A 112,909-nucleotide genomic window follows, 5' to 3' on the forward strand; every position below is an offset into this window, starting at 1 on the left:
CCGCGATATCGCCCGGTCTCCACGACCAGCGCACCTGGTATTCCGGAATGCTGGCGCGGCTGGTCAGGTAGTTCAGCAGCAGCGATGCGCCTGGCGATTTGTCGATGCCGTGGCGCACGTTCTCGGGCGTGCTCCAGTTCACGAAGTGCGAGGTGAAACCCGCCCCCACGAAAAGGATTTTTTCGCCCGTCTCGGGGTGGGTACGCACTACGGGATGCTCGGCGGCGGGATGCTCCTGCACCAGCTTGGCGCGTGCCTCGGGTGTCATCACAGCGCCGAAGCTGTGCTCGATGCTGGCCTTGGCGCGCAGGTTGGCGATCTGCACCTTGATGTAGTCCGGCAGCTCGTCGTAGGCCTTCACCATGTTCACCCAAATGGTGTCGCCGCCCATCTCCGGGCATTCGATGCAGCGCAGCACCGCGCCCATGGCGGGGTTGGGGCGCCAGAGGCCGTCACAGTGATAGACGTTTTCGTAGCTGTGCGGATTGTCGCTGCGGTAGATGCGCACCAAGCCGGGGTGCTCGGGATCGCTGCCCACCACCGGGTGATCTTCGAGCGGGCCGAAGCAACCCGCGAATGCCACGTGCTCGGCCCGCGTGATGTCCTGGCCGCGAAAGAACAGAACACGGTGCTTGAGCAAAGCCGCCTTGACTTCAGCGAACAGATCTGCATTCCGTGAGGCCTCCCCCAGGTGGATCCCGGATATCTCGGCGCCTATGGCGGGCGTGAGTTGTCTGATCTTCATGACATATCTCCTGCGCAAAGGGCTCAGTTCTTGATGTTGTACTTCCTGACGATGGCGGCGTTGCGCTCCGACGTTGCCTTGTTTTCACGTTCGAGCGCGGCGGTATCAATGCTCAGATCGGGCTCACCCAGTTCGGCCAGGCGCTTCTGCACGCCTGGGTCGTTCGCGGCTTTCTTCACGGCTGCATGGATCTTGGCCAACACATCCGCCGGAAGCTTGGGTGAGCCCACCAGACCGATCCAGCCCATGAACTGCAGATCCGGGTAACCTACCTCGGCCGTGGTGGGCACATCAGGCAGCAGGCGTGAGCGCTGTTTGCCCGAAAAAGCGTAGGCGCGCAGCTTGCCGCTCTTGATGAGTGGCAGAGAAGTCAGGATTCCGTCAAACATGAAATCGACCTGCCCGCCCATCAGAGCTTGCAGCGCGGGCGGAGAGCCTGGGTAGCCGATGTGCTGCATGTCCAGATGAGCCTTGTCGCTCAGGATCAGGCCGGCATAGTGGGAAGCCGTGCCCGGGCTGTAGGTGGAGTAAGCCCCCTTGCGGGTCTTCAGGTAGGTCAGCAGGCCTGCAAAATCATTCGCGGGGATGCTTGCCGGCGTGACCAGCACCACCCCCGAGCGGACCAGGGATGCCACTGGGAGGATGTCCTTGAGCGGGTCATACGAGACCTTCATGACATGCGGGATTTCGGTCAGCACGTTACTGGGCACCATCGCCAGCGTATTGCCGTCAGGCGGGGCTTGCAGCATGGCCTGCAGGCCGATGGCGGCACCCGCGCCGGGCTTGTTCTCGACAATCACCGGCTGCCCGATATCGGCGGACAACTGCTGCCCGAAAACACGGGCAATGATGTCCGTGGTGCCCCCGGGCGGCGCCGGCACGATCAGCTTGACGGGGCGGTCGGCCCATGCCCAGGCACTGGCGGCCAGCGCCCATCCCGCGAGTGCCATGGTGGCGCGTGCAGCCACTTTCAGCGTCGCTCTCATCGTGTTGTCTCCTTGATGTTCCGTGGGTGGAATCGATATGCATCAAGTATGGAGGACACCCCCTCTGGAAACTTGCTCCGTTGGGTCAGCGATTTGCTTATTTGGGACAAGCGAATCCATGCCAAGGAACGCCAATGAGGCCCGTCTACTCACCTTCCCGGTTGTGAACGTGTTTACGATCCCAGGGACACGGGAGCACGTGAATGCGTTTTAGGACAGCAGCAGCGCGCGGGAAAGCCAAGCCTCAATCCGTACTGGATCGTGCACCAGGCGCAGTTCATCGAAGGCCGCCTGCGCCTCGGGGTGGCGCGAGCGCAGCGAACTCAGCCACTGCTTGAGCCGGCCTGCGCGGTGCCGATGCTCTACCCGGCCGCTGACCTGCCGCCAGAACTCCCCGATGAGCGGCAGCAATTCCATCCAGTTGGCGGGCCGCGCCTCCTGCGCCGACTGCGCCTGAATACAGCGCGCCAAGCCGGGATCGCGCACCATGCCCCGGCCAATCATCAGATCTCCGCAGCCCGTCACCTCCCTGCACCGCTGCGCATCCTGCATGGTCCAGATGTCGCCGTTGGCCACTACCGGCAAGGCGACGGCTGCACGGATATCAGCCACGCGCTCCCAGTCCACGGGCGGGCGATACCCCTGTGCCTTGGTGCGGGCGTGCACGACCATGTCGTCAGCACCCGCAGTGTCGATGGCCTGCGCGCATTCAATGGCGCGCGTGCCGTCCTGCACTCCGAGACGGATCTTGGCTGAAACCGGTATCCCGGCGGGCACGGCGCGGCGCACGGCGGCCACAATGCGGTGAATCAGCTCAGGCTCGTCCAGCAGCACCGCACCGCCTCGGTGGCGATTCACCGTCTTCGCCGGGCAGCCAAAATTGAGATCGATGCCGGCAGGCTGCAACTCGGCCAACCGCGCGGCGTTCTCGGCCAGGCATGCCGGATCGGAGCCCAGCAACTGCGGGCGCACCGGCACGCCAGCAGGCGTGCGGCTGCCGTTCAAAAGCTCGGGCACCACGCGTGTGAACACGCGCGGCGGCAGCAATTGATCAGTCACGCGGATGAATTCCGACACACACCGGTCCACTCCTCCTACACGGGTGAGCACGTCGCGCAATGTATGGTCGAGTAAGCCCTCCATGGGGGCAAGCAAGATAGCCAAATCTGAAATCCGGGAAAAACAGCCGGGACGCTATTGTCGCGCCACCTGCACCCCGTTAACCAGCTGTAACTATTTATAAGTACAACCACCGATGCATTCGGGACATGTCATCGAATCGAGCTCCCGCGCGTTTGAATGGATTACATGCCCTACTGTAGGATTCGAGGAATAAGTTCAGGGAGAACAATCAAGAATGCCGTCATGTTTTCGTATCAGGAGTGGCTATCGCACCTTCCTGCTCCTATTGGTCACCATTCTGGCTTGCGCTGGTGCTTCCGCACAGGAGCCGCCCTCCAGCATCACTCCAAGCGATGATCGCCAGGGAACGTTCAAGGCCGTACAGGGTGAGGTCACGTTGATCCGCGCCGATGTCCGCCGTGCCGCTGTCGTGGGTGGCGGCTTCTCCCGTGCTGATCGGCTCGTCACCGGCGCCGACAGCGCGGCTTCCCTGAAACTCGAAGATGGCACCATTCTTTCCGTGGGCCCCGACAGCACACTCGAGCTCGAGGACTTCGCCTTCGACGCCACTACCCAGGAAGGCAACATGGCGGTCAAACTGTTGCGCGGCACCCTGCGCGTTGTCACCGGTCTGATTGCCAAGCTCACGCCCGAGAAAGTGAGCGTCCGGACGCCCACAGCCGTGATCGGCGTGCGCGGCACGGATTTCATCGTCGACGCCAAAGAAGCCAAATGAAAGCACTCTTGATGGCCGTGGGCTTCCTGGCCATTCTGGCGGGCTGCGCGCCCGCCACGCGGGTGACCTTGCTGCCACAGCCCAACGGACGGCCAAGCGCGGTCGAGGTCAAGACCGCCACCGCCACACAGAGGGTTGCCACGCCTTATGAGGTGGCCAGTGTCAGCCGGAGCGGCGGCATCGCCCTGGAACAAAGCAATGCGCAGGAAGTGCAACGCCGCTACTCTGGACTGCTGGCCGTGCAGCCGCCTGGCGATGAGCGCTTCATGCTCTATTTTGTGGTGGGCGGCTCCATGCTGACATCGGAATCAGAGGCCACCTTGAGCGGCATTCTGTCGCAGGCAGTGGCCCGCCCCGGCGGAGAAATCCTGGTGATCGGTCATACCGATCGTGTGGGCACCGTATCCTCCAACGACGCGCTGTCCCGGCAGCGCGCCTATGCAATCCGCGAAATGCTGATCCAGCGCGGCTTCTCTCCCCTCCGTGTCCGAGCTATCGGCCGCGGTGAGCGCGAACCCGCGGTGCAGACAGCAGACGAAGTCGATGAGCCGCGCAATCGGCGCGTCGAAATCGTCGTGCGTTGAAGGTGCCCGAAGCATGCGAGTAGGCGTACTGACCGGTGGCGGCGATTGTCCAGGGCTGAACGCGGTCATCCGCGCGGTCACCAAATCATTGATGCGTTGCTGCCAGGCCGAGGTGATCGGCATTGAAGACGGTTTCGCCGGCCTCATGGAAGGCCGGGTACACCCCCTGGATTGGGATGCCGTGAGCGGTATCCTTTTTTCGGGCGGCACGATCCTGGGCACCAGCAACCGCGCCAATCCCCTGGCCAGCAAGGAATCCACGGAGCAGGCCCTGGCTCAGGCCGGCGTGCTGGGACTGGACGCCCTGGTGGCCATCGGCGGCAACGGCACCATGACAATCGCCCACGGCCTTGCCGAGCGCGGCCTGCCCATCGTTGGTGTTCCCAAGACCATCGACAACGACATCGAAGGCTGCGAGCGGAGCTTCGGCTTCGACACTGCCGTGGCGACTGTGACCCAGGCGCTGGAGCATGTGCAGACCACTGGCCAGAGCCATGGCCGCGTCATGATCGTCGAGACCATGGGCCGCTATGCCGGCTGGATCGCGCTGGAAGCAGGTATCGCAGGTGCTGCCGATGCCATTTTGCTGCCCGAGATCGATTTCGACCCCGAGGCTTTGATCGAACTTTGCCGTCAGCGCGAAGCCAAGCCGCGCTACACCGTGATCTGCATCGCCGAAGGCGCCAAGCCGCGCGGCGGCGAGCTCACGGTGGAGCGCATGATCCAGGACAGCCCCGACCCTATCCGGCTGGGCGGCGTGGCTCACCATCTGCGGACGATGCTGGAGCCTCAGCTGCACAGCGAGGTGCGCGCCACCGTGCTCGGCCACGTGCAGCGCGGCGGCTCCCCGACGCCATTCGATCGCGTGCTGGCCACGCAGTTCGGCAACCACGCAGCGCAACTGCTGGAGGCTGGCCAGTTCAACCGCATGGTGACGCTGGAGCATGGCGCCATGGGCAGCATCGCGCTCGAAGAAGTGGCCGACCGCACGCGGCAGGTTCCGCTCGACCATCCGCTGCTGGAAACCGCGCGGGATATCGGCGTCTGCCTGGGCGAGTAACATCAGGCTAGGGGAGCGCTATCCGCTCTCCGGCAACTGCACCGCTTGGCGCGTATAACGGTTGCCAAGTGCGCTTACGGTGATGTCATGAATTTCGGGGTATTTACAAGAATCAGCCTCCCACGGCTGGCATTTTCGGCATGGGCTGCCCTTGCCTCTTTCACGATCGGTAGCGCGGCAGCCGCGCCGGCATTCGAAGACAGCATCGCGCAGCGTACGCTGGCGTGCATATCGTGCCACGGCGAGCAGGGCCGGGCGGGCCCGGATGGCTACTATCCGCGGCTCGCAGGCAAGCCGGCGGGCTATCTCTACAACCAGTTGCTCAACTTCCGCGATGGCCGGCGCCACTATGGGCTGATGACACGCATGGTGGATCTTCTGGACGATGCCTACCTGATGGAAATCGCCCGTCATTTCGCTGCCATGGAAGTGCCCTACCCGCCCCCCGCCACGCCCGCGAGCCCGCCATCGGCAGCCGTCCTGGAGCGGGGCCGCACCCTCGTGCAGCATGGCGATGCCGCCCTGCGCGTTCCGGCCTGTGTGCAATGCCACGGCACAACCCTCACCGGCACGCAACCCAATATCCCCGGATTGATCGGCCTGCCCACCGACTACCTCATGGCTCAACTAGGAGGCTGGAGAACCGGGCAGCGGCGCGCCCACGCCCCCGACTGCATGGCCACCATCGTGCAGCGCCTTCCTGATAGCGATGCCTATGCCGCCATCGCCTGGCTCTCCAGCCAACCGGTTCCGGCCAATGCCCATCCGGCGCCTCGTCTGACCGCGTCAGCCGAAAGTGCCCTCGACCTCAAATGCGGCAGCGCGCCTGAGCCAGGAGCGAAGCGATGAGCCGCGTGATCAAGACCATCGTGCTCGCTGTGCTGGCACTCGCCGTACTGTTGGCGGGCTGGCTCTGGCATGTGAACTACAACGACGGCGTGGATGTGTCCGGCACTGCCGAGCCTGTAGCCGCTGCGGCTGATCTGCCCGCGCTGCGGGAACGCGGCGCCTATCTGGCCAAGGCGGGCAATTGCATGGCCTGCCATACCGCCAGGGGCAGCGAGCCCTGGTCAGGCGGGCGCCCCTTTGCCACGCCGTTTGGCACACTGTATTCAAGCAACCTCACACCTGATGCCTCCACTGGCCTCGGCCAATGGAGCGCCGCGGCATTCTGGCGCGCCCTGCATCACGGCCGCTCACGCGACGGGCGGCTTCTGTACCCGGCGTTCCCCTATACCCACACCACGCAGATCGTGCGCGCTGATTCCGACGCGCTGTATGCCTATCTGCAGAGCCTGCCTCCGGTCAAGGCGCCCGCACCGGCGCATCAACTGAGCTGGCCCTACGGCACCCAGGCCGCGCTGGCTGTTTGGCGCGCGCTGTATTTCCAGCCCGGCACCTACCGCGAGGACCCGAAGCGCAGCCAGGAGTGGAACCGTGGCGCCTACCTGGTTCGCGGCCTGGCGCACTGCTCAGCCTGTCACGCGCCGAGAGACTCGCTGGCCGGCGCCGATTGGCAGGATTTCTCAGGAAGCCTGATGCCGGCCCAGGGCTGGTACGCGCCATCGCTGCTCTCCGCCCACGAGGCCGGTGTGGGTGACTGGCCTGAACAGGACATTATCCGCCTGCTTGCCACCGGCTATGCGCGCAGTGCCAGCACCAGCGGGCCCATGGCCGAGGTGATCAGCCAAAGCACGCAGTACCTGAACACCGCCGATCTCTCGGCCATGGCAAGCTACCTCAAATCACTGCCGCAGACAAAGACAGCTTCTGTACCCGCCACCACCCCAGGCCGGCTGAGCGGCGCCATTACCGCGGGCGAGAAGATCTATGAAAAGAACTGCGCCGCCTGTCATGGCAGCCAGGGTCAGGGTGTGGAAAACGCCTATCCGCCTCTGGCCGGCAACCGCATGGTGACGCTGCCCCGCACAGAAAACCTTCTGCAAGTGCTGCTCTACGGCGGATTTGGCGCCTCCACCGCTGGCCACCCCCGCCCCTTCGGCATGCCGCCCTTCGTTCTGAGCCTGAACGATCGGGAAATTGCATCGGTGTTGAGCTATATCCGCAACAGCTGGGGCAATCAGGCGCCGGAAGTCTCCGTGTTGAACGTGCACAGCATGCGCGCTGAGTCACGCAGCACGCTGGATTGATCGATGCAGGTGCTCCATGAGGATGCGTTCCTTCTGGCGCTGGACAAACCCGCCGGCCTGCTGGCCGTGCCGGGGCGCGGCGAAGGCAAATCCGATTGCCTGGCCGCACGGGCGCAGCAGCGTTGGCCAGATGCACTCGTGGTGCACCGGCTGGATCAGGCCACCAGCGGGCTGATGCTGCTGGCGCGCGGCACGGAGATACAGCGGCGCCTCTCGGCAGCCTTCGCCGAGAGGCAGGTTCACAAGCAGTACGAAGCCATCGTTCATGGACACCTGCCCGCCCCCGGCACTGAGGACGGCTGGGGCGAAATCGATCTGCCGCTGCTGATCGATTGGCCGAACCGGCCGCGCAGCAAGGTCGAGCACAACGGCGGCAAGCCGAGCCGCACGCGCTGGAAAGCACTCTCGCATGACGAAGGGCGCGGCACCACACGCCTTCTGCTTGAACCCGTGACGGGAAGATCGCACCAGTTGCGTGTGCACCTACAGGCCCTGGGCCACCCGATCGTGGGCGACACCCTCTACGGCCCCGAAGATAGGGCCGAACGGCTGATGCTGCATGCCAAGGAGCTGTGGCTGGACCACCCTGAGTCTGGCAAGGCGCTCCATTTCGTCAGCAAAGTGCCGTTTTGAGAGCGTGTTTGTGATCTCCTCTGCAGATTCGCGCTTCCGCTCCCTGCTGCTCACCAAATCGATACCGCCTCTTGCCGCCATTCATTGAGGCTCGAGGCCCACCTTCTTCACGAGCGCGGCATACTTGGCCAGTTCGCTGCGGAAGGTAGCAACCGCTTGCTCGCTGCTTCCGACTTGAATCGAATTACCCTGCTTCGCCATCACGTCCTTGATGGCCGGATCGTCGAACGCCGCCACCACGGCAGCGTGCACCTTTCTGACCGCCGATGCGCTCATCCCTTTCGGCCCGATGACGGCTAACCAAGCTTCGACAGAGAAATTGGCAAGCCCTTGCTCAGCCAGCGTCGGAATCTCTGGTGCCGCTTGAGAGCGTTCGGTGGTCAAGACGCCAAGTGCCCGCAACGCGCCGCTCTTGATGTGCGGTTGGACGCTGCTGAGCGCGGCCGTGCCGAAATCGACTTGCCCGCCGATGAGGTCCGTCACCATGGGGCCCACCCCACGGTAAGGGATGTGCTTGGCTTTCACCCCGCCCGCGTCCAGCACCATCTCCGTTGCCAAGTGCAGTATCGTCCCGTTGCCGCCAGAACCAAAATTGAAAGTCGATGGACTGCCCTTGAGTAGTGCGAAGAATTCACGGGCATTCGTGGCAGTGATCTTGTGCGGGTTGGCCACCAGCACCATTGGGGTTTGCCCAACGATTGCAATCGGCGTGAAATCGTCCGGCATGCTGAAAGGCAGCGACTTCAACACACTGGGCAGGATCACGACATTGTTCGAGACCACCGAGAGAACGCTGCCGTCCGTGGGCGAACGCGCCAGTGTTTGCAGTCCCACAACACCTCCAGCACCGGGCTGGTTTTCCACCACCACCGAGGCACCCAGCACCTTCCCCAAAGCAGGCGCCGCGGCACGGGTCATGGCATCGACACCAGAGCCCGTTGCGTTCGGGAGAACGAACTTGATCGTTCCCGGCTGCGCCCAAGTAGCCGGCGAAAGCGCACCAGCGGCCAGCATAGCGGACGCTGAAAGGAATGCGCGTCGCGATGGCAAGAGGTTCATGATGTTGTCTCCAGTTTTGAACAAACTCGATGCTAGAAACCACGCCCTTCAATGCATAGTGCTCTCACGGCAGGCGGGGCATCGCGTCCTTCGCAGTCGGGTGAAACCCTAGGGCAACACTGATGAATTCACTACTATCGTTCGGACAGGTCCTTCGATGAAGCTCTCAACGAACAGATTTTTTCATCCTTTGATTTCAATCACTTAGCGACGCACCCCACTCTTCAGCGGAACGATCAAACAGCGTCACGCTGTTTGATCAAATTGCCATTCCTGCGCAAGCAGGAATCCAGCAATTCGGAGGCCGAGCGAAGCCATGGCCCGAGCCAGGTATCCACCCCCTCTGGCCGCGCCGAGGAGCGCAGAGCGTGGGGTGGGCAGGAGCACTGCAAGATGCTCCTGCTTCGTGCTCTAGCTTGCCGGCGTTGTTCGAGCGGCGTGAACGAAGTGAACATAGCGAGTTCGACGGCACCACCCCATGATCAAGCACCGCAGGTTGCCCGGAGCGAAGCGCAGGGACGCGGCAAGTGGGGGCGCCTTTCTTGGGTTACGTTCTTTGGGCGAGCAAAGAAGGTGACTGCACTGCCGGGGGCAATCCCGGCTTCCGACCTTGGATCAAACAGCAGAAGGTCAGTAAGAAGCAGAAAGCCGTTCAGATCAACCAGCCGTGAAAGCCCCTACGCCGGGCGCCCCCACCGGATGGCTGCCCCCAACCTTCCCCCAGCGGGGGAAGGAGCCAAGACAGCGGAGCCTACCGCTCGATCAACTCGCCTTTCGCCGCCCTCGGGGCGGTCAATACTCGCTCAAGGCAAACGGAATTGATCAGCGTACCCCGAGCGTGCTCACGTTCTAGGCAGCCCCTGCAGCGTAAAGGGCCGTGGCCTTCAGCGCCTGGCTGATATCGATGTCAGCGCTGTCAACCCTGGCGGCAACACCACGACCCCATCCTCATCTGCGACCAGCCAGGCACCGGGAGGAAAGGCGACACCACCGAAACTCACTTCCAGATCCATCTCGCCCGGGTTGCGGAGGCTTGCGCGATTGGGCAGCGTGCCCAACGCCTTCACACCAATGTCCATCGTGTCGATCTCGGCCGTATCTCTGATCGCACCGTTCACCACCACGCCGGCCCACCCGTTGCGTGCGGCAATACCTGCCATCACGTCGCCAAAGAGCGCTCCCGTGGCCTGACCAGCGCCGTCGATGACCAGGACTTTTCCATGCCCCGATTGATGGACGGCATCCCTCACCAAACTGAAACCATCTCGATAGAGGACCGTTCGGATAGCCCCCGCAAAAGCCCTTCTGAGGCCGAAGCCGCGGAAGTAGAGGTTTGCCGCGCGAGCCCCTTCGCAGGCATCGCAAAGATCAGTTGTCTTGCCAACCATGGTGGATTCGTGGTGAGTTCACGGAAAGCGCTTGAAGTTCGCTGAATGAGATGAGCCGCCCCGCGATGGCGCTGGCGGCCACCGTGGGGGGCTGGCGAGCCAGACCTTGCCAGGTCCTGATCGCCCTGGGAAATTCCGGTTTATCGCGCTGACCGTGACCTGCGCTGGATCGAGTGACGAACCTGGTCCGCAATTCGCACAGGCGCCGCAGGAAGGCTGCAAAATCTCAGCACCAACCTGATGGAATACCTCCATGTATCCCTGGGCCACACAGTAATCGCGTACAGCCGTGGTACCAAACTGAAGGTACAGCTTCACATCCGGCGCGACCCGCCATCCGTTTCGGACCGCCCAAGCCAGAACTTCATGGTAGTAGTCGAAATCCTCACGCTTTCCTGCCGTGCAAGACCCGCCATAGGCCATATCGATGGCAACTGGCTCAGGTAACCCGCCCAGGGCCACGCTATTGCCAGGATCCCCCGGGCGCGCCACCATGGGGCTCAAGATACTGCAATCCACCGTGATGGTGCTGAAATAGCGCGCTCCTTCATCGCTGCGCATCCAGGGTTCCAGTTGAAATTCGACGTTGCGGCGCTCCTTCAGGAAACGAACCGTCTCCGCATCAGGCTCCACGATGCCTGTAAAGCCACCGAGTTCGGCGGTCATGTTGGTCAACGTCGCGCGCTCGTCCGTGCTGAACCGGCGCACGGCTTCGCCCCCGAACTCAAAGACTTTCCCGACACCCTCGCCACCACGGATCTCCGGCAAGGCCAGCAGATGCAAGATCACATCCTTGGCGGTAACTCCTGGCGCCAGAACGCCATTGAGCTGAATCCGCAAGACGGCGGGAACAGTGACACGGACAGCGCCTGTGACAAAGGCATTGGCCATATCCGTGGTTCCGATGCCAAAAGCCACGCAGCCGAGCGCTCCACTATGCGGCGTATGCGAATCGGTGCCGGCGACGACCTGACCAGGCAACGCGTAATGTTCCGTGATCATGGCGTGGGAAATTCCGGCAACATTGCTTCCGTCGTCTTCCCGCGCTTCACGTTCAGTCAGCGTCCGGTGCATGCGCAACGCGTAGTCCTGCGCGAACTCCCGCTGCGCGCGAACCATCGCCATCACGCTGGGCACCAACCCTGCCTTGAGATGCGCCGGACTCTGCTCTACGTAGGAGGTGTGATCCTCGAACACGACGATGCTCCCGGGATCATTCAACGCCAATGTTTTTCCGAATGTGGCGTGCAGCATATGCGCGGCCATGCCGGTGTAGTACTCATGAATGAAGCGTCTATCCGCTCGCACGAATGCGCCCTGCCCTGGAAGCAACTCCGTGCCGGTTACTTTTGTTTGAAGGGTATGCCGCGCAATGATTTTCTCGAACAGCGTCGACGGGCCTGCGGGAGGCTTCGTGGAAAATGTGGCGTCGCGCAAGAACTGTTGTCCGAATCGAAGCAGCCCGCCCGCCCGCAGGATGGCCGCAGCCAAGCCGTCCCGGCCTTCGAGGACCTCATCGGCCGAAATATCCTCTCCTCGCTGGATTCGCGGGACCAGACCCAGATCGGTGGAAGTCAGCAAGCCGATGTTGTCGGCATTTTGCCGATAGATACGTTCGAAGCTCTCGGCAATCACCAACCGGACGCCCGCCAATTTCTCCGCCGAAGGGCTATGCTCCCGCGAGGATCCCTTGCCATAGCGCTTGCCGCCCACCACGACGGAGAACCCGCCTTCGCGGATCGAGGACGGTGCGACAGGCAATTCGCCGCCCGCGAGGAACCCTGTATACGGGTATCGGCCCAGGCTGTCATCAAAGCGAGACAAAACGGGAACGGGCGTAATCTCATCGGTGGAAACATCGTCCGCCAACTTGCCCACGTCTGCCATGGTCAAACTTTCGCCCTGTAGCTGACGCTTCATGATGCCGAGCGAACGGCTCAGAAAGAGAACACGGCCTTTCAAGGAAATGGAATCCATTTCCAGACTCTATCCTCCAGCTCGGCTCTCCGGCGTTGCTGCCTTGGCACACCGGGCATCGCCTGTAGCGATGTGCTGGGGCGCGCAGCCTTTCTCAGGCCGAATGAAGAAGCACCGCGATCAAAGCTTCCACAGCCTTGGGGCGGGGCAGTTTCTGCAAAGCATAGACCCATAGCTCCCTGTCAGCCCATGGCTCGTCCAGCGGCCTGCGAACGAACTGTGCAGCCCCCGCAAAGGCAGCAGCCGCACTTTCCGGAACAATGGCCACACCCAGCCCGGCATCCACCATACGGCAGGCGGCGTCAAAGCCATCGACGCTCACCTTGGGGTGAAATGGCATCCGCGCTGCCTCCGCCGCCTCGGTAATGACCTGATCCAGTGCGCCGCCGCGCTGAACCCCTACGAGGCCACACTCCAAAGCCTTCCGGAAATGGATCTTCGTCTCGGCTGCCAAGGCATGATTCGCCGGCAACAAGACAATCAGCGGGTCGGAGACGAACCGCCAGGCATCCAGACCTCTGGCAACTTCTGTCGCGACTCCGACACCAACGTCAGCCCGGTCGTCGAGGCAGGCACGTACGACGTCCTTGGTCCGGTGCTCGCTCAACTCAATGGAAACCCCGGGGTACAGATCACTGAACTGCCGCAAGCGCTCGGGTAGATAGCCGATCACCGCGGAGGGATTGGCATACAGGCGGACAGTGCCCGTCACGGCGCCGCTGATCGACCTCACGTCCTCCACCAATCGCGCCAAGTCCTGCTCGATCTGCCGGCCGCGCTCAAGGACGTACTTGCCCGCTTCAGTCAGCTCAATACCCCGCGCCGACCTGATCAGCAAGGTGGCCTTGAGAGCATGCTCGAGATCAGACAAGCGCCGGCTGAGAGCCGACGCGGCAATATTCTCCCGCTCCGCAGCCCGAGCGATGGAGCCCGCCTCCGCCACCGCGACGAAAAGACGGAGGGTATAGACGTCGAGGCGAGGTGTTCCCGAGGCAATGCCAGTGCTCATTCCGGCATCATAGTGGCGGCATAGGCAGACGTTGGTCACATGCGGGGGCAAGACACAGGATCGGGAGTTGTGAGTGGTTTGCGAATTTTCCTGACATTCAGCGCGGCTTCCGTGCTTCACAATTGAATTTCAAACTTTCAGGAGTTCCCAACATGAAGACTCACACTCCGTTCCGCTCCGTTTGCCTGGCTGCCGCCATTGCCATGGGCAGCGTTGCCATGGTGGGCTGCACCACCACACCCGCCGATTCCCAGGCGGCGCCCGGGGCAAACCGTACCTCCATGGAATCGCAAGTCGATGCCACGCTTTCGCGCCTGTACAACACCGTACCCGGTTCGCGCGAAATGGTGCAGCGCGCACCTGGGGTGCTGGTGTTTCCCTCGGTCGTGGGCGGCAGCTTCGTGGTGGGGGCCGAGTACGGCCGCGGCGCGCTGCGGGTCGGCGGACGCTCGGTGGATTACTACAGCACCACCGCGGGCTCCATCGGCTTTCAGGCTGGCGGCCAATCGAAAGCCATCATCTACATATTCAACTCCACCGAGGCTTTGAACAAGTTCCGCAACAGCAATGGCTGGAGCGCCGGTGCGGATGCCACCGTCACCATGGGAACCGTCGGCGCCAATGGCTCCGTGGATACGCAAACCATCCGGCAACCGGTGGTCAGCTTTGTGCTCACCAATGTCGGCCTGGAAGTCGGCGTATCGGTGCAGGGCGCGAAGGTCACGAAGATCTCGCTCTGAGAGCGTAAACACGTTCTGATCAGCGTTCCTGCATAGTTCCGGCGAGAATGACGGAGGACAGGGAACGGACTAAGATGGCCACATGTCCTCATCCTCCGCTCCCCACCTCTTCATTCTCACGGGCGCCTCGCGCGGCATGGGCTTGGCCATGGCCGAGCAGTTGCTGGAACCGGGTCATGCCCTGCTGTGCATCTCCCGGGGAATCTCCGAGGCACTGCCCACCCGGGCTGACGCCGCAGGCGCGCAATTGACCCAATGGTCGGCGGATCTGACAGAAGGCGCGGCAGTCAGCGCCCGGCTGGAGGAGTGGCTGGCGGCCTACGGCCCGAACCATTTCGCCAGTGCCAGCTTGATCAACAACGCCGGCGTCATTCCCACCATCGGGCCGCTGCGAGAGGCCGATGCCAAGGATCTGGCCTTCGCCCTGCGTGTCGGGCTCGAAGCCCCCATGCAGCTCAGCGCGGCCTTCCTGCGTGCCACCCGCGGGTGGCATGTCCCACGCAAGGTTTTGAACATCTCCTCAGGCCTCGGCCGGCGCGCCATGGCCTCGCAAGCGGGCTACTGCGCCGCCAAGGCCGGCATGGACCATTTCACCCGCTGCCTGGCACTGGACGAGGCCCAGGATGCCAATGGCGCCAAGGTATGCTCTCTGGCGCCCGGCGTGATAGATACCGACATGCAACGCCAGTTGCGCGGTGCGAACGCCGAAGCCTTCCCTGACCGCGGCAACTTCGAACGCCTGAAGAGCGCGGGCCAGCTCAGCTCCCCGAAGAGGCCGCGCGGCGTGTGCTGGCCTGGCTGCAGCGGCCGGATTTCGGCGCGGAGCCCGTGGCCGATGTGCGGGATGCTTGAACACGTTCTCAGAACGATCCCATTACCCTCGCGCCATCAACGGATGTTGAGGGAATAACGCCTTCAGGGTAGGTTGGCACCTGTCGGCCTCTGACAGAACAGGATCCGCGTCAGGCCAAGGCACATTCAAGTGCGGGTCGTTCCACGCCACGCCTCCCCGGCCCGAGGGGTCATACTCCTCCGATACGTCATTCAGATAATCAGTTTCCGTGTGGCAATAGAAGGCGTTGGCCAAGCCGCGATGGATGAACACCCTGTCCAGCCGGCCCGGGCTGTCGCCCAGCAGGAAGCGCACGGTGTGGCCGAACGTAGCGCTCATGGGCCGCACGTCGGCCACCACGCAGGTGGCCAGGCCACGAGGCACATAGATCAGCTTGTCCCAGGGCTCGATGTGAAACCCCTCAGCACCCTCGTTCGTGAACGGGAATGGTTGCCTTGCCGAAGCCGCGGCTCGCGGCCTAGGGCTTGTGCCAATTCGCCATGCTGGTAAGTGTGCTTGAAGTACCCCCGCTCATCGTTCACCGTGTCCCAGGTCAGAACCAACAAGCCTTCGATGGCGGTGCGGTGCACGGGCATTGAACTAGACAGAGAAACAGAGCGGCCAGAGAGTAAGATACATTTTATGACAAACATCCGGGCCACTGTGGTGATCCCCACTTTTGACCATGGCCCGCTGATCAGTCTGGCCGTGGACAGCGCGCTGCGCCAGAGCGTACCGGTAGAGGTTTTCATCATCGGTGATGGCGTGCCTGAGGCCCACAAGCCTTTTCTTCATGAACTGGCGGCGCGCGAACCTCAAGTGCGCTTTTTCGATCATCCCAAGAGTTCCGGCCGGGGTGAACGCTACCGGGATGCCGCGCTGGCACACGCCCAAGGCGAGATCGTGTGCTATCTATGCGACCGCGACCTCTGGCTGCCCGACCATGTGGCGCAACTGCTCGCCCTGCTGCAAGGCGCCGACTTCGCGCACTCGCTCCCCCTGCATGTGCGAGACGGGCAAGTCCTGTTCTTCCCTCTGGACCTGGCGCACCCGGCCTATCGCAGCCAGGTGCTCCGGCGCGGCAACCGGGTGCCGCTCTCCTGCGCCGGACACACCTTGAGCTTCTACCGGAGCCTGCCCGAGGGGTGGAGCGACACGCCCCACGGCCTGCCCACCGATTGGCACATGTTCCGCAAGTTCTTGTTCCGCCCCGAATGCCGCTGCGCCAGTGGCGTGTTGCCTACAGCCATCACCTTTCCCAGTCCCCCACGCAAGGACTGGCCGCCCCAGGCCCGGATGAGCGAGCTGCAGGCGTGGCAGGAACGCATCGTTGATCCGGTGCAGCGGCAGGCGCTGGTGCTGCAACTGCTGCAAATGGCCATCAAGGCGCGCGATCAGGAACTGGCCGCCTACCTTGGCCGCATCTGACGCGGATAGGCCGGCGCCGAGCCGTCCATGCGCCTAAGATCAATAGACCTGCGGAATGATGATCTCGTTGGGCACCGGGTGCCTCACGTAGTCCTCATGGCGTACGCGGGGCGGCAACGTGATCGACGGACGCTCGACTTCCCCGTAGCTCACCTTGCTGAGCAAATGGGAAATGCAGTTGAGCCGCGCCTTCTTCTTGTCGTCCGCCGGCACGATCCACCAAGGGGCCTCGGGAATATGGGTGCGCTCCAGCATCACCTCCTTGGCCTGCGTGTAAGCTTCCCATTGGCGGCGGCTCTCCAGGTCCATGGGGCTGAGCTTCCATTGCTTGAGCGGATCGTGGATACGGCTCAGAAAGCGCAGCTCCTGTTGCTCATCGGAGATGGAAAACCAGTACTTGATGAGCTGGATGCCCGATCGCGCCAGCATGCGCTCGAATTCCGGCACCGAGCGGAAGAATTCCTCATACTCGCCATCCGTGCAGAAGCCCATCACGTGCTCCACTCCGGCACGGTTGTACCAGCTACGGTCAAACAGCACCATTTCACCCGCGGCCGGCAAGTGCGATACGTAGCGCTGGAAATACCACTGCGTGCGCTCACGGTCGCTCGGTGCCGGCAGCGCGGCCACACGTGCGACACGCGGATTGAGCCGCTGCGTGATGCGCTTGATCACGCCCCCCTTGCCCGCCGAGTCGCGCCCTTCGAAGATGATCACCATCTTGTGGCCGGAGCTCACCACCCAGTCCTGCAGCTTGACCAGTTCGCCCTGCAGGCGGAACAACTCGCGGAAATACCGGCGGCGGTTTTCCTTGTAGTCCATCGAGTCGACCGTGATGCCGGAGATTTCATCGGCATTGCGGTCTTCGAGCTCCATTTCGAGCTCTTCGTCATACCCGTCCACCAATTCATGGCGCAGGCTTCGCATCAGTTCGTCTTCACTCAAGATTGATCTCCCCAGATCACAGACACGAGGGTTGTTAGGGTGTGTCATCAATTAAAACCCCCACGCGTTGCCAAGCTATGGGGCGCCAGGCTAGGCGTGGAGAGCGCCGTGTACTCGTGTACACAAGCGAGCCACAACAACGCATGGCGCCCCATAGCTTGGCAACCCTACGGGCTGGCTCGCCCTGCGGCGTCTACTTTGTCGGCAGTCTTGACCGTAGATCACTACGGCCTGCGCCTGCCTTCGCGTATCCATCCCCAGGGCGAGCCAGCGCGTGGGGGTTTTAATTGATGACACACCCTAGACTACCTTTCGTTTATGTCAACCTCGTGACTGTCACAAAGACTCGCCCGTTTGGATGCTGTCATACTGATGCGTTTGTCCGCCTCGGCGCCGCCGGGGCACGCCTGTTTTCTTAACCATCCACATTTCCCCGGATAAAAGGAGATTCATATGACCCGTGAAGTCGTTATTGTCAGTGGTGTGCGCACTGCCATCGGTACGTTCGGTGGCGCGCTCAAGGACACCCCCACGGTCGATCTCGGCGCCCTGGTGGTCAAGAGCGCTCTGGAGCGGGCCCAGGTTGAGGGCAAGGACGTCGGCCATGTGGTGTTCGGCCACGTCGTCAATACCGAGCCGCGCGACATGTATCTCTCGCGTATGGCGGCCATCAATGGCGGCTGCCCCAAGGAAACCCCGGCCATGAACGTGAACCGCCTGTGCGGCTCGGGCCTGCAGGCCATCGTTTCGGCCAGCCAGGGCATTTTGCTGGGCGATTACGACGTGGCCATTGGCGGCGGCGCCGAAGTCATGAGCCGCGCGCCCTATGCCAGCCTCTCGAACCGCTTTGGCGCCCGCATGGGCGACACCAAGCTGGTGGACATGATGATGGGCGCCCTGCACGACCCTTTCCACAACATCCACATGGGTGTCACGGCCGAAAACGTGGCTGTCGAACACCAGATCAGCCGTGAAGCTCAGGATGCCCTGGCGCTGGAAAGCCACCGCCGCGCCGAGCAGGCCTGGGCCGAGAACCGTTTCGCCGGCCAGATCGTGCCCGTCATGCTCAAGACCCGCAAGGGTGAAGTCGCCTTCGAGAAAGACGAGCATTTCCGCGCTGGCGCCAAGCTGGAAGACTTCCAGAAAATGAAGCCCGTATTCCTGAAGGAAAACGGCACGGTGACCGCCGCCAATGCCAGCGGCATCAATGATGCCGCTGCCGCTGTGCTGCTGATGGAAGCAGGTGCTGCCAAGGCGCGTGGCGCCAAGCCCCTTGCCCGCCTGGTCGGCTATGCGCACGCTGGCGTGGAGCCCAAGACCATGGGCATCGGCCCCGTGCCGGCCACGCAGATGCTGCTCAAGAAGCTGGGCATGAAGATCGACCAGATGGACGTCATCGAGGCCAACGAGGCCTTCGCCGCCCAGGCTTGCGCCGTGACCAAGGGCTTGGGCGCAGATCCGGCCAAGGTCAACCCCAACGGTTCAGGCATCTCCCTCGGCCACCCGATTGGCGCCACCGGCGCGCTGATCACCGTGAAAGCGCTTTATGAGCTGCAGCGCACTCAGGGCAAGTATGCGCTGGTGACCATGTGCATCGGCGGCGGCCAGGGTATTGCCGCGATCTTCGAGCGCATGTAAATCGGCTCAGGCCATTTTGGCTACGGCTACGGTTCCGTGGCGGCTGGCGCATTCGGCGACAGCCGCTCGGCCAGAGCGTCGATAAAAAAACGCACCTTCGCGGGCACCAGATGGCGGCTGGCATACACCGCCCAGATCGTGAGCGGTTCAAGGGCAGCGTCGCTCAATGCGATCTCGCGCAGCGCACCGCGCGCGAGATCAGCTTCCACGTCCCAGCGGGACAGGCAAGCAATGCCAAGCCCGCCAAGGCAGGCTTCGTGCAGCGCATCGATCGAGTTGGCCGTGAAGCGCCCGCCCACTCTGATCATGCGGCTTTCCTGCGCTGTACGAAAGGCCCAATGCATCGCAGCGCTGCTGGTCAGGCATTCATGACACTGAAGATCCGCCAGTGACACCGGTAAGCTGTACTGGTCGGCATAAGCTGGCGATGCCACGAGAATCCGCGGGTTGTCGGCAATGCGCCGCGCGATCAGGTTGCTGTCCGGCAGTTCGGCAATCCGGATGGCGACATCCATGCCCTCGGCCACGATGTCGATCACCGTATCAGTCAGCTTCAGATCGACCTGCATGGCGGGCCAGGTCCGCATGAAGCGGACGATCATGGGCGCGACGACCTGACGCCCGAATGCCAGCGAAGCGCTCACCCGCAACAAGCCCGCGGGCTGAGCCTCTCCGCCTCGGACGCTCGCCAAGGCCGCCGCCCTCTCTTCGAGCAGCGTCTTCGCGTGCGGCAGAAAGGAGAGGCCATCATCGGTGAGGGAAAGCGACCGGGTCGTGCGGTACAGCAGCCGCACGCCCAACTCCTCCTCCAGCGCGGAAATCAGCCGCGTGGCCTTCATGGGGGAAAGCCTAAGCCGGCGCGCCGCCGCCGCCAAGCTCCCCGCGGAGGTTGTTTCGACCAGCAGCGTCAGAGCATCAAAATCCATTACATCAAATATTGATATAGTCGAATATCATTTTCATACACTATATCTTTTTTAGATTAACCCGTATCTTCTGGTCATCCCCAACATTCACGCATCCAGCCCTCTTGCCTCCCGCGCCAGCGTGAAGGCCATATATCCAGGAGATTTTCGACATGTCAGACCAGCACGCCGCCACCAATAGCGCGAATTCCGGAACCCGCCTCGGCCTTGCCTCGACTTTCGCCATGGCCGGCGCCGCGGGCATCGGGGTGGCGAACATTTACTACAGCCAACCCATGCTGGCAATCATCCAGCAGGATCTGCCAGGCAAGCTTTCCGGGGCGATCCCGACGGCAACCCAACTCGGGTATGCGCTGGGGTTGTTCACGCTGGTTCCGCTTGGCGATCTCGTCGAACGCCGCCGCCTGATCGTTGCGCAGTTCGCGCTGCTATCGGTGGTGCTCTGCTTTGCAGCCATCGCGCCGAACGCGCTGTTCCTACTGCTGGCCTCGCTGGTCATCGGTCTGCTGTCCACGGTGGCACAGCAAATCGTGCCCTTCGCCGCGCATCTGGCCTCACCCGCGCGCCGCGGCGCCACGGTCGGCACGGTCATGGCGGGTTTGCTCACAGGCATCCTGCTGAGCCGCACGCTCGCGGGATTCGTCGCCGCCCACGCCGGATGGCGGGAGATGTTCTGGCTGGCCGTGCCGATTGCCCTCGCGGCCGCCGCGCTCATGGGCGTACTCCTGCCACGCAGCGCGCCGGAAGAAAAGATGGCGTATGGTCAATTGCTGCGTTCCATCGGAGCTCTGTGGGCTGAATTTCCGGCATTGCGCCTGGCTGCATTGACACAAGCTGCGCTGTTCGCGGCCTTCTCGGTGTTCTGGACCGTGCTGGCATTCCGCCTCGAAGAGCCGGCCTTCGGCATGGGCGCGGACATCGCCGGCCTGTTCGGCCTGCTCGGCACGGTAGGTATTCTCGCGGCCCCGATCGCCGGACGTTTCGCCGACAAGCGCGGGCCGGCAGGCGCGGTAGTGCTGGGCACCGCCGTGACCCTCGCGGGCTGGATCACGCTCGGCGCTTGGGGGACGGTGATCGGCATGATGGTCGGCGTCATCCTGCTCGACTTCGGCATGCAGGGTGCGCTGGTCTCGAACCAGCACATCGTGTTCTCGCTGCGCCCTGTTGCTCGCGCTCGCCTCAACACGGTGCTGATGGGGGCGATGTTCCTGGGTGGCGCGCTTGGTTCCGCCACGTCCATGCTGGCCTGGAGCAATGGCGGGTGGGTGGCGGTCAGTGCCTTGGGCATCGGCTTCTCGGCCGCCGCCACCCTTCTTCAGCTCAAAGCCAGACGCCAGCGCACGTAATCTTCGCTCAAGCGTGCGCCTGGAACGTATCTACGATCGCTTAAACCTTCACTTCACAGTTGCGCACCACCAGCGTGGTGATCTTGGAGTGCGAGAGCACGCTTTGCGTCACGCTGCCGAGCACCAGCTTCTCCAGCCCGCGGCGGCCATGCGAGCCCATCACGATCAGATCCGCGCCAGCGGCATCGGAAGCCTCCAGAACGCCCCGCCAGATGGCATGTGATTCGACCACGCGCGACTCAGCCTGAACGCCTTGCGCGGCCATGCGTTCGCTCGCGGTCTTGATGGCGGTGTTGGCCTCCGCAGTGGCAGCGGTCAGGTATTGATCCTGCCCATACGCAAAATCAGCCCCCACACCGGTAAAAGGATAGGGATCAATCACGTAGATGATGGTGACGGCGCTGTCGAATGCCTTGGCCAGGCCAATGGCCTTGTCCACAGCGGCCAATGCAGTGGTCGAGCCGTCCACTGGAACCAGAATGTGCTTGAACATGATGTGCTCCTTTCACTGACTGATGAGATGACCTATTGTGTTCCTCTAGCCGGCCGTTTGCTTGATACAGATCAATTCTTAGAACATGGACACGTTCTTACGCTCAAACACTCACCGGATCAAGTAAATCTTCGGCACGCGGGATGAGGGTGTGTCATCAATTAATTCCCCCACGCGCTGGCTCGCCCCGGGGATGGATACGCGAAGGTAGGCGCAGGCCGTAGTGATCTACGGTCAAGACTGCCGACAAAGCAGACGCCGCAGGGCGAGCCAGCCCGTAGGATTGCCAAGCCAGGGGGCGCCATGCGTTGTTGTGGCTCGCTTGTGTACACCAGTACACGGCGCTCGCCTAGCCTGGCGCCCCCTGGTTTGGCAACGCGTGGGGGAATTAATTGATGACACACCCTAGCGTCCCCTGCGGACATGCCAGGCTTTTCGCGCACCAATCCCATACTTGGCTCGCAGCCTTTCTCGGAACGGGAGACCGTTTGCGCACGAGAAAGTAATCGGTTTCCATGGCGGCGGCCGTATCCGTCACCCGCACCAACCGCCCAGCCTCCAGATCCGCGGCGACGAAAGGCAGGCATGCCAGAGCCATGCCCTGGCCAGCGAGGGCGGCATCCAATGCCAGCGCCGTCTGATTGAACACCGCCCCCGGCAGCTTGCTGTCGGACTGCAGGAACCTCGGCCAATGGTCGTGGGCATCATGCAAAAGCGGAAGCGCCCGCAACTGCTCAACACTCAAGGGAAGCTTCAATCCGCCTACCAGGTGCGGGCTTGCCACGGCGATCAGTTCCTGGCGAAAGAGCAACCGCGCCTCCAGGTCGGACGGAAACGGCATGCGGGTCAGCCGCACGGCAATATCCACCTGATGGCGGTCGAAATCCGATAGCGCCTCGGTGGCCACGGTGCGCAACTCCACACCGGGCAAGGCCGTATGCAATTCGGCCAGGCGCGGAATCAACAGCTTGGAGGCCACCGTGGGCGTCACGCTGATCGTCACCATGTCTGGCTGCGCCAGGAGCCGGCCTGTTGATTCCGCCAGGGTATCGAAGGCACGGGTCACCTCTGCAAGATAGGCCGCGCCCGGTGGTGTCAAGGCCAACCCACGCGCGAGCCGCTGAAACAAGGCCATGCCCAGATGCGATTCCAAGGCGCGCACCTGCTGCGCAACGGCCCCTTGCGTCACGCCCAACTCATCGGCCGCGGCGCGAAAACTCAGCCTGCGGCCGGAAACCTCAAAGGCGCGCAAGGCATTCAACGGGGGCAGCTTTCGGCGGGATGAAATCATGATTGCGGACGCCACAGGCTAAGACCATAGTTTTTCTACACTCTATCGCATTAATTCATGACGTGAGAATTTTCCACCGAACCCACATAATTGGTCTGACTATCAAGCTATTGGAGATTTTTATGACTGTAGAAAAAGTAGCGCTTATCACCGCGGGTGGTTCTGGCATGGGTGCGGCGGCCGCCCGCAAACTGGCCCATGACGGTTATCGCATTGCCGTGCTTTCCTCGTCGGGCAAAGGCGAAGCACTGGCCAAGGAGTTCGGCGGCGTGGGCGTGACGGGCTCCAACCAGTCGAATGACGACGTGCGGCGGCTCGTTGATCTGGCGATGGAGCGGTGGGGCCGTATCGATGCCCTCGTCAATTCGGCTGGCCATGGCCCGCGCGGGCCTGTCCTCGACATCAGCGACGAGGATTGGCACAAGGGCATGGAGGTTTACTTCCTCGGCGCCGTGCGGCCTACCCGGTTGGTAGCTCCGATCATGGCGGCACAAGGCGGTGGCACCATTGTCAACATCTCCACCGCCTGGGCCTTCGAGCCTTCCGAGATGTTCCCAACCTCGGCCGTCTTCCGCGCCGGGCTGGCCAGCTTCACCAAGATTTTTGCCGATACCTATGCGGCGAAGAATGTCCGCATGAACAACGTCTTGCCAGGTTGGATCGACAGCTTGCCTGCTACCGACGAGCGGCGTGGCAGCGTGCCTATGGGACGGTATGGGAAGGCTGAGGAAATCGCTGCGACGGTGGCTTTTTTGTTGTCGGATGGGGCGGGGTATATCACTGGGCAGAATATTCGGGTGGATGGGGGGATTACTCGTGCGGTGTGACTTGTCTTGGGTCTCGCCTCTACTGCTGCTTTTTTAATAGCCTTCTGTTGTTTGAATTGAGGTCGGAGGCCGGGATTGCCCCCGGCGGTGCACCTACTCTTCTTTGCGTCGCCAAAGAAGAGTAGGCAGAAGAAAGGCGACCCCACTGCCCGCGTCCCTGCGCTGCGCTCCGGGCAGCCTGCGATGCTCGGTCAAGGGGCGGTGCTGCAGAACTCGCTTTGTTCACTACGTTCACGCCGCTCAAACAGCTGCAGCAAGCTAGAGCACAAAGCAAGGGCATCTTGCAGTGCCCTTGCCCGCCCCTTGTCCTGCGCTTCTCAGCGCGGGCAGAGGGGGCCCGTGGCTCGGGCCATCGCTGCGCTCGGCCACCGAATAGTCAGACCGCGCCCCGCTCGATGGTCTTGCTCCCTCCCTCTCTGGGGGAGGATTGGGGGCAGGCCATCCTGTGGGGGCTTTCACTGCAGTATCTGCACAACAAAAGCCCATTCGGATCAACCGCCGTGAAAGCCCCCATCCCTGCCTTCCCCCAGCGGGGGAAGGAGTAAGACAGCGGAGCCTGCTGATTCGCGGGCCGAGCGCAGCAATGGCCCGACTCAGGCTCCCCGCCCCTCTGGCCGTGTGTATGGACCGGGGACATGGTGGACACCTGTTCGGGGACATGGTGAACGGTTTTTTGGATATTAAACAATGACTCTGCCGGCCTGTATAGACTGATCGCGCAGATCAATGCGAGCAATTCGAAGGGTGCTCCAGAACACGTCATAGCATCCATCTTCAGTGGGATCGGCGCGCACGGCCACCTGCTGGCCTTTGAAGGCCTTGCCGACCTTCCAGAGGCGGTTTTTCCAAGAGATGGCGCCTTGCTTTTGCACCTGGCGCACCTGCTCGGCGCTGGCGTATTCAGGCTCTGCGGGCCGCTCGCAGTACGGCCTGGGACTGGTCCGGTATCGCACGATCGGCACTTGCATGTCCAGCGCCTGGTGAGGGCGTTGTTGGTTGTACACCTGGCGCCAGCGGTCAAAGGCGTGCTGGGCTTCGCTCAGGTTGGCAAGAGGCAACCCCTGCAGCAGCTCCGCCTTGAGTGTGCGGTGAAAGCGCTCATCTTTGCCTTGCGTTTGAGGATGGTAGGGCCGTGAGTGGCCCACTCGAATCCCCTGACGCATCAGCCACAGATCCAGGCTGGTGTAGTGACAGCCATCGTAGCCACCCCATGGGCTGCCGTTGTCCATGGTCATTCGAGCGGGCACACCATAGCGACGCATCACCATCTCAAGACGCTGCACCACGGTGGCTTCCTGCTCATCGCCGCACGCCTGCAGACACACGGCATACCGGGAGTGGTCATCAAGAATCGTCAGTGGGTGGCAGCGTCCGCGCAGCATGGCTACGTGGCCTTTGAAATCCATCTGCCACAGATCGTTGGGCTCAGGGTGCTCAAAGCGCCTCCAGGGCGTGGCTGCCTCACTGGCCTGACCCAAAATCAAACCATGGCGACACAAGATCGCATGCACGGTGCTCACTGCAGGCACTTTGACTCCTAAGTTCATCAATCTGTGCGTGAGCTTGCGTGCGCCCCAGGCGGGGTGCTCCTGGCGTAACTGACAGACTTGCTGCTCGAACTCAAGCGGGCATTGATTGGGTGAATGCTTAGGCCTGCGGCTTCGATCGCTCAAGGGCTGAAGCTGGCGAGCACGCTCAAGCCATTTGTAGCCTGTAGTGGGGCTAATGCCAAAGCGCAAGCACAGTGCTCGGATATTGGATTGTTCGTGCTGGGCGAGCGCTACAAATTCTTCGCGTAGGGACATGGCTGAGCTTTCCTGCCAAGGCATCGGTGACCTCCTATAAGGCTGTTCGATACCTAAGCTTGATCTGTTCACCATGTCCCCGAACAGGTGTCCACCATGTCTCCGGTCCATACAGCCGTGCCGAGGAGCGCAGCGCATGGGGCGGGCGGGAGCACTGCAAGATGCTCCTGCTTCGTGCTCTAGCTTGCCGGCGTTGTTTGAGCGGCGTGAACGTAGTGAACATAGCGAGTTCGACGGCACCGCCCCATGCGTGAGCACCGCAGGTTGCCCGCAGCGAAGCGAAGGGACGCGACCGGCCAGGGCGGCAAGTGGGGTCGCCTTTTCTTTGGTGTCTTTCTTTCGGCCGGCGATCCGGTAGCGACGCAAAAGAAAGATACTGCACTGCCGGGGGCATATCCCGGCCTCCGACCGTAGGTCAACAACAGAAGGTCATCTAAAAAAGCAGCGTATCAATCAACCACCGCATACCCCGCAAACACCCCCAACTCACCCCAATTGGGTAACAGCCAACGCCTGATCCCTCTCCATCAAAATGGCATATTTCTGCTGCATGTCAAACAGGTTAGCCTCATGCGGCTCCAGCGCCCTGTCACCCACACAGTCCGTCACCACCAACGGCCTGAACCCCCATGACATGGCATCAACCACGCTGGCCCGCACGCACCCGCTCGTGACCGCGCCCGCCACCAGCAAGGTCTGTACGCCACGCTGCGCCAGCCACGGGCTCAGGTTGGTGCCGAAGAAAGCCGAAGGCACTGTCTTGCGCACCACCAGTTCACCAGGCACGGGTGCCAGCACATCCACCACCTGACTCGACGCCAGGTCTTCCTTGAGGCCCAGCAGGTTCGGCACCTTGAGCGAGAAAATGTTGCCGTCCGCGTCGTCGTCCTGATAGACGATGCGGCTATGCGCCACGGGCCAGCCGCGCTCGCGCGCGGCAGCCAGCAAGCCACGCGTGCGTTCGATGGCCGCCGGAATATTGCCACCGCCAAACTGCGCCGGATCCGCGAATCCATTCACGAAATCGACGATCAACAGACCATAGGGCGGGCGAGCCTCCATGACAGCGCCAAACCCCTGGCGTCCATAGACCTCGGTATCTCGATCCTTGCTGCTCATTGCCCTGCTCCTTCAACAACCTTGCCTTTAAGAACCACCACTTCGCCATCCAGGCTGACAGTGCAGTTCCGCAACGGAATATCGATATGGCAGGCCGTGGTGCGCTGGCCGCCCGCCTCGTTGTTGGGGCCCAGAGAGAACAGGAAATTGCCCTCGAATGCGCGCGCGTCCATGGCCAGCGTCTGCTCCTTGTCGTACAGGGCGAGCGTGGACCAATGGCAGCGCGGCTGCAGGCCCCAGCCGATGTGCGACATCGCATAGGCCTCAGGGTCCTTGAACGTGGACATGTACTCGCTGAGCAACTGGGCGTCTATCCCGCCTTCGATGGCGGTGGCGTAACCCTTTTCAACCGTGATGCGAACGGGGGCCGTGGTGTAGCTCTTCTGCGGCAGGAGGATGTCGCCGGTATCAACCACAATCGTGCCATGGCTGCCGCCCTCGTTCGCGAACGTGAACAGGAACCCGCTCGGCCAATGATCCCAGCGGCCGGGCTCGTCGACGAATCCATATTCACTGATCGTCGGAAACTCGCCAAGATCGAAAGTGACATCCGTACCAGCGTCGGAAACCACCCTCATCTGGCGCGCCTTGCGAAGTTTCTCCGATGCCGCGAGCACCCGGGCACGGTCGGCCTCGGTGGGCACAGTGCGCACCAGCACTTCCGGCGGCTCCACCGCCAGCAGGATCTTCGTACCGGATTCCAGGATATCGATCTGCTCGGGCGAGAACAGCAGCGTCATCAGGTCGAGCACGAGGTCACTGGCCTTCAACGCCGCAATGGCTGCGGGGTTGCCCGTGAGCGGGGTTTCGCCCAGGTAGGCAAGAGGATCCCGGCTCAACGAACGGTGCGCGTTGACGGGAGGCAAGTCCACACGGCTCACGACCGCTCCCGCGGCTTGCGCCGCCATCGTGGCAGCGCGGAGCGTCTGCGGATGGGTCGCGGCCCCCGTCAGGATGGTCACGCTCTGGCCGGGTTGCACTTTCGACAGGCGCAGCACTTCTGCCCACGCCTGGGTCAATTGATGATCGCTCACGGGCATGTCGCTCTCCTAGATCAAACGGGCACTCAAACAGATACTCAAACACGAACGCCGAGAAAATCGCCGAACGCGGCGTAGAAACCTTCTTCGTTGTCCCAGGGGATCATGTGTCCGGCGCCGGGCACCCGGTGGTGCAGCACGCCAGGCACCATGCCTTCGATTTCCGCCACGTCCTCAGGCTTCACGACATCGCCGCGCTCGGCCGTCATGAGCAGCGCAGGCACGCGGATGCCGGGCAGGAACCGGTGGAAATCGTCGGTATGGAAACCATCGAACGAGGTCTTGATGGCACGAAGATCGCAGGTATGGAGCCATTCGGCGCGCAGATCAAGCTGCTCATCGGTCCAGGTAGGGCAAAAGCCCCGCATGGTTTCCCGGTTGCACCCCAGGGTCGCCGCGGCGATGGAGTCCGCATACCAGGCGTAGTTGGCCGGGTAAGGCCGCCTTCCCGGGCCTGAAACCGGCGGGTCGATCATGACGACCCGCGTCAGGCCCTGCGGCGCGGCCGCTGCCGCGCCGGCCACGATGCGCCCTCCCATCGAATGGCCCACAAGCGCATAGCGCTCAAGGCCCAGCGCCTTCACCAGGGCCACGGCATCGGCGATCTGCGCGTCGAGCGAGTAATCCAGTTGGTCGGAGGCCGAGGAAAGCCCACGCCCGCGCACGTCCAGCACATAGGTGTCGAAGTGGCGGCCCAGTCTTTCACCCACGAAGCCCCAGGTGATGGCCGGGCTGGTGATCCCCGGCACGAGCACGACGGCGTCGCGCTGCGCACGCTCACCCCCTGCCCCGCCATAGCGCAATACGTGCTGCCGGATACCGTTGGCCGCGAGATTGAGGCCGTGCACAAATGTGGTGGTCATGGCGTCCCTCCTTCAATCCGCGTAAGCGCCGGAAAGAAGCGCGCCGGCACCGGGAACCACGGGCTCCAGCTGCAGCGCCTTGAGCATCATGTAGGTGGTGGCCACCGAGGCGGTCACCACCGGCTTGCCCGTCATGGCCTCCACCTTGGCAATGGCAGGCAGCGAGGGCATCTGCACACAGGCGGAAAGCACGATCGCATCCGCATCCGCATAGTTCAGCGAGCGCACGATCTCCGGCAGCCGGGCCGGATCGTGGCGGCCCACCTCCAGATTGTCGGGAATCTCCAGCGCGCGGTAGTCCACCACCTCGTGGCCCTCTCGCCGGATATAGTCCACCACCAGTTCCGTCAGCGGTTTCATGTAGGGTGCGACGACGGCGATCTTCTTGGCTTTCATGATCTTGAGCGCATCGACCAGGGCGCCCGCGCTGGTAATGACTGGTGCCGTGCCGCAGTTTTCCTCGGTGCGTTCGTGCAAGCGCTTCTGCGACACGCGGTGATAGCCCGGCCCCATGGCCATGATGGCCACCAGGCAGGCATAGCCCAGCACATCGACACGCGCGTCGCTGAGTTCGATGGCGCAGCGGTCGGATTCGGCATCCATGGCCGCGAGTTCTTCCTTGACCACCTTCTTCATGCGCATGCGGCTGGAGTGGAAGGTGAAGCGGTCGGCGGGCCGGATCTGCTGGCGTGCCGTCAGCATGGCCGGAATCTCGGTCTCCATCGTGGTGTTCGAGCTGGGAACAATCTGCCCGATTCGGAAATTCTTGATCATGATTGGATGCCCTTTGGCTTAGTCTTTATAGTTTGAACAGGCGGCGCGCGTTCCCGCTGCACACGAGCTGGCGCGTGGCCTCGTCCATCGGCGTTTTCTCGATGAATTCGCACGCGGCTTCCGTGGATTCGTAGGGATAGTCGATCGAGAAGAGCACGTTCTCCGCCCCCATTTCGCCGATCGCGCCGAGCAAGGTCGGTGCCGAGCAGACGCCTGAAGTCGTGATGAAAATATTCGACTGGAAATACGCCGAAGGCATCTTCTTCAATGTAACGCCGTGCGGATAGGCCTCGAACCGGCTGTCCAGCCGCCAACGCATGAAGGGGAGGAATTCACCCATGTGGCCCAGCACGATCTTCAGATTCGGAAACCGGTCGAACACGCCGCCAAACAGCAGGCGCAGCGCATGGCCGCCGGTTTCCACCCCCCAGCCGAACGAGGCCCCCTGCAGCACCGGCATGTCCCGCAGCAGCGCCGGCATCTCGCTGAAGCCAATGGGGTGCAGATAGACCGGCACATCGAGCGCCTCGACACCCGCCCAGAACTCATCGTACGCCCGGTCGTCGTAATAGCGGCCGCAGGTGTGGCCGTTGATCAGCGCCCCCTTGAAGCCCAATTGGCCTACAGCCCGCTCGAGCTCGCGCAGCGCTTGCGCCGGATCGTGCATCGAGAGGTGCGCGAAGCCGCCGAAGCGTTCACGGTGGGGTGCGATCCGCTCGGCCAGCAGATCGTTGTTCTCAGCCGCCAGGCGCTGGGCCAGCCGGACATCAGGTTCTGCCTGCATGCCCGGGCCACTCTGCGAGAGGATCACGTACTCCACGTTATGGCGGTCCATGTCGGCCACACGCCCGCCATCGAAATCCTCCAGCCGGTCCAGGAGTTCACGGCGCGCTTCGGCGCTCATGTGCTGAGTGAAAGTCTTCGCGTACTCGGCGAACACGGGCGTCGAGAAATGCTCTTCGAACGCGATCTTGGGTGTAGTTTTCAAGGCAATGCTTCCAGGTGAGCGACGACTTAAGCCGGATAGACCAGGTCGTTGGCGAGGATGTTGGTGTCGTGAATGACCTGGCGCTCCGCCAGGAACAACCGCCCGTCCACATGCGTGAAGCGATCGTGGTAGCACGCGGCCAGATGCAAGGTGGAAGGCCCCTCGACCAAGGTCTGCACGAGCAGGAAGGGAGTCTGTGCCACGATGCCGTCGCTGCTTTCGGCTTCGACGCGCGTGGCGCCGAGCAGATGCATGGTGTAGCGTGGGGCGAACATCTGCGTGCGCGCCACCGCCACCGCGCGGTCCATCATCATGGCGCGCCCTTCGCAATACACCAGCCCGACCGGCAAGCCCAGATCGGCGTTCTCGCGCGAGGTGACGCGATAGAGCGCATCCTCCGTGAAGAACGCCGGCCAGGACTCAACGTCGCCCCGGTCGAGCGTGGCGCAATACTCGGTGTTGAAGGCCGTGATCTCTTCACGCAAGGCACTGACGCGCGCCAGCGGCAGTGTGCAGGGGCGATAGGCGTAGTCGTTCATTGGGCTTCTCCTTCCACCCGAAACCCCATGACTTCGCGGTAGTAGACATACATGGACCGGATGGCGGCCTCAGAGATCAGCGTTTCGGAGGTACCGACACGGCCTGGATCGAGGCGGATGTGGTTGATGCCGGTACTGGAGCGGCGAACGCCTTCCTGCACGAACTTCATGGCTTCGTTGTCTTCCAGGCCCAGGAAGCCCGAGGGGCCCATCAGGTTGCCCTGGCGCAGGCGATGGCGCTGCATCTCCGGGGTGTCGTCCTCGTAGCCGAACATGGTCCATTGCATGATCTGGCTGTTCGGTCCATTGGGAATGATCTGGCGCACCCCCAAGGTATTCATCTCGCGCTGGATGATCAGGTTCGGCCAGATCGTCGTCATGGTGACGGACCAGGGTGAATCGAACTCGCGTACGAAATCCAGGAAACGCTCGTCGCGCAGGCGAAGCCCGTCATGGAAGGAGCGCATCTCCTTCTTGTTCTCCTCGCTGACCGTGGCGTATTTTTCCTCGGACTTGGCCGACCCCATGATGCCGTGGCGGCCATGCTGGTTGTCCGCGAACATCATTGACTTGTTGCCCGCGACCATCAAGCCGAACACGACCAGGAAGGAGTGCAGCAGCGTCGCATGGTACGGATCCTTCAGGTTCTCGTGGTACATCTTCCAGTTGCTCGGCAACTCATTGCGGTAGTAGCCCAGCACCTTGAGTTTCCTGCCCGTGAAGGTCGTGTCGAACTCCTTGAGAATCTCCGGTGTCAGGTACTCCTCAAGGGATTCCACCTTGTCGGAGTAAGAGGCGAAGATGACCCCGTTGCGCGCGGTCACACGCAACTGCCGCGTGCCGTGGTCCGCATTCTTGAAGTCCTTGGGCATGCCGCCCATCTTGTTGACGCCCCGCTTGAAAGGCACGCCCTGCAGGTTGCCCTTGAGATCGTAGGACCACTGGTGGTACGGGCAGACGAACTCCTTGGCGTTGCCTTGGTTGTGACGGCAGAACTCCGCGCCGCGGTGCGCGCACCGGTTCTCGAACACCGCGATGCTGCCGTCTTCCGCACGCGAGACCACGACAGGCGTGGCACCCACGTAGGAGCGTTTGAAATCGCCCACGTTCGGAATCTCCGCCTCCAGGGCCACGAAGTTCCAGGTGTCGCCACGAAAGATCTTCTCCATTTCCTGGTCGTACACCTGTTGGCTGGTATAGACCCAGTCAGGAATGGTGTTGAGCGCATCAGCGGGCCAGACACAAGCCTCCAGCGGCGGATTCTTGGCTGCATCCGTTAACCCGATCACGGTTTGGGATTGATACATGAAGTTTTCCTTGCAGTCTTGAGAGAGTCTCTGGGTTCAGGTCTCAGTGGATTGCAATGCCATGGCGGACTTCACCCAGGCACGCAATGGAAGAGGGCTTGTTTCGAAATCAGCGGTGTCGAATGCCTTGCGCGTTTCGAACAGGGGCCTGAGCGCGCGCAGATCGCCTCCCGCGTTCAGTGCGATTCCGTGCACAGGAACACCCTCGCGATGGCCTATCCACACCGCCTTGGCCTCGTTCAGATGGCCGCGGCGCACATAGGCCAGGTCCGGGGCGCCCAGACCGAGCATCTGGATGTTGTGCTTCCCCTGGTCAGTCCAGAACCACGGAAAGGCCTGTTTGGCCGAAGGGAGCCCCAGCAAGCCCGCGGCGGCCGTTTCGGCCTGCGCATTGGCGTTCTGCCACGATTCGATGCGCATGGGCCGATCAAGATGCGCGTTGAACTGGCTGGCGCAGTCGCCGGCGGCAAAGATGTCAGGATGGGAGCTCTGGCACGCGGTGTTCACCAGGATGCCTCCGTTCTTTTCGTCCATAGCCAGACCCGCGTCTTGCGCCAGCGCCACCTCCGGCAAAAGCCCAATGGCCACCAGCACCTGATCCGCGCGGATGATCTCGCCGCTGCCAAGCTCAATCTCGACCCCATGGGCATCCGTGCGGGCCGCACGCAAGGCTTGCCCCAGCTCGATCCTGGCGCCCTCGCCGCGCAAGGCTTCCGACAGCCAGCTAGACACCTCTTGCGGAAGGAAGCGCCCCAAAAGAACAGGAGCGCTCTCGATGACGGTGACCCGCGCCCCGCGGCGCAATGCAGAGGCAGCCACTTCAAGCCCCAGGAATCCGCCGCCAATGACCGCAAGATGAATCCCTCCGGTGAGCACACCGCGCAGCATCCGGGCATCGTCCAGGCTGCGCATGTAATGCACGCGCGGAGCGCCCTGAGGCAGATCGGGCAGTTCACGGACCTTGCCGCCTGTCGCGAGCAGACAGCGGCCGTAGCTCAACTGGCGGCCATCGTCCAGATGCAACAGCCTGGCCTCGGCATCCAGCCGCAGGACGCGGACACCCGGCATGAACTGCACGTTGCACTCCGTGAACTGCGTCGCCGTCAACACCTCAAGCGTGGGCTCGGTGTCGTCGCACAGCACAGCCTTCGACAAAGGCGGACGTTCATACGGCGCATGAAGCTCGGCCCCAATCATGGTGATGTTTCCCGCATACCCTTGGGTACGCAAGGATTGTGCCGCGCGGGCAGCCGCCTGGCCTGCGCCCACGATGACGATCGGTGCGCCCTTCTCGTTCATGCGTCCGCCGGCACAGCCATGTAGATGTCATCCGCCTCGCGCCGGATCTCGTGCGTGCGCAGATCCTGCGTGGCAGGAGCGCACTGCACCTTGCCCGTACGGATATCAAAGCGTGCCTGATGCAGCGGACACTCGATGCACCCGTCTTCCACATAGCCCTCCGACATCAGCGCTTCCGCGTGCGTGCAGCGATCGTCCGTGGCAAAGAACTCGCCATCGATCCGATACAGGGCCACGCGCAAGCCCTGCACATTGACGCTCTTCACCTCATCGTCAGCGAGATCGCCGGCCGATGCAATACGAATCCAGTTCATCTTTCCCACCTATCCCGAAATCATCCAGGAGCGAGGATTCCATCATCCTCTACCCCTTCAAAATTGCTCAGTACACCAATATATTAAGACCGAAATCTCAATCCGACAAGTGGGCTGAACAAGGGATTCGGCACATTCTCAGGACCCGATCAGCCTGAGCACTGACCGAACATCCCAAGCCTCTCCGCGAAGCGCGCACCAACTCATCGCACTCCACCCAAAAGGGTGCATCTCATCGCACTAAACAGAGGCAAAACTCGCTCTAAGGACACGGAACGAGACCAGGAATCAGCCTCCGCCTCGGCCAGCTCAAAAAAATTTCGCGCCAGGCTTCAGACACTAGGAAAAACCCTAGGCATTCGGTACTGACAGCAGACCGCTGCTCCTCTATAGTTCAGTGCACTGACATTTTATGCATAGCACCAGCATGATTTTCGTCAGCACCGGCTGCTTGGCATTCAAATTGCTTATCGCCTATTGATGCCGGTTGGTCATCTTTCATACATGCAATTCAGGAGAAGGAACATGCAGCGTCGTGGTTTTCTAGGAAAAGCAGCAACCGTGGGTGGCGTTGGCGCGGCGATGATCGCGTCACCGGCCGCTCACGCCCAGCAACCCACCGTGCGCTGGAGGATGTCTACCTCCTGGCCCAAGAGCCTGGACAACATGTATGGCTCGGCGGAGCGGCTGTGCAAGCGTGTTGGCGAGCTCTCGGGCGGGCGTTTCGAGATTCGCCCGTTCACCGGCGGCGAGATCGTTCCGCCCGCGCAGAACATGGATGCCGTGAGCAATGGCACGGTGGAATGCAACCACGTGCTGGCCACGTTCCATCTTGGCAAGAACAGCGCGGTGGCGTTCGACACAGGCCTGTCTTTTGGCCTGAACGCCCGCCAGCACAACGCCTGGGTGATGCACGGCGGCGGCATGGCGCTCCTGCGCAAGCTGTACAAGCAATACGGCATCGTCAACTTCGTCAGCGGCAACGTGGGCGTGCAGATGGGTGGCTGGTTCCGCAAGGAAATCAAATCCGTGGCGGATCTGAAGGGTTTGAAGATGCGCATCGGCGGCATCGGCGGCATGGTGCTCTCCAAGCTGGGTGCCCTGCCTCAGCAAATTCCCCCAGGCGACATCTACTCCTCGCTGGAAAAAGGCGCCATCGATGCCGCCGAATGGATCGGCCCCTTCGATGACCTGAAACTGGGCCTGAACAAGGTCGCCCCCTACTACTACTCACCCGGCTGGTTCGAAGGCAGCGCCTCGATCACCACGATGGTCAACGAGAAGGCCTGGGCTGCGCTTCCCGCCGAGTTCAAGACCATCTTCGAAGTCGCCTGCAACGAGCAAACATTGGCCATGCTGGCGCACTACGACGCTACCAACCCCGCCGCGCTCAAGCAGTTGGTCGCCGGCGGCGCCAAGCTGGCCTATTTCCCGCGCGACGTGATGGATGCTTCCTACAAGGCTTCCCAGGAGCTGTGGAAAGAGTTGTCCGCCAGCAACCCTGATTTCAAGGCGATCTTCCCGCAGTGGCAAGCCTTCCAGCGCGAGCAGGTGGAATGGTTCCGCGTCGCTGAAGCCGCGCTCGACGGCTACACCTTCAACGCCGTCTCTCGTCGCTAGGAAATGGCCCCCACGCTTCCCCGCTTCGCGTGGTCCGCTGCCCCCGTGGGGGTGCTTTTTCATCTTGGGGCGGCCCGGCGACGAAAAATGGCCCCACGCTTCCCCGCTTCGCGTGGTCCGCTGCCCCCCGTGGGGGCCCTTTTTATCTTGGGAGCGGCCCGGCGATAAAAAGTATCACCATCTGCTGAATCGAAGTTATGGACCTTAGCGAAAACGCAAAAATCAAAGCCGGCGGGCAAGGCATCGGGGCGCGTGTCCCTCGCAAGGAAGATGCCCGCCACCTTGCCGGCAAGGGCAACTTCGTCGGAGACATGGCCATGCCGGGCCTGTGCGAGGTGGCCTTCCTGCGCAGCCCCCTCGCCCATGCGCGAATCCAGGCGGTCCATGTGCCTTCCGAGATCGCCGAGATGGTTATCCTCCGGCAGGACATGGCAGGCGCGAAGGATATCGTGGCCGCCTCCACGCTGCCCACCTACCAGGAATCCGCCCAGCCTCCGCTGGCATCGGGCAAGGTCCGTTTTGTCGGCGAACCTGTCGCCCTGGCATTTGCGCCGACCCGGGCCCAGGCAGAAGACCTCGTCGAACGCGTGGAGGTCGACTACGACGAACTGCCGGTCTATGCGAACGTCTGGTCGGCCCTGGACGCGCAAGAGCACCTCGTGCACGAGTCCTGGCACGACAACCGCTTCGTCACCCTGAAGGCGGACAAGGATTTCGACACGCTGGCCGCTCAGGCCGAAGTCAAGGTGACGCGCAAGATCGAGCTGTCTCGGCAGTGCATGGTGCCCATGGAAGGCAAGGCCGTGCTCGCATACTGGGATTTCCAGGTCGATCAACTGGTGGTCGTCAGTGCCACGCAGGTGCCTCACCTCATTCGTACGGGCCTGGCGCAGTTTCTGGATCTTCCCGAGGAACGGGTTCGCGTGATTTCGCCGGATGTGGGCGGCGCGTTTGGGTACAAGTGCGTGCTGCAGCAGGAAGAGTTGTGCATCGCCTGGCTCGCCATGACGTACCGCCGCCCCTTCCGTTACCTCGAGGACCGGCGCGAACATCTGATCGCTGGCGCCAACTCCCGCCAGCACCACTATGAAGTCACGGCCTATGCCGACCGCAGAGGACGCTTGCTGGCACTGGATGCCGTCATCACGATCGATGGCGGCGCCTATTCGGTGTGGCCTTTCACGGTAGGGCTGGAGCCCGGGCAAGCCGTGGGAAACCTTCCTGGTCCCTATGATTTCCGGGGCTATCGCTGCGAGACGCGCTGCGTGGTCACGAACAAACCTGGATTCGTTCCCTATCGGGGCGTGGCGCGCACCGGAGTGTGCTTCGCGCTGGAGCTGTTGATGGATGCCCTGGCACGGGAAGTCGGCCGCGAACCATCGCAAGTGCGGCTCGAAAACCTGGTCAAGCCAGAGCAGATGCCGTATGTGAATGTGGCCAACAAGCACATGGACGGCGGCGACTACCCGGCCAGCCTGCGCCGCGCGATGGAGATGATTGGCTTTGAAGCCGTGCGGGAACGCCAGCGCCGCGGCGAGCCTGATGGCCGCTTGATCGGCATCGGCACCGCTACCTACACCGAACAATCCGCCCATGGCACGTCCGTGTTCGCGGCGTGGGGTACCGCGGTGATTCCGGGTTACGACCAGGCCATGATCCGCCTGACGCCAGATGGCGGCCTGGAGATCCGCGTGGGCGTGCATTCGCATGGCCAGGGCATGGAAACCAGCTTCGCGCAGATCGCCAACGAGATCATCGGCGTGCCGATCGAGCGCGTGCGCCTGCTGCATGGCGACACCGGCCAGACGCCCTACTCCAGCGGCACCTATGCATCGCGCTCGCTGGTCATGTCCGGCGGCGCAGTGGCCATCGCATGCAAGCAACTGCTGCCGAGGCTGCGCCATATCGCGGGGCACCTCATGGGAGAAGACCCTGCCGTGGTGGCGCTGGCGGACGGGCATGCCCATGCGGGCCAGAAGTCCGTACCGCTCGCCGATATCGGCAATGCCTGGTATGTGAACCCGCAGCGATTGCCCGCGGATGTCGACCGCGCCGGACTGGAAGTGTCCACAGGCTACAAGCCCAAGGTGGACACCGGCGCGTTCACCTACGCGAGCCATGCGGCCGTGGTGGCCGTGGATACCGAGACGGGCGTGGTGGAAATTCTCGACTACGTCGTGGTGGAAGACTGCGGCGTGATCGTCAATCCGATGATCGTGGAAGGCCAGACCATCGGCGGCGTCGCGCAGGGCATTGGTACCGCGCTGTACGAGGAAATGCAGTACGACGAACAAGGGCAGCCGCTGGCCTCCACCTTGGCCGACTACATGCTGCCCGGCGCGACAGAGGTGCCTGCCATCCGCATCGATCACTTCGAAACGCCCTCGCCCCACACTGAATTCGGCGCCAAGGGGATGGGCGAAGGCGGTGCCATTGCGCCGCCAGCGGTGCTTTTCAACGCCGTGAACGACGCTCTGCGCCCGCTGGGCGCGCCTGAGCTGCTCATGACACCGCTGACTCCGCGCCGCCTGTTGACCGCTCTCGCGGAAGCACGGAACACCGCCACGCCGGAGGCCGCACGATGAAAGCCGCCGTATTCGACTATCAATGCCCCGCGGACCTGCAGGAGGCCCGCCAAGCCCTTCAGAGCGCTGACGGCCTTGCCAAGATCATGGGAGGCAGCCAGTCCCTGGGCCCCATGCTCAACCTGCGCCTGGCCCGGCCGGCCACCGTGGTGGACGTATCGCGGTTGCCCGAGTTGGCGCAGGTACGCGTGGAAGGAAGCCGGATCATCGTCGGCGGTGCCGTCACTCACGCCGCCATCGAGGACGGCTTGCACGCACCGCTGCAAGGCCACCCGATGCATGAAATAGCCGCCGGCATTGCCTACCGCGCCGTGCGCAACCGTGGCACCCTGGGCGGAAGCCTGGCACACGCTGACCCCGCCGCCGACTGGATCGTGACCCTGACGGCGCTCGACGCGCAGCTCACGCTGAGTTCGGCGGGCGGAGAACGGAACATCGCCATGCGCGATTTCATGCAGGCCGCCTACACCACAGCCCTGGAAGCGCAAGAGATCATCGTGTCGGTCAGCGTGCCGGACGCGCGGGGAGGCCGCTGGGGTTACTACAAGTTCTGCCGCAAGCCTGGCGAGTTCGCGGAAGCCAGCGCTGCCGTCTGGCAGCCGCCGCAGGGAGGCGCCGCGACCCTGGTGCTCGGCGCGCTCGACGGCGTGCCCATGCAACTGCCCGAACTCGCACTGCACATCGGGCGCGAGGGTTCAGCCGCCGCATCCCGCGAACGCATCGAGCAGGCGATACGGACCGCCCTGCCGCAGCGCGATGCCGTCGACCACCGGCTGCATGCCGTCTGCCTGGCGCGTGCCCTTGCGCAAGCCGGTTTGGCATAACGCGCGGATGTCTGGAGAAACCACAATGAACAGCGTTACCCTGGAAGTCAACGGGCGCCGCTTGCAGACCGAGGTCGAGCCGCGCACGCATCTTGGAGATTTTCTGCGCGACACCGCTCGCCTGACTGGCACCCACCTGGGTTGCGAGCATGGCGTTTGCGGTGCCTGCACCGTACTGGTGGACGGCAGGCCGGTGCGGTCATGCATCACCTTCACGGTGGCTTGCGAAGGCCGCCACGTCACGACCGTCGAAGGTTACGAGGGCGATGAAGTCATGCGCAGGCTGCGTGAGGCGTTCACGCGGCACCATGCCCTTCAGTGCGGTTTCTGTACCCCGGGCATGCTGGCCACGGGCCGCGACATCGTGCTGCGCCTGCCTGAGGCCGACGAAGCCCGCATCCGGCTGGAGTTGGCCGGCAACCTGTGCCGCTGCACCGGCTATATGGGCATCGTGGCCGCCATTGGCGACGTGCTGGGCCAACTGCGGCGTGAGCCGCATCCCGAAGTCACCGGGCTGCGCGAGAAGATGCGCGCAGGCATACCTGTATCGCCCGTGCCAGTGGCGGCTCAGGATGGCATCAAACCCATGCCGGCATTCGCGGGCCTGCAGCCTGCAGCCACCATGGCCGCGCAGAAATCCGCACCGCTGCCAGGCATGGCCGTACCGGCCTCCGCCGCGGCCAAGACGGCCAGCAAGGAAACAGCCGAACCCGCGGTATCTACCGGCGTGCGCAAGGGCACACAGATCGACGCCTCGTTCGATGTGCCGTTCGCGATCGATGCCGTCTGGGCCTTCATGGGTGATTTGCCTGTCGTGGCGGGATGCCTGCCGGGTGCTGCCATCGAATCGCAGGAGGGCGACAAGGTCAAGGGGCGCATCGCGGTGAAGTTCGGCCCCATGTCGGCGGCGTTCGTGGGCGCGGCCCGGCTGGAGCGTGATGACGCCCGGCGCGCAGCCGTCCTGCGGGGAGCCGGCCAGGACTCCCTGAGCCAGTCTCGTGCCCAAGGCGACATCACCTACCGGCTGGAAGCCGTGGCCGCTGAGCAGACGCGCGTTCACGTCGACATGCTTTACTCGCTGCAAGGCCCGCTGGCGCAGTTCTCGCGGTCGGGGCTGGTGAAGGATTTCGTGCGCCGCATGGTCGCTGATTTCGGCCAGCAGGTCTCCAAGCGGATGGCCGGTGACGAAAGCACACCCGTGGCTCAAACGCCTGTCAGCCCGTTGCGCATCGTCTTCAGCCTGCTGCTGGAGCGCATTCGCAAGTGGTTCGGCCGAGGCTGAACCCTCTCCATCCGCCCCCTACTCCAAGGAGAACCCCGCATGCCACCCTCTTTCCCGTTGATCCGCCGCACGGTCCTTGGCGCGGCCGCCCTCACGCTCGCCACGCTGCTGACCGCGCCAGCCACCGCGCAGCCCCTGGAACCCATCAAGGTCCGTCTGGACTGGACGCCCTGGGCCAACCATGCCGCGTTCCATCTGGCACAGCAGAAGGGCTGGTACCGCCAGGCTGGTTTCGATGTCACGCTGGAAGATGGCAATGGCTCCGTCACCACGGTGCAGATCATTGGATCGAATAACGCGTTCGATATCGGCCATGCTGCGCTGGCCCCGCTGATGATTGCCCGCGACAAGGGCCTGCCCGTCAAGGCGCTGGCCGTGTTCCTGCGCAAGAACGACATCGGCGTTCTCGTGCCAACGGACTCCGGCATTACCGGCCCTGCGCAACTGAAAGGCAAGAAGATCGGCTACACGGCGGGTTCGCTGGAAGCGCCCTTCATCGACGCATTTCTGGCGGCCGGCAAGCTCACGAAGAACGATGTGGAACTGGTCAATCTCGACGCGTCAAGCAAGGCCTCGACCTACGCCGTTGGCCGCACCGACGCCGTGTTCTCCACCATTCCCTTCGTGCTGCCCACTACCAACAAGGCACGCGCTTCCCGTGCGATTGCGTTCGCGGATTTCGGGCTGACCATGCCCAGCTTTGGCCTGCTCGTCAACGAGAGCAAGTGGGCTTCGCGCGGCGAAGCGCTGTCCCGATTTGCCTCGGTGACCGCCCGCACGTGGGAATACATACTGGCCGGGCACGAAGACGAGGGGATCGACGCCATCATCGCCGAACGCCCGCAGGCCCGGCTGGACAAGGGCGTGCTGCGCGCCCAAATGGAGGCACTGAAGACGTTCTTCCTCGTCCCGGCCGGCGGCCGCGTCGGAGCGCCCCAGCCCCAGGATTGGGAAGCCGCGGTGAAAACGCTCTCCTCGGTGCAGTTGATCGGCGCGAGCCGCCCCGCCGCCGAATACTACGTGGCGGGGAAAGTCAACTCTGCCGCGTTCGACAAGCTGATCGACGTCAAGAAGCCATGACACCCACCAGCATACGGGCGCAAGGGGTCCAGAAGCAGTACCCCGGCGAGCGTGGTGTTCAGGCCTTGCAAGGCGTGGATGCCGACATCTCCAGCGGCCGGTTCATCAGCATCCTGGGCCCGAGCGGTTGCGGCAAGAGTACGTTCTTGCGCTGCATCGCGGGGCTGGAAGACATCTCCGCGGGCTCCCTGCAGGTGGGCGGCCGCCCCGTTCAGGGCCCGCCGGATGGCGTAGGCATCGTCTTTCAGCATCACGCGCTCCTGGATTGGCGAAACGTCCGGGACAACATCCTGTTGCCGATAGAGTTTGCCGGTAAACCGGTAGCCGCTCATGCAGACAAAGTCGATCACCTGCTGAGCATGACCGGCCTGACCCAGTTTGCCCACAGCTACCCGAAGGAGCTCTCGGGCGGCATGCGGCAGCGCGTGGCCATCTGCCGGGCGTTGGTGGACGACCCGTCCCTGCTGCTCATGGATGAGCCTTTCGGCGCACTCGACGCACTGACGCGCGACCAGATGAATGTCGATTTGCAGCGCATCTGGCTCGAAACCCGCAACACGGTTGTCTTTGTCACGCACGGCATCGCGGAAGCGGTTTACCTGGGCGACGAAGTGCTGGTCTTCTCCCCCGTCCCGGACGCGTCGCCCACCGCATCGTCGTCGACCTGCCGCGCCCCCGGCCATTGTCGATCCGGGAAACGCCCGAGTTCGGGCGCTACACCCGGGAAATCCGGCACCTGTTCAGTGAAATGGGTTTGCTGACCGAAGCTGCCCACGCCGCCTCATGATGAGTACGAAAAACCCCATCGCTGCCGCCGTGCTGGCCGGTACTGCCTCGACCTTGGTCGTGCTGGTACTGTGGGAAGTCCTGGGCCGGCTCACCGGGGTCCGTCCGATCATTCTGCCGCTTCCCAGCCAGGTCTTGCTGGAGCTGGGCGCGGAATGGCGCTGGTACCTGGGGCATGCAGGCTATACCACGATGACCACCCTGGTTGGCTTCCTGCTCTCGGTCGTGGGCGGCGTATTGATCGCCACGGCGGTGGCCAGTTCACGCCGCGTCGAGCGCTTCTTCTACCCGATGGTGGTGGCCATGAACAGCGTACCCAAGGTGGCCGTGGCGCCGCTGTTCGTCATCTGGCTCGGAACCGGCTCGGAGCCCAAGATCGCCATTGCATTCCTGATTGCCGTGTTCGCGATCATCGTGGACACCTTGCACGGCCTGCACTCGGTTCCCCAGGATATTCTGGACGTGGCGAAAGTGCTGAAAGGGCGGCCCCTGGCGGTGTTCTTCAAGGTCCGGCTGCCGAGCGCCCTGCCCTCGATTCTCGCCGGCATGAAGGTGGCTGTCTCCCTGGCTTTGGTAGGTGCCATCGTGGGCGAGTTCGTCTCCTCCCAGCGCGGCCTGGGCTACGTGATCATGAGCGCCCAGGGCACGTTCGACACGGTGCGCGTGTTCGCGGCGCTCTTCCTGCTCGCGCTGATCGGTCTGCTTCTTTATGGGGCGCTGGTCTGGGTCGAGCGTTTGCTGACTCCCTGGCGCTCCCGCCATTGACGGGTTTGAACCATGCAATTTCTCCTCACCATTTCCCGGCTGATCGACCAGATCAATCTTCGCGTGGGACGCTGGGTGTCCTGGACCATTCTGGCCGCAGTGGTCGTCAGTTCCGCCAACGCCTTGAGCCGCAAATTTCTGCACAGCGGCTCGAACGCCTGGCTGGAACTGCAAGGCTATCTGTTCGGCGCCCTGTTCCTGCTGGCTTCGGGCTATACCTTGCTCAAGAACGGCCATGTCCGCGTGGACGTGCTGTCTTCCAAGCTTTCGCCCCGCGCGCAGACCTGGATCGAGATCATGGGCACCTTGCTCTTTCTCCTGCCGGCCGCCGTGCTGATCATGGTGCTGGCATGGCCCATGTTCTGGGACGCCTGGGTCACCCAGGAAGGCTCTCCCAACGCAGGCGGGCTGATCCGCTGGCCGGCCAAGCTGCTGGTTCCCGTCGGCTTCACTCTGCTGGTGGGTGCGGGCATTTCCCACCTTATCAAATGCATCGGTTTCCTGCGGGGCCTCTGCCCCGATCCGACCAGACGCGAATCGGCCATGACCGATGAAGAAAAACTCGCCGCCGAATTGAAGCTCCGCCTCGAAACCGAGGCCGAAGCAGCCCCACGCAAGGACTGAATCGAATGGAATTCCTTACCGCCAATCTGGCGCCGCTCATGTTCGGCACCTTGATCGTGCTGCTGCTGCTCGGCTATCCGGTGGCCTTTGCACTGGCTGCCAACGGCATCCTGTTCGGCATCATCGGCATCTCGCTGGATCTGCTGACGCCGGCGCTGTTCCAGGCACTCCCGCAGCGGGTGTTCGGCGTGGTCATGAACGACACTTTGCTGGCGCTCCCCTTCTTCACCTTCATGGGCTTGATCCTGGAACGGTCAGGCATGGCCGAGGATCTTCTGGAAACAGTGGGGCAGTTGTTCGGCTCGATCCGCGGCGGCCTGGCCTTCGCCGTCGTCGCCGTCGGCATGCTGCTGGCAGCCACCACGGGCGTGGTGTCGGCATCGGTCATCTCGATGGGCCTGATCTCCCTGCCCATCATGCTGCGCTATGGCTACGACAGACGCCTGGCGACGGGGGTCATCGCGGCCTCTGGAACGCTCTCGCAGATCATCCCGCCCTCGTTGACGCTGATCATCCTGGCCGACCAACTCGGCCGGTCGGTGGGCGACATGTACCGCGGCGCGCTACTGCCTGGCCTGGTTCTCGTGGGCATGTACATGCTGTACATCACCGGCCTTGCTCTCTTCCGTCCGCAGCAAGTGCCGGCCTTGCCTCCGGAGGCTCGCAACTTCAGGGAGCCTAATGGCAACACCGGCACCCGTTCGCTCATCGTGCTGATGAGTGTGGCACTGGGTGTGGCCATTGGCACGCTCGAGTTGGTGGTCGGGCCGGAAGCTCCTGTGGACGAGCAGGTCGTGACCGGCATGCTGCTCTGGGGCGCGACCGCCTTCGTCATTGCACTGATCGACAAGGCGCTGAACCTGGGCTGGCTGTCAGCCATCGCCAAGCGCGTCACCTTCGTGATGGTCCCGCCTCTGGCACTGGTGTTCCTGGTGCTTGGAACGATCTTCATCGGGGTGGCCACGCCCACAGAAGGCGGCGCCATGGGTGCCGTGGGCGCCCTGCTGCTGGCCTGGGCGCGCAAACGGATCGATCTCAAGCTGCTCCAGCAGGCCATGGATTCGACCACACGGCTGACCTGCTTCGCCATCTTCATCCTGATCGGCTCCACAGTGTTCGCGCTGACCTTCCGAGGCGTCAATGGCGACCTGTGGGTGGAGCATCTGCTCACCAATCTTCCCGGTGGGGAACTGGGCTTCCTCATCTTCGTGAGCGTGTTCGTCTTCGTGGCGGCCTTCTTTCTCGATTTCTTCGAACTGGCCTTCATCATCATTCCGCTCCTGGGGCCTGTGGCCGACAAGATGGGTATTGACCTGATCTGGTTCGGGATCCTGATTGCCGTAAACATGCAGACTTCGTTCATGCACCCGCCTTTCGGCCTGGCGCTGTTCTATCTGCGCTCGGTCGCTCCGCATGACGACTACCGCGACCACGTGACGGGCCGCACGGTGGCCCGCGTCACCACCGGGCAGATCTATCGGGGATCGATCCCGTTCATTCTGATCCAGTTGCTGCTGGTGGTCATCGTCATGGCTTGCCCAAGCCTGGTGATGCACTACAAAGGCGATGCGAAGAAGATCGACCCCTCGACGATCCACATCAATATCCAGGGCGCGGGTGCGCCAGCGGAATACAACCCGTTCGGTGACTCGCCCGCTTCCGATGCATCACGCTGAGGTTCTATTGGAAGCAGGTGCCGCCGGGTTGCCTGGCGGCGAATCAGACCACGGGGTCGAGGAATCCGTCGGCCCGCAACGTCACCACCAGCGTATCGCGGTGGCCATGGCTGGCACCAGGGACCGGTTGAATGGGAGTGGATTCGTGAATCATCCGCCGATCGTCCAGCAGCAGCACCGACCAGGGCTCGCTCAAGGTAAAGCGCTGGCCGTGGGGGCTGTTGAGTTCAAAAACGCGGGTTTCACCGCCCTTGATACCTTCGCGCGCCAGCAGGAAAACCGCGACAAGATCCACTCCATCGCGATGCGCGCCCTCGGGCGTGGGCCGTCCAATGCCGCTGGCCGTGTCAATGCGGAATTGGTGGGCCTCGATGAACCAGGATTGCTCGCCGCGCAGCGCCGATGCGGTGCCCGAGAGCCAGCGCAGAAGCGCAAGCCAATCAGGCATGGCTACGGTTTCGGCCGCCATCGGCTCAAACCACCGCTCCATGCCGCCATGCAAGGCGTTGTAATCCACCGGCTGCCAATGCGCGCGATGCGGCATGGCGCTGACCTGCCCGCCCTGCGCGACGAACGAGGAATGGCGCCGGAAGCGATAGCTCCCGCCGTCCTTGAGATGGCGGTCCGGCGCCAGGTGATTCCAATCCCGCGCCATCAACGCGAGCGACTCGGCCTTGATCCCCGCCAGCGCGCACACGGCTTCGGCGCTGAGCACCGCGAACCCATCGCGGTATAGCGCGGCATTCAGTTGATCCGGGACAGTAAGCGGTGGAGACAGCAGGATATGGGACATGATGTGCAGGGCAGGAAAGCTGAAAGCATAAGGCAGCCGCGATTTTTCTGTTTTACCGCAGCGCTTGATAATGGCGGCGATGGTAATCGCCACCACAAGCCAACACTAATTCATCAGTACACTAACTAGTTTTTTCGAGAGGAACGCTTTCCATGTCTGCAAAGGGGATTTCGGCATCAGGTCCGCAAGACCGGCGCGCCTCCGTCGATGCGTTCGATCCGATACAACAGGTGTTGCGCTCACGGGTGGGTTTTCTGGTACGCAGGCTCAACCAGATCCACTACGCGCTGTTTGCCGAGGAGTGCAAGACACACAAGATGACGCCGGTGCAGTTTGGAGTGCTGACCGCGCTTTCGCTCAACCCCTGGCTGGACCAGACCGCCATCGGCATGGAGTTGGGCCTTGATCGCACCACCACGGCGGACGTGCTCAAGCGCCTGGAAGAAAAGCAACTGATCACGCGCCGCATGAACCCGAATGACCGGCGTTCAAGACAATCCATGATCACGGAGGAAGGCTTTCGCGCCATGAAGACCCTCCAGCAAGGCATGGTCACCGCGCAGAACCGATTGATGGCCCCGCTTTCGGCCCGGAATCAGGAAGTTTTCATCAAGCTGCTCACGACCATGGTCGAAGCCAACAACGACTACTCGCGCGCGCCTACACGGTCATCGCTGTAAAAGGCCACCCTGGGACCGCCAAGCTCCAGCTTGGCAAGCGGCGTGCAAAGGTGACGCTGCAGCCAAGCTGGAGCTTGGCGGTCCCAGCCTTTCAATCAACGCGCCGCGAGCAACCGGGCGATGGCTGACGCCAGTTCCTGGAGGCGCGCCAGGTTATGCACCGCCAGCATGCCGTCGGCCACCCGGTTCAACTCCGCGGCGCCGCGCGCCAATGGAGCGTACCCGTCAAAGCGCAACAGCGGATTGAGCCAGAGGATGCGGCGGCTGTGGTGCTTGAGCCATTGAAGCTCATGCGCCAGCTCTCCGGCTTCTCCGGTATCAAGGCCGTCGCTCACAATCAACACCAGGGTGCGGCGGCCGATCAGGCGCCGGGCATGCTGCTTGCGCAAATCGGCCAGTGACTGGCCCAGCCGCGTACCACCCGCGAAATCCTGAATGGCCGCGCTCGCGGCTTCCAGCATGGCGTCGGTATCGGTCAGGCGAAATGCGGACGTGAGATCGGTGAGGTGGGTTCCAAAGGCAAACACATCGCGCCGCACCTGCACGCCATGGGCCTGCCGTGTGGCACTGTGCAGGAAGGCCAGCAGAAGACGCGCATAGCGTTCCATCGAACCGGAGACATCCACCAGCAGCAGCAGCGGCAAGGGTTGACGGCGGCGCTGCAGGCGGCGCAAAGCCATGACCTCGCCGCCCGCTCGGGCGGCATCCCGGAACGTGCGCGCCCAATGCACGCGCGCGCCACGCGAGCCAGAGCGCACGCGCCGCGAAGGCACCTCCGGCATGGGCAGGTGGACCTCGCGCACGAGGCGCTCGATCAGGCGGTATTCGCTGGCCGTCAAGGCATTGAAATCCGCATGCTTCAGGCGCTGCAGATCACTTGCCGTCATGGCGGCATCAAAATCAATCTCTTTCTCGGGAGGAGACAGAGGCGGCGGCTGGCGCGAACGCGGAGGTGCCAGTGCTTCCCGCACCCGGGGACGCTGGCGCGGCGGCTCCATCTGGCCCTCGGCGCGGGGCAACATCTGGGCCAGCAGCTTGTTGGCGATCTCGGGATCGCGGAAGAACGCGTCGAACATCTCGCGGAACACGGGGCGATCCTGCTCACGGCTGATCAGCACGGCCTCCAAGGCCGCCCCTACATCCAGCTTGCGGTCAACGCCCACCATCTGCATGGCCTGCTGCGCCAGCGCGATGCGCGCGGCATCGACCGGCACGCCGGCACGGCGCAAGGCACGGCCGAAGGCGCTCAGGTTTCCGGCCAGCTTGCCGGAGCGGGCGTCGCCAAGCAAAGGCTGACGGCCTCTTCCGGCATCGCGGGAAGACGGAGCGAGCGGGTTCACTTCAAGACTCCGCAGGAGCCAGCGCCTGAACCACCAGATCACCGGACAGCGCCGCCACGTCTTCGCGCTGTTTGAAAAGGATACCGGCCGTATCCTGCACCACTTCAGGGTCCAGCATGAGCGCGTCCAAGGCGACCAGCGCCCTCGCCCATTCCACGCTTTCCGCGATACCCGGCATGCGCTGGAATGCTTGCGGCATGGTGCGCAGGCGGTGAACGAAATCGGCGACCTGGGCGGAAAGCGCTTCGCCCGCCTCAGGCACACGGGCGCGCACGATGGCCAGCTCGCGCTCGCGCTCGGGATACTCCAGCCAATGGTAGAGGCACCTGCGCTTGACCGCATCGTTCAATTCGCGCGTGCGGTTGCTGGTGAGGATCGTCACCGGCGTATAGGCGGCGCGCACGGTCCCCAACTCAGGAATGCTGACCTGGTATTCGCCAAGGTATTCGAGCAGGAAGGCTTCGAAGGGCTCATCGGCACGGTCCACCTCGTCGATCAGCAGCACAGCACCAGGCGCCGGCGCCTGCAGGGCCTGGAGCAACGGCCGCCTGATCAGGTAGTGCGGCTGGTAGACCTCACGCTCGATGTCCTCCGATGTACCGCGCGTTTCGGCCGCACGCAGGTGCAGCAACTGCGCGGCGTAATTCCATTCGTACAAGGCTTCCCGCTGCTCCAGGCCGTCATAGCACTGGAGCCGCAGCAATTCGCGCTGCAACACGGTCGCCAGGGCCTTGGCCAGTTCGGTCTTGCCCACACCAGGCTCGCCTTCCAGCAGCAGCGGGCGCTGAAGCTTGAGTGCCAGGAAAGCCGCCGTCGCCAAGCGGCGATCGGCGAAATAGCCGGCCGCTTCGAGGGCTTGGGCAAGGGTGTCAATGCTGGCAAAAGGGGCGGAAGTAGGACTCATGGGTTGATTCACAAGGTATTCACTCCCTCTCCCGTGTACGGGAGAGGGCTGGGGTGAGGGTAGACAGCGTGCCTATGGTGACGCTGCTTGCCTCCACTCCGCGCTCGCCCTGATGGTGAGGGGGAGGCCCTCACCCTACCCCTCTCCCGCAAGCGGGAGAGGGAATCTAAGCCAGCGCCTTGGCAACCGCCCTCTGCGCCATCACACTGATGAGATTGGCACGGTAGGCCGCGCTGCCATGCAGGTCGCTCGACAGCTCGCTGGAATCGATCTTAACCGCCGCTGCCGCCTCGGGCGTAAAGCTCCGGCCAAGGGCCTCTTCAAGACCCTGATGGCGGAACACACCGTTGCCGCCGCCTGTGACGGCCACGCGCACGCCCGCATCCGTTTGCGCCACGAATACGCCGATGAGCGCGAACAGAGACGCGGGCTGCCTGAACTTCATGTAGGCCGCTCGCTTGGGCGCGGGAAAGCTGATGGCGGTGATCAATTCGGTTTCTTCCAGCGCAGTAGCGAACATGCCCTGGAAAAAGTCATCCGCCGGAATCTGGCGCTGCGTGGTGTGCACGGTAGCGCCCAGGCCCAACACGGCGGCAGGGTAGTCGGCTGAAGGGTCGTTGTTGGCCACTGAACCGCCCATGGTGCCCATGGCGCGAACCTGCTTGTCGCCAATGCCATCAGCCAGCGCGGCGAGCACGGGAATGGTTGCTTTCACATCGGCGTTGGCGGCGACATCGGCATGGCGCGTCATGGCGCCAATGACGATGTGGTTCCCCTCTTTGCGGACGCCTGCCAACTCCTTGACACCGCCCAGATCAACCAGCTGCTCTGGGGCTGCCAGGCGCAGCTTCATGGAAGCCAGCAGTGTCTGGCCGCCCGCCAGCGCCTTGCCGCCCGCCTGCACCAGCTTCAGTGCATCGGCCTGCGCCGTGGGGCGCTCGAAAGTGAATGTGTACATAGTGACTGTCTCCTCAGAGCTTGTTTACGATCTCAAGCCTTGGCGTTCTGAATAGCCTCCCACACGCGGTGCGGCGTGGCGGGCATGTCGAGGTCTTTCACGCCCAGATCCTGGAGCGCGTCGAGCACGGCGTTGATCACTGCGGGGGGCGAGCCGATGGCGCCCGCTTCGCCGCAGCCCTTGCTGCCCAGCGGATTGTGCGTGCACGGCGTGCAGACGTGGCCGAGCTTGAACTGCGGGAAATCAGCCGCGCGCGGCATGGTGTAGTCCATGTAGCTGCCGGTGAGCAACTGGCCACTCTCGGGGTCATATACCCCGTTTTCCATGAGCGCCTGGCCCATGCCTTGCACCAGCCCGCCGTGCACCTGGCCTTCGACGATCATGGGGTTGATGATGACCCCGAAATCATCGACGGCGCTGAACCGGTCGACCCGAACCACTCCCGTGGCCGGATCCACTTCGACCTCGCAGATGTAGGTACCGGCCGGGTAGGTGAAATTGGTGGGGTCATAGAAAGCCGTTTCATTCAGGCCCGGCTCCAGCTTGTCCAACGGATAGTTGTGCGGCACATAGGCCGTGAGGGCCACCTGGGCGAACGGGATTTTCTTGTCCGTGCCCTTGACCTTGAATTCACCGCCAGAGAACTCGATGTCGGCGTCGCTCGCCTCCATCAGGTGCGCGGCGATCTTCTTGGCTTTTTCCTCGATCTTGTCGAGCGCCTTCATGATGGCCGTGCCGCCCACGCTCAGCGACCGGCTGCCGTAGGTGCCCATGCCGAAGGGAATGCGGCCGGTATCCCCGTGCACCACATCGACCTGGCTCGGATCGATGCCCAGCCGGGCCGCCACCACTTGCGAGAAAGTGGTTTCGTGGCCCTGGCCATGGCTGTGCGAGCCCGTGAACACTGTCACGCTGCCCGTGGGGTGCACGCGCACTTCGCCAGCTTCGAAAAGGCCGGCCCGCGCGCCCAAGGCACCTGCGACGTTGGAAGGCGCCAGGCCACAGGCCTCGATGTAGCTGCTGTAGCCGATGCCGCGCTTCAGGCCTTTGGCCTCGGTGGCCTGCTTGCGCGCCGCGTACCCGGCGACATCAGCCAATTGCTGCGCCTGGTTCATGCAGGCGTTGTAGTCGCCGATGTCATATTGCAGCGCCACGGGCGTCTGGTAGGGAAACTCGGTAATGAAATTGCGCTTGCGAATCTCATCCTGGCTGAGCCCCAGATCCCATGCGCAACGTGTGACCAGGCGCTCCACGAGATAAGTGGCCTCCGGCCGGCCGGCACCGCGGTAGGCATCCACCGGCGCCGTGCTGGTGAACCATCCATCCACTTCCACATAGATCTGCGGGGTGCTGTACTGCCCTGCCAGCAGCGTGCCATAGAGAATGGTCGGCACGCAGCTGGCGAAAGTAGACAGGTACGCACCCAGGTTGGCGTGCGTGTGCACGCGCATGGCGAGAAACTTGCCATCCTTGTCCATCGCCATCTCGGCATGGCTGATGTGATCCCGGCCGTGCGCGTCAGAGACGAATGATTCACTGCGCTCGGCGGTCCACTTGATGGCGCAGTTAAGCTGCTTGGCCGCCCAGGTCAAGGCGACGTCTTCGGCATACAGGAAAATCTTGGAGCCAAAGCCGCCGCCCACGTCCGGCGCGATCACCCGCACCTTATGCTCGGGCAGGCCCAGCACGAAGGCCGTCATCAGCAGGCGCTCCACGTGCGGGTTCTGGTTGGCCACATAGAGCTGGTATTCATCCGCCGCCCGGTTGTAGGTGGCGTTGGCTGCCCTCGGCTCCATGGCGTTGGGAATCAGCCGGTTGTTCACCAGATCAAGCTTGGTCACATGGGCCGCGCCGGCGAAGGCCGCATCCACCGCCGCCTTGTCACCCAATGTCCATTTGTAGCAGTGGTTGTCAGGCGCTACCTCATGCAGCGCCGGGCTTTGGGTGGCCTTGCGCATGTCGATCACGGGGCCGAGCACATCGTAGTCCACCATTACCGCTTCGGCGGCGTTCTTGGCCTGCTCCAGCGTGTCGGCCACCACCATGGCGACCTGGTCGCCCACGTAGCGTACCTTGCCCTGCGCCAGGATGGGGTGCGGCGGCTCCTTCATGGGAGAACCGTCAGGGTTGCTGATCAGCCAGCCGCAAGGCAGGCCATTCATCTTGCCCTCGATATCCTTGCCGGTGAATATTTTCGCCACGCCGGGCATGGCCTCGGCAGCACTGGTGTCCACGCTCTTGACGACGGCATGGGCGTGCGGGGAACGCACGAACACCGCATAGCGCTGCTTGGCCTGGTGGATATCGTCGGTGTACTGGCCGACACCAGTGAGAAAGCGCTCGTCTTCCTTGCGCTTCAGGGATTCGCCGATGTGCGGCAGCTTGGCAAAGTCATTGGCACCCATCTCGTTCTCCTTCAGGCTTGCATCGAGGCTTGCGCCTGCTGCACGGCCTTGACGATGTTCTGATAGCCCGTGCAGCGGCACAGGTTGCCTTCCAGCAGTTCGCGGATTTCAGCTTCGCTGGCTTTCGGATGGTGCTTGAGCAGATCGATGCTGCTCATCACCATGCCCGGCGTGCAAAAACCGCATTGCAGGCCATGGCACTCCTTGAACGCAGCCTGCATCGGGTGCATGGTGCCGTCGGCAGAGGCCACGCCTTCGATGGTGGTGACTTCCGCGCCTTGCATCTGGGCAGCCAGCACATTGCAGGATTTGAGGGACCGCCCGTTGGCGATGACGGTGCAGGCGCCGCACTGGGCGGTGTCGCAACCAACGTGAGTGCCTGTCAATTGCAAGTGCTCTCGCAGCAATTGCACAAGCAGCGTATTGGGGGGAACATCGGCCGAGACGGCCTGACCATTGACCTTCAGTTGGATCTGCATGGAATCTGTCTCCTTCGTGGGGCTCTTGATATGGCGAGCCTCTCATTCTTTGAATACCAGCGCGTGACGGCCCTAGGCATAAACCCTAGTTTGAGAAGATAAATCCCGTGAAATTCTCAAAATGAAACAAGTTTGCACCGCAGGGTACCGCTCCGGGATTCCCTGGGCGAAACCAGCCTCATCCCGCCTTTGCTTCCATCCGCTTGAGCGCGAAATGCTGGATCCACCCGACGATCTGCATGGCCGCGGGAGTCAGCGGCAGATCATGGCGCCTGACCATGCAGATCAGGGGGCTCGGCAGCGCGTCCTGGATCGGAAGGGCGCACAACTGCTCCTTGAAGGCGCAGTTCTCGAAGAGAACCTGGGGCATGGTGGTCATCCAGTCATCCGATGCCGCCACCACCGCAGGTAACGCCAGAAATGACTCGCAAAGCATCTTGACCCTGGGAGGGCCCAGGCCGGCCTTCTGAAAGGCTTCCTCGATCACGGCGCCAGGCCCGCGGGAGGTGCTGGAGAGCACCCATTCGCAGTCCTGGAGTTGGCGCAGGCGCGTCGCGCGCGAAAGCGGATGAGATACCCTCGAGACGATGACCACCTGGCTGGAATACAGCGGCTCGGCGACCAGATCACTTTCCAGATCCACCCGGTGCACGGGAGTGAGCGCGAAATCCAGGGTACCGTCCCGAACGGCTGGCGCAATGCTCGGGTACAGGCCGTCGCGGCAATGTACCTTGACATTCGGGTACTGCTGCGTGAACTGGCGCAGCGCCTGAGGCAGCAAGCCCAAGCCGATCGCAGGCGAGATGGCCATCTTGACAGTGCCCTCCCAATGCCCCCTGAGCTGAGCAATTTCGTCCTGAGCCCTGCGGCTTTGGGCCACCATCAATTTCGCGTGCTTCAGAAAAGCCTGCCCGAAACTGGTGAACGTCACGCCCTGCCGGCTGCGCACCAGCAGAGGGGCCTTGAGTTCAGCCTCCAGCTGCTGGATGGCTGCTGTCAGCGCCGGTTGCGTCAGGTTCATCTTCTGGGCAGCGGCGCGGATGCTGCCCAACTCCTCCACGAACACCAGCGCCTGCATGGTTGGAAGTCTCACTGCGTATACCTATATAGATTTTTCTGATCAACTGAATGAATTTTTGAATTTTCATTATTGAAGCTGGTTTCTACGATTGCTGCAAGTCAAGAGATGGCCCCTTCCCACCGGGGTCATGCACATCAAGGAGACCGCTTTGTTCATTCGGAATTGTTGGTATGTCGCCGCATGGGATATCGAAGTCCCCGAAGAAGGCATGTTGGCCCGAACCCTCCTCAATGAGCCCGTGCTGCTGTACAGGGACTCCCAAGGCAAGGCGGTGGCCCTGGAGGACCGCTGCTGCCACAGATCGGCTCCCCTGCACCTGGGACGCAAGGAGGGTGATTGCATTCGCTGCATGTACCACGGCCTGAAATTCGACCCGACGGGCGCCTGCGTCGAGATTCCCGGCCAGGACAGGATCCCCCCGAAAACCTGCGTCAGGAGCTATCCCGTGGTGGAGCGCAACCGGCTGGTCTGGATCTGGATGGGAGACCCCGCGAAGGCCCAGCCCGACAGCATCGTGGACTACCACTGGCACGACTCGCCGCACTGGCGGATGAAGCCCGGCTATATCCACTACAAGGCCAACTACAAGCTGATCGTCGACAACCTGCTGGATTTCACCCACCTGGCTTGGGTTCATCCCACCACCCTGGGCACCGAAAGCGCAGCCGACTTGAAACCGGTGATCGATCGCAACACTGACGGTGACGGCCTGCTCACCATCACCCGCTGGTATCTCAACGACGAGATGCCGAATCTGCACAGGAGAGTGGCCAGGTTCGAAGGCAAGGTTGATCGCTGGCAGATCTACCAGTGGTCCCCGCCCGCCCTGCTACGCATGGATGCGGGGTCGGCGCCTGCGGGTACCGGAGCCCCCGAAGGCCGCCGCGCGCCCGAGGCCCTGCAGTTCCGGCATACCTCCATCCAGACGCCGGAGACAGAGAACACCAGCCACTACTGGTTCTGCCAGGCCCGCAATTTCGAGCTCGACAATGAGCAGATCACTGAATCGATCTACCAGGCGGTCGTTGAAGCTTTCGAGGAAGACCGCACCATGATCGAAGCGCAGCAAAAAGTCATGGACCTGGTGCCCGGGCGCCCCATGATCCCGATTGCCGCGGACAGCGGATTGAATCAGGCCCGCTGGCTCATCGACCGCATGCTCAAGGCCGAATCGGTGCAGGCCGGCGCATGATTCAGGCCGTCGTCTCCAGGATCCAGGCAATCGCCAGGGATGTCCTGCTGCTTGAGCTGCAAGCTGCCGGCGGGCATGCCCTTCGGGGCGCATCGCCTGGCGCTCACATCGATGTGCACCTCCCCAACGGCCAGATCCGCCAGTACTCGCTCACCAACGCCGAAGGCCAAGGCACGCAAGCCCGCTATCAGATCGCCGTGGCGCGCGATGCCCAGAGCCGCGGCGGATCGGCCTGGATTCATGACAAGCTGCGCGTGGGCACCCCCTCGCGATCAGTGAGCCGCGCAACCTGTTCGCGCTGGACGCAGAGGCGCATGGCAAGGTCCTTTTCATTGGGGCGGGCATCGGCATCACCCCCATCTACGCCATGGTGCAGTCGGCCCGGAAATCCGGCCTGGATTGGACCTTGGCGGCCTGCGCCCGCTCCTCCAGCCGCCTTGCATTTCTGGAAGAGCTGTCCGCGCTGGATCCCGCGCGGGTTCAGTTCCATTTCGACCTGGCCCAGAGTGGCCCGCTTCCGCTTGCCACCTTGCTGGCAGGATCGCCCTGGGACGCCGTATATGCCTGCGGACCGGCCGGCATGCTTGATGCCATCGAAGCTCTTACGACGAGCTGGTCCGAAGGTTCAGTTCGCATGGAGCGCTTCAAGGCAGAGCAAAAGGACGCTTCCGCCAACACGGCTTTCGAACTGGTGCTGGCCAGGAGCGGGCAGTCCATTGAAGTCAGCGCCGCTGAAAGCCCTCTGGATGCCTTGGAACGCATGGGCGTTGAGCACCCCTTTTCCTGCAGGGAAGGCCTGTGCGGCACCTGCGAAGTCAGCGTGATCGACGGCGTGCCCGACCACCGGGACAACGTCCTGGACAGCCGGGAAAAAGCCAGCGGGCTGCGTTTCATCCCTTGCGTCTCGCGTTGCAGCGGCCGCAAATTGGTCATTGATCTTTGAGAAACTTATGAACTTGAATCAGAAAACCGCCATCGTGACGGGCGGCGCCTCGGGATTTGGCGCGGCCATTGCACAGCGCATGGCCGAGGCCGGCGCGCGCGTGATGGTGGCAGACCTCAACGCGGCAGGCGCACGGGACATTGCGGAGAAAATCACCGCCTCCGGCGGCGAGGCCGCCAGCATCGCGGCCGATGTCTCGGACCGAGCCTCCTTCGAGGGCGTGGTCGCCGCTACCCGCCAGGCGTTTGGCGGCCTGGACATCCTGGTCAACAACGCCGGCACCACCCATCGCAACAAGCCCGCCTTGCAGGTCACTGAAGACGAATTCGACCGCGTCTACCGGGTCAATGTCAAAAGCCTGTTCTGGGCCGCCCATGCCGTGTTGCCTGACATGGTCCGCCAAGGCAGCGGCTGCATCGTGAACGTGGCGTCCACCACCGGAATCCGCCCTGGACCAGGCCTCTCGTGGTACAGCGGAAGCAAGGCTGCCATGATCAACATCACCAAGGGCTTGGCGCTCGAGTTCGCCAAGTCCGGTGTGCGGATCAATGCAGTCAACCCGATGATCGGTGAGACGGCCATGCTCGGCGATTTCATGGGCATGGAAGACACCCCGGAAAACCGGGCACGCTTTCTGATGCGCATTCCTCTCGGGCGTTTCACCCGCCCCGCGGACGTCGCCTCCGCCGTCACCTTCCTCGCCAGCGATGAGGCTTCCTACCTCACTGGCGTCTGCCTGGATGTGGACGGGGGCAGAAACATATGAGCGCTACGATCGCCTATCGCGCGCCCGCACTGCTCGTCAACGGACAATGGCGCGCGGGCAAGCACCGCACAGCAGTACCGGTCGTCAATCCCGCCACGGCCGAAACCCTGGATCATCTGCAACTGGCCGATGAAAAGGACATTGACGAGGCGCTGCAGGCAGCTCAGCGCGGCTTTGACGCGTGGCGGCAGGTTCCCGCCTTTGAACGCTGCGCGCGCCTGGAAAAAGGTGTCGCAAGGATGCGGGAAAATCTCGATCACATCGCCACGCTGCTGACGCTGGAGCAGGGCAAACCGCTTGCTGAGGCCCGTGCCGAGTGCGCCATGGCGGCGGACTTGATCAAGTGGTATGCGGAAGAAGCGCGCCGGACCTATGGGCGCATCATTCCATCGCGCCTTCCCGGCAGCCTCATGCAGGTGCGCAAGCAGCCGGTGGGCCCCGTGGCCGCATTTTCACCATGGAATTTTCCCTGGTACTGTCGGCCCGCAAGATCGGTGGCGCCCTGGCGGCAGGCTGCTCGATCATCCTCAAGGCGGCGGAAGAAACGCCGGCAAGCGTGGCAGCCATGGTCGATTGCTTTCACGGGCTATTACCAGAAGGCACCCTGCAACTGCTCTTTGGCGTACCCGCGGAGGTTTCCGAGCAACTGATCTCTTCATCCGTTATCCGCAAGGTCAGCTTCACGGGATCCGTGCCCGTGGGACGTCATCTGGCCCAGGTATCAGCAAAATACCTCAAGCGCATCACGCTGGAGCTGGGCGGCCATGCCCCGGTGATCGTCTGCGCCGACGCCGACATCGGCAAAACCGTAGCCATGATGGTGGCGCACAAGTTCCGCAATGCCGGCCAGGCGTGTCTCGCCCCCACCCGTTTTTACGTGGCCCGCGAAATCGAGAACGATTTCCTGGACGCATTCACGGCGGCAAGCCAGCAGTTGGTACTAGGCAATGGCATGCAAAGCTCTACCCAGATGGGGCCACTTGCCAATGCGCGCCGCGTCTCAGCCGTTCGAGATTTGATCCAGCGATCCGTGCAGGCCGGAGCGAAGGCCCACCAGGGTTCATGCCCCGAAACCGGATTCTTCGCACCAGTCTCTGTGCTGACCAACGTTCAACCCGATTCGCCCATCATTCAAGAAGAGCCTTTCGGACCCGTGGCTACCGTGACATCGTTCGACAGCCTCGACCATGCGCTGCACCTGGCCAACCAATCGCCGTACGGATTGGCTGGATATGTATTCACCGATTCGGCCCGCGCTATCCACCAGGTGTCGGAGCAGTTGGAAGTTGGCAGCCTGGCCATCAACGGCATGGGCGTTTCTGTTCCTGAGGCCCCTTTCGGCGGTGTCAAGGACAGCGGCTACGGCAGCGAATCCGGCATCGAAGGCATGGAAGCCTTTCTCGACACCAAGTTCACTCACTATTGCGCCTGAAGCATCACGGAGACCGCACCATGAAACGCAGAGCTCTTCTCACCTCTCTGGCCCTGGCTTCATCCATTCTGGCCAGTGCCTCCGCGTCGGCGCAGAACGACAAACCCTTGCGCCTTCTTGTCGGTTTTCCCGCAGGGGTTTCGATCGACGTCGTCACACGCATCATCTCTGAAAAGATGAAAGACGAGCTCAAAAGGCCGGTGATCGTGGACAACCGGCCTGGTGCCGGAGGGCGGCTCGCGGCCGATCTTCTGAAGGCGGCCCCGCCCGATGGCAATACGGTCATGGTCACCCCCATTGTGGTCCCGGTTCTGGCGCCCATGGTTTTCAGCAAACTGGGCTACAACCCCGAAACCGACTTCGCGCCCGTGGGCAAGATCTGCGATTTTTCCTTTGCGCTCGCGGTCCCCGCCAACTCACCCGTCAAGAATCTCAAGGACTACGCCGCCTGGCTCAAGGTCCATCCGCAGGAAGCCAACTTCGGATCACCCGCGGCCGGCAGCCTGCCTCACTTCTTCGGCGTCATGATCGGCTCGGCGCTGAACGTCGACATGGTCCATGTGCCTTTCAATGGCGGAAGCGCCTTGCAATCAGCTGTGCTGGGCGGACATGTCCCGGCAGGCATTGACGTGGTCATGGAATGGCAGCAGAACGCCAAGGCAGGCAAGGTCAGGGTCTTGGCCACCTCCGGCGCGGAGAGAAGCAAAATCATGCCCGACATTCCGACCTTCAAGGAGCAAGGCTTTCCAGAGGCGGTCGGTCAAGGCTGGTTCGCCATGTATGCCCCCGCAAAAACCTCACAGGCGACTATCGATGAAATCAACAAGGCTTTGAACAAGGCTCTGGCGGCCCCTGAAGTCCGGGAACGCTTCGCTTCCCTGGGGTTGGAGGCGGCAGGCGGTACACCTGCAGGCCTCCAGAAAACCATGCATGACGATGCCCTGCGTTGGGGCCCCACCGTCAAGAAATCTGGCTTCAGAGCAGATTGAAGACAGGGGCGGAGCCCCTTTTCCGCTTTCGGCGCGCCAAGTCCGGCAGGCTCCTGTTGGAGTACATTTTGGCCTTGACCGCCATGACCGATTCGCTCCGTCAGCAACACATCGCCCAAGCCCGCAGCGCCCTGCTGGATGAAACCCGCTCGGCAACGGATGCGCTCGTGGACGGCTGGTTCGATCGCGCCTGGATCGCGGAATCCTGGCGCCGATGCCTGGCCATGGGGCACCGGCCCGAGCAGCGCGTTGGCTTCGATCTGGTGCCAGCCAATGCGCCAAGGCATGCTGAAGACGAGCACCGGACCCTGCTCACCGCCGCCCGCCCCGAACTCGAGCGTCTGGCCAGCGCCGTGGCGCCGATCCACTACTTCGCGATCCTGACGGACGCCGCCGGCACGGTCATTGATACCGCGGGCGCCATCGACCGTGCCGATCAGCGGGCCGACGCCATTGCACGCGTCGGTGTGGATCTCTCCGAACGCAGCATCGGCACCAGCGCCATCGGCTCGGCCCTGGGCGAGTTGCAGCCGGTATGGTTGCACCGGGGTGAGCATTTCTTCGTGGACACCAGTGTGTATTCATGTGCTGGCGCGCCCATCTTTGGCCCCCAGGGACTGTGCGTGGGAATGCTCGACCTGACCGGCATCGAGGTGGCCGAACGCCCGGAACTCAAGCACCGGGTCGCCCACTCGGCCCGGTTGATCGAAAACACCCTGGCGCTCGCCGTGCCGCACCGGCTGGCATTGCGCTTGAACTGGCCGGACGAGGCCTTCGGGGGCGAAGGCGACGGCCTGATCTGCCTTGATGCCGACGGCATGATCGTCAGCAGCAACACATCCGCGCGCCAGATGCTGCCGGCGCTTCAAACACTGGCCCGCACCCCACTTCACGCCAGCGAGTTGTTTGCCCTGCCCTGGCCAACGCTGTTCGACCAGGCAGGCCGTGCCACGCCGCTGGATACCCCCTTGTGGTCGGGCCTGCGCCTGCATCTGCGCGCGCACGCCCCTCAGAGCGCGAGCAGCCAGCCCGCGCCCCGGGCCGCACCGCGCGCCCTCAAGGCCCTTGAAACCGAGATGATCCACCAGGCTGTGCGCCAAAGCGGCGGCAACGTAGCCGAAGCCGCGCGCGCGCTCGGCCTCAGCCGGGCGACGGTATACCGGCGGCTCAACCTCGGGGTGCCAAAGCAGCCCCCAGGTAGAAGCAACTTGGCTGCAAAGCATCAACGCCGCGAAAACTTGAATTCAGCGCCAGAAAAACCTGCGGCCGAAGCTGAGAATGGAGAGGCAGGGTCCACCGGCCCCGTGTCGCTGCGAGGCCTTCGCGCAGCGATGGCAGTGATCACGCATGGCGGTACGGGTGCCGCGGCAAGGGCGATGCATGTCTCGCAATCAGCCAATGCCCGGGCCATCTCCCAACTTGAGAAAGAACTGGGCGTTTCCCTGTTCGATCGCAGCCACCGGGGAATGCACCCCACTGCCGCTGGTGAATCGCTTCTGAAACGCGGACGGGAAACCCTGGCCCATCTGGCCCGGGCCGATGCGGGCCCTTGGCGCGTGCCCCTGCGGGATGGCAGGCTGGCGGCACAGATCAGCGTCCGCCAATTGGAAGCCATTGTGCTTCTGGCCAAGGCCAACAGCCAGCGCCAGGCCGCTGCACGGCTCGGTGTGACGCAAGCATCAGTGCAGCAGGTGCTCGCGCAAGTTGAGCATCTGGCTGGCGGCCCTCTTTTTGACCGCTTGGCCAGCGGCCTCAGACCAACCAGCCGGGGGGCCTGGGTAGCCCGCCAGGCAGAACTGGCGCTAGCGGAAATGCGAGCCATGGCCGAAGATGCCGCCGCACTGCTCGGCAACATACGCGGGCGACTGGCCATCGGCACGCTGCCCTACTCCACGGGGGCGGTGGTGCCCACCGCCATCCAAAGCGTGACATCGCGCTGGACCGGCCTGCAGGTGTCGGTCATCGACGGCACTTATGAGTCATTGATCGGCAAGTTGCGGCAGGCCGAGATCGACATCGTGGTCGGAGCCCTTCGCCCTGAAGTGCCGCACGATCTCCGTCAGGTCACTTTATTCCACGATCTTCTGTCAATCGTGGTACGCACCGGACACCCACTCCTGGGCAAGCGCCGCTTGACGCCATCCCGGCTGAGCATGGCGCAATGGGTACTCCCCATGCCGGGGTCCCCGGCGAGCGAAGCGCTGGCACAGATTTTTTCAGCGCAGTCCTTGCCCGTGCCGGAAGGCGTCTATATCAACAGCCCGACCTTGGTCTGCGCCATGCTCCAGCAAAGCGATCGCCTCGCCCTGATGCCACCCAGCCAGTGGAAAAGTGAACTCGAAGCAGGCTTGCTGGCCATACTGGACGTGCCCGCACACCATGTCCCGCGAGCCATCGGTTTCACGGTTCGCGCAGGTTTCATACCGACCCCGGTGTTGTGCGCTTTCCAGGACGCCTTGCTGACCGCGACGAGCTCTTGACGTGGTTGTTGCGAAGGCCAATCCGCGTGGGCATGAATACCCGCCTTACGAGGGCTTCGAATAGATCCTTCGTGGTGACAAGCAAATCGCATAGCTCCCGTGCGTGAAGCATCAAACTCTGCTTATGGGTGCGTACGCTACACAGACCGGGCATTGCCGGTGATTCCAGGAGACAGCATGAACCCCAGCAAGAAGGTATCGGCGCATATCGTGGCCCACGCATCGGCCGCAGACGCCAGCCGCCGGCGCTTCGTCGCGAGCGCGATGGCCTGCGCGCTCCCCGCTCTCGCAAACCCTGCCTGGGCACAGGCCGCCTGGCCCAAAGGACCGGTCCGCATCATCGTGCCCCATCCCGCCGGAGGCCCGGCTGACCAGATCGCGCGATTGACCGGCAATGGCCTGGGTCAGGCCCTGAGTGCCACCTTTGTCGTGGACAACCGCCCGGGCGGCGGGGGCATGCTGGGCGCTCAAGCTGTGGCCCAGGCCAAACCTGATGGAGAGACCCTGCTCGTCAACGCCTCTGTGCATGTCACCTACCCCGCACTTTTCAAGCAAGTGGGGTTCGATGTCATCAAGGATTTCGCGCCCATCACTCAGCTCACGCGCGTGCCCATGCTGCTGGTGATCAACCCCCAGTTGCCGGTGCATGACGTGAAGGGCCTCATTGCCTACGCCAAGGCTCATCCGGGAAGCCTTTCTTTCGGCTCCTCCGGCAATGCGGGTGCAGCACATCTGGCAGGAGAGTTGTTCAAGCAGTTGACCGGCGTCGACATGGTGCACGTGCCGTACCGAGGCGCGGCACCCGCGCTGACCGACCTGATTGGCGGGCAGATCCAGCTTATGTTCGATCCCGCTTCTTCCTCGATGCAGCACATCCGCTCAGGCAAGCTGCGCGCCCTCGCGGTCACGTCTCAGGCACGGATGGCTCTGGTGCCCGATCTGCCCACCATGATCGAGGCAGGCTTGCCCGGGTATGTGCTGACCAACTGGTACGGCCTTTGGGCGCCCAAAGGTACGCCTGCCGCCACGGTTCAGCGCCTTCAGGCCGCGGCAGCCCAGGCCTTGAAGATGCCCGACATTCAAGCCTCGATCCGGCAAACCGGTGCTGAAGTGGTGGCCAGCACACCCGAGGAGTTCGCGCGCTTCGTGGTCTCTGAGAAAGACACGTGGGCACAGATCGTGGTCAAGTCGGGAGCCAAGCTTGATTGAACCGGCACACCGGCCGCTGCTGTTGCTGATTCCCGGGCTGCTTTGCGACGAGGCCACGTGGCAAGCCCAAATTGAAACCCTCTCGGCGCACGCCGATTGCATCGTGGCACGCCATGGCATGGCCGATTCGATCGAAGCCATGACACGACAGGCGCTGCAACTACTGCCTCCGGATCGCCCCTTCAGCGTGGCAGGCCACAGCATGGGAGGCCGCTGCGCGCTGGAGATTGCGCACGTGGCGCCCGAAAGACTACAGCGCCTGGTCCTGCTTGATACCGGCTACCAGGCCCGCCCGCCCGGCGCAGTGGCTGAAACGGAAGCGGCGCAACGGGCCGATCTGCTCGCGGTCGCTCGCAGCCAGGGCATGCGAGCCATGGGCCGCCAGTGGGCACGCGGCATGGTTCACCCTTCGCGGTGGGATTCGCCTGTGTTCGAGGACATCCTCCGCATGGTCGAACGCTTCACGCCGGAGCAGTTCGCTGTGCAAATCCAGGCCCTTCTCCATAGGCCGGATGCCACGATCCTGCTGCCTCAAATTAAAGTCCCCACGCTGCTCATCTGCGGCCGCGAAGACACGTGGAGCCCTCTGGCGCGGCATCAGCAGATGCAGCAGCTCATCCCCAGCTCGCAGCTCGAAGTGATCGCCGATTGCGGACATATGAGCACGATGGAGCAGCCTGCTGCGGTGTCACAGGCGTTGGCGGCCTGGCTGGCGCCTCTTTATCCAGCCTGATACGTCGTCGTCCGTACCAGCGTCTGCGCAGGGCGCTTCTCACCCGCCAGCACTTCGAAATCGAGCTCGTTCTCGGGCGGAGCGATCGGGCAAGTCACGAAGTTCGTGAAAGCGCACGGCAAGGCCACGGCGTAGTTGAAGTCGATCCAGTCGATGCGTGTGCCGGTGTCGTCGGCGAACTGCAATTCGACGACACGGCCTGCGCCATAGGTCAATGGGCCGCTGGTCAAGTCGCGAACGTGCGCCACCGGCTGCACCCCTGTAGGCGTATCCTTGCCGATGAGCAGCAGGTTGTAGGTCTTGCCCTTGTATTCAAAGGTGAAGGTCCCGATACGGGGTGTCGTCTCACGGACGCCAGTTTCCACCGTATCGGCTTCGTATTCGATGCGCTCGGTAGGCGTGAATACGCCGGGAATGCGCATCTCATGGTTGTACTCGAAGGCCGTGACACCGGCGTCTTCCACGCGTGTCGTGACGCGTGGATCGCGCACACGAACGCCGAAGAGCTTGCTGCCATCGTGCTTGGTGCGGGGGATGGTCTCCACCTCGCACTCCCCGAAGTACACCGGCACGCTCTTGCCGTGGCCGTAGGTCTGGTTGCGGCCCGGGATGATCTCCACCGGACCCGCAGGATATTCACCATTGACCGACAGGTTCGGGCCTGATGCGGGCGGGGTAAACATCACCTTGCCGTCTTCTACAGACCAGGTACCAGGCAGCAACTCGAATTCCACACCGCTCTCACCAGGCTCGATCCAGTACTGCGCCACCAGCGAAGTCCAGCCATATGGGCGGAACATGGTGGCCACATGTTCGTAATGCCACTCGCGCCATTGACCTTCCAGATGTTCTTTTGTGGGCATGATGGTGTTCCTTGTGTTGTGTTGCTTCGTTGCGTTACTGGGTTGATCGTTCGATGAAGGCGCAGATTTCCTCGAAGGAATTTTCGCTGGCCCGCGCAATGCCCAGCGGCGTGCCTCCATTCGAGTAGGCCGCTCCCGACACCGGGTGCAGTACCTGAATATGCGTGCAAGGCAGAAATGGCACCGCGATACCGTGCCCTGCGCTCTCGTAATCCAGGTGCAGCCGCTCAGCGGTATGCCCGTGACGCTCCAGGGTGCTGAAGACCATGCGCGACGCCATGCTGGAAGGCCAGGCCCGGTCGTCCATACCCGAAACGCAGGCCACAGGGCCCTTGAACCGTTCGATGGGAATTCGCGTTTGCGTGGCCAGCGGGCGATCATGCAGGCCGTCGATATAAATATCGGCGTGGCGGGAGGGCGGCACTTCGCCGCCCTCCCAGGGCTGCCAGGTCACCCCGGTGTTGTGGTCCCAGAAGTGGGGCATCGGCTCGCCCTCCCATGTCCAGGTAGGGCCGTTCCAGCCTTCAGCCGGATCCGCCGCGCCCTGGGCGCCAAACACGAATGCCCCGGGCACAAAAGCGGCGGCCGCCGCGATCTTGTCGGGAAAGCGGCTTGCCAGCAACAGTGTCAATTCCCCGCCGCGGGATTGTCCGCTGACCACAGGCTTGCCGCCTCGCGGAGAAAGCTCGGCCGCCACGTAGTCCAGCGCCCGCTCAAAATACTCGAGCGGCGTCCGGGAAATATAGTTGGAAAGCCCTGGCGCGCGAAAATAGCCCAGTGCAAACGCCTGAATGCCGCGCGACGCATATTGCGCCGCCCGGGTTTCATTGATGCCACCACCCGAGCCATTCATCACGATGATGGTCGGGAAAGGCCCTTCCCTGACGGCCGGAACAAGGTACCGACCAGGCCATGGCTGCGTACCTCGGTACGCTGAGTATCGGCCGCCAACAGCCATTGCTCCACAGTGACGCGATGCTCCTGCGCACCCGCCGTGGTGGATGGGGTGTCAAGGTAACCGGTGCCGGGCTCCGCCCGCGCGATGAGTTCCGTCTTGATCGGGGTATGCACATCGGCTGGCTCAGACTTGCCCGTGCGCCCATCCGCAAGGCATTGAGACCAGAACAGCCCCATGGCGTCCGCGCAACGGTAGTCACCAGAAACGGGGACTTGTGTGCCGAGGTCGATGCGGCCACTGGCATCCGCCATGAAGCTGGCTTGCGCGGTCCATTCGTCGCCGTTCCGTTGAGTGTGCGCCCGCACTGTTACCACGGAGCCAGGCACCGCGCCGCTGATATCGATCTGACGGCGCTGCCAAAGCGGTCCCACCTGGGGCGTCACGGAAATCTGAAGTGTCGTCATGTCTGAATGGAGCTTCGCGGAAAAGCAAGCTCTCTTAAAAAGTTTGAAACGGGCGCTAAAGCCGCGCGCGCAGCGCGGCCAACGTCCCGGATTGGATTCTCATGGTGGAGGGCAGTTGCTCACGCTCCAAGGGGAGCCCGTCGAACCGGCCGGGCACATGGCCGCCAGCGCCTCCCCAGTCTTTGGCCAACTGCTCGCACAGTGGGCCCACGTCCTGGTTGCCCATCGCAGCCGGCGAGTAGGCGATCACCAATGCAGACCGCTCTGGCGCAGGTGTGCCGGCAGGCGTTCTGCCGCCCACGCCAACCCCTGTCATGATTTCGATAGCCAGCCCTGTGAGCGAGCTGATGCGCCCTTCCGGTAGCAGGGCCGCCGCCTGGGCTGGATCGCTCGTGCGTTGGCCGCCGGCATCCACCGCGCCCGAGGCCGGCAATGAGCCGCCGTTCTGCCTGGCTTGCCGCAGCGCGGCCAGGGTCATGGGCGAGGTGGAGTAATCCAGCACCAAAGGAGCAGCGTTGACGCGCGGGGCCGCCACTGCCAGTGGATTGGTACCGATGGCCGCAGCCGAACCTCCGAGGGGCGCCACGAATGCCGAAGAATTCGCGGAAATGATCGCCACTGCGCCTTCGGCGGCCAGCGCGCGGGCCGCGCAGCCCAGCACGCCAAGCGCCCCGACTTGGCGAATACCCACAATGGCCGCACCCTGCGATTTGACAGCCTGCCCCGCCAAACGCACCGTGAGTGCCAATGCCACGTGCCCGGGGATGCCTGCGGCATCAATGGCCAAGGCCGCAGGCGCACCGTTCGATACGGACGATGGAGACGCTGACCCGAGGGCATCCAGGCGCTCCAGATCTCTCAGGAGCATCTGGATACCAAACGCGGGCAGCTTCAAAAGCTCCGCTTGTACGAACCAGAATGCGGCCTTTTGGACATCTGCCTTTTCAGGACGATGTCCAAGGCCCTGCGCCCGGAAGTGCCCGAGTGCCCCTTCGATCAAATTGAGTAAATCAAGCGTCTTGATTTCGGTCAATGCAAATACTCCGTGAACGATCAGTACTTGATCCACGGCACGAGCTTGCGCTCGGCATAGCCCATCAACACCGTCACGGCATAACCTAGAACGGAAATCGTCACGATACCCACATACATCTTGGAAACCGCAAAGGTGGACCATGCGCTCCAGATCAGATAACCGAGCCCGCTTTGCGAACCGACGAACTCTGCCGCCGCGATCACCACGAACGCCGCACCGGCGGCCAGCTTGAGGCCGGTAAAGATGGAAGGCAGCGCATACGGCAGCGAAACCGTCAAACGCCGCTGGATTCCCGTGGCCCCGTTGGCCCGGGCCACATCATTGAACAGAGGAGGCACCTGCATCACGCCGCTCATGGTGTTGAACAGCAAATAGAAGAAAACACCGATCGCGATAATGAGGTATTTGCTCATTTCACCCAAACCGAAGATCAGCAGCAGCAAGGGGAAAATCGCAATCTTGGGAATGGGCAGCAAGCTGGCAAAAATAGGCTCCAGCAGTTGGCGTACAGGCCGGACCGAGCCAAGCAACAGCCCGAACAGAATGCCTGGAATGGCCCCCATGAGGTAGCCCACCAGAATACGCAGCAGCGTCGCCTTGGTGTGCATGAGCAGCGCGCCGTCGGCGATCATCTTGCCGAAGGTCTCCACGATGGAACTCGGTGCCGGGAAAAACCGGACGTCCAGCACTCCCGTGCGGCTGCACACCTCCCAGATAAGGAGCAGCAGCAGCGGCGTGAACGGCCCAACGCGGCGCACCCACGATGATCCGCGGGTGGCCTCCACCGATTCGGCCAATCGCTGTTCGATCTGCTCCTTGGAAAGTGCAGTGGTTTCTGGCTGGCTCATTGTGCAACCTTCCCTTGAGGGCCTTTGCCCAGCAGCTCCCAGAGCCTGGCTGTGATTTCCCCATAGCGGGGGTCGCGCCGCAGGGCGAGAATGTCGCGCGGACGCCCGAACGGGATCTTGATTTCCTCGATGATCTTCCCCGGCCTGATCGACATCACCAACACCCTGTCGGCCAAGGTCAGGGCCTCATCAACGCTATGCGTAATGAACATCACGGCCTTGGAGGTCTTCTCCCAGATGCGCAGCAGTTCCTGCTGCAGCGACACACGCGTCTGCTCATCGAGCGCGCCGAAAGGCTCGTCCATGAGCAGAACGCTGCCGTCATCGGCAAGCGCGCGGGCCACGGAGATGCGTTGGCGCATGCCGCCCGAAATCTGCCCTGGGTAATAACTGGCGAAATCCTTCAGGCCCATCATGCCAAGCAATTCATCCACCCGCTCCTTGCGCTCCGCACGCGGCACGCCTCGAAGGCGAAGCGGGTAGCCGATGTTTTCCGCGGCCGTCAGCCAGGGGAACACACCATGCTCCTGGAACACCACCGAAGGACGGCTCTTGGTGTCCACCGTGCCCAGGCTTTGCTTTTCCAGGCCCGCCACGATGCGCAGGAGCGTGCTCTTGCCGCAGCCTGAAGGCCCCAGCACGCATACGAACTCATGCTCCGCAATGTCGAGCGACACATCTTCCAGGATGACCCGCATCTTGCGGCGCGAGTCGGCCTCGGGGTAGGCCATCCACAGGTTTCGTACCGAAACTCCGCTGCTGCTGCTGCTCATCGTGCTTACTTCGCACCGGCTTGAGACAGCTTGATGGCTTTCTCCAGGATATCGGCGCGGAAGATCTTCTGCATATCCAGGTTGCCCTCGTACTCCAGAACCTTGCGGTCATGGAAGAAACGCTCCTGCTTGGCGACATCATCCCAGTTGATCTTGCCGTCTTTGCCAGGCGCGGTAAGGGCCAGTGATTTCAGCGCCTCGACCGGCAGATCCGTGTATTTGGAAATGATCTTCTGAATCTCGGGATCCTGCCAGCCGCCATTGACCAGCTCATTCACTGCCTTCAGATAAGCCCCCACGAAAGCAGCCACGGTATCGGGATGCTCTTCTGTGAACTTGGTGTTGAAAATGATCATGCCGATCTCGGTGCCGGCCTGGTAGCTGATATCAAGGATCTCGTGGCCTATGTTCTTGTTCTTGACCGCGGAAGAGATCGGCTCGATCGTCCAGCTGGCGTCCACCGAGCCATTGGCCATGGCGGGAATGATGTCGCCCGGGCTGAGGTTCACCAACTGCACGTCAGCCAACGACAGGCCCACCGATTGAAGCGCCAGATGAACCGAGTAGATGCCGAAGCCGCCCTGGCCCGGCACACCGATCTTCTTGCCCTTGAGCTGCTTGGCATCGGTGATGCCGGATTTCTCCGACACCATGAGCGGCGACGGGTTCGGGCCGGATTCGGGAATGTGCGAAACACTACCCACGATAGCCATCGAAGTGCCCGCCTTGGTCGCATTGAACAGGCCAGCCGCCCAGGAGGCGCCGCCCCCCGTGACATTGCCGGTACTGACGTGCTGGAAGGTTTCCCCGGAACTGCCCGCCTTGGAGATCATCTCGACCTCCACGCCAGCATCGCGGAAGTATCCTTTTTCCTGCGCCACGAAAAAGCCCGCGTAATCAGCGTAAGGCGAATACATGAACGAGAGCTTCTGGACCTCAGCGACCTTCCCGGCGGCTGGATTCGCGCTTTCCTTGCTCTCTTTATTATCGGAGCTGGGGCTACAGGCGCTGAGTGCCCATAGCGCGATAAAAGGAACAATCCACTTGGCAGCACGATGCTTGAAGTTCATGAAAAAATCCAGTACGAATCGAGCTTTGAGGATACTACACTGCTACTTACAGAAAGGGTATTTGCTTACCCCATAAATTAATTCTTTGGCATTAATTTATTTTTGACCATTCTTTCCGGACGCTCATCAACTCCGCCTGCATGTCCACTGTTTTCAATTTCACTTTCGTCCCCTGGTTCCGCTCTGTCGCGCCTTATATTCATATGCACCGCGGAAAGACCTTCGTGGTGGGTGTGGTGGGCGAAGCCATCGCCGCCGGCAAGCTGGGCTCGATTGCGACCGATCTGGCCTTGATTCAGAGCATGGGCGTCAGGATCGTGCTGGTGTACGGTTTTCGTCCGCAGGTGAATGACCAACTACGCGCCAAGGGGCATGAGCCGCGCCACTCGCACGGCATGCGCATCACCGATGAAGTCGCGCTTGACTCCGCGCAGGAAGCCGCCGGCCAGCTCCGCTATGAAATCGAAGCCGCCTTCAGCCAGGGCCTCCCCAATACCCCCATGGCAGGCTCTACGGTGCGGGTGATCTCCGGGAACTTCATCACCGCACGCCCGATGGGCATCATCGACGGGGTGGATTTCAAGCACACCGGCGTCGTACGCAAGGTAGATGTCGCGGGCATTGCACGCTCGCTGGACGCAGGCGCCCTGGTATTGATTTCACCCTTCGGCTTTTCACCCACGGGCGAGGCCTTCAATCTGGCCATGGAAGAAGTCGCCACATCGGCCGCCATTGCCCTGCAGGCCGACAAGCTGATCTTTCTGACCGAAACCCCGGGTATCCGCGTGCGGCCGACCGAGCCCGAAGCAGAAGACAACCCCATCGACACCGAGCTGCCCCTGGCCGATGCCCAGGCGCTGATGGCGCGCCTGCCATCCCCAGAAATCCCGACGGATCCAGCTTTCTATCTCCGCCATTGCGTGAGCGCCTGCCTGCATGGCGTGGAGCGCAGCCATATCCTGCCCTATGCGGTCGACGGATCATTGCTGCTCGAAATCTATGTGCACGACGGCATCGGCACCATGGTCGTCGATGAAAAGCTGGAAAGCCTGCGCGAAGCCACCTCGGACGACGTGGCGGGCATCCTTCAACTGATCGAGCCCTTCGAGAAAGACGGCACGCTGGTCAAGCGCAGCCGCACCGAGATCGAGCGCGACATCGGCAACTACAGCATCGTCGAGCACGACGGGGTGATCTTCGCCTGCGCCGCGCTCTACCCCTACCCCGAGGCCAAGACCGGCGAGATGGCGGCGCTGACGGTGTCGCCGCAGTCGCAAGGCCAGGGAGATGGCGAGAAAATCCTGCGCCGGGTCGAACACCGTGCACGCGCCATGGGCCTGAGCAGTATTTTTGTGCTCACCACGCGCACCATGCACTGGTTCATCAAGCGCGGCTTCCAACCTGTCGATCCCGATTGGCTCCCTGAAGCGCGCAAGCGCAAATACAACTGGGACCGCAAGAGCCAGGTGCTGGTTAAGAAGCTGTAGATCAACCGCAGCGCTCTGAAAACTCCAAAAAAGGCCCCCACGCTTCCCCGCTTCGCGAGGTCCGCTGCCCCCCGAAGGGGTGCTTTTTGTCTTGGGGCGGCCCGCCAACAAAAAAATAGCGGCCTGAAGCCGCTATTTTTTGCATCGGGGGAATGACCTGGTCAGGCGGGCATTCCGCCGTTGATCCGGCGCGGCAGGCGCAGCAGCACGGCCAGAATGACGATAGCAAAGATCACGAACCACACGAACGACCAGTTGGCAATCGTGCCACCCAGGAAGGTCCAATCGACCGCGCTGCAATCGCCGCTGCCCTTGAAAATCATCGGGATGGCGCGCTGCAGCGGGAACGACTCGATCATGCCGTAGATATCGCGCCCACAGGTAGCGAATTCAGGCGGATTCCATTGCAGCCAGCTCTGGCGGGCAGCCGTGAAGGCACCGAAAGCGGACATGGCCACCGACAGCAGTCCCCAGAAACGCCAGGCGCCCGGCTTCCTGGAAAACGCCGCGAACGCGCTGAACACGCCGACGATGATCAATGCGTAGCGCTGCACGATGCACATGGGGCAGGGCTCAAGCCCGACGACGTTCTGCAGGTAGAAAATACCGAAAGCCAGCATGGCCGCGCAAATGATGGCAATGGCCGCAAAAACGCGGCGCGGGCTGGAAAAAAGGAGTTGAGCAAGATACTTTTCCTGGATTGATTTTTCTTGGGATGCATCAAGTTGCCGAAGCCCCGCTTTCCCGGGAAAACAGGCGCTCCTTTGGCAACATGCGCATGCATGACCCTCAAACAGGCCAATAGGTTCCGTACCTGCGATTATCTGCCTAGGTCCGCAGGACCGCCCGGCACCCGTCAGACGGGCGGGAAGGCCTTGAACTCGGGAAACGCCTCCGCCTGCCGGGAGAGTTCGGCCAGCCGGGGATAGTTTGTCTCGCTGATGACGTCCGGCGTGATCAATTGAGTGAAGCGCCAGGCAACAGCTGTCGTCACTTCCGCCTGCATGAGGCTGCGCGCATCGGGCGCAAGCGCTTCTGCTTTCCAGGCGGTTTCCAGCTCCCCGTAGGCCGCAGCCAACTGCTCCCGGACCCGGGCCATCCAGGGCTCGTGCTGTTTCTCGGCCGGCCTTTGCTTGCGTTCATAGACAATTTGCACGGTCTTCTCGCATGCGGCCAATGCCAACCCGAGCAATCCGGTTTCCCGCGCCCGCCTGTCTTGCGCCACGGGCATCAGGCTGCGGCCGGCCGCATGCTCCACGTAGTCGATGATGAGCGTCGAATCCATCAGGACCGTGCCATCGTCCAGTACCAGCGTCGGCGCCTTGACCACCGGATTGATCCCTTTGAACTCGTTGTAGGTACTGAATACGGACAGCGAATGATGGTGGAAATCGATGCCAAGCAAGCGAAGAGAAATCGCGGTGCGCCGCACGTAGGGCGAATCCAGCATGCCGATGAGTTTCATGGAACGCTCCTGTCCTGCTGAGGGAATTTGTTCAACCGCAGTTTAAAGGCAGAAGGAACAGATACCACCGATCGGTTACTCATGACTTGAAGCCGAACAAGACCATAATGAACCATCCACCGACCAATACCGACACGCTACGCGCCAATAGCCTCTTCGGCCGTCCCCTGTCTTTTGCAGAGTCCCCGTCAAATGCGCATGCGGCGCCCGGAACAGGTGGACTGGAAGGCTTCGAGATCAGCGCCGGTGACGGCACTCAACGGGAAACACTGCATCATCATGCAAAAGGTCTTGCCGGCGAATGCCCGTTCAAGGCACCAAGCAGCGCGCCGACACCACACACCCGGGATCTCGCGCTCAGCACAGGCCAGCCTCCTCGCACGCTCAACTACCTGGAATTCATCAGAAAGACCATTGGCGACAAAGAAAACCCATTCATGGAAAGCCAAATTGAACTTCTTGATGAACTCCTTACCTTGGCCGCCGAACTGCCGGACCATATTGATTTCCGATCTTTCGCCGAAGACCATCTAAAGCATATCAACGCCATTCTGCTCAACGCCCCTAAAACGCCTCGACCAGAGGGCGAAGAATCCGGGCCGCCTCAACTCATGAGGCATGACACCAAGGCATCTGGAGTCATCGATCGAGTGCTGCAGGATTTTTTGAACAGCTCTCCGAGAAATGAATCCGCGCATGCAACCGCGGCCCAAGGCCACATGTATTCATTCGAGAGACATGGCCTTACCCTGTCCGATCTGGGTAACTACATTGCGGAACTGGAAACTCATATCGAGACCAAGACTCAGCCTAAGGGCTCATCTCCGACCGATCTTCTTTTAATGGACGACCTGGTCGCTTTCGAAAACAAAATCAATCCTGGGATCAACGCGCACTATGTTGATGATGCCTGGAATTTTGGCGAAAGACTTCATCAACTCCTGGCGCGGGCAGCGCAGGAGGGTGCTGCTGATTTTTCAGCACGGCTCGTGGTCAATATAGGGCCTGTAGTCTTCTTCCTGAGTGACCACCAGTTTTATACAAAAACAAACAAGGTCCACTTCTGCGCATTTGATGTACGCATGATCGGCAACCAGCTATCCATCATCGCGATGGAGCCCGCTGACTACTCTGTGGGCGATGCCATCACGTGGCTCAAGGCAAAAGTCAGCCGCAGCTTGCGCAGACATCTTCCGAATGCGAAAGCCGCATTCATCGCGCTCAGAACCCAGTGTTCAACAGACGAGTGCGGAATATTCAGCCTTTCCTTCATAAGAAAATCCTTCTTTGAGAAAAGTGCACTTGATGATCTACACAGGAAAAATATTACCGGCGACCTGGAGAGCGCTGATCAGGCGTTCCTGGAAAACCAATTTCCACCGGCTTTCATGAAGCACACGCATTCGTTCAACCGCTTGCAGTTCTATCTCGGCCATCAACCTCGGTTTCAGCAAACGGAAATCAACCGCAAGCAGCAAACCTTGGAGGAACGCTTCCAAAGCCATCTCGTCAGGCCGGCCGCGCCCTTTCACGAGCTTGTCAATAGCGACTGCGGCCCGCGCGAATACAACAACTCCATAGAACGGAAACGCCTGTCCATCATCAAGGCCTTCTTCAATGAGGTCGAAAGCCGGCAGGGGCCTGCGATGCACGCGCTCGCAGGTCATCCCCAACCCTATTGACTGAAGTTGCCGCGCGGCCCGTCAAGCGGGCTCGGCGAACGCGAACTCAGGCCGCCTTCTTCACCCAGGCAGTGAAGGCGTTGACGAAGCCCTGCACGAATTCCTTGCTGTTCGGGCCGATTTCGCCGTTTTCCACCAAGCCTTCTTTCCACTGGATGAACATCTCATTGCCGGCCAGCGTGGGCATGGCGAGATAGGCGATCACGTTGCGCAGGTGCTGCTGAGCCATGGCGGTGCCGATGGTCCCCACCGAGACGCCGGCCACCGCCGCCGGTTTGCCTGCCCACACGCTCTTGCCCCAAGGGCGCGATGCGTGATCGATGGCGTTTTTCAGCACGCCGGGAATCGAACGGTTGTATTCCGGCGTGACGAACAGCACGCCGTCTGCCGCCTTGATCTCCTCGCGCAAGCGGGCCACCTGCGGCGCGGCGTTGCCGTCATCGTCCTGGCTATAAAGGGGCAGATCATCGATGCGGATGAATTTCACCGTCACATCGGCAGGGAACAGCTTGGCCAGCGCCTCGGCGAACTGCCTGTTGAACGATTCCTTGCGAATACTACCGACCACGACCGCAATATTGAGACCCATGTGTTTTCTCCTTGGAATGAGGGGAACCAGATCATGACTGTTCACAAACAGCCCTGCCTGAGCAGGCCTTTGTGCTTTTAAAGTATGCGCCGAACATACTCGCCATGTTGTGTCATCCTGATAATGAAACGTTCCGCCGTCGCGGATCTTCCCCAAAAGCACATGCCGCCCTCTTCTTCCCCGTCATCGGCGCCAGCCGACGAGCCCGCCGCTGAATCCAAGCGCCAGCGCCGCATCCAATCCATCGAGGTGGGCATGCGCGTGCTCGACGCGCTCACGCATGCCGCGCAGCCGCTGCCCCTGAAAGACATCGCCCGCCTGGCTGACATGTCGCCGCCCAAGGCGCACCCGTATCTGGTCAGCTTCATGAACGTCGGGCTGGTCAAGCAGCACCCGCTCACTGGCCTCTATGAACTCGGCCCCCGTGCCTTGCAACTCGGCCTGGCAGCTCTGCAGCAGCTCGACCCGGTCACCGAAGCCAGCCAGGAAGCCGCCTTGCTCGCCACGACCTCCGATCTCAGCATTGCGCTGGCCGTGTGGGGACAGCTCGGGCCCACCGTGGTCCGGCTGGACGAGCCTCGCTATCCCCTGCACGTCAACCTGCGGGTAGGCACGGTGATGTCGCTCTTCAACACCATCACCGGCCGGGTCTTCGCCACCTACCTGCCCGAAAAAATGGTCCGCACCATGCTCGAAGACGAGCACCGCCGCGTGGTGGGCGGCCCCTCGGAGGCCTTCGACTCGCCGGAGTATCAGCAGTTGCTGGCCGATATCCGCGCCAGCGGCATGGGACGAGGGCTGTCGATGCCGCAACCGGGTGTCAACACCCTGTGCGCGCCGGTATTTGCAGCCGACGGGAAGATCGCCCTGGTCATCACCATGATCGGTCCGCAAGGCGTATTTGACGCCCAGATCGACGGCCCGGCAGGCCGGCTGCTGCGAACTCATGCCGACAACGTCTCTCGCCGGTTGGGATACGCAGGCTCTAAAAATTAGACATTGGCGAATTTATTGACGAATAACAAAAATCAAGGGAGAATTGCGTCCATCCAAGCCACCCCACGGAAAGACGCCCATGAGCGAGAAGAAATTCGCATCCCACGCCGATCTCGAGGAAAAGCAGATCAGTTGGGACAAACTCTCTGACAACGCCTACGCCTACACCGCCGAGGGCGACCCCAACACCGGCGTGATCATTGGCGACGATGGCGTGATGATCATCGACGCCACCGCCACCCCCGTGGCGGCCCAGGGTGTGATCAAGAAGATCCGCGAGATCACCGACAAGCCCATCAAGTACGTGGTGCTCACCCACTACCACGCCGTGCGCGTGCTGGGCGCCAGCGGCTACAAAAGCGAAGGCCTTGAGCAAATCATCGCCAGCCAGGACACTTACGACCTCATCGTCGAACGCGGCCAGCAAGACATGGATTCGGAAATCGGCCGCTTCCCGCGTCTGTTCCAGGCTGTCGAAAGCGTGCCCGGTCTCACCTGGCCCACCCTAACCTTCCACGGCGAGATGACGCTCTGGATGGGCAAGCTCGAAGTGAAGATCAAGCAGGTGGGCCGCGGCCATACCAAGGGCGACACCATCGTCTATCTGCCCAGCCAGAACATCTGCTTCTCGGGCGACCTGGTGGAAGCCGATGCCGCCTGCTACACAGGCGACGCCTATCTGGCCGACTGGCCCCAAACACTCGACAACCTGGCCGCCATGAAGTTCGAGAAGCTCGTGCCCGGCCGCGGCCCCAGCCTGATGACGCCTGACGCGGTGGCCAAAGGGATCAAGTACACACGCGACTTCACGGGCACCCTCTACCGCAGCGCGCAGGAAGCCGTCGCCCAGGGCATGGACCTCAAGGCCACCATGGCCCACACGCGCAAGAACATGGACCCGGACTTCGGCCACGTCTTCATTTACGAGCACTGCCTGCCCTTCGATGTCACGCGCGCCCACGACGAAGCCAGCGGCATCCGTGATCCCCGCATCTGGACAGCCGAGCGCGATCAGCAGATGTGGCATGCCTTGCAGCAGGGCTGAAGGCTGAATTGGCCGGCACCTGAGCAACCGGAGACAAGCGGTGCAAAAGACCTTCACCTATCCCAAGTTTGATTTCGTCCGCCCGCCTGAACTGACCGAGGGCCGGCCCGGCCACTATCCCGTGGTAGTGGTGGGCGCCGGTCCCGTGGGCCTGGCCACTGCCATCGACCTGGCCCACCAGGGCCAGGACGTGCTTCTGCTGGACAACGACGACACCGTCTCTCTCGGTTCACGCGGCGTGTGCTATGCCAAGCACACGCTGGAAGTGCTGGACCGCATGGGCTGTGGCGACAAGTTCGTGCAAAAAGGCGTCTCATGGAACGTGGGCCGCACCTTCCTGCACGAGGGCGAAGTCTTCAACTTCAATCTGCGGCCAGAAGAGCATCATCAACGCCCCGGCATGATCAACCTCCAGCAGTACTACCTGGAGGAGTATCTGATCGAACGCACGGCGCAGTTGCCCCATCTGCACAAGCGCTTCAAAAGCAACGTCACCTCCGTGGTGCCGGGCGAAGATAAAGTCACCGTGCACGTGGAAACGCCCGACGGCGCCTACTCGCTCACCACCGACTGGCTGATCGCCGCCGATGGCGCGCGCAGCCCCATCCGCACCATGATGGGCCTGGATGTCGAAGGCAAGGTCTTCATGGACCGCTTTCTCATTGCGGACGTGGTCATGAAGGCGGAGTACCCGGCCGAACGCTGGTTCTGGTTTGATCCGCCTTTCCATCCCGGCCAGTCGGTGCTGCTCCATAAGCAGGCCGACAACGTCTGGCGCATCGACTTCCAGCTGGGCTGGGACGCCGATCCAGTGGAAGAGAAAAACCCGAAAAAGTGATTCCGCGCATCAAGGCCATGCTGGGCGACGAGCGCGAGTTCGAGCTCGAATGGGTAAGCATCTACACCTTCCAGTGCCGGCGCATGAACCGCTTCAACCACGGGCGCGTGCTGTTCGTGGGCGATTCGGCCCATCAGGTCTCGCCCTTCGGTGCCCGCGGTGCCAACAGCGGCATCCAGGATGCAGGCAACCTCGCCTGGAAACTCAAGCTCGTGATGAACGGCCAGGCGCCCGCCACCCTGCTCGACACCTACAGCGAAGAGCGCGGCCATGCGGCCGACGAGAACATCATGAACTCGACGCGCTCCACCGACTTCATCACACCCAAGAGCAACACCAGCCGCACGTTCCGCAATGCCGTGCTGGAACTCGCCGCCAAGTATCCGTTTGCCCGTGCGCTCGTCAATTCGGGACGCCTGTCGGTGCCCACCTGGCTGGCCGATTCGCGCTTGAACACCCCTGATGCGGAGCCCTTCGCCGGCAACATGATTCCGGGTGCTCCCATGGCCGATGCGCCCGTGGAAACACCGGAAGGCGAAGGTTGGTTGCTGCGCCAGCTGGGCAACCGATTCCAGGCGCTGCACTATGTGGAAGACGCCAGCACGCTCCATGCCGTCACAGTCCAGTCGCTGACCGAACTGAGCGGCAACGGCATCGTGGTGGAACCCATCGTGGTGGCCCGCCAAGGCCAGGCCCCTGCCGGCCTCAAGACGCTGATCGACACTCGGCATTGCATCGCCCACCGGTATGACATGCAGCCCGGCACCACCTATTTGGCCCGGCCCGATCAACACGTGGCCGCGCGCTGGCGTGCGTTCGATGCGGCAAAAGTAAAAGCCGCAGTGGCGCGCGCCACCGGCCACGCGTGATCAACAGCAACCGGCGCTTAGGACTCCAGTCATGCCCCTGAACACCCAGCCCAATTTTTCCGAATCCGGCAAGCGCTACTTCCAGGCCTATTCGCCCGGCGACGACTTCTATGAAGCGCTGATCGACACCCATCGCGACCTGAGTGACGCGCAAAGCGCCATGGTCAATGCGCGCCTGATTCTTCTGCTCGCCAACCACATCGGCGACATCACCGTGCTGCGCGAGGCCATGCAGATCGCCCGCGAAGGCGTTTGAACTTCATTCCGCATTTTCAAGGAGACTCACCATGGCCATCATCGAGAAGATTCACCACGTCGCCTACCGCTGCAAGAACGCCAAGGAAACCGTGAAGTGGTATGAGAAATACCTCGACATGAACTTCATCCTGGCCATCGCCGAAGACGAGGTGCCCTCCACCAAGGAACCCGATCCTTACATGCACGTGTTCCTCGATGCCGGCAATGGAAACGTGCTGGCCTTCTTCGAGCTGCCGACCCAACCCGAGATGGGCCGCGACCAGAACACGCCCGTCTGGACGCAGCACCTTGCGTTGAAGGTGGATTCAGTCGACACCATGATGAAGGTCAAGGCCAAGCTCGAAGCCGACGGCATCGAAGTGCTCGGCCCCACCAACCACACGATCTTCCAATCGATCTACTTCTTCGACCCCAGCGGCCACCGCCTGGAGCTGGCCGCCAACACCTCCACCCCCCAGATGGACAAGGCGCTGGACCGCGTGAAGTGGGAAATGCTCGACGAGTGGGACCGTACCAAGAAGGCCCCTCAGCATGCACGCTGGATGCACGACGGCAGCAGCGTAGCCGCTGCTGCCTGAGGGATCAGCCTTGATGTGACTTGCGGGCAATCACCTGCATTTCCACACAAGCCTCCGGAATCGCGATGCCGGCGATCATCGCGGTGCCGGTCGGTTTGCACGGCAGGTGCTTGCGCAGCGCATCCATCACCGCGGGCAGATGTTCATGTGCCGAGACGATAAGCGTGTAGTTCACGATGTTGCGCAGCGTACCGCCGCAAGTCGCCAGGTAGCGTTCGATGTTGCGCAGCATCAGTTCGGTTTGCGCCGCGGCTCCGCCGGCCAGTTGATGCGCCTCGTAGTCCATGCCCAGAGTGCCTGACACGAAAATCCAGTCATCGTCGAACATCGCGCGCGAGTACGGTGCGTCGGCGAATGGCAACGGGGTGATCACGGGAATGTGCATGGTGTCTCCTGCAAAAAGAAAAAGAAAGAAAGAAAAAACTCAATCCGCCAGCATGCGGCGCACGATCGCGCGCGCATGCAAATCTGCCGAATCAAATAGCGGCACCGGCGAGATCAGCCAAGGCTGCAACTCGCCCAGCTCGGTACACCCCAGCACAATGCCCTCTGCGCCACGCGATGCCAGGCTTCCGGCTATACGCGTCACCACAGCGGCGGAAGCTGCGCTTGCCTGGCCGCTGGCCAGCTCGCCAAAGATCAAGGCATCCAGCTCAATGCGCTCCTGTTCCTGGGGCAGGATCAGTTCAAAGCCCTCGCCCTGGCTGAAAGCGTGGGTGAAGAAATCGGCCCGCAGCGCATGGCTGGTGCCCAGCACGCCCAACCGCCGAGCTCGCGGCAGGCGTTCACGCACCGCACGAGCGGTTTCCACGGCGATATGCACCAGCGGCAAGCCCGCGGCAGCCTGCACGGCCTCCGCCGCGAAATGGCCGGTGTTCGCGAGAATGGCCACCAGCTCGGCGCCTGCGGCGTGCAACTGCCTCGCCGCCTGCTGCATGCGTGCACTCGCATCTTGCGGACGCCCCTCGCTCATGTCCTGGAGCACCTCCGCGAAATCCAGGCTCACGATCACGCAGCGTGCCGAGTGGGGAGCACCCAACTCGGCCTGTATCTGCTCGTTCAGAAGGCGGTAGTACACCAGGGTGGAAGGCCACGCCACGCCGCCAATAAGGCCGACGGTCTTCATGCGCACCATCGGCTCCGTCAGTCCAGCTTGAAGCCGAGCTTGCGGATCACCGGCGCGTAGCGCTCGCCATCGCGAACGATGCGCTGGGCCATGATGGCCGGACTGATCGCCGAAGCAGGCTCGAAGCCGAAAGTGCCGAGCTTCTCGATCACGTCGGACTGGCGCACGGCCCATTCGGTCTCCTGCGCCAGGCGCTGGGCAATGGCGGCAGGCATGCCGGCGGGCCCTGCAACACCGAACCAGACCGATAGATCCATCCCTTTGTAGCCCGATTCATCCAGGGTGGGTACCTCCGGCAGCGCGCCGAACCGCCGAGCGGAAGTCACGGCCAGGATCCGCGCTCGTCCTGTCTTGACGAACTGCACGTAAGGCGCAAGGCCGTCAAATGCCAGGCTCACATCTCCGGCAATCAGGCCTTGTGCAACCTCCGCGCTGCCCTTGTAGGTGATGCGCGCTGCTTCGATGCCCGCCAACTGGCTGAACTCCGCCAGCGCGATATGGGCCAGAATCGCCGCCGAACCGACATTGAGCTTGCCAGGCTGCGCCTTGGCCCGCTGCACTACTTCCTGAATGCTCTGCGCATCCCCTGGCCGGGTGCTGCCGATCACCGTGATCGGCGAGGTAATGGCCAGCGCCACCGGTGTGAAATCCTTGATGGGGTCGTAGGGCAGCCGGTTGTAGAGGGAAGGATTCAGCACGAAAGTCTGATCCATCGTCCAGATCAGCGTGTGGCCATCTGGCGGCGCGCGCCTGAGATCCTGCACGCCAATGATGGTATTGCCGCCGGCCTTGTTGTCGATGAATATCTGCTGCCCGAGCCGCTCGGCCAGTTTGCCCGCGATCAGCCGCGCGGTGGCGTCCGCGCCTCCGCCCGCAACGAAAGGGACGATCAGCCGGATCGGCTTGGCAGGCCAGGCCTGGGCAAAGACGCCAGGGGCCGCCAAAGCCGCGGCGCCGGCGGCCGCTGCCCGCAGCGCTGTTCGCCGGGCCAGCTTGTGCTTTGATACTTTGCTCGTTTCGCTTATCGTCATCGCTAAAACTCCTTTGCAGAGTGCAAAGGTAGCGCCGCACCGGAGAATCCGCTATGCCGATCCATTCACATTCTGTGCCGTTCGCGCCTCATGCTGCCATGCGTGAAGACGATTTCAACGCGGCCATGTGGCGGCTGCCCGCCGCCCGTAGCGGGGGCTTGCCCACGCTGCGCGGCAGCCTGCACAACATCCATTGGCCAGACGACGGCGGCCGGCTGACCCAGTTGCGCTTCTCCCCCTGGGAGGGCGTCACGGCCATGTTCTTTGACTATCGCCTGCAACGGGATCTTCACATCTGCCTGGAGCCGCAGGACGAATTGCTCTTGACCTTCTTCCTGGCTGGCGAGGTCACCGGCCGCATCAGCGCCACGCGCGGCCGGCTGCGGCCCCTGGAATTCAAACCCGGACGGGCGCTGCTTCGCACGCCCAACCATGACGGCGGCTACCTCATCAACGTGCCCGGCGCTTGCCGCAATGTGTTCGTGCAGTTCCGTCTGCGGCGTTCGCAATTGCCGCTGTGGCTGCGAGGGCTGGATGTGCGCATGGATGCACGCCAGATGGAACGCCTGATGCATCTGAACAACGGCACCGTGCTCTGCAATGCGGCGCTGACCGCGCGCGTGCAGAGCAGCTTGATGCGCTTACGTGGAGAAGACACCGAAGCCCCCTCATTCGCACCACTCTTCCAGGCTCACTCGGTGGAACTGCTGACCTACGTACTGCTGGATCTGGTGGAACTGCTCCGCCCTGCCCGCTCGGCCACCGAAGGGCCTGCAAGTGCCGCTGCGCGCAAGGCGCGCGGCTGCATCGACGAAGCACCCGCTCGGGGCTGGACAGTGGCTGAATTGGCCGCGCAAGCCGGCTGCAGCGAAGCCCAACTGCAACGCAGCCTGCGCGCCGAAACCGGGCAGTCTGTTCACCAATACCTTCGCAACGCCCGCCTGGACCTGGCCGCCCGGCTGCTGCGCGAAACGCGCCTGCCGGTTCGGCAAGTGGCGGAAGAAGCCGGCTGGCAATGCCACGGCCGCTTCGGCACGGCATTCCGCGAACGCCATGGATTGACGCCGCTGACCTTCCGGCAAGGCCAAGGCCGCGAGCGCGGCCCGTAGGGGCTTACACCTTCGCCAGCGCCTGTTCCAAGTCGGCCAGCAGATCGTCGATGTGCTCGATGCCCACGCACAGGCGAACGGTTTCTTCCTTCACACCCGTCTTGGCCAGTTCTTCCGGCGCCAACTGGCGGTGCGTGGTGCTAGCCGGATGGGTGGCCAGGGATTTGGTATCGCCGATGTTCACCAGGCGAGTGAACAACTGCAGCGCATCGAGGAATCTGGCCCCTGCTTCGCGTCCTCCAGCAGCGGCTTTCACGCCAAAGGTCAACAGGCCCGACGCGCGGCCCTGCATGTAATGTTGGGCCAACGCATGGTCTTCATGATCGGCCAAGCCGGCGTAGCTGACCCAGGCCACCTTGTCGTGCTTTTGCAGGAACTGAGCCACCTTCAGGGTGTTGTCGCAGATGCGGTCCATGCGCAGAGCCAGGGTTTCAATGCCCTGCAGGATCTGCCAGGCATTGAAAGGCGAAAGCGCGGCTCCCGTGTTGCGCAGCGGCACCACGCGCGCGCGGCCAATGTAGGCAGCCGCGCCCAGTGCCTCGGTATAAACCACGCCGTGGTAGCTCACATCAGGCTCGTTCAGGCGCTTGAAGCGCTCCTTGTGCTCGGCCCAGGGAAATTTGCCGCTGTCCACAATGGCGCCGCCCAGTGTGGTGCCATGGCCCCCCATGTATTTGGTGAGAGAGTGGATGACGATGTCAGCGCCGTGCTCGATCGGGCGCAGCAGGTACGGCGAAGCCACCGTGTTGTCCACGATCAGGGGCACACCATGCTTGTGGGCAATGGCCGCCACGCTGGCGATGTCGGTCACGTTGCCGGCCGGGTTGCCGATCGTCTCGACGAACACGGCCTTTGTCTTGCTGTCGATCAGCTTGTCAAAGCTGGCAGGATCGCGGTGGTCGCCGAAACGGGTGGTGATACCCAGTTGCGGCAGCGTGTGCGCGAACAGGTTGTAGGTACCGCCATAGAGCGCCGTGCTGCTGACGATGTTGTCGCCTGCCTCGGCAATGGTCTGGATGGCATACATGATGGCCGATTGGCCGCTGGCCACGGCCAGCGCGCCAATGCCGCCCTCTAGCGCGGCCACGCGCTTTTCCAGCACGTCGCAGGTCGGGTTCATGATGCGCGAGTAGATGTTGCCCGCCACCTTCAGATCGAACAGATCAGCCCCGTGCTGGGCGCTGTCGAAGGAATAGGCCACTGTCTGGTAGATCGGCACGGCCACCGACTTGGTGGTGGGGTCCGGCTGATAGCCCGCATGGACCAGTTGGGTTTCAAATTTCCAGGTATCGGACATGAGCTTGTCTACTTTCTATTTGCTATGGAAATGAATGCCGATGGCATGCCACCGGCTTGGAAAAAATTTTGTGCTCAAGAAGCTTCAGGCTTCAGCGCCACGTTGTTCAGCTTGTCCAGCCGTTCCGGCCATTCACCGGTATCGGCTCCCTGGCGCAGAATACGTGCCCAGGCCATCCAGGCATCCCACTGCACACGCTTGTCCCAGGCATTGCCCCAGCAGGAAAAGCACTGCAGCGCGCTTTCGGCAGCGGCCTTGGCCTCCGCATGGCGGCCGGTGATCAGATACAGCTGCGCGAGCACCATCTGCGGCTCTCCTACCCAGGGGTTCAGGCGCGCGGCCTGTTCCAGCACGGCAATGGCGGCGGCCGGATCCACTAAAGGCTGGTCCTGCTGTATGACCGACCAATACAGCGAAGTGGCGGCCGCCTCGTCACCGGCACTCAGATCGCGCTGGCATCCGTCAAAGACGGGTGGCGTCGGCAGCAGATTCTTCAGCACCGGATGCCGCAACGCTGCCCCCAGACGGCTGATCTGCGCATACATGCCCGAAGCAGGCCGCATCGGACCCGGCCATAACGCTGCGGCCCAGTGAGTGGCCTGCGGGCGCCGTGTTACCTCGGGAAAGCCGGCGTAAATATCCTCTTGCCAGCTGAACCATTGCTCGGCCGTATCAGCCATGCTGACCACGATGAAGGCCGCCACGGTGTCAGGCGGCAGCACGCGATCATCCAGCACCACGCTGCCATCAGCCTCGATGCGGCCAGCCAGCACACGCTGCACGAACTGAGCGCGCGAGGCCGTGCAGAAGACATGAACTAGTTCTTCCGCGCGTTCGCCCACCAATTCGCGGACGCGGGCGCGTTCGCGCTCGGGATCGAATTTGACGAGATCGACGAATGCGTTGCCATACACGCTGTGCAGCAATCCCAGCAAGCGCACCTCACGCGGTTGCTGCCACAGCGCCAAAGCGCGCGCGACGCCTACCAGATGGTGCCTGAAGGTACCCGCCTTGTGCCAATCCTGCCCGACCTGGCGCGCCAGCACCGTCGGCAAAACGGGCGCCAGAGCCTCATCGCGAGCCAGCCACTCGTCGTCGAGCAGGGCCTGCGCCCGGGTAAAAAGATCCGGTTGTAAAGTGTGCCAAGGCATGGGCTGCGACATGGTCCGCTGGAAAGATTGCTACAGTGATGGGTTCGGATGACGGCTGGCGACGCAATTGCATCAGGTGATGCTCTGCATTCTGATCGCTGGCACGTGAAAATCAAGCAACCGCCTAAGTCAATTTAGTCAGTTGTTAATTACCTATCAGCTTACACGAGGCAATAGATATGGCACGCATGGTGAACTGCATCAAGCTCGGCAAAGAGGCCGAAGGGCTCGACTTCCCCTATCCCGGTGAATTGGGCAAGAAAATCTGGGAAAACGTCAGCAAGGAAGCCTGGGCAGGCTGGCTCAAGCACCAGACGATGCTGGTCAACGAAAACAGGCTCAACCTGGCCGACCAGCGCGCGCGCCAATACCTGGCGCGGCAGATGGAAAATCACTTTTTCGGTACGGGCGCCGATCAAGCGGTAGGCTACGTGCCTCCGAGCGCTTGAACAACGAAGCGGATTCTCTGGCCGGCCTGCGCCGCCAATACCACTTTCGCCCAGGCCCCCAGGGCCTGCGAGCCTGGGATGTGCACCGGCTGATACGGCTTGCACGCGAGCAGGCCTTGCCTGTGCACGAAGTGGCGCTGGCCTCCATCCGCGAGCTCGACGAACCTTACTGGTTCAGCCACGAAGGCCAGACACCCACTCCGCGCGCCATCGTGGAACATGTCAAACTGATGGATGAATGCAGCCTGGACTGGCCCGTCATCCTCTGTGCCAACGGCCGCCTGATGGACGGCATGCATCGTGCCGCCCAAGCGCTGCGGCTGGGCCGCACGCATGTGCTTGCCGTGCGCTTCGCGGTGGATCCTGCGCCGGACTATGTAGGCGTGGCCCCAGAAGACCTGCCCTACTGAACAACCGAACAGATTTCAGCGCAATGCAGCCAGCGGCATCAGAAACCGTGGTCTGGCGGGACGATGGCATGCCAGCCAGCCCGCGCTTTGACGACGTCTACCGCAGCCGGGGCACGGCGGGCGACGCCGGGCTGGCGCAGGCGCGCCACGTGTTCCTGGGAGGCTGCGGCCTGCTGGCTGGCGAACAACCTGCCGCCTGGGCCGATGCCCCCTGCTGGCAGATCCTGGAAACCGGCTTCGGCCTGGGCCTGAATTTTCTGGCCACCTGGCATGCTTGGCGTGCCGACCCTGCCCGGCCTCAGCGTCTTTTCTACAGCGCCGTGGAAGCCTGGCCCCCAGAGGCAGCCCACATTCTGCGCAGTGCGGCGCCTTTTGCCGAACTGGCGCCTCTGGCCCAGGAGCTGGCTTCGCGCTGGCACGGCCTGCTGCCAGGCCTCCATCGCCTGGAGTTCGAAAGCGGCCGGGTGCAGCTGACCCTGGCCATTGGCGATGCACAGCCCATGCTGGGTGAGCTGACTGGCCAGTTTGACAGCATCTACCTCGACGGCTTCAGCCCCAGCCACAACCCCGATATGTGGAGCCTGCACACCATGAAAGCGGTGGCGCGGCTGGCACGGCGTGGTGCCTGGGCCGCGAGCTGGTGCGTCGCGGGAGAAGTGCGCGAACGGCTCACCAGTTGCGGCTTTGCGGTGGAACGGGTGCCAGGCCTGCCCCCCAAGCGGCATGCCTTGCGCGCCCGCTTTGATCCGCACTGGGAACCCAAAACCCGCGCCCAAGCCCCATTGGCCTTGCCCACCGCGGAAGCGCCGCGCCGCTGCGCCATCATCGGCGGCGGCTTGGCGGGCGCATCATGTGCCTACAGTCTTGCCCGGCGGGGCTGGCAAGTCACCGTGCTCGACCAGGCCATTGAACCCGCCACAGGCGCCAGCGGCTTGCCTGCCGGTGTCGTGGCGCCGCACGTCTCCCCCGACGATCGCCCGCTTTCACGCCTGACCCGTGCCGGCGTGCGAGCCACGTTGGCGCGCGCCCGCGCTCTGCTGCGCGAAGGCATGGAATTCGCCGCTACCGGCGTACTGGAACGCCACGCCCCCGGTGAGCGGCGATTGCCCGCCGAATGGCCGAGCGCGGCAGACTCCGCGGCCACCCGCGCCAACACCTATTCCGCCAGTGCCCCCGAGACTTTCGAAAAAGCAAGAGAGGCAAGTGCTCCCCTGGACGATACCCATCTCGCGCTCTGGCACGCCGAAGCTGGCTGGGTCAGACCAGCTGCACTGGTCCGCGCCATGCTGGCAACCCCAGGGATCACGTGGCAAGGCGGCCAAGCGGTGGAGCGGCTTGAAGCCACGATAGAGGGCTGGCAAGCTCTCGGCCCGGATGGAAGCACGCTGGCCGAAGCGGAGCTTGTCATCCTCACCGCGGGTTTTGGTTCGCGCGCGTTGCTTGGCAGCGCATCCTCGAAGGATGCCGACGCCAGCACCTTGCCCCTGAACCCCTTGCGCGGTCAGGTCGCCTTCGGCCCCATGCCCAGCGACGCCGCGGACCATGCCGCATTGCCCGCCTTTCCGGTCAACGGACATGGCAGCCTGATCTCGCATGTGCCGACCCTGGATGGTCCGATATGGGTCACAGGCGCCACCTTTGAACGCGGCAACGCGCGCGCCGAATTGCATGAGACCGATCATGCCCACAATCGCCAACGCTTGGCCGAACTTCTGCCCACCGCTTCTGCTGCAGTCGATGTTCAGTGGATCGATGGCCGGGCCCGTAGTTGGTCAGGTGTGCGTGCCACCCTTCCTGACCGCCTGCCTGCCGTAGGCGCCTGGAGCCGCGCCTCGGCCTCCACGGATCCACTTGCCCCGCATCTATGTACGGGACTAGGCGCACGTGGCCTGACGCTGGCGGTGCTGAGCGGAGAAATCCTGGCCTCGTGGCTTCATGGTGAGCCGCTGCCAGTGGAACGAAACCTGGCTGAACGGCTGCGAGCGGAGCGGTTTCTGACTTAGAACGTATGCAGGGTTTCGAAGCCGCTCCCTACATCACGTTCATATAGCCCGCGTTTCTCTCAGAACGCTGATTTCCTCGGCCGAGTAACCTAGATCAGCCAAAATTTCCTCCGAGTGTTGACCCAGAACGGGGGGCGGCGCCTCAACGGCAGGCGCCTCGCCATTGAACTTGAAGCCAGTGCGAACCAGCCGGACATCACGTCCGACGCCCGGTACATTTTCAAACGCTCCCACCATGCCGCGATCCGCAATCTGAGGATGCTCAAGTGCTTGCGGCACGGTATAGACAGGGCCTGCAGGTACGCCCGCTTGATTGAGAAGCTTCCACCAATCATCTGTGGATTTTGAAGACATGGCCTCCTCCAGAATGGCCTTGAGTTCAAAGCGATGCTGCAACCGGCCCTGGCGCTCGGCAAAACGAACATCTTCAGTCAACTCAGGCCGTCCGACGACACGGCAAACGGCTTCGAACTGCTCCTGCTTGTTGGCGGCGATATTCAGCAGGCCGTCGCTAGTGCGGAACGTGCCCGAAGGACTGGCTGTGACGTTCTCATTCCCCATGGGCTGCGGCTCCCGCCCCGCGACCAGATAGTTGGAAACCGCCCAGCCCATGGTGGCCATCACGGCCTCCAACATGGACACATCGATGAAAGTACCGCTGGTGCGCGCTTTGTCAGCCAAGGCAGACGCCACGGCAAATGCAGCCGTCATGCCGCCGATCGTGTCGGCCATCGGGTAGCCCACACGATAGGGGGCGTTCTCCGGTGCGCCCGTGATGTTCATGACCCCGGACATGCCCTGGATGATCTGGTCGTAGGCAGGCAGATCTTTCAAGGGGCCCTCCTGCCCGAACCCCGAGATGGCGCAATAAATGAGCTTGGGGTTCTCCTTCAATAGATCCTCGTACCCGAGCCCAAGCCGCCTCATCACACCTGGCCGGAAGTTCTCTACCAGCACATCCGCCGTTCGCACCAGCTTGCGAAAGACATCCTTTCCAGCGGGATGTTTGAAGTCGATCGTGATGGAGCGCTTGCCAGGGTTCTGTGCAAGGAACGACACCCCCATGAGGCGCTTGTTCAGCTCGGGATCAGCTCCGAGTTGGCGAGCCAGATCTCCGCCCTGACGTGTTTCCACCTTGATGACATCCGCTCCCATGTGGGCGAGTTGATGGCAGGCGAATGGACCAGCCAAGACGTTGGTCAGGTCAAGAACGCGGATTCCTCGCAGCGGTTTGGTCATGGCAGCTCTCTCAAAAATGAAGTGCGCAATCCAGGGTGTGCCACCCATTAAACCGCCAACGAGCAGCACATCTGGATTCCAGCCGACGGTGGTGCACGCCCCCCTTACGGCCCTTTCATCAGCTTATCCCCTGGAAGCCGTTGTCTCGGCATCATGAATTAGCCAAAAAGTTCACAAATTTGGAACCGTTCAGTCATACCTGTTACTCAATGACATTCCACGCGTGCTTGAACTTGCCGCCGCGCGTAGTCAATACGCCTCGTGCTAGAGCACGCAAATAGGCACCAGAGGTACCCCCAGCGCAATGGAACGCGTCTTCCCCATTCGCATCACGCTCGAACCGTATGCGATGGCATCCAATATATGAAGAAAACTGAAATGAAAAAAATAGTACTTATCGTTTCCCTATTTATATCTGCTTCGCAGGTTCACGCTGAAACAGAAAGCAGCAACCGGCTAATGAAGGGGAAATCTCAAGACATTTCTCACACGTTAACAGAATGGGACGGAATGGTTTCGTTCGGCAACTCATTCTGCGGGAAAGTACCCGAATCAGAAAAAATCGTCAAACACATTGCTGGTTTATATGGAGACGGCAGCATCTTCCTGGAAACCTTCAAATACGTTGACAACACTACGCTTACTCTCGTAGCTGGCAGACTATCCAGAGGTGTGTCTGCCAATGAAGATCATCAACGCACTCTTGCCCATCAACTCAAAGTGCAAGCGAATCTACTGGCGCGATCGCCAGAGTCCACAATTGAAGTATCCGAAATCAAAGCCAACCCTTGGGCAACAGTAGGCGTCACATTTAACAACGTGATCTCCAATACCTCCGACATAGGCCCCTTCCCGCTTTCCAAAACCATTGCCTACGACAAGGAAAAACCATTCTTCTCCATGGCTGTGCATAGGATGTTTGCACGAGGAAATTCGAAGTATGAAATTGCAGCCATGCAGCCAGCACCGGAGCCCATCACAAGCACCACTGAAGCAGAAATGCGTGCGCGATTGACCATCCTTGTGGAAGAGTTCACTCAATCTTTTCAGAAGTGCACGGAAAAAATACCCACTGGCAATCCATAATCAAAATCAAAGTAAGTGACACCCAAGCAATGAAAACCACCCTCCGCTCAGCCCTACGGCTTTTTAGCATTACAAGCATTTTTCTGACGTTATCAGCCTGCGCATTAGGCCCAACACATCACGTCTTTATTTATCAAGGCTACGACAATCCAGATGTTGATTTACTGGAATGGGAATATTCTGGCTATAGCCGCGGCCGAACATTCTCACTTCCAAACGGAATCACACAGATTTCGCATGGAGTAAATCTACTCGGCAAAGATTTAAAAATAAAATGGCGAGACAATTTCACCCAAAAAACATATCAGACAGATATTCCACTTAGCGGAAAGCTTCCATTCAACATGCACAACGCTGAAATTAGATTGATATTCAACGAATTCAATCAACCAGAGGTCTATGCAATACATGAATCGCCAGGTGCAAAAAAGTACTTCAAATTCAAAGGCGGCGTTTACACAAACAAGCTAGTCAAGCAAGTTTACCCAATAGAACAAGAAATAAAAATAGAATAGGTGAATTGAAAAATGTCTGAATCTTACCCAGAATCTTCACACCTGACACATCACCCTGACCGTGTAATGCCTGTTGGAGGGTCTCGCCCACTCACACCAGAAGAGTACGCTCAAATTGATGACAATTTATCCTACGCTCGGAATCTACCGATCAAACCTCCTGCCACACACCACTTCCACCTCACCACAGATGGAACATGGAATAAACGTGGCGACACAGAATTATCTGGCAATGTTAGCGACACAACCCCATCAATAATTGGAGATCTAGTTAACCCATCAAAATTAAGCAACATTCATTCCCATTACGAGCCGGGCGTGGGCACTCGTGGTTTGGTCAGCCGATATATTTCAGGAAGCATTCTCCCTACAGGAGAGGTAATCACTCAAGGGCAGAGTGGGTACGAGGCATTGGTTCGCCAAGCCAACCTTTGGGCCAGGCAGTCTCCAGGCGATTTAGATATTCGCATCACTGCAATGGCTTTCAGTCGTGGTGGACCTGGACTTCTTGAATTTGCAAAAAATCTGGAAGAAAAAGGCATCCCAGATACCAGCACCAGATACATCATCGAAGTCCCAGGAAAAGTTGACGGCACCTTCTCAATAGAGTATGGATACGGGAAATACCTCGTACCTCCGGGAAAATCAACAATTGATACATCCATATTTCTTGACCCTGTTGCTACAGGTGTCTTTGGTGTACCTTATCCATCTCGTGTTTTCGGCGACATTTTCTCAATTTACGCGAGAAATGATTATAGAAATGACTTTTCCCCGCTAAATTTCCTTAACCCCAATAACCCTGACCCAAGAGTTAAGAATTTATATATAGCAGGGGCACACTCGGATTTAGCAGGTGGATATGATTTCAATGGCATCGGCGCAGCAGTTCTTAAGATTTCTCACGATATTCTTAGCAGCCGAGGAGTCCCACTTGACCCTATACCAGACAAGTACGAATACATACCGGAAACCGCACGAGTTCATGATTCCTCAGTCGGTTTCTTTGAGCATGATTGGAACCCCAATCGCTCACCAATCTCTCATTGGGAAAGATCACCCAAGGATACCGACAACTCGGAATCCCCAGCTCCTACGCCAGCTGTAGAAAATATTGCCGATGCTCAGATCACGGTAGAGGAACCCGGTCCTCTGGTTCTGCCTGACTCCCCTGAAAAGCTGCCAGTCGAAATCTCATTTGATGGCACGAACCATGCCGAACCAAGCATCAAAGGTCCACGTTGGGTCATCTCCGACACCGATTCGGGAATCCAAACTGATGGGGGTCGGATCAATGGCTACGGCTCTGGAACGACCGACGATGCTCCGCCATCCCGTGCCGAAGTCGTGCCGCCGCCGGCCTCCTCTGCTCCAGCCGAGCCTGTACTGCCATCGCCTGAAGCCATACCGACACCGCCCGCAGCGCCGGCCACCACCGGCCCCACCCCTGCTGAGCTGGCCGGCCGCGATGCCCAGATAGCCACCAATGCCTTCAACACGTTCCTCTCCACCCTCAACGGTTGGGAGAACATGAGCGATGTGCAGCGCGCCGCGGCCGTGGTCAACTTCTATAACAGCATAGTCACGCTCTCTGGCGACAACCTGCCCACCTCCGGTCTGGGCAACGTGGCCAATGGCCTGAATCTGATCTCGGCCCTGGAGTCAGGCAACTACGCCAGCGCCATCGTCAGCGGCCTCCAACTGGCCGATAGCCTGACACAGGGTGTCGTCACCGACACCCTGGGCAAGGGATTCATTCCTCTATTGAATTTGGCGCTGGCCGTGAATAGCGGCAACCCCTATTCCATGGTGTCCAGCGCCCTGGCCACCTATGGCTCCTTCAACGCCGCCGCTGCGGCCTGGACCGGGCCTGTGGGCTTTCTCGTGGCCATCGTGGGCCTGGCGGTGATGGGCGGCGAACGCACGCCCATCTCAGGTTGGAGCGAAGTCACCCTCGATGAGAACGGGCGGCTCGTGCAAAGCATCACGCACAGCCGCGAGGGTGGCGGCGAGCCTGCCCAGCAATTTGGCAGCCACCTGCTGACCGCCTTCCAGGAGCATCTCGATCAATTGCGCGATGAGCACGGCCAACCGCTGTATACGCTCAATCCCGCACGCATGCCCCAGGTGGGCTATTGGTATGCCCCCGATGGCATGCAGTACCAGGGCGGAGAAGGCGCCAGCATGGTGCTGCGCTGGGTGGATGCCCGCGGTGAAACGGTCACGCGCTTCTATGACGCCCAAGGCAACCGCGCCGATGGCTCCAATGAGAACATTGCCCAAGATTTTGCGCGCTACGCCCAGGCGGCCATCGTTCCCTCTTGGGTGCTCGATAGCGCCAAGCCGGAACACGAGCAGCACCTGCGGGATGCGGCCGAGCTGGAAAGGCAGGCCCAGGCGCTACAGAACGAGGCCAATGCGATCGCTCCAAGGATCGAGAACGCCTCGCCCCATGGACACGGCGGTGATTGGGAACCTCCCAGAATGCTTCCCAGCACGGATCCCGAACGCTACAACGCCCTGGGATCTCACATTGATTCGCTGCACGAGCGGGCGATCGCCGAGCGCGCACAGGCAGAGCGGTTGCTCGCGACGCTGCCTCAGATGGGCGAGCTCGGCCAGAAGCCTCTGGTGCATACCGATGGCACGCGCCAGAGCATCGAGGTGCTGACGGTGCCGGTGGGAGGTGATTCGGCGCTCGCGGTGGCCGATCCTGCCGAGGGGCCTCGGCAGGTGCTCCTGGACCTGGATGGCGATGGCTATCTGGAGAAGACCGATTGGGTGCGCCCGGATCAGGCTTTGCTGGGTATCGATCTGAATGCCGATGGGCGCCTGGACGGGCCGGAGCTGCTGAGCGCTAACTTGCGGCGGCTGGATGCGAATGGAGACGGCCGCCTGGATGCGAGAGATCCGGTGTTCCGGGCCATCCGCCTGTGGCACGACGCCAATGGCGATGGGCAGACGCAAGGCGCGCGGCGCCATGCGGATGGCACACTGGCCTTGACCGAGAACGGTCACATGATCGTCGACTCAGAGTTGCGCAGCCTGCCGGACGCCGGTATCTCTGCCATTGTGTACGGAGAAGGCAAGGTGTCTATCGAGCGCTCGGATGGCTCGGTTCAGTCTGTGGAGAAGCGGACGATCGAAGGCGACGTGCTGGGGGTTCGGTATGCGCCCGCCCCCAGCGGGGCAGTGGGGGTCATCCGTACCGATGAGCAGCCTGATGGCAACGGGGTGTCCACAATCATTGCGGGCAACCTGCGCCCGCCCACCCAACCGGCGATCCAGGCTCCGCCGCCGCCCCCGCCAGCGCCCTCTCCCGCCAGCCCCAGGCAAGCTCCGCCGCCCCCTCCTCCGCCGCACGTCAACCACAATCCGGTGGCCTCTGACGATGAATTCGCGGGTCTGGAGGATATGCCCTTCGAGATTTCGGTGGCGCAATTGCTCTCGAATGACTGGGATGAGGATACCGTGCGCGTGGGCGATGTGCTGAGGGTGATTTCCGTGGATTCACCCGTGAATGGTTCGGTGCAGATGAATGGCGGGCTTGTGGTGTTTCGCTCCTATCAGGATTTCTTCGGCGAGGCGCAGTTTCGCTACACGATCAGTGATGGCAGGGGCGGCACGGCCAGTGCCACGGCTTTTTTGCACGTCAAGCCAGTTAATGATGCACCGGTGATCGACGAGGTGGTCTACGACACGGGCCCTAACCGCTGGGCGATGAAGTTCTGGGACGGCGACCCCTATCACTACAAGGATCCCACGGTGGCCAGCGGGCGCGTGATCGCTCACGATATCGATAGCCCGGGGGCTCTGTCCTATGGCATTGACATTGGCCACGCGCCCAAACACGGCCATGCCAGCATCGATGCGGCCAGTGGGGTGTGGAACTACCGCACGGAGTTGCTCGATCCCTACGTGGGGGCCGATTCATTCACGGTACGGGTGACAGACTCTGGTGGAGCGAGTTCGTGGGTGAACGTGGAGACTTCGCATGTGAAGGACAGCGTGAGTTTGCACAACAAGAAGCCCATCGGATGGAACCCACCGCCTTCGGCACCGTATGCATCGAGCGTGAATCCGCCGGCTTCGCAACCATCTTCGCAATCTTCTTCGCAACCACCTGCCCCCAAACCGCGGCCCCAGTATCACGAGGGATTCGGGCCAGTGGTGGTGGACCTGGGCGATGACGGGCTGGATCTGCTGGATGCGACGGTGAATCCGGTTCATCTGGATTTCAATGGCGATGGGGTGCTCGATCAGCTCGGCTGGGTAGCGCCAAGCGATGCGTTCCTGGTGGTCGATATTGATCGCGATGGACGGATCACGCAACTCGATGAGATCAGCTTCCTCAGCTACTGGCCAGGGGCGCTGACTGATCTGGAGGGGTTGCAGGCGTTCGACACCAATGGTGATGGCATATTGAGCGCCGAGGATGAGCGTTGGGCGGATTTCGGGCTGTTTCGCGATCTCAATTCCAATGGGGTGCAGGATGAGGGGGAGTTCACGCCTATCGCTCAGACGGGTATCACGTCCATCAGCCTGCATAGAGAGGGCGAGCCCACTGAGAATCAAGGCAATGTGGTGTGGGGCACCTCGCGCGTTCAGATGGCCGATGGTTCCACCCGCGTGGCCAGCGATGTAACGCTCAGGGTGATCGATGGCGCCAGCGCTCACCAGGCCTTGGAGACGGCACCTGAGCCCGATGACGATCCCGAGCAAGCTGCAGCCGCTCAGCAGGCGCAACTGTTCAACGCCTGGAGCAATACCGATCCGAACGGACTGCAGGAGTGCCCGCTTGGCTTCGTGCCTTCCAGCGGTGCCATGGAGATGGTGGGTTATTCAAACCACGACGCCGCCAACTCGGCGCTGGTTGAGAACGAGACCTGCCCGATGACTGGTACGGCTGGCTAGAGCCGGCCGACCAGCTCCGTAGGGTGTACACGAAGTGCGCACGCGTTGCGCACGCGGATAAAGCGCATCCGGCAGCTTTGTCGTACGCATCCGGAGTGCACCGCGTGCGCACTTCATGCACACCCTACGTGACACCCCGCGCCCGGGTTTTATGAAGCGATGGCTTGCCCGTTCGCTTCTCCAATAAAAATAAGTAGAGAAAAACTTTGAGTTCACCAGCAACAGGTGCGGCTGCCGCATTGCCAGCGCCGGGCCATACCGCAACCAATACCACAGATACCCCAAAAACCCAAGAGCACTCCGCGCAGCTTCAATCCCAGCTCGCCTTGCTGAGAATGTATGTGCAGCTGCTCGGTGTATCCGTCGACGGCAAACAGCTTCGGCATCAATTCGGCCAGAACGACAAGCCATTTGATCTCGCCCGCGCCGCACTTGCGCTTCAGGCGATGGGTTTTGAAACCCGGATCCATCGGGGTTCGCCTGCTTCAGCACAGCGAAGCGCCTTGCCCGCACTCAGCCAGACACAGGACGGGAAATTGATGGTGATCGGCCGTGCCTCGTCAGATGGGTGGGTGGTACAGACCTCAGGCGACAGCACACCGAGGCGGCTCACGGAGGCAGAACTTACACCGATCTGGAGCCGCCAATGGCTGACAGCATCCAAAGCGGCCCCGCACGGCCAGGCGGCGGATCAGGCTGCTCCCCCGAAATTCGGCATCAACTGGTTCCTGCAAGCCTTGCGGAAATACAAGGGAATACTGGGTGAGATCCTCCTGGCCTCCTTCTTCGTTCAGGTGTTCGCGCTGGTTACCCCGCTTGTGTTTCAGGTGGTGATCGACAAGGTGCTGACCCAACGCACAGGGAGCACCTTGACCGTGCTCGTCGTGGCCTTGCTGGCGATGAGCACCTTCGAGGTCGTCCTGGGTGCCATGCGGCACTACCTCTACAGCCACACCACCAATCGCCTCGATGTCGAGTTGGGTGCCAAGCTGTTCCGCCATCTCCTGCACCTTCCTCTCTCCTACTTCGAAAGCCGGCGCAGCGGGGACACGGTGGCACGCGTGCGCGAGTTGGAGAATGCCCGCAATTTCTTGACCGGATCGGCGCTGACAAGCTGGCTTGATCTTCTTTTTGCGGTGGTCTTCCTCGCGGTGATGGCTCACTACAGCCCGTTCCTGACGATGATCGTCATAGCAATGCTTCCGGTGTTCTTCCTGGCATCGCTGGTCATCACGCCCATCCTGCGCCGAAAGCTCGAAGACAAGTTCGCACTGGGCGCCGACAACCAGGCGTTCCTGGTCGAGACCGTGACGGCCATGGAAACCATCAAATCGCAGGCCGTAGAGCCGCAATGGCAGCGCGAATGGGAGCATCGGCTGGCGCGGTACGTCAACGCCGCTTTCCACGCGGGGCACACAGGCAACGCCACCAATCAGTTCATCGCCTGGACTTCCAAGATCCTCACAGCCTTGCTTCTCTGGTTCGGCGCCCGGCAGGTCATTGACGGCCATCTGACCGTGGGCGGACTCATCGCTTTCAACATGCTCTCCGGCCGCGTGAACGCGCCGATCCTGAAGCTGGCGTCGCTGTGGCAGGAGATCACTCAGATGAAAGTCAGTGTGGCGCGTCTGGCCGACATCATGCAGGCGCCAGCCGAGCCCATTTTTCAAGCCGAGCGTGCCGTACCGCCCCCTTTGCTCGGACATGTCTCGTTCGACCGGGTCACGTTCCGGTATGCGCCGAAGGGACCGGAAGTTCTGTCGGATCTGACGTTTTCAATTCAGCCCGGAGAAATCATTGGCGTGGTGGGCGTTTCAGGCGCCGGTAAAACCACGCTGATGCGGCTCGTTCAGCGGCTCTACACGCCTGAGCGCGGCCGCGTGGCCTTGGACGGCATGGACTTGAGCCTGATCGATACATCCTGGCTGCGCAAGCAGATCGGTGTGGTGGGTCAGGATACCGTGCTCTTCAACCGGTCCGTGCGCGAGAACATCGCTTTCGGCGCCCCCGATCTGCCGATGGAGCAGATCATGGAAGCCGCGCGGCTGGCAGGCGCCCATGACTTCATCCTTCGCCTGCCGCACGGATACGACACCGCCATCGGTGAACGCGGCTCCCGCCTGTCGGGAGGGCAACGGTCCCGCATTGCCATCGCCCGGGCTTTGGCCATCAACCCGGCTTTGCTGGTGTTGGACGAAGCCACAGCGGCCCTGGACTATGAAAGCGAACGGGTCATTCACGACAACATGGCGCAAATATGCTCAGGCCGTACGGTCTTCGTCGTGGCCCATCGGCTCTCGACCATGCGCCTGACACACCGGATCCTGGTCCTGGACGAAGGAAGGCTGGTGGAGATGGGCTCGCATGCCGAACTGATAGCGCGGCCCGAAGGACGCTATGCGTCCCTCTACCGTGAGCACCGCGTGCTGGAAAGGCAAGCTCCGCATGCATGATCCTTTCAGCAGCGAAGCTATCGCACTGCAAACGCGCCCGCCCCTGCTGATGGCGAGGATGGTTTCATTGACGCTCTGCGCCATCGCCATTCTTGCCGTCGGCTACGCGATCCTGACACAGCTGGACATTGTCGTCACCGCGCAAGGCCGCGTCATTCCGTCTGGCCGCAGCAAGGTTATCCAACCGATAGAGGCAGGCCTGGTCCGATCCATCGCAGTGCGTGACGGCCAGAAAGTTCAGGCCGGGGAAGTCTTGGTCGAGCTGGATCCCACCACCACTTCCGCTGACCGCGATCGTTTGCAGAGAGATCTCTGGGAAGCGGAGGCAGACACCGCACGGCATTCCGCGCTTCTGGGAAGGCGCGGACAAATGCCGCTACCGGAAGACATGCCGCAGGAAATCGTTTCGAATCAGCAGGCGATGCTGGCCTCTCGCCTGGCAGAGCATCGCGCGCGAATGGCCACCCTGCAGGCAGATGTGGAGCGGCGTCACGCCGATCGCGATGGCATCCATGCCAACGTGGAACAGCTGAAAATCAGCCTCCCCTTGGTGCGCAGAAAAAGGAAACGCGCGAGGAGCTGGCGCGCCTGGGACATATTTCTGACGCGGGATTGATCGACGCACGCCTTGAACTGATCAATCTGGAAAAAGAAGTGGCTGTGCAGCAAAACCGGCAACGCGAAGCACAAGCCACGCTGCGCACGGCCATGCTGCAAACTGAGCAGGCAGAGGCGGAGTTCCGCGCAAGGGGCAGTGCCGATCTGCTGGAAGCCACGAAGCGCCGCGATGCCGCCCGCCAGGAGCTCATCAAGGCCAATCAAAGGCGCGACCTGCAGGTGCTGCGCAGCCCCATCAACGGTGTGGTCCAGCAACTGGCCGTGACCACCGTTGGTGGAGTGGTCACCCAAGCGCAGGCCTTGATGACGATCGTTCCCGAGAACACACCGCTCGAAGTGGACGCGCAGGTACTGAATGCCGATGCAGGCCATGTGAAGGTCGGCCAGCGCGTCATCAACAAGGTGGAAACCTTTGATTTCACGCGCTACGGATATCTTGAAGGCGAGGTGCTGTGGGTAGGCACCGACGCCATGACGGACTCGAGTCAGGGGCCAGTCTACCCCATTCGGATACGCCTCACCGATACGGTGACGCCCAACGTGTACAACGGCTCCAAGGGTGTGATCACGGCCGGCATGAACATCACATCCGAGATTCGTGTGGGTCAACGCCGCCTGATCGATTTCTTTCTGAGTCCGCTGTTGCGCTACCGGCAGGAGGCCCTGCGTGAACGCTGACCTATTGAAATCAGGGCTGCGCTGCGCGGTGGCCAGCCTGATCGTCTCTCTCCTATCCCGCTCTTTCCATGCCGAGGCGATGGATCTCTCAACGGCCGTGGAGCGAGCAAAATCGAATGACCCGATCTTCCAGGCGGCGCGATTGCAGCGCGACGCCCTGGCGGAAAAGCTGCCGCAGGCGCTCTCTTCGCTCAGGCCTGGTATCCACCTGCGCGCTGGCGCCAATAAACAATCCGGGCATGCGGCCTTCGGCGATGATCCGCATGTGGCCCGCAGCGCCAACTCCAGCCATTGGAGTATTCAGCTGACACAGGTCATTTGGAACCGGTCGCTGAAATTGGGCGTTGATCAAGCAGACGCGCAGGTTCGGCTGGCCGAAGAGCAGTTTCGTCTGGCGGAGCAGGACCTGCTGGTCCGTGTCACACAGGCGTACCTGGAAGCCGGCATTGCAAAAGAGAACACAGGCGTCATTGCGGCGCAAGCCAAAGCCGTCTGCGAACAGTTGACGCTGGCCGAACGCAATTTTGACGCTGGCCTCTCGACCATTACCGACGTTCACGAGGCCCGATCCCGCAGAAACCTGGTGGAAGCGCAGCAAGCCTCCGCGCAAATTGAGCTGGAGAACAAGACCGCAGAGCTTGAGCGCATTCTGGGAGACTCCCCGCTTGAGCCGAAACGCCTGGACCACGGCCAACTCCTTCCCAAGATAGAACTGCCAACGGCCTTCCACTGGATAGACGAAGCCCGTCAGCAGGCTCCACAGGTTCGGCTGCAGCAGTTGCAAGCCGAGATCGCCGGCTGGGAACTTCAACGGGCAAAGGCAGCGCATGGCCCCACCATGGAGCTGACCGCCTCCTACGGAGGCAACCGCTCGCACGGCAGCCTGGCAACACCAGCCGACATCACCTCCCGCTCCCGGTCAGCGCAAATGGGCCTGCAGCTCAATATTCCGCTGTACTCAGGAGGCCTTGATTCCCGTACGCGCGAAGCGGCCCTCCTGCGCCAAAAGGCGGATCAGGATCTGGAAGCCGCTCGGCGTGCCGCAGCCACCGCCGCACGGCAGGCGCTCTCGGCCTTGCAGAACGGCCAGTCCCAAGTCGCCGCCTTGACCTCCGCGGTCGCCGCGAGCCGGGCATCGCTTGAATCCAACCGCGTCGGCTACCGCATAGGAACACGCATCAATGTGGACGTCCTGAACGCGCAGCAACAACTCTTCGCTGCGGAGAGAGACCTTTATCGCGCGCGCGTGGATTGGTTGCTCGCGGGGCTTCGTCTAAAAGCTGCCACCGGCTCTTTGGGGAATGCCGACTTAGCTGCGATTGACAGTCTCTTGATTTCTTCTGCTCAATAATATTTTGCATGTACAATAAATATGTTCACGGTCATTGAAACACGTGAATTCAATGCGTGGTCTCCCAAGGTTTGGTCAGACGATGAGCGCTTTGAATTCATCAACTGGATTGCCGTAAACACTGAGGCTGGGGAGGTCATCCCGGGTTCTGGCGGTCTGCGTAAGGTCCGCTGGATACGTGCAGGCATGGGCAAACGAGGCGGTGCTCGCGTAATTTACTACCTACGCGACCATCGAGGCGAAGTTGTTCTGCTTCTGGTCTACGCCAAAGCGAAGTTTGACAACATCAGTACCGACGTACTCAAGACCATCAAGGAGAAGTTCGATGCCCAAAACTAGAGATCCAGAAATTTTGGAGTTCGAGGCAGCGCTGCTCCGTAGCGTGGATCAAGCCGTGCGCGGCAAGTACGGTGCAACGCATACGCCAGCTCAAATTGCAGCCAGAAAGCCTGGGCGCCCTGTCGGCTCCCGAAAGAGCAATCCCAAAATCCCCACCACCATCCGGTTCGATCCGGACGTGATCGCCGCCCTGAGAGCGACTGGCGCCGGTTGGCAGACACGTGTCAATGATCTAATCCGCGCAGATATCCAGGCAGGGCGGCTCAAAGCAAACCTATAGCCGCACAGCAAGGGCGCCCCTCGCCGCGCAGGGGTGTGGCCCTCAGAAGCGAGACATCTCGACAGAGCGCTGAACACTCAACCGCTGCATCGCATCGATGTCGGCATTCTTAGGGCGTGAGCACGTCCTGAACGCGCAGCAACAACGCTTCGCTGCGGAGAGAGACTTTTATCGCGCTAAGGTCGATCTGCTGCTGGCCACGATCCGCCTCAAGGCAACCAACGGTAGCCTTGTGGAGGGCGATCTGATGCCCATTGAGCAGCTCCTGCTCAGCCATTGAGCGCGCGCCCACACTGAGTTGCGGCCCGTTGAACGCCTGTGCACGGCTGGCACCGGGCGGCACCACTGTTCATCGTAAATTGAAACATCTTCGAGTAATACCAAAGGATATCAAGATATTTCAAAAAAACTCAATTGCCGGCAAATTTAATCTAATATGTAATATTACGTCCAAATAAAAACCAATGAAACATGCTGCTTATATTTATTACAAATTTATAATAAAAAGCGGTTGATAGAATGCGCCCGGTTTTGTGATTGGACTCATTGTCCGCCCAAATTATTTGGCGGCTTGAGCCCCCACTATGGAATCTATTCAACGCCGAGATATATCAACTGCTCCCCGAAATTTTCTAGCCATCACCCTGGCTGTCTGGAACGCACTTTTTCTTCGTGAGGCCGTCGCCCGCCTGAGCTCCTCCCGAGGTGCGTGGGTTTTGATTGTGCTGGAGCCGGTTCTGCACACGGCTTTTCTTCTGCTTATTTACACGGCGCTCCGAACCCGTTCAGTGGCTGGTGCGGATCTGGTGGTCTGGCTGGTGATAGGCCTGACCGCTTACTTCACCGCACAAAATATATTCCAGCGGCTCATGGGGGCCATTGATGCGAACAAGGCCTTGTTCGCCTACCGGCAGGTACGTCCTATCGACACGCTTATCGTCCGCGCAAGCCTGGAGACTTTCCTGGGCTTGATTGTGCTGATCGTATTCATGGCGATTCTTTCCCTCTTTGGATACTCCGTCATCCCAGACGATCCATTGGAAACCATGGCCGCCTACTTTGGCTTGATCCTCTGCGCGTTGGGAATTGGTTTACTGCTTTCCGTGGTTACCTATCTGGCCCCGGAAGGTAACAATGTAGCCTCCTTCATATTCAGGCCTCTCTACCTGATATCGGGCGTGATATTCCCGATTTCGTCCATTCCGGTCAAATACCGGGACTGGATTTTTCTGAATCCCATTGCACATGGCCTGGAACTCTTGAGATCCAGCTTTTTTCCGGTTTATCACGCGGCGCCGGAAGCCAATTTCTATTACCTCTATGGGTTTGCGTTTGTGTCCATTTTCCTGGGCATGGCCCTGCAGGTGCGCATGGCCCGGAGGTTGAGGTCTCAATGATCATTGTGGACGACATACACAAGCGCTACCGCACTCCGCATGGCGTGAGCCGCTGGGTTCTTGAAGGAGTGAGCTTCGCCATTCCCTCCAACCTGAACGTCGGCTTGGTGGGGCGCAACGGCGCCGGCAAATCCACCTTGCTCAACCTGATTGGCGGTGTGGACACCCCTACGCGCGGTGCAATCGAGAGGCGTTGCCGCGTTTCCTGGCCCATGGGCTACGGCGGCGGCCTGCAAGGCTCGCTGACGGGGCGCCAGAACGCCAAATTTGTCTGCCGGCTCCACGGTTTTGGCATGCCTGACGCCATGGCCGAAAAAATTGCCCAGATCGAGGATTTCGCCGAACTCGGCGCGTCATTTGACGAACCGGTTCGCACCTATTCCTCTGGCATGAAATCCCGCCTGCAGTTCGGTCTTTCCCTGGCGTTTGATTTCGATGTTTATATATCGGATGAAGCAACTTCGGCCGGTGATGCCGCTTTCCGCAAGAAAGCCTCTCAAGCCTTCAAGAAAATTGCCGATCGTTCCGGTTTGATCATGGTTTCCCACAACGACGGCACGCTGCGCGAATTCTGCCAAGCCGGCATCTGGCTGCATGGCGGCAAAGCTTATTGGTTCGACAGTATTGAAGATGCGTTGAAAAGCTACAAGGAAAGTACTTCTGCATGACCCGGTCTTTTAAAAATCAGCGCTTCCACAATTTGGGCCAAACCCTGTGGCGAACAAAAATTCTGGCAGTCGCACTTATCGCCTCCTTGCTGGCCGCCGTGTACTGGGGACTGATTGCCTCGGACCGGTACGTTTCCGAAGCACGCATATTGATTCAGCGCACGGATATGTCTGCGTCCCGGGCCGTGGACTTCAGTTCACTGCTCAGCGGAGGTGACGGCATATCCCGTGCCGACCAGATGCTTCTGCGCGACCGCCTGCTCTCAGTCGACATGCTGCAGAAACTGGATCAAGAACTGAATCTGCGCGAACACTACAGCAACCACGGTCACGATTTTCTATCGCGCATGTTCTTCAAAGACGCGCCGATGGAATCATTTCATCAATATTTTCTATCGCGCGTCAGTGTTGATTATGACGAATATGCAGGTGTGCTGGTCGTGCAAGCTCAGGCTTACGATTCATCCACCGCTCAAAAAATCACCCAGGCATTGATCAAGGAAGGTGAGCAATACATGAACAATGCGGGCCACCAATTGGCCCAGGAACAGGTCAATTTTCTGGAAAAGCAAGTCAAGGAACGTGAAACCCTTGCACTCAATGCCCGCCAGGAACTCCTGAGCTTCCAGAATGCTAAAGGACTCATCTCGCCGCAATCCGCCGCCGAGAACCTGGCAGGCGTCGTCAACAAGCTGGAAGAGCAGTTGAGCGAGTTGAGCGCGCGCAAGACCGCCCTGCTGGGCTATCTGGCACCGACCGCGCCAGCGGTCGTGGAAGTCGATCTGCAGATCAAGGCCGTGGAAAAGCAGATCAAGACCGAAAAGGCGCGCTTGACTGGCGAGAAGGGGCAATCCCTGAACAAGACGGTAGAGGAATACCAGCGCCTGCAACTGGAAGCGGACTTCATGCAGGCGGCCTACAAGAGCGCATTGGTAGCCCTGGAGAAAGGCCGCGTCGAGGCCACTCGCACGCTGAAAAAGGTGCTGGTCCTGCAAAGCGCCACGCTGCCGGAGTATCCCCTGCGGCCCAGGCGCCTCTACAGCATCGTCACATTCCTTATTGGCGCCCTGCTGCTTGCGGGCCTGCTCCATCTGCTGACAGCCATCGTGCGTGATCACCGCGATTGATTGATCCGCGACCTCTCATCCTTTCCCCATTTCCGGATACCCACCATGCATCGTTTGCTTGCCAGTTGCTGCTTCAGTTCGGTGGCTTTGCTCGGCGTGATAACGCCACTTCATGCCCAGACCAATTCTGATCCGCTTCACCTTCAGGGCCCAGCCCGCAAGGATGATGCTGCTCGCCCATCAGCAGCTTCGGCATCCGAGGAGGCGAAGAGCACGGAGCAGGCGGCCGCCATGCAGGCGCCCACCCTGCCCCAGGCGCCTCAGACCGCCGACTACACCGCCAACCTCAACAGCGACGTGTTTGGCGCCAACCTGTTCACCGGCAATTTCGCTCGCTCGGGTGCCACCCAGTTCAACCCTGACTATCTGGTCGCGGTGGGAGATCGCATTCATATCCGGCTCTGGGGTGGCTTTACGTTTGACGAAGTCGTCACGGTAGACCCCAAGGGCAACATCTTCCTGCCTCATGTGGGCCCGGTCAAAGTCGTGGGCATTGCCAACAAGAAACTCCAGCAGCAGGTGGAAGCGGCTTCCCGGCGCATCTTCCGGGCCAACGTCTACAGCTACGCCAGCCTGGCCACGGCACAGCCCGTGCGCATCTTCGTCGGCGGCAACGTGATGCGCCCCGGCCTATACAACGGCACCAGCATGGACAGCATGCTCAACTACCTGGATCAGGCGGGTGGCATAGATCCCGAGCGCGGCAGCTACCTGGCGGTGCAGGTCAAGCGCGGCACGGCCGTGCGCGCCACATTCAATCTCTACGACTTTCTGCTCAGTGGCCAGTTGCCTCTGCTGCAACTCAATGACGGCGACGTGATCTTCGTGCCGCCTGCCCGCAACAGGGTCAGCGTGACCGGCCTCGTGAACAATGCCAAGCGCTTCGAATTCACCGAAGGGGCTGAAACCGTGGCCGAGCTCATGCGGCTGGCCAAGCCCAAGGCGCAGGCCACGCATGTCCGCATCATGCGCAATACCGGCACGGTCAGAAACTCCGAGTACTACCCCCTGCAGGATGCCAATACGCTGACGCTGCAAAACGGCGATGAGCTGGAGTTCACCGCGGACAAAAAGCCTGGCACGATCACCGTCCGAGTAGAAGGCGAACACCAGAACGCCCAGGAATATGTGGTGCCCTACGGCTCGCGGCTGGGCGCGCTGATGCAGTCCATTCAAACCCTGCCTGACGCGGAACCTGAAAGCATCCAGCTCTTCCGCCAAAGCGTCAAGGCGCGCCAGAAGGAAGCGCTGGCCACCAATCTGCGCAGCCTGGAAACCGCCGTGCTCACCGCCCGCAGCGGTAGCGACGGTGAAGCGCGTCTGCGCAAGGACGAGGCTGACCTCACTTTGCAATGGATCGAGCGCGCCAAGAAAATCGAACCCAGCGGCCAGGTGCAAATCGCCCAGGCGAGCGAGCGGAACAATCTCCTGCTCGAAAACGGCGATGTGATCCGCATCCCCCGCAAGGATGGCCTGGTCCTGGTGAGCGGTGAAGTGCTGTTCCCCAATGCTGTGGCGTTCGACAGTTCGCTCAGTCTCAAGGGCTACATAGACCGGGCTGGCGGATTGACACAACTCGCGGACAACGCGCGAGTGGTCGTGGCACACCGCGACGGAGCCTTCGAGCAGGTCGATATGGGCAGGATTTTTGGCGACGCCTCCATCAAGGCCGGCGACCAGATTCTGGTGCTGCCCAAAGTGGATCAGAAGAAGCGCCAGTTCTGGAAAGACATGACGCAGATCCTGTTCCAGATCGCGGTGAGCGCCAAAGTAGCCCTGGGGCTGTGACCCATGCGGAAACTCATGCTGGCCACCTCCCTGCTCCTGCTTTGGGGCGAAGCGCCTGCCGCGCCTGCCAATACGCCCGTCCTCAAGGACAAGGAGAACGCTTGCTGGGACAAGAGCGTCGAGATCCAGGGAAAGGTTTCGATGGCAAAGACCTGCACTGCCCAGGGAACGGTCTTCATCAACAGCTCCAACACCAGCCTGGATTGCAACGGCGCCACCATCGACCTGCAACGGCAGTTCGACAACGGGCTGGTGATCGATTCCGAAGGAAAGAAGCTTGAAAACGTCCAGGTTCAAAACTGCGTTTTCAAGAACTCCAAGTTCAGGACCGTTTATATAGGCTGGAATGCGCCTGACCGGGAAAAGGAGGAAGGCAATTCGAGGGAGAAGCTATATGAAGTGACCCCGCGAAAAATCAATCTCATCAATATTTCAATAGAAAACCCCGGAAGCTCAGGAATATATATTGACGACTACGTTCAGGAAACCGTCATAGACAAGGCGCGCATAGAAAACTCGCCCGCCATGGCGGTCTATTTTGAACACAGTTCAAAAAACAACACGCTCCGTGGCTCTCAGATCATCAACGCCGGCAGCAGAGATAAGCGTGAAGCGGTTTCCATTGATTCATCGAGCAACAACACGATAGAGTCAAACACTTTCACCAACAACAAATACGGAGCGGTTTTTCTTTACCGGAACTGCGGAGAAAAATTCAGCAGGGATAAAAACCAGGTTCTGAGGTGGATGCCCACGGCGGGAAACATCATCAAATCCAACCAGATCAGCGGAAGCAAGGTAGGTGTCTGGATCGCCTCCCGCCAAAGCGTGGATCAAAAGAATATTGGATGCGGGATTGGTTATTACGGTGACAAAAAATACGCATTGGATGATGTCAAGAACAATACCATCGAAGGCAATACATTCGAATCGTCCGACATTGGTGTGATCGTCGAAGATGACGACAACAAGGTCACCGGCAATCAATTCAAAGATATCTCCAAAATTGCCATTCGTGTCGGGACACCCATGAGAAGCAAGTATCTGGGGAAACCGGTCAAAGGCACAGTAGTTGAGCAGAACAGGAATTCTTCGAGCGCACCTACGGTCAGGTACATGTGGGGTAGTCAAGGCACTCAATAATTTATCTCCCATGACATCGGACACCGTTGACATGACAAGCATTACCGGATTTGATTATGAAAATTGACTTCGCACAGAATCACCCGCCAAAGAAGCTGGAAATAATTATTCCATTCAGGTGGACCAACAAGAGAACAGACCTGTACGAAAGGATCAAGTTCTCCTTTTTGGATTCACTGCTCCCCGACTGCGTTGGCGTGACCGTTTCTGACGATGGTTCTCCGCTGGAAGTCAAGGAATACATGGAGCGGGTATGCCGGGAGAACGGTATCAACTATGTGTATACCTACTCTGAATACTCCCCCGTCTGCATGAGCAGGGCACGCAACAATGCAGTGACCCATGTCGAGTCTGATTTCATTCTTTTTCAGGATGCCGACCTGATACCTTACAAAGGTTTTTACCGGGATGTCCTGATTGAGATTGAAGCCCAGAGGATCACCCAGGACAGCGCCAACTTCCTGATGTTCGGTGTGGTCTACCTGACCAAGGAGGCTACCCAGGCTTTCTTTGAAACCCCTGAAGATTACCGGAAGAACGTATATTTCAATTATTTCCTTGAAGATGATTCAAGTGTCGTTGAAAAATTTTCCACCGGCACATCGGTTACGCTCTTTCATCGCCATTATTACCTGAGCCGTGGAGGCTATGACGAAGATTTCGTGGAATGGGGCTACGAGGATCTCGAGTTCAACTTGAGGTGCATTCGCGCGCTCAAGAAATTTCCGCTGCCGGAGAATTTCATGAAGGATATAGGCACCTTCAGGAATATTGACCGGTATGAAGGCTGGAAAAGCATCTATCGGCTTTTTGGCGACCTGACCTTCAACAAGGGAATGGTGATGTTTCATGCTTGGCATGAAATAGACAATGACTCCTCTTACATGAAGAAGAAGGCGGTCAACGGTGAATTGTTTGTCAAGAAGATCAAGGGCTTCCTGAGCCATGGGGCTGAGCCTCAGCCTCTGGCGATGATGGAGCGCGGAAGAACCCTGTGCTTCTCGGCGACCAATCCTTTTATTTTCAACCGGAAGACAGCCCCCTTCTTCGGCGAAGTCCTGGTCGCGAATGAACTGGAGCTTGATGCAAGCTCCATCAAGAGCTATGTCAGGGAAAACAATGTCAGCCGCATTCTTTTTCACAACCCTTATGCCAATGAGCATAGACTGAAAATATTCAACGCCGTCAAGAAGTACAAAATCCCCTTTCTTATTTCCGAGAGAGGTGCCTTGAGAGATTCAGTCTTCTTTGACGACACGGGCTTCAATGCGGACAGCACCAGGTATGACTATCGGTACTGGTCCAAAGACCTGACGGAGCGCCAGTATGCGCATGTCAAGAGCTATATTCTTCATGAGAAAAGTATCGATGCCTCACTGGAAGATCAGCCCGCGCGCATAGGAGTGGATGCTCTTCGGCGCAAGCTGGGGATCCAACGATCCAAGAAAGTGGTTTTCGTACCGCTTCAACGGCCTAGCGATACAGTGATCAAGTTCTTTACCCAGCAAATTGGCGGGTATGACAATTTTCTGCAGGTCATCCGCGAAGCGGCTGAAAGGCTGAAGAACGAATATGTTTTCGTCTTGAAGCGCCACCCCTTGGAGCTCGAAACCCCCAAGGTGGACGGCGTCATCTATGCCGATGAAACGAATGTCAAGGATCTGCTGGAGCTGGCCTCTACGGTCTATATCCTGAACTCCGGAGTCGGCGTGCTGGCTTTGATGTATGGCAAACAGGTCATCATTGGGGGTGAAGCCTTCTATGAATCGGACAAGCTGGTTTCAAAGGCTTGCACGAGCGACGAACTGATTGCATCCATCAGAAAAGGCGATACGGCCTCTGAAGATGACAAGATCAAGTTCATACACTACCTGATTTCCGAATTTTATTCATTCGGTCATTTTGAAACCAGGAAAATTCCCTGGGAAGGTGGAGGCAATATGACCATCACCTCAAAAATTGATTTCTATCAGATCAGGATTCCTGCCCTCGCAGAAAGTAATTACCTCCGCTCACGGGAGCTTTTCAAGCGGTCTTCAGTCATTTTTGACAGATACCGTGCGCCCCCGCCCGTGGCGAAACCTGCTGTACCTGCTCCGGCGCCTGCCGCTCAAGGTGAAAAATTCACAAAACCAGCTCAGGCGCCCCAAAAAGCCGGCACGGGAAACGCCTTGATCGTTGTTGATGCCAAGCCGGAACAGATCAACAAGGAAGCAGGATCAACCAAGAAGAAACTGAAAAAGCTCAAGGACAATCCACGCAGATTTTTCCAGGATTCGAACAGTATGGTCGTCAGAAAAATTGGCAGCCTCATGGGATACAGGAATGAATGAAATCATTCATGGGTTGGAGCTCAACAGATCGTTGGGCGATGTTTCCATAAAACAAAAAGAATCCAAATTCAATGCTGTTCAAGTGATTTCCGGGAAAGACCATCAAGGAAACTCCGTCGATTTTGGCTACAGAAGCATCTTCAACAACCTGATCATCCACTTCAAGGGATCAGGAAACACCTTGAGCATAGACCGCCATTGCCGCCTTTCCGGCAGATTTGTTTTTGATGGAGACGATCAAAAAATCACCATCCAATCAAATACCAGTTTCGAAGGCGTACATTTGCTCGCCTCCGAAGGCGCTCACATCAAAATCGGCGCCGATTGCATGTTCTCTTATGGCATTGAGATACGTAACTCCGATTCTCACGGCATTTACGATCTCAAGACAAAGAAAAGAATTAATTTCCCGGAAGATATACAGATCGGGAATCATGTATGGCTGGGAATGGGCGTCTCGGTATTGCCCGGCGTCAGGATCGCGGACGGCTGCATCGTGGGCATGAAATCCGTGGTCACCAAGGGCCTGACTCAAAGGAATGCGGTTTATGCCGGCATTCCTGCCAAAAAAATACGTGACGACGTCGTCTGGTCCCGCTACAAGGGTGACGAGTTCCCTCAGGAAGTCATTGACCGATTGGAAGCATATGAAAATTGATAACTCAAGTCCGTTCTGCCTTCTGGGCGGTGTCAACGTCATGGAAGATCTTGACTTCGTGCTCAAGTGCGCGGATCACTACGTCAAGACCACCGCCAAGCTGGGCATTCCCTACGTTTTCAAGGCCAGCTTCGACAAGGCCAACCGTTCCTCCATCCACTCCTACCGGGGGCCTGGATTGGAAGAGGGTTTGCGCATTTTTGAAGCGGTGAAGAAGGAATTCGGCGTTCCCGTGCTGACGGACGTGCATGAGCCCTGGCAAGCGGCGCCCGTGGCCGAGGTCGTGGACATCCTGCAACTGCCCGCCTTCCTCGCGCGCCAGACAGATCTGGTGGTGGCCATGGCCAAGACGGGCAGGCAGATCAACATCAAGAAGCCGCAGTTCCTGAGCCCTTCGCAGATGCTCAACATCGTGGAGAAATTCAAGGAGGCGGGCAATGACCGCCTGATGCTGTGCGACCGCGGCACCTGCTTCGGCTACGACAATCTTGTCGTGGACATGCTGGGCTTCGGCGTGATGAAGAAGGTGACCGGCAACCTGCCGATCATTTTCGATGTCACGCACGCGCTGCAACAGCGTGACCCGACGGCCGGGGCATCAGGCGGGCGCCGCCAGCAGATCGTCGAGCTCGCGCGCGCCGGTATGGCCACCGGCCTCGCGGGCTTGTTCCTGGAAGCGCATCCCGACCCGGACAAGGCCAAATGCGATGGCCCGAGCGCCCTGCCCTTGCACCTGCTGGAGCCTTTTCTGGCCCAGATGAAGGCGGTGGATGATCTGGTGAAATCCTTGACTCCCCTGGAGATTGCTTGATCCACGATCAACATGGCGGCCATCCAGCCGCGGCATCTCCCACGGCGGTGATCGTGATTCCCGCCCGGCACGACTCGACCCGCCTGCCTGGCAAGCCCTTGGCGCTCATCGCCGGCAAGCCGATGGTGCAACACGTGTACGAACGTGCCTGCCAGGTCGCGGGTACGCGCGCCGTGCTGGTGGCTACGGACGATGAACGCGTGGCTCTGGCGGTCCGGGAATTCGGGGGCCAATGCGTGATGACCTCTCCAGACCATCCGTCAGGCACGGACCGGTTGGTGGAAGTCATGGCGCAGGTCCCCGCGGATATCTACGTGAACCTGCAGGGCGATGAGCCCCTGGTGCGTCCGGAGGACGTGCAGATGCTGGTCAATGGCATGCTGGCTGACACCAGTGTGGCGGTGGGCACCTTGTGCCACCCCATCGATGCGCACGAAGCCGTGAATCCGAACACGGTGAAGGTTGTGCGTGCGGCCGGTGGTGATGCGCTGTACTTCAGCCGTTCACCGATTCCGTATCCGCGCGATGCGGAAGCGGCGCGCTACTTCAAGCATGTGGGCGTGTATGCCTACCGGCGAGAGGTGCTTGCCTGCTATGCGAGCCTGCCGCAGCCCATGATGGAGGCGGCGGAAAAGCTGGAACAATTGCGTCTGTTGGCGGCAGGTCTACGCATCCGCACCTTCGTGGTGGAACCCACAGGGCCGGGTGTCGACACGCCCGCCTGCCTGGAACGCGTGCGCTGCCTGATGGAGGGGCGAGATCCCGATCTGGATCCCGATCCAGAGCCCACGCTCGCGGATGTGCGCCTGGTGATCACGGATGTGGACGGCGTGCTGACTGACGGCGGGCTGCTCTACAACGCCGAGGGCGAGTGCCTCAAGCGCTTCCATGTGCGCGATGGCCTGGGCATGAAGCTGCTGGAAGAAAGCGGCGTGCGCGTGGCCGTTCTGTCGGGCCGGGATTCAGCGCCGCTGCGCAAGCGTGTGGCCGATCTGGGCCTCACGCTGTGCCTGTTCGGCGTCAAGGACAAAGCCACCGCTTGCCGGCAACTGATGGCGCAGGCCGGCGTGTCGGCGGCGCAGACAGCTTGCATAGGCGACGACAGCATCGATCTGCCGGCCTTTGCCGCATGCGGCCTGAGCTATGCGGTACCCGATGCGCCTGAGTATGTGCGCCACGCGGCAAGTGGTGTGTTGCATACCTCCGGAGGGCGTGGCGCCTTCCGCGAACTGGCGGATGCCATTTTGGCGGCGCAGGGCAGACAGGCCGTGCTGGGCTCTTCGGAGGCCTATGCACAGGTGATGTCCGCGATGGCGCAATGATGAACCGGATGATGAGAGGTCAAGTATGGATATGAGTAACCACGGGGCCGGCGACGCGTCGGTCATCGCGCAGGAAACGCTGGACATCGAGATCGAAGCCTTGCAGCGCATGCGCTCGCGCATGGATGCCCGTTTCAACCACGCGGTGGAAATCGTGCTGACCATGAAAGGCCGGGTCGTGGTGGTGGGCATGGGCAAGTCCGGCATCATCGGCCAGAAAATCGCCGCCACGTTGGCGTCGACCGGAACACCCGCGTTTTTCGTG

103 protein-coding genes and 6 pseudogenes (2 of these 109 cut by a window edge) are annotated in these 112,909 nt (G+C 61.4%); 62 read left to right on the plus strand and 47 right to left on the minus strand.

The genetic code is table 11. From position 1 onward, the window contains the following. The 3 genes from WJU18_RS20560 to WJU18_RS20570 all read right to left on the minus strand — a co-directional run. Nucleotides 1–745: the 5' portion of a TauD/TfdA dioxygenase family protein gene (locus WJU18_RS20560; protein WP_423455241.1), read on the minus strand. Its footprint begins 101 nt before the window's first position; the window shows 745 of its 846 coding nt (coding positions 1–745); it begins with the start codon at nucleotides 743–745; its stop codon lies beyond the left edge, outside the window. 23 nt (nucleotides 746–768) lie between these two features. Continuing rightward, a complete protein-coding gene (locus WJU18_RS20565) occupies nucleotides 769–1,731 on the minus strand; it encodes a tripartite tricarboxylate transporter substrate binding protein (protein WP_423455242.1) in 963 nt (320 codons plus the stop codon). 210 nt (nucleotides 1,732–1,941) lie between these two features. After that, the gene (locus WJU18_RS20570; protein WP_423461058.1) at nucleotides 1,942–2,874 is read right to left on the minus strand and encodes a tRNA dihydrouridine synthase; all 933 of its coding nucleotides are present in this window, start codon (nucleotides 2,872–2,874) and stop codon (nucleotides 1,942–1,944) included. Nucleotides 2,875–3,088: 214 nt separating this feature from the next. Between WJU18_RS20570 and WJU18_RS20575 the strand changes: the two genes are divergently transcribed. The 6 genes from WJU18_RS20575 (at nucleotide 3,089) to WJU18_RS20600 (ending at nucleotide 8,016) form a co-directional block, all read left to right on the plus strand. After that, the gene (locus tag WJU18_RS20575) at nucleotides 3,089–3,589 is read left to right on the plus strand and encodes a FecR family protein (protein WP_423455244.1); all 501 of its coding nucleotides are present in this window, start codon (nucleotides 3,089–3,091) and stop codon (nucleotides 3,587–3,589) included. Further along, the gene (locus WJU18_RS20580) at nucleotides 3,586–4,173 is read left to right on the plus strand and encodes an OmpA family protein (protein WP_423455245.1); all 588 of its coding nucleotides are present in this window, start codon (nucleotides 3,586–3,588) and stop codon (nucleotides 4,171–4,173) included. The genes WJU18_RS20575 and WJU18_RS20580 overlap by 4 nt, the downstream gene beginning before the upstream one ends. 13 nt (nucleotides 4,174–4,186) lie before the next feature. Continuing rightward, a complete protein-coding gene (locus WJU18_RS20585) occupies nucleotides 4,187–5,233 on the plus strand; it encodes a 6-phosphofructokinase (RefSeq protein ID WP_423455247.1) in 1,047 nt (348 codons plus the stop codon). An 87-nt stretch (nucleotides 5,234–5,320) separates the two neighbouring features. Further along, nucleotides 5,321–6,082: a c-type cytochrome gene (locus tag WJU18_RS20590; protein ID WP_423455249.1), complete on the plus strand. Its 762-nt coding sequence runs from the start codon at nucleotides 5,321–5,323 to the stop codon at nucleotides 6,080–6,082. Further along, nucleotides 6,079–7,383, plus strand: a complete 1,305-nt coding sequence (locus WJU18_RS20595; protein ID WP_423455251.1) for a c-type cytochrome — start codon at nucleotides 6,079–6,081, stop codon at nucleotides 7,381–7,383. The genes WJU18_RS20590 and WJU18_RS20595 overlap by 4 nt, the downstream gene beginning before the upstream one ends. 3 nt (nucleotides 7,384–7,386) lie before the next feature. Continuing rightward, a complete protein-coding gene (locus tag WJU18_RS20600) occupies nucleotides 7,387–8,016 on the plus strand; it encodes an RluA family pseudouridine synthase (RefSeq protein WP_423455253.1) in 630 nt (209 codons plus the stop codon). Between the two features lie 81 nt (nucleotides 8,017–8,097). Here WJU18_RS20600 and WJU18_RS20605 read toward each other — a convergent pair whose 3' ends face one another. The 4 genes and pseudogenes from WJU18_RS20605 to WJU18_RS20620 form a co-directional block, all read right to left on the minus strand. After that, nucleotides 8,098–9,075, minus strand: a complete 978-nt coding sequence (locus tag WJU18_RS20605; RefSeq protein ID WP_423455254.1) for a Bug family tripartite tricarboxylate transporter substrate binding protein — start codon at nucleotides 9,073–9,075, stop codon at nucleotides 8,098–8,100. An 884-nt stretch (nucleotides 9,076–9,959) separates the two neighbouring features. Continuing rightward, nucleotides 9,960–10,463, minus strand: coding sequence for a ribonuclease E activity regulator RraA (gene rraA / locus WJU18_RS20610; protein ID WP_423455256.1), 504 nt, complete (start codon nucleotides 10,461–10,463; stop codon nucleotides 9,960–9,962). Further along, nucleotides 10,444–12,440 (minus strand): annotated as a pseudogene (locus WJU18_RS20615) (aconitase family protein). The gene rraA and the pseudogene WJU18_RS20615 overlap by 20 nt, the downstream one beginning before the upstream one ends. 94 nt (nucleotides 12,441–12,534) lie before the next feature. Beyond that, nucleotides 12,535–13,449 (minus strand): LysR family transcriptional regulator, encoded by a 915-nt coding sequence (locus WJU18_RS20620; protein WP_423455257.1) that lies wholly within the window; start codon nucleotides 13,447–13,449, stop codon nucleotides 12,535–12,537. A 152-nt stretch (nucleotides 13,450–13,601) separates the two neighbouring features. On the opposite strand from WJU18_RS20620, the gene WJU18_RS20625 reads away from it, so the two are divergent. Further along, complete coding sequence (locus WJU18_RS20625) at nucleotides 13,602–14,189, plus strand: BPSL1445 family SYLF domain-containing lipoprotein (protein ID WP_423455259.1); 588 nt, start codon at nucleotides 13,602–13,604, stop codon at nucleotides 14,187–14,189. Nucleotides 14,190–14,271: 82 nt separating this feature from the next. Further along, nucleotides 14,272–15,041 (plus strand): annotated as a pseudogene (locus tag WJU18_RS20630) (SDR family NAD(P)-dependent oxidoreductase). Nucleotides 15,042–15,063: 22 nt separating this feature from the next. Here the strand turns inward: WJU18_RS20630 and WJU18_RS20635 are convergent. Together WJU18_RS20635 and WJU18_RS20640 are read right to left on the minus strand one after the other, a co-directional pair. Further along, nucleotides 15,064–15,516 (minus strand): dTDP-4-dehydrorhamnose 3,5-epimerase family protein, encoded by a 453-nt coding sequence (locus WJU18_RS20635; RefSeq protein ID WP_423461059.1) that lies wholly within the window; start codon nucleotides 15,514–15,516, stop codon nucleotides 15,064–15,066. Further along, on the minus strand, nucleotides 15,411–15,776 hold the full coding sequence (locus tag WJU18_RS20640; RefSeq protein ID WP_423455261.1) for a dTDP-4-dehydrorhamnose 3,5-epimerase family protein: 366 nt from the start codon (nucleotides 15,774–15,776) through the stop codon (nucleotides 15,411–15,413). Before WJU18_RS20640 ends, WJU18_RS20635 begins: the two co-directional genes overlap by 106 nt. Here WJU18_RS20640 and WJU18_RS20645 point away from each other — a divergent pair. Then, the gene (locus WJU18_RS20645) at nucleotides 15,664–16,449 is read left to right on the plus strand and encodes a glycosyltransferase family 2 protein (RefSeq protein ID WP_423455262.1); all 786 of its coding nucleotides are present in this window, start codon (nucleotides 15,664–15,666) and stop codon (nucleotides 16,447–16,449) included. The two genes, WJU18_RS20640 and WJU18_RS20645, sit on opposite strands and share 113 nt — an antisense overlap. A gap of 39 nt (nucleotides 16,450–16,488) precedes the next feature. On the opposite strand, the gene ppk2 is transcribed toward WJU18_RS20645, so the two are convergent. Continuing rightward, on the minus strand, nucleotides 16,489–17,376 hold the full coding sequence (ppk2, locus tag WJU18_RS20650) for a polyphosphate kinase 2 (RefSeq protein WP_423461060.1): 888 nt from the start codon (nucleotides 17,374–17,376) through the stop codon (nucleotides 16,489–16,491). A gap of 471 nt (nucleotides 17,377–17,847) precedes the next feature. On the opposite strand from ppk2, the gene bktB reads away from it, so the two are divergent. Further along, nucleotides 17,848–19,032 carry a beta-ketothiolase BktB gene (bktB, locus tag WJU18_RS20655; RefSeq protein ID WP_423455263.1) on the plus strand — a complete coding sequence of 395 codons (1,185 nt, stop codon included), beginning with the start codon at nucleotides 17,848–17,850 and terminating at the stop codon, nucleotides 19,030–19,032. 26 nt (nucleotides 19,033–19,058) lie between these two features. On the opposite strand, the gene WJU18_RS20660 is transcribed toward bktB, so the two are convergent. Then, entirely contained in the window at nucleotides 19,059–19,958 is a 900-nt protein-coding gene (locus WJU18_RS20660) for a LysR substrate-binding domain-containing protein (protein ID WP_423455264.1), read from the minus strand. 152 nt (nucleotides 19,959–20,110) lie between these two features. Between WJU18_RS20660 and WJU18_RS20665 the strand changes: the two genes are divergently transcribed. Continuing rightward, on the plus strand, nucleotides 20,111–21,304 hold the full coding sequence (locus WJU18_RS20665; RefSeq protein WP_423455265.1) for an MFS transporter: 1,194 nt from the start codon (nucleotides 20,111–20,113) through the stop codon (nucleotides 21,302–21,304). 40 nt (nucleotides 21,305–21,344) lie between these two features. On the opposite strand, the gene WJU18_RS20670 is transcribed toward WJU18_RS20665, so the two are convergent. Together WJU18_RS20670 and WJU18_RS20675 are read right to left on the minus strand one after the other, a co-directional pair. Next, nucleotides 21,345–21,797 (minus strand): universal stress protein, encoded by a 453-nt coding sequence (locus WJU18_RS20670; protein WP_423455267.1) that lies wholly within the window; start codon nucleotides 21,795–21,797, stop codon nucleotides 21,345–21,347. 388 nt (nucleotides 21,798–22,185) lie between these two features. Further along, the gene (locus WJU18_RS20675; protein WP_423455269.1) at nucleotides 22,186–23,088 is read right to left on the minus strand and encodes a LysR substrate-binding domain-containing protein; all 903 of its coding nucleotides are present in this window, start codon (nucleotides 23,086–23,088) and stop codon (nucleotides 22,186–22,188) included. A 122-nt stretch (nucleotides 23,089–23,210) separates the two neighbouring features. Here WJU18_RS20675 and WJU18_RS20680 point away from each other — a divergent pair, with 122 nt between their 5' ends. After that, nucleotides 23,211–23,915 (plus strand): SDR family oxidoreductase, encoded by a 705-nt coding sequence (locus WJU18_RS20680; protein ID WP_423455271.1) that lies wholly within the window; start codon nucleotides 23,211–23,213, stop codon nucleotides 23,913–23,915. A gap of 680 nt (nucleotides 23,916–24,595) precedes the next feature. On the opposite strand, the gene WJU18_RS20685 is transcribed toward WJU18_RS20680, so the two are convergent. From WJU18_RS20685 to WJU18_RS20730, 10 genes are all read right to left on the minus strand, one after another. Further along, a complete protein-coding gene (locus WJU18_RS20685; RefSeq protein ID WP_423455273.1) occupies nucleotides 24,596–25,744 on the minus strand; it encodes an IS481 family transposase in 1,149 nt (382 codons plus the stop codon). 462 nt (nucleotides 25,745–26,206) lie between these two features. Then, nucleotides 26,207–26,839, minus strand: coding sequence for an N-carbamoylsarcosine amidohydrolase (locus WJU18_RS20690; RefSeq protein ID WP_423455275.1), 633 nt, complete (start codon nucleotides 26,837–26,839; stop codon nucleotides 26,207–26,209). Beyond that, entirely contained in the window at nucleotides 26,836–27,879 is a 1,044-nt protein-coding gene (locus tag WJU18_RS20695) for a 2,5-dihydroxypyridine 5,6-dioxygenase (protein ID WP_423455277.1), read from the minus strand. Before WJU18_RS20695 ends, WJU18_RS20690 begins: the two co-directional genes overlap by 4 nt. A gap of 38 nt (nucleotides 27,880–27,917) precedes the next feature. Then, a complete protein-coding gene (locus WJU18_RS20700) occupies nucleotides 27,918–28,742 on the minus strand; it encodes an alpha/beta fold hydrolase (RefSeq protein WP_423455279.1) in 825 nt (274 codons plus the stop codon). Nucleotides 28,743–28,754: 12 nt separating this feature from the next. After that, nucleotides 28,755–29,516, minus strand: coding sequence for a maleate cis-trans isomerase family protein (locus WJU18_RS20705; RefSeq protein WP_423455281.1), 762 nt, complete (start codon nucleotides 29,514–29,516; stop codon nucleotides 28,755–28,757). Nucleotides 29,517–29,541: 25 nt separating this feature from the next. Then, nucleotides 29,542–30,504 (minus strand): amidohydrolase family protein, encoded by a 963-nt coding sequence (locus WJU18_RS20710; protein ID WP_423455283.1) that lies wholly within the window; start codon nucleotides 30,502–30,504, stop codon nucleotides 29,542–29,544. Nucleotides 30,505–30,530: 26 nt separating this feature from the next. Continuing rightward, a complete protein-coding gene (locus tag WJU18_RS20715; RefSeq protein ID WP_423455285.1) occupies nucleotides 30,531–31,043 on the minus strand; it encodes an aromatic-ring-hydroxylating dioxygenase subunit beta in 513 nt (170 codons plus the stop codon). Next, nucleotides 31,040–32,350, minus strand: a complete 1,311-nt coding sequence (locus WJU18_RS20720; RefSeq protein ID WP_423455287.1) for an aromatic ring-hydroxylating dioxygenase subunit alpha — start codon at nucleotides 32,348–32,350, stop codon at nucleotides 31,040–31,042. Before WJU18_RS20720 ends, WJU18_RS20715 begins: the two co-directional genes overlap by 4 nt. Before the next feature lie 36 nt (nucleotides 32,351–32,386). Beyond that, nucleotides 32,387–33,649: an NAD(P)/FAD-dependent oxidoreductase gene (locus WJU18_RS20725; RefSeq protein WP_423455289.1), complete on the minus strand. Its 1,263-nt coding sequence runs from the start codon at nucleotides 33,647–33,649 to the stop codon at nucleotides 32,387–32,389. Then, nucleotides 33,646–33,963: a non-heme iron oxygenase ferredoxin subunit gene (locus WJU18_RS20730; protein WP_423455291.1), complete on the minus strand. Its 318-nt coding sequence runs from the start codon at nucleotides 33,961–33,963 to the stop codon at nucleotides 33,646–33,648. Before WJU18_RS20730 ends, WJU18_RS20725 begins: the two co-directional genes overlap by 4 nt. 525 nt (nucleotides 33,964–34,488) lie before the next feature. Between WJU18_RS20730 and WJU18_RS20735 the strand changes: the two genes are divergently transcribed. From WJU18_RS20735 to WJU18_RS20775, 9 genes and pseudogenes are all read left to right on the plus strand, one after another. Then, complete coding sequence (locus WJU18_RS20735; protein WP_423455293.1) at nucleotides 34,489–35,583, plus strand: TRAP transporter substrate-binding protein; 1,095 nt, start codon at nucleotides 34,489–34,491, stop codon at nucleotides 35,581–35,583. 197 nt (nucleotides 35,584–35,780) lie between these two features. After that, the gene (locus WJU18_RS20740) at nucleotides 35,781–38,168 is read left to right on the plus strand and encodes a xanthine dehydrogenase family protein molybdopterin-binding subunit (protein WP_423455295.1); all 2,388 of its coding nucleotides are present in this window, start codon (nucleotides 35,781–35,783) and stop codon (nucleotides 38,166–38,168) included. Continuing rightward, the gene (locus WJU18_RS20745) at nucleotides 38,165–38,992 is read left to right on the plus strand and encodes an FAD binding domain-containing protein (RefSeq protein ID WP_423455297.1); all 828 of its coding nucleotides are present in this window, start codon (nucleotides 38,165–38,167) and stop codon (nucleotides 38,990–38,992) included. The genes WJU18_RS20740 and WJU18_RS20745 overlap by 4 nt, the downstream gene beginning before the upstream one ends. Nucleotides 38,993–39,017: 25 nt before the next feature. Continuing rightward, entirely contained in the window at nucleotides 39,018–40,274 is a 1,257-nt protein-coding gene (locus WJU18_RS20750) for a xanthine dehydrogenase family Fe-S subunit (protein WP_423455298.1), read from the plus strand. Between the two features lie 39 nt (nucleotides 40,275–40,313). Beyond that, nucleotides 40,314–41,354 carry an ABC transporter substrate-binding protein gene (locus WJU18_RS20755; RefSeq protein WP_423455300.1) on the plus strand — a complete coding sequence of 347 codons (1,041 nt, stop codon included), beginning with the start codon at nucleotides 40,314–40,316 and terminating at the stop codon, nucleotides 41,352–41,354. Then, nucleotides 41,351–42,141, plus strand: a pseudogene (locus WJU18_RS20760) (ABC transporter ATP-binding protein). Before WJU18_RS20755 ends, WJU18_RS20760 begins: the two are co-directional and overlap by 4 nt. Further along, nucleotides 42,141–42,905, plus strand: a complete 765-nt coding sequence (locus tag WJU18_RS20765; protein ID WP_423461061.1) for an ABC transporter permease — start codon at nucleotides 42,141–42,143, stop codon at nucleotides 42,903–42,905. The pseudogene WJU18_RS20760 and the gene WJU18_RS20765 overlap by 1 nt, the downstream one beginning before the upstream one ends. Before the next feature lie 12 nt (nucleotides 42,906–42,917). Beyond that, on the plus strand, nucleotides 42,918–43,529 hold the full coding sequence (locus WJU18_RS20770; protein ID WP_423455302.1) for a TRAP transporter small permease subunit: 612 nt from the start codon (nucleotides 42,918–42,920) through the stop codon (nucleotides 43,527–43,529). A gap of 5 nt (nucleotides 43,530–43,534) precedes the next feature. Further along, nucleotides 43,535–45,205 carry a TRAP transporter large permease gene (locus WJU18_RS20775; RefSeq protein ID WP_423455304.1) on the plus strand — a complete coding sequence of 557 codons (1,671 nt, stop codon included), beginning with the start codon at nucleotides 43,535–43,537 and terminating at the stop codon, nucleotides 45,203–45,205. A gap of 43 nt (nucleotides 45,206–45,248) precedes the next feature. Here WJU18_RS20775 and WJU18_RS20780 read toward each other — a convergent pair whose 3' ends face one another. Continuing rightward, nucleotides 45,249–45,998: a 2OG-Fe dioxygenase family protein gene (locus WJU18_RS20780; protein WP_423455306.1), complete on the minus strand. Its 750-nt coding sequence runs from the start codon at nucleotides 45,996–45,998 to the stop codon at nucleotides 45,249–45,251. A gap of 152 nt (nucleotides 45,999–46,150) precedes the next feature. Here WJU18_RS20780 and WJU18_RS20785 point away from each other — a divergent pair, with 152 nt between their 5' ends. After that, nucleotides 46,151–46,678: a MarR family winged helix-turn-helix transcriptional regulator gene (locus WJU18_RS20785; protein ID WP_423455307.1), complete on the plus strand. Its 528-nt coding sequence runs from the start codon at nucleotides 46,151–46,153 to the stop codon at nucleotides 46,676–46,678. Nucleotides 46,679–46,773: 95 nt separating this feature from the next. Here WJU18_RS20785 and WJU18_RS20790 read toward each other — a convergent pair whose 3' ends face one another. From WJU18_RS20790 to WJU18_RS20815, 6 genes are all read right to left on the minus strand, one after another. Continuing rightward, nucleotides 46,774–48,018, minus strand: a complete 1,245-nt coding sequence (locus WJU18_RS20790) for a vWA domain-containing protein (RefSeq protein ID WP_423455309.1) — start codon at nucleotides 48,016–48,018, stop codon at nucleotides 46,774–46,776. A 1-nt stretch (nucleotide 48,019) separates the two neighbouring features. Continuing rightward, on the minus strand, nucleotides 48,020–48,922 hold the full coding sequence (locus WJU18_RS20795) for an AAA family ATPase (RefSeq protein ID WP_423455311.1): 903 nt from the start codon (nucleotides 48,920–48,922) through the stop codon (nucleotides 48,020–48,022). A 166-nt stretch (nucleotides 48,923–49,088) separates the two neighbouring features. Then, entirely contained in the window at nucleotides 49,089–49,880 is a 792-nt protein-coding gene (locus WJU18_RS20800; protein ID WP_423455312.1) for an FAD binding domain-containing protein, read from the minus strand. 32 nt (nucleotides 49,881–49,912) lie between these two features. Further along, nucleotides 49,913–52,285 (minus strand): xanthine dehydrogenase family protein molybdopterin-binding subunit, encoded by a 2,373-nt coding sequence (locus tag WJU18_RS20805; protein WP_423455314.1) that lies wholly within the window; start codon nucleotides 52,283–52,285, stop codon nucleotides 49,913–49,915. An 11-nt stretch (nucleotides 52,286–52,296) separates the two neighbouring features. After that, a complete protein-coding gene (locus WJU18_RS20810; protein WP_423455315.1) occupies nucleotides 52,297–52,764 on the minus strand; it encodes a (2Fe-2S)-binding protein in 468 nt (155 codons plus the stop codon). A 178-nt stretch (nucleotides 52,765–52,942) separates the two neighbouring features. Continuing rightward, nucleotides 52,943–53,857 (minus strand): LysR substrate-binding domain-containing protein, encoded by a 915-nt coding sequence (locus WJU18_RS20815; RefSeq protein ID WP_423455317.1) that lies wholly within the window; start codon nucleotides 53,855–53,857, stop codon nucleotides 52,943–52,945. Nucleotides 53,858–53,993: 136 nt separating this feature from the next. Between WJU18_RS20815 and WJU18_RS20820 the strand changes: the two genes are divergently transcribed. Further along, entirely contained in the window at nucleotides 53,994–55,037 is a 1,044-nt protein-coding gene (locus WJU18_RS20820) for a Rieske 2Fe-2S domain-containing protein (protein WP_423455319.1), read from the plus strand. Here the strand turns inward: WJU18_RS20820 and WJU18_RS20825 are convergent. Continuing rightward, a complete protein-coding gene (locus WJU18_RS20825; RefSeq protein ID WP_423455321.1) occupies nucleotides 54,977–55,279 on the minus strand; it encodes a hypothetical protein in 303 nt (100 codons plus the stop codon). The two genes, WJU18_RS20820 and WJU18_RS20825, sit on opposite strands and share 61 nt — an antisense overlap. A gap of 125 nt (nucleotides 55,280–55,404) precedes the next feature. On the opposite strand from WJU18_RS20825, the gene WJU18_RS20830 reads away from it, so the two are divergent. The 7 genes and pseudogenes from WJU18_RS20830 (at nucleotide 55,405) to WJU18_RS20860 (ending at nucleotide 63,589) form a co-directional block, all read left to right on the plus strand. Further along, entirely contained in the window at nucleotides 55,405–55,980 is a 576-nt protein-coding gene (locus tag WJU18_RS20830; protein ID WP_423455323.1) for a flavin reductase family protein, read from the plus strand. A gap of 7 nt (nucleotides 55,981–55,987) precedes the next feature. Beyond that, nucleotides 55,988–56,746, plus strand: a complete 759-nt coding sequence (locus WJU18_RS20835; RefSeq protein WP_423455325.1) for an SDR family oxidoreductase — start codon at nucleotides 55,988–55,990, stop codon at nucleotides 56,744–56,746. Next, a pseudogene (locus WJU18_RS20840) lies at nucleotides 56,743–58,178 on the plus strand (NAD-dependent succinate-semialdehyde dehydrogenase). The gene WJU18_RS20835 and the pseudogene WJU18_RS20840 overlap by 4 nt, the downstream one beginning before the upstream one ends. A gap of 20 nt (nucleotides 58,179–58,198) precedes the next feature. Then, entirely contained in the window at nucleotides 58,199–59,167 is a 969-nt protein-coding gene (locus WJU18_RS20845; RefSeq protein WP_423455327.1) for a Bug family tripartite tricarboxylate transporter substrate binding protein, read from the plus strand. Between the two features lie 83 nt (nucleotides 59,168–59,250). Next, nucleotides 59,251–61,647, plus strand: coding sequence for a LysR family transcriptional regulator (locus WJU18_RS20850; protein ID WP_423455328.1), 2,397 nt, complete (start codon nucleotides 59,251–59,253; stop codon nucleotides 61,645–61,647). Nucleotides 61,648–61,824: 177 nt separating this feature from the next. Beyond that, nucleotides 61,825–62,856 carry a Bug family tripartite tricarboxylate transporter substrate binding protein gene (locus tag WJU18_RS20855; protein ID WP_423455330.1) on the plus strand — a complete coding sequence of 344 codons (1,032 nt, stop codon included), beginning with the start codon at nucleotides 61,825–61,827 and terminating at the stop codon, nucleotides 62,854–62,856. Further along, entirely contained in the window at nucleotides 62,852–63,589 is a 738-nt protein-coding gene (locus WJU18_RS20860) for an alpha/beta fold hydrolase (protein ID WP_423461062.1), read from the plus strand. Before WJU18_RS20855 ends, WJU18_RS20860 begins: the two co-directional genes overlap by 5 nt. Here the strand turns inward: WJU18_RS20860 and WJU18_RS20865 are convergent. From WJU18_RS20865 to WJU18_RS20895, 7 genes are read right to left on the minus strand one after another with little or no spacing between them, the layout of a single operon-like run. Continuing rightward, nucleotides 63,577–64,452 carry a DUF1684 domain-containing protein gene (locus WJU18_RS20865; RefSeq protein ID WP_423455332.1) on the minus strand — a complete coding sequence of 292 codons (876 nt, stop codon included), beginning with the start codon at nucleotides 64,450–64,452 and terminating at the stop codon, nucleotides 63,577–63,579. The genes WJU18_RS20860 and WJU18_RS20865 overlap by 13 nt on opposite strands. Nucleotides 64,453–64,486: 34 nt before the next feature. Then, nucleotides 64,487–65,305 carry an acyl-CoA thioester hydrolase/BAAT C-terminal domain-containing protein gene (locus tag WJU18_RS20870; RefSeq protein WP_423455333.1) on the minus strand — a complete coding sequence of 273 codons (819 nt, stop codon included), beginning with the start codon at nucleotides 65,303–65,305 and terminating at the stop codon, nucleotides 64,487–64,489. Further along, nucleotides 65,305–65,814, minus strand: a complete 510-nt coding sequence (locus WJU18_RS20875) for an acyl-CoA thioesterase/BAAT N-terminal domain-containing protein (RefSeq protein WP_423455335.1) — start codon at nucleotides 65,812–65,814, stop codon at nucleotides 65,305–65,307. Before WJU18_RS20875 ends, WJU18_RS20870 begins: the two co-directional genes overlap by 1 nt. Before the next feature lie 55 nt (nucleotides 65,815–65,869). Further along, on the minus strand, nucleotides 65,870–66,847 hold the full coding sequence (locus WJU18_RS20880) for an Ldh family oxidoreductase (protein WP_423455337.1): 978 nt from the start codon (nucleotides 66,845–66,847) through the stop codon (nucleotides 65,870–65,872). Between the two features lie 20 nt (nucleotides 66,848–66,867). Beyond that, nucleotides 66,868–67,698 (minus strand): ABC transporter permease, encoded by an 831-nt coding sequence (locus tag WJU18_RS20885; protein ID WP_423455339.1) that lies wholly within the window; start codon nucleotides 67,696–67,698, stop codon nucleotides 66,868–66,870. Continuing rightward, nucleotides 67,695–68,471 carry an ABC transporter ATP-binding protein gene (locus WJU18_RS20890; protein ID WP_423455341.1) on the minus strand — a complete coding sequence of 259 codons (777 nt, stop codon included), beginning with the start codon at nucleotides 68,469–68,471 and terminating at the stop codon, nucleotides 67,695–67,697. Before WJU18_RS20890 ends, WJU18_RS20885 begins: the two co-directional genes overlap by 4 nt. A gap of 5 nt (nucleotides 68,472–68,476) precedes the next feature. Further along, nucleotides 68,477–69,541, minus strand: coding sequence for an ABC transporter substrate-binding protein (locus WJU18_RS20895; protein WP_423455343.1), 1,065 nt, complete (start codon nucleotides 69,539–69,541; stop codon nucleotides 68,477–68,479). Between the two features lie 140 nt (nucleotides 69,542–69,681). Here WJU18_RS20895 and argA point away from each other — a divergent pair, with 140 nt between their 5' ends. Beyond that, nucleotides 69,682–71,028, plus strand: a complete 1,347-nt coding sequence (gene argA, locus WJU18_RS20900) for an amino-acid N-acetyltransferase (protein WP_423455345.1) — start codon at nucleotides 69,682–69,684, stop codon at nucleotides 71,026–71,028. Between the two features lie 161 nt (nucleotides 71,029–71,189). Here argA and WJU18_RS20905 read toward each other — a convergent pair whose 3' ends face one another. Then, the gene (locus WJU18_RS20905) at nucleotides 71,190–71,729 is read right to left on the minus strand and encodes a disulfide bond formation protein B (protein WP_423461063.1); all 540 of its coding nucleotides are present in this window, start codon (nucleotides 71,727–71,729) and stop codon (nucleotides 71,190–71,192) included. 155 nt (nucleotides 71,730–71,884) lie between these two features. After that, entirely contained in the window at nucleotides 71,885–72,493 is a 609-nt protein-coding gene (locus tag WJU18_RS20910) for a glutathione S-transferase (protein WP_423455347.1), read from the minus strand. A gap of 107 nt (nucleotides 72,494–72,600) precedes the next feature. Between WJU18_RS20910 and WJU18_RS20915 the strand changes: the two genes are divergently transcribed. Then, entirely contained in the window at nucleotides 72,601–74,175 is a 1,575-nt protein-coding gene (locus WJU18_RS20915; protein WP_423455348.1) for a YopJ family acetyltransferase, read from the plus strand. A gap of 46 nt (nucleotides 74,176–74,221) precedes the next feature. Here the strand turns inward: WJU18_RS20915 and WJU18_RS20920 are convergent, their stop codons facing one another. Next, nucleotides 74,222–74,764, minus strand: a complete 543-nt coding sequence (locus WJU18_RS20920; RefSeq protein ID WP_423455350.1) for an NADPH-dependent FMN reductase — start codon at nucleotides 74,762–74,764, stop codon at nucleotides 74,222–74,224. A 162-nt stretch (nucleotides 74,765–74,926) separates the two neighbouring features. On the opposite strand from WJU18_RS20920, the gene WJU18_RS20925 reads away from it, so the two are divergent. The 5 genes and pseudogenes from WJU18_RS20925 (at nucleotide 74,927) to WJU18_RS20945 (ending at nucleotide 79,348) form a co-directional block, all read left to right on the plus strand. Next, nucleotides 74,927–75,760: an IclR family transcriptional regulator gene (locus WJU18_RS20925; protein ID WP_423455352.1), complete on the plus strand. Its 834-nt coding sequence runs from the start codon at nucleotides 74,927–74,929 to the stop codon at nucleotides 75,758–75,760. Nucleotides 75,761–75,839: 79 nt separating this feature from the next. Then, nucleotides 75,840–76,805 (plus strand): MBL fold metallo-hydrolase, encoded by a 966-nt coding sequence (locus WJU18_RS20930; RefSeq protein ID WP_423455354.1) that lies wholly within the window; start codon nucleotides 75,840–75,842, stop codon nucleotides 76,803–76,805. Nucleotides 76,806–76,896: 91 nt separating this feature from the next. Further along, nucleotides 76,897–78,512 (plus strand): annotated as a pseudogene (locus tag WJU18_RS20935) (FAD-dependent oxidoreductase). 31 nt (nucleotides 78,513–78,543) lie between these two features. Further along, nucleotides 78,544–78,768 carry a DUF2783 domain-containing protein gene (locus WJU18_RS20940; RefSeq protein ID WP_423455356.1) on the plus strand — a complete coding sequence of 75 codons (225 nt, stop codon included), beginning with the start codon at nucleotides 78,544–78,546 and terminating at the stop codon, nucleotides 78,766–78,768. Between the two features lie 31 nt (nucleotides 78,769–78,799). After that, the gene (locus WJU18_RS20945; RefSeq protein ID WP_423455358.1) at nucleotides 78,800–79,348 is read left to right on the plus strand and encodes a VOC family protein; all 549 of its coding nucleotides are present in this window, start codon (nucleotides 78,800–78,802) and stop codon (nucleotides 79,346–79,348) included. Nucleotides 79,349–79,352: 4 nt separating this feature from the next. On the opposite strand, the gene WJU18_RS20950 is transcribed toward WJU18_RS20945, so the two are convergent. From WJU18_RS20950 to WJU18_RS20960, 3 genes are read right to left on the minus strand one after another with little or no spacing between them, the layout of a single operon-like run. Continuing rightward, nucleotides 79,353–79,733 (minus strand): RidA family protein, encoded by a 381-nt coding sequence (locus WJU18_RS20950; RefSeq protein WP_423455359.1) that lies wholly within the window; start codon nucleotides 79,731–79,733, stop codon nucleotides 79,353–79,355. A gap of 39 nt (nucleotides 79,734–79,772) precedes the next feature. Continuing rightward, entirely contained in the window at nucleotides 79,773–80,474 is a 702-nt protein-coding gene (locus WJU18_RS20955; protein ID WP_423455361.1) for an aspartate/glutamate racemase family protein, read from the minus strand. A 17-nt stretch (nucleotides 80,475–80,491) separates the two neighbouring features. Next, entirely contained in the window at nucleotides 80,492–81,505 is a 1,014-nt protein-coding gene (locus tag WJU18_RS20960) for a Bug family tripartite tricarboxylate transporter substrate binding protein (protein WP_423455363.1), read from the minus strand. Between the two features lie 53 nt (nucleotides 81,506–81,558). On the opposite strand from WJU18_RS20960, the gene WJU18_RS20965 reads away from it, so the two are divergent. Beyond that, nucleotides 81,559–82,614 (plus strand): helix-turn-helix transcriptional regulator, encoded by a 1,056-nt coding sequence (locus WJU18_RS20965; protein WP_423455364.1) that lies wholly within the window; start codon nucleotides 81,559–81,561, stop codon nucleotides 82,612–82,614. A 4-nt stretch (nucleotides 82,615–82,618) separates the two neighbouring features. On the opposite strand, the gene WJU18_RS20970 is transcribed toward WJU18_RS20965, so the two are convergent. Further along, the gene (locus tag WJU18_RS20970) at nucleotides 82,619–83,911 is read right to left on the minus strand and encodes an O-acetylhomoserine aminocarboxypropyltransferase/cysteine synthase family protein (protein WP_423455366.1); all 1,293 of its coding nucleotides are present in this window, start codon (nucleotides 83,909–83,911) and stop codon (nucleotides 82,619–82,621) included. Between the two features lie 74 nt (nucleotides 83,912–83,985). Then, nucleotides 83,986–85,074, minus strand: coding sequence for a DUF6817 domain-containing protein (locus WJU18_RS20975; RefSeq protein WP_423455368.1), 1,089 nt, complete (start codon nucleotides 85,072–85,074; stop codon nucleotides 83,986–83,988). 167 nt (nucleotides 85,075–85,241) lie between these two features. Here WJU18_RS20975 and WJU18_RS20980 point away from each other — a divergent pair, with 167 nt between their 5' ends. The 3 genes from WJU18_RS20980 to mnmC are packed head-to-tail and all read left to right on the plus strand — an operon-like array spanning nucleotide 85,242 to nucleotide 87,924. Continuing rightward, nucleotides 85,242–85,511 (plus strand): oxidative damage protection protein, encoded by a 270-nt coding sequence (locus WJU18_RS20980; RefSeq protein ID WP_423455370.1) that lies wholly within the window; start codon nucleotides 85,242–85,244, stop codon nucleotides 85,509–85,511. Beyond that, on the plus strand, nucleotides 85,508–85,921 hold the full coding sequence (locus WJU18_RS20985; RefSeq protein WP_423455372.1) for a hypothetical protein: 414 nt from the start codon (nucleotides 85,508–85,510) through the stop codon (nucleotides 85,919–85,921). Before WJU18_RS20980 ends, WJU18_RS20985 begins: the two co-directional genes overlap by 4 nt. Nucleotides 85,922–85,944: 23 nt before the next feature. Next, complete coding sequence (gene mnmC, locus WJU18_RS20990) at nucleotides 85,945–87,924, plus strand: FAD-dependent 5-carboxymethylaminomethyl-2-thiouridine(34) oxidoreductase MnmC (RefSeq protein ID WP_423455374.1); 1,980 nt, start codon at nucleotides 85,945–85,947, stop codon at nucleotides 87,922–87,924. Between the two features lie 39 nt (nucleotides 87,925–87,963). On the opposite strand, the gene WJU18_RS20995 is transcribed toward mnmC, so the two are convergent. Continuing rightward, the gene (locus WJU18_RS20995) at nucleotides 87,964–89,163 is read right to left on the minus strand and encodes a CaiB/BaiF CoA transferase family protein (protein ID WP_423455375.1); all 1,200 of its coding nucleotides are present in this window, start codon (nucleotides 89,161–89,163) and stop codon (nucleotides 87,964–87,966) included. A 363-nt stretch (nucleotides 89,164–89,526) separates the two neighbouring features. Between WJU18_RS20995 and WJU18_RS21000 the strand changes: the two genes are divergently transcribed. The 21 genes and pseudogenes from WJU18_RS21000 to WJU18_RS21100 all read left to right on the plus strand — a co-directional run. Next, nucleotides 89,527–90,249 (plus strand): hypothetical protein, encoded by a 723-nt coding sequence (locus WJU18_RS21000; RefSeq protein WP_423455376.1) that lies wholly within the window; start codon nucleotides 89,527–89,529, stop codon nucleotides 90,247–90,249. 29 nt (nucleotides 90,250–90,278) lie between these two features. Beyond that, nucleotides 90,279–90,764: a hypothetical protein gene (locus WJU18_RS21005; RefSeq protein WP_423455378.1), complete on the plus strand. Its 486-nt coding sequence runs from the start codon at nucleotides 90,279–90,281 to the stop codon at nucleotides 90,762–90,764. 1,347 nt (nucleotides 90,765–92,111) lie between these two features. Further along, nucleotides 92,112–95,678 carry an Ig-like domain-containing protein gene (locus WJU18_RS21010; protein ID WP_423455379.1) on the plus strand — a complete coding sequence of 1,189 codons (3,567 nt, stop codon included), beginning with the start codon at nucleotides 92,112–92,114 and terminating at the stop codon, nucleotides 95,676–95,678. Nucleotides 95,679–96,013: 335 nt separating this feature from the next. After that, a complete protein-coding gene (locus tag WJU18_RS21015; RefSeq protein ID WP_423461064.1) occupies nucleotides 96,014–98,131 on the plus strand; it encodes a type I secretion system permease/ATPase in 2,118 nt (705 codons plus the stop codon). Further along, nucleotides 98,124–98,747 (plus strand): biotin/lipoyl-binding protein, encoded by a 624-nt coding sequence (locus tag WJU18_RS21020; RefSeq protein ID WP_423455381.1) that lies wholly within the window; start codon nucleotides 98,124–98,126, stop codon nucleotides 98,745–98,747. Before WJU18_RS21015 ends, WJU18_RS21020 begins: the two co-directional genes overlap by 8 nt. After that, nucleotides 98,720–99,427, plus strand: coding sequence for an HlyD family type I secretion periplasmic adaptor subunit (locus tag WJU18_RS21025; protein ID WP_423461065.1), 708 nt, complete (start codon nucleotides 98,720–98,722; stop codon nucleotides 99,425–99,427). Before WJU18_RS21020 ends, WJU18_RS21025 begins: the two co-directional genes overlap by 28 nt. Continuing rightward, nucleotides 99,417–100,778 carry a TolC family outer membrane protein gene (locus tag WJU18_RS21030; RefSeq protein ID WP_423455383.1) on the plus strand — a complete coding sequence of 454 codons (1,362 nt, stop codon included), beginning with the start codon at nucleotides 99,417–99,419 and terminating at the stop codon, nucleotides 100,776–100,778. Before WJU18_RS21025 ends, WJU18_RS21030 begins: the two co-directional genes overlap by 11 nt. A 21-nt stretch (nucleotides 100,779–100,799) precedes the next feature. After that, nucleotides 100,800–101,117 carry a transcriptional regulator gene (locus WJU18_RS21035; protein WP_423455384.1) on the plus strand — a complete coding sequence of 106 codons (318 nt, stop codon included), beginning with the start codon at nucleotides 100,800–100,802 and terminating at the stop codon, nucleotides 101,115–101,117. Then, a complete protein-coding gene (locus WJU18_RS21040) occupies nucleotides 101,104–101,397 on the plus strand; it encodes a BrnA antitoxin family protein (RefSeq protein ID WP_423455385.1) in 294 nt (97 codons plus the stop codon). The genes WJU18_RS21035 and WJU18_RS21040 overlap by 14 nt, the downstream gene beginning before the upstream one ends. 97 nt (nucleotides 101,398–101,494) lie before the next feature. Beyond that, complete coding sequence (locus WJU18_RS21045; protein WP_423455387.1) at nucleotides 101,495–101,677, plus strand: hypothetical protein; 183 nt, start codon at nucleotides 101,495–101,497, stop codon at nucleotides 101,675–101,677. Nucleotides 101,678–101,981: 304 nt separating this feature from the next. After that, nucleotides 101,982–102,794: an ABC transporter permease gene (locus WJU18_RS21050; RefSeq protein ID WP_423455389.1), complete on the plus strand. Its 813-nt coding sequence runs from the start codon at nucleotides 101,982–101,984 to the stop codon at nucleotides 102,792–102,794. After that, a complete protein-coding gene (locus tag WJU18_RS21055) occupies nucleotides 102,791–103,462 on the plus strand; it encodes an ABC transporter ATP-binding protein (RefSeq protein ID WP_423455391.1) in 672 nt (223 codons plus the stop codon). Before WJU18_RS21050 ends, WJU18_RS21055 begins: the two co-directional genes overlap by 4 nt. Continuing rightward, nucleotides 103,459–104,589 carry a chain-length determining protein gene (locus tag WJU18_RS21060; RefSeq protein ID WP_423455392.1) on the plus strand — a complete coding sequence of 377 codons (1,131 nt, stop codon included), beginning with the start codon at nucleotides 103,459–103,461 and terminating at the stop codon, nucleotides 104,587–104,589. The genes WJU18_RS21055 and WJU18_RS21060 overlap by 4 nt, the downstream gene beginning before the upstream one ends. A 45-nt stretch (nucleotides 104,590–104,634) precedes the next feature. Then, nucleotides 104,635–106,377 (plus strand): polysaccharide biosynthesis/export family protein, encoded by a 1,743-nt coding sequence (locus WJU18_RS21065; RefSeq protein ID WP_423455394.1) that lies wholly within the window; start codon nucleotides 104,635–104,637, stop codon nucleotides 106,375–106,377. A gap of 15 nt (nucleotides 106,378–106,392) precedes the next feature. Further along, on the plus strand, nucleotides 106,393–107,520 hold the full coding sequence (locus WJU18_RS21070) for a right-handed parallel beta-helix repeat-containing protein (RefSeq protein WP_423455396.1): 1,128 nt from the start codon (nucleotides 106,393–106,395) through the stop codon (nucleotides 107,518–107,520). Between the two features lie 56 nt (nucleotides 107,521–107,576). Beyond that, nucleotides 107,577–109,853: a glycosyltransferase gene (locus WJU18_RS21075; RefSeq protein WP_423455398.1), complete on the plus strand. Its 2,277-nt coding sequence runs from the start codon at nucleotides 107,577–107,579 to the stop codon at nucleotides 109,851–109,853. Continuing rightward, nucleotides 109,846–110,511 (plus strand): acyltransferase, encoded by a 666-nt coding sequence (locus WJU18_RS21080; RefSeq protein ID WP_423455400.1) that lies wholly within the window; start codon nucleotides 109,846–109,848, stop codon nucleotides 110,509–110,511. The genes WJU18_RS21075 and WJU18_RS21080 overlap by 8 nt, the downstream gene beginning before the upstream one ends. After that, nucleotides 110,501–111,322, plus strand: a complete 822-nt coding sequence (gene kdsA, locus WJU18_RS21085) for a 3-deoxy-8-phosphooctulonate synthase (protein ID WP_423455401.1) — start codon at nucleotides 110,501–110,503, stop codon at nucleotides 111,320–111,322. The genes WJU18_RS21080 and kdsA overlap by 11 nt, the downstream gene beginning before the upstream one ends. 47 nt (nucleotides 111,323–111,369) lie before the next feature. Next, nucleotides 111,370–112,080, plus strand: a pseudogene (gene kdsB / locus WJU18_RS21090) (3-deoxy-manno-octulosonate cytidylyltransferase); the annotation flags it as partial. After that, a complete protein-coding gene (locus tag WJU18_RS21095) occupies nucleotides 112,069–112,644 on the plus strand; it encodes a KdsC family phosphatase (RefSeq protein WP_423461066.1) in 576 nt (191 codons plus the stop codon). The pseudogene kdsB and the gene WJU18_RS21095, both read left to right, overlap by 12 nt. A 31-nt stretch (nucleotides 112,645–112,675) precedes the next feature. After that, nucleotides 112,676–112,909, plus strand: the 5' portion of a protein-coding gene (locus tag WJU18_RS21100) for a KpsF/GutQ family sugar-phosphate isomerase (protein WP_423455403.1). It continues 744 nt past the right edge of the window; 234 of the gene's 978 nt are visible here — the first part of the coding sequence; its start codon is at nucleotides 112,676–112,678; its stop codon lies off the right edge, out of view.

The sequence above is a fragment of the Ottowia sp. VDI28 genome, from assembly GCF_049532675.1.
GTDB lineage: Bacteria > Pseudomonadota > Gammaproteobacteria > Burkholderiales > Burkholderiaceae_C > Ottowia.

What these genes read in the sequence shown, in the direction of transcription:
- WJU18_RS20565 (WP_423455242.1), bottom strand. Translation starts at nt 1,731, where the DNA reads ATGAGAGCGACGCTGAAAGTGGCTGCACGCGCCACCATGGCACTCGCG.
- WJU18_RS20570 (WP_423461058.1), bottom strand. Translation starts at nt 2,874, where the DNA reads ATGGAGGGCTTACTCGACCATACATTGCGCGACGTGCTCACCCGTGTA.
- WJU18_RS20575 (WP_423455244.1), top strand. Translation starts at nt 3,089, where the DNA reads ATGCCGTCATGTTTTCGTATCAGGAGTGGCTATCGCACCTTCCTGCTC.
- WJU18_RS20580 (WP_423455245.1), top strand. Translation starts at nt 3,586, where the DNA reads ATGAAAGCACTCTTGATGGCCGTGGGCTTCCTGGCCATTCTGGCGGGC.
- WJU18_RS20585 (WP_423455247.1), top strand. Translation starts at nt 4,187, where the DNA reads ATGCGAGTAGGCGTACTGACCGGTGGCGGCGATTGTCCAGGGCTGAAC.
- WJU18_RS20590 (WP_423455249.1), top strand. Translation starts at nt 5,321, where the DNA reads ATGAATTTCGGGGTATTTACAAGAATCAGCCTCCCACGGCTGGCATTT.
- WJU18_RS20595 (WP_423455251.1), top strand. Translation starts at nt 6,079, where the DNA reads ATGAGCCGCGTGATCAAGACCATCGTGCTCGCTGTGCTGGCACTCGCC.
- WJU18_RS20600 (WP_423455253.1), top strand. Translation starts at nt 7,387, where the DNA reads ATGCAGGTGCTCCATGAGGATGCGTTCCTTCTGGCGCTGGACAAACCC.
- WJU18_RS20605 (WP_423455254.1), bottom strand. Translation starts at nt 9,075, where the DNA reads ATGAACCTCTTGCCATCGCGACGCGCATTCCTTTCAGCGTCCGCTATG.
- rraA (WP_423455256.1), bottom strand. Translation starts at nt 10,463, where the DNA reads ATGGTTGGCAAGACAACTGATCTTTGCGATGCCTGCGAAGGGGCTCGC.
- WJU18_RS20620 (WP_423455257.1), bottom strand. Translation starts at nt 13,449, where the DNA reads ATGAGCACTGGCATTGCCTCGGGAACACCTCGCCTCGACGTCTATACC.
- WJU18_RS20625 (WP_423455259.1), top strand. Translation starts at nt 13,602, where the DNA reads ATGAAGACTCACACTCCGTTCCGCTCCGTTTGCCTGGCTGCCGCCATT.
- WJU18_RS20645 (WP_423455262.1), top strand. Translation starts at nt 15,664, where the DNA reads ATGACAAACATCCGGGCCACTGTGGTGATCCCCACTTTTGACCATGGC.
- WJU18_RS20640 (WP_423455261.1), bottom strand. Translation starts at nt 15,776, where the DNA reads ATGATGAAAACCTCTACCGGTACGCTCTGGCGCAGCGCGCTGTCCACG.
- ppk2 (WP_423461060.1), bottom strand. Translation starts at nt 17,376, where the DNA reads ATGCGAAGCCTGCGCCATGAATTGGTGGACGGGTATGACGAAGAGCTC.
- bktB (WP_423455263.1), top strand. Translation starts at nt 17,848, where the DNA reads ATGACCCGTGAAGTCGTTATTGTCAGTGGTGTGCGCACTGCCATCGGT.
- WJU18_RS20660 (WP_423455264.1), bottom strand. Translation starts at nt 19,958, where the DNA reads ATGGATTTTGATGCTCTGACGCTGCTGGTCGAAACAACCTCCGCGGGG.
- WJU18_RS20665 (WP_423455265.1), top strand. Translation starts at nt 20,111, where the DNA reads ATGTCAGACCAGCACGCCGCCACCAATAGCGCGAATTCCGGAACCCGC.
- WJU18_RS20670 (WP_423455267.1), bottom strand. Translation starts at nt 21,797, where the DNA reads ATGTTCAAGCACATTCTGGTTCCAGTGGACGGCTCGACCACTGCATTG.
- WJU18_RS20675 (WP_423455269.1), bottom strand. Translation starts at nt 23,088, where the DNA reads ATGATTTCATCCCGCCGAAAGCTGCCCCCGTTGAATGCCTTGCGCGCC.
- WJU18_RS20680 (WP_423455271.1), top strand. Translation starts at nt 23,211, where the DNA reads ATGACTGTAGAAAAAGTAGCGCTTATCACCGCGGGTGGTTCTGGCATG.
- WJU18_RS20685 (WP_423455273.1), bottom strand. Translation starts at nt 25,744, where the DNA reads ATGCCTTGGCAGGAAAGCTCAGCCATGTCCCTACGCGAAGAATTTGTA.
- WJU18_RS20690 (WP_423455275.1), bottom strand. Translation starts at nt 26,839, where the DNA reads ATGAGCAGCAAGGATCGAGATACCGAGGTCTATGGACGCCAGGGGTTT.
- WJU18_RS20695 (WP_423455277.1), bottom strand. Translation starts at nt 27,879, where the DNA reads ATGCCCGTGAGCGATCATCAATTGACCCAGGCGTGGGCAGAAGTGCTG.
- WJU18_RS20700 (WP_423455279.1), bottom strand. Translation starts at nt 28,742, where the DNA reads ATGACCACCACATTTGTGCACGGCCTCAATCTCGCGGCCAACGGTATC.
- WJU18_RS20705 (WP_423455281.1), bottom strand. Translation starts at nt 29,516, where the DNA reads ATGATCAAGAATTTCCGAATCGGGCAGATTGTTCCCAGCTCGAACACC.
- WJU18_RS20715 (WP_423455285.1), bottom strand. Translation starts at nt 31,043, where the DNA reads ATGAACGACTACGCCTATCGCCCCTGCACACTGCCGCTGGCGCGCGTC.
- WJU18_RS20720 (WP_423455287.1), bottom strand. Translation starts at nt 32,350, where the DNA reads ATGTATCAATCCCAAACCGTGATCGGGTTAACGGATGCAGCCAAGAAT.
- WJU18_RS20725 (WP_423455289.1), bottom strand. Translation starts at nt 33,649, where the DNA reads ATGAACGAGAAGGGCGCACCGATCGTCATCGTGGGCGCAGGCCAGGCG.
- WJU18_RS20730 (WP_423455291.1), bottom strand. Translation starts at nt 33,963, where the DNA reads ATGAACTGGATTCGTATTGCATCGGCCGGCGATCTCGCTGACGATGAG.
- WJU18_RS20735 (WP_423455293.1), top strand. Translation starts at nt 34,489, where the DNA reads ATGCAGCGTCGTGGTTTTCTAGGAAAAGCAGCAACCGTGGGTGGCGTT.
- WJU18_RS20740 (WP_423455295.1), top strand. Translation starts at nt 35,781, where the DNA reads ATGGACCTTAGCGAAAACGCAAAAATCAAAGCCGGCGGGCAAGGCATC.
- WJU18_RS20745 (WP_423455297.1), top strand. Translation starts at nt 38,165, where the DNA reads ATGAAAGCCGCCGTATTCGACTATCAATGCCCCGCGGACCTGCAGGAG.
- WJU18_RS20750 (WP_423455298.1), top strand. Translation starts at nt 39,018, where the DNA reads ATGAACAGCGTTACCCTGGAAGTCAACGGGCGCCGCTTGCAGACCGAG.
- WJU18_RS20755 (WP_423455300.1), top strand. Translation starts at nt 40,314, where the DNA reads ATGCCACCCTCTTTCCCGTTGATCCGCCGCACGGTCCTTGGCGCGGCC.
- WJU18_RS20765 (WP_423461061.1), top strand. Translation starts at nt 42,141, where the DNA reads ATGAGTACGAAAAACCCCATCGCTGCCGCCGTGCTGGCCGGTACTGCC.
- WJU18_RS20770 (WP_423455302.1), top strand. Translation starts at nt 42,918, where the DNA reads ATGCAATTTCTCCTCACCATTTCCCGGCTGATCGACCAGATCAATCTT.
- WJU18_RS20775 (WP_423455304.1), top strand. Translation starts at nt 43,535, where the DNA reads ATGGAATTCCTTACCGCCAATCTGGCGCCGCTCATGTTCGGCACCTTG.
- WJU18_RS20780 (WP_423455306.1), bottom strand. Translation starts at nt 45,998, where the DNA reads ATGTCCCATATCCTGCTGTCTCCACCGCTTACTGTCCCGGATCAACTG.
- WJU18_RS20785 (WP_423455307.1), top strand. Translation starts at nt 46,151, where the DNA reads ATGTCTGCAAAGGGGATTTCGGCATCAGGTCCGCAAGACCGGCGCGCC.
- WJU18_RS20795 (WP_423455311.1), bottom strand. Translation starts at nt 48,922, where the DNA reads ATGAGTCCTACTTCCGCCCCTTTTGCCAGCATTGACACCCTTGCCCAA.
- WJU18_RS20800 (WP_423455312.1), bottom strand. Translation starts at nt 49,880, where the DNA reads ATGTACACATTCACTTTCGAGCGCCCCACGGCGCAGGCCGATGCACTG.
- WJU18_RS20805 (WP_423455314.1), bottom strand. Translation starts at nt 52,285, where the DNA reads ATGGGTGCCAATGACTTTGCCAAGCTGCCGCACATCGGCGAATCCCTG.
- WJU18_RS20810 (WP_423455315.1), bottom strand. Translation starts at nt 52,764, where the DNA reads ATGCAGATCCAACTGAAGGTCAATGGTCAGGCCGTCTCGGCCGATGTT.
- WJU18_RS20825 (WP_423455321.1), bottom strand. Translation starts at nt 55,279, where the DNA reads ATGAATCCAGGCCGATCCGCCGCGGCTCTGGGCATCGCGCGCCACGGC.
- WJU18_RS20830 (WP_423455323.1), top strand. Translation starts at nt 55,405, where the DNA reads ATGGTGCAGTCGGCCCGGAAATCCGGCCTGGATTGGACCTTGGCGGCC.
- WJU18_RS20835 (WP_423455325.1), top strand. Translation starts at nt 55,988, where the DNA reads ATGAACTTGAATCAGAAAACCGCCATCGTGACGGGCGGCGCCTCGGGA.
- WJU18_RS20845 (WP_423455327.1), top strand. Translation starts at nt 58,199, where the DNA reads ATGAAACGCAGAGCTCTTCTCACCTCTCTGGCCCTGGCTTCATCCATT.
- WJU18_RS20850 (WP_423455328.1), top strand. Translation starts at nt 59,251, where the DNA reads ATGACCGATTCGCTCCGTCAGCAACACATCGCCCAAGCCCGCAGCGCC.
- WJU18_RS20855 (WP_423455330.1), top strand. Translation starts at nt 61,825, where the DNA reads ATGAACCCCAGCAAGAAGGTATCGGCGCATATCGTGGCCCACGCATCG.
- WJU18_RS20865 (WP_423455332.1), bottom strand. Translation starts at nt 64,452, where the DNA reads ATGCCCACAAAAGAACATCTGGAAGGTCAATGGCGCGAGTGGCATTAC.
- WJU18_RS20870 (WP_423455333.1), bottom strand. Translation starts at nt 65,305, where the DNA reads ATGAATGGCTCGGGTGGTGGCATCAATGAAACCCGGGCGGCGCAATAT.
- WJU18_RS20875 (WP_423455335.1), bottom strand. Translation starts at nt 65,814, where the DNA reads ATGACGACACTTCAGATTTCCGTGACGCCCCAGGTGGGACCGCTTTGG.
- WJU18_RS20885 (WP_423455339.1), bottom strand. Translation starts at nt 67,698, where the DNA reads ATGAGCCAGCCAGAAACCACTGCACTTTCCAAGGAGCAGATCGAACAG.
- WJU18_RS20890 (WP_423455341.1), bottom strand. Translation starts at nt 68,471, where the DNA reads ATGAGCAGCAGCAGCAGCGGAGTTTCGGTACGAAACCTGTGGATGGCC.
- WJU18_RS20895 (WP_423455343.1), bottom strand. Translation starts at nt 69,541, where the DNA reads ATGAACTTCAAGCATCGTGCTGCCAAGTGGATTGTTCCTTTTATCGCG.
- argA (WP_423455345.1), top strand. Translation starts at nt 69,682, where the DNA reads ATGTCCACTGTTTTCAATTTCACTTTCGTCCCCTGGTTCCGCTCTGTC.
- WJU18_RS20910 (WP_423455347.1), bottom strand. Translation starts at nt 72,493, where the DNA reads ATGAAACTCATCGGCATGCTGGATTCGCCCTACGTGCGGCGCACCGCG.
- WJU18_RS20915 (WP_423455348.1), top strand. Translation starts at nt 72,601, where the DNA reads ATGAACCATCCACCGACCAATACCGACACGCTACGCGCCAATAGCCTC.
- WJU18_RS20920 (WP_423455350.1), bottom strand. Translation starts at nt 74,764, where the DNA reads ATGGGTCTCAATATTGCGGTCGTGGTCGGTAGTATTCGCAAGGAATCG.
- WJU18_RS20925 (WP_423455352.1), top strand. Translation starts at nt 74,927, where the DNA reads ATGCCGCCCTCTTCTTCCCCGTCATCGGCGCCAGCCGACGAGCCCGCC.
- WJU18_RS20930 (WP_423455354.1), top strand. Translation starts at nt 75,840, where the DNA reads ATGAGCGAGAAGAAATTCGCATCCCACGCCGATCTCGAGGAAAAGCAG.
- WJU18_RS20940 (WP_423455356.1), top strand. Translation starts at nt 78,544, where the DNA reads ATGCCCCTGAACACCCAGCCCAATTTTTCCGAATCCGGCAAGCGCTAC.
- WJU18_RS20945 (WP_423455358.1), top strand. Translation starts at nt 78,800, where the DNA reads ATGGCCATCATCGAGAAGATTCACCACGTCGCCTACCGCTGCAAGAAC.
- WJU18_RS20950 (WP_423455359.1), bottom strand. Translation starts at nt 79,733, where the DNA reads ATGCACATTCCCGTGATCACCCCGTTGCCATTCGCCGACGCACCGTAC.
- WJU18_RS20955 (WP_423455361.1), bottom strand. Translation starts at nt 80,474, where the DNA reads ATGAAGACCGTCGGCCTTATTGGCGGCGTGGCGTGGCCTTCCACCCTG.
- WJU18_RS20960 (WP_423455363.1), bottom strand. Translation starts at nt 81,505, where the DNA reads ATGACGATAAGCGAAACGAGCAAAGTATCAAAGCACAAGCTGGCCCGG.
- WJU18_RS20965 (WP_423455364.1), top strand. Translation starts at nt 81,559, where the DNA reads ATGCCGATCCATTCACATTCTGTGCCGTTCGCGCCTCATGCTGCCATG.
- WJU18_RS20970 (WP_423455366.1), bottom strand. Translation starts at nt 83,911, where the DNA reads ATGTCCGATACCTGGAAATTTGAAACCCAACTGGTCCATGCGGGCTAT.
- WJU18_RS20975 (WP_423455368.1), bottom strand. Translation starts at nt 85,074, where the DNA reads ATGTCGCAGCCCATGCCTTGGCACACTTTACAACCGGATCTTTTTACC.
- WJU18_RS20980 (WP_423455370.1), top strand. Translation starts at nt 85,242, where the DNA reads ATGGCACGCATGGTGAACTGCATCAAGCTCGGCAAAGAGGCCGAAGGG.
- mnmC (WP_423455374.1), top strand. Translation starts at nt 85,945, where the DNA reads ATGCAGCCAGCGGCATCAGAAACCGTGGTCTGGCGGGACGATGGCATG.
- WJU18_RS20995 (WP_423455375.1), bottom strand. Translation starts at nt 89,163, where the DNA reads ATGACCAAACCGCTGCGAGGAATCCGCGTTCTTGACCTGACCAACGTC.
- WJU18_RS21000 (WP_423455376.1), top strand. Translation starts at nt 89,527, where the DNA reads ATGAAGAAAACTGAAATGAAAAAAATAGTACTTATCGTTTCCCTATTT.
- WJU18_RS21005 (WP_423455378.1), top strand. Translation starts at nt 90,279, where the DNA reads ATGAAAACCACCCTCCGCTCAGCCCTACGGCTTTTTAGCATTACAAGC.
- WJU18_RS21015 (WP_423461064.1), top strand. Translation starts at nt 96,014, where the DNA reads ATGTATGTGCAGCTGCTCGGTGTATCCGTCGACGGCAAACAGCTTCGG.
- WJU18_RS21020 (WP_423455381.1), top strand. Translation starts at nt 98,124, where the DNA reads ATGCATGATCCTTTCAGCAGCGAAGCTATCGCACTGCAAACGCGCCCG.
- WJU18_RS21035 (WP_423455384.1), top strand. Translation starts at nt 100,800, where the DNA reads ATGTTCACGGTCATTGAAACACGTGAATTCAATGCGTGGTCTCCCAAG.
- WJU18_RS21040 (WP_423455385.1), top strand. Translation starts at nt 101,104, where the DNA reads ATGCCCAAAACTAGAGATCCAGAAATTTTGGAGTTCGAGGCAGCGCTG.
- WJU18_RS21045 (WP_423455387.1), top strand. Translation starts at nt 101,495, where the DNA reads ATGTCGGCATTCTTAGGGCGTGAGCACGTCCTGAACGCGCAGCAACAA.
- WJU18_RS21050 (WP_423455389.1), top strand. Translation starts at nt 101,982, where the DNA reads ATGGAATCTATTCAACGCCGAGATATATCAACTGCTCCCCGAAATTTT.
- WJU18_RS21055 (WP_423455391.1), top strand. Translation starts at nt 102,791, where the DNA reads ATGATCATTGTGGACGACATACACAAGCGCTACCGCACTCCGCATGGC.
- WJU18_RS21060 (WP_423455392.1), top strand. Translation starts at nt 103,459, where the DNA reads ATGACCCGGTCTTTTAAAAATCAGCGCTTCCACAATTTGGGCCAAACC.
- WJU18_RS21065 (WP_423455394.1), top strand. Translation starts at nt 104,635, where the DNA reads ATGCATCGTTTGCTTGCCAGTTGCTGCTTCAGTTCGGTGGCTTTGCTC.
- WJU18_RS21070 (WP_423455396.1), top strand. Translation starts at nt 106,393, where the DNA reads ATGCTGGCCACCTCCCTGCTCCTGCTTTGGGGCGAAGCGCCTGCCGCG.
- WJU18_RS21075 (WP_423455398.1), top strand. Translation starts at nt 107,577, where the DNA reads ATGAAAATTGACTTCGCACAGAATCACCCGCCAAAGAAGCTGGAAATA.
- WJU18_RS21080 (WP_423455400.1), top strand. Translation starts at nt 109,846, where the DNA reads ATGAATGAAATCATTCATGGGTTGGAGCTCAACAGATCGTTGGGCGAT.
- kdsA (WP_423455401.1), top strand. Translation starts at nt 110,501, where the DNA reads ATGAAAATTGATAACTCAAGTCCGTTCTGCCTTCTGGGCGGTGTCAAC.
- WJU18_RS21095 (WP_423461066.1), top strand. Translation starts at nt 112,069, where the DNA reads ATGGAGGGGCGAGATCCCGATCTGGATCCCGATCCAGAGCCCACGCTC.